Source organism: Sphingobacteriaceae bacterium GW460-11-11-14-LB5 (assembly GCA_002151545.1).
GTDB lineage: Bacteria > Bacteroidota > Bacteroidia > Sphingobacteriales > Sphingobacteriaceae > Pedobacter.
On the sequence record CP021237.1, the window covers coordinates 5767146 to 5882488 of the forward strand.

The 115343-nt window shown below is 38.2% G+C and carries 110 protein-coding genes and 1 pseudogene (2 of these 111 cut by a window edge); 54 read left to right on the forward strand and 57 right to left on the reverse strand.

The window, feature by feature from the left end:
* The 7 genes from CA265_23600 to CA265_23630 all read left to right on the forward strand — a co-directional run.
* Nucleotides 1-171, forward strand: the final stretch of a protein-coding gene (locus CA265_23600) for an NADH-quinone oxidoreductase subunit N (GenBank protein ID ARS42479.1). The gene continues 1200 nt to the left of window position 1, outside the view; the window shows 171 of its 1371 coding nt (coding positions 1201-1371); the start codon falls outside the window, past its left edge; the stop codon is at nucleotides 169-171.
* A 47-nt stretch (nucleotides 172-218) separates the two neighbouring features.
* Nucleotides 219-878: an alkaline phosphatase gene (locus tag CA265_23605; GenBank protein ID ARS42480.1), complete on the forward strand. Its 660-nt coding sequence runs from the start codon at nucleotides 219-221 to the stop codon at nucleotides 876-878.
* A gap of 2 nt (nucleotides 879-880) precedes the next feature.
* Complete coding sequence (locus CA265_23610) at nucleotides 881-1432, forward strand: inorganic pyrophosphatase (protein ARS42481.1); 552 nt, start codon at nucleotides 881-883, stop codon at nucleotides 1430-1432.
* The gene (locus CA265_23615; protein ID ARS42482.1) at nucleotides 1432-2856 is read left to right on the forward strand and encodes a hemolysin; all 1425 of its coding nucleotides are present in this window, start codon (nucleotides 1432-1434) and stop codon (nucleotides 2854-2856) included. Before CA265_23610 ends, CA265_23615 begins: the two co-directional genes overlap by 1 nt.
* Before the next feature lie 8 nt (nucleotides 2857-2864).
* A complete protein-coding gene (locus CA265_23620; protein ID ARS42483.1) occupies nucleotides 2865-3569 on the forward strand; it encodes a 16S rRNA (uracil(1498)-N(3))-methyltransferase in 705 nt (234 codons plus the stop codon).
* A gap of 89 nt (nucleotides 3570-3658) precedes the next feature.
* Nucleotides 3659-4279: a hypothetical protein gene (locus tag CA265_23625; protein ID ARS43110.1), complete on the forward strand. Its 621-nt coding sequence runs from the start codon at nucleotides 3659-3661 to the stop codon at nucleotides 4277-4279.
* Nucleotides 4280-4282: 3 nt separating this feature from the next.
* Nucleotides 4283-4783, forward strand: coding sequence for an acetyl-CoA carboxylase biotin carboxyl carrier protein subunit (locus CA265_23630; GenBank protein ID ARS42484.1), 501 nt, complete (start codon nucleotides 4283-4285; stop codon nucleotides 4781-4783).
* 186 nt (nucleotides 4784-4969) lie between these two features.
* On the opposite strand, the gene CA265_23635 is transcribed toward CA265_23630, so the two are convergent.
* Nucleotides 4970-6619, reverse strand: a complete 1650-nt coding sequence (locus CA265_23635) for a gliding motility lipoprotein GldJ (GenBank protein ID ARS42485.1) — start codon at nucleotides 6617-6619, stop codon at nucleotides 4970-4972.
* A gap of 670 nt (nucleotides 6620-7289) precedes the next feature.
* Between CA265_23635 and CA265_23640 the strand changes: the two genes are divergently transcribed.
* Nucleotides 7290-8477, forward strand: coding sequence for a hypothetical protein (locus tag CA265_23640; GenBank protein ID ARS42486.1), 1188 nt, complete (start codon nucleotides 7290-7292; stop codon nucleotides 8475-8477).
* A gap of 22 nt (nucleotides 8478-8499) precedes the next feature.
* A complete protein-coding gene (locus CA265_23645) occupies nucleotides 8500-8979 on the forward strand; it encodes a 2-C-methyl-D-erythritol 2,4-cyclodiphosphate synthase (GenBank protein ID ARS42487.1) in 480 nt (159 codons plus the stop codon).
* Here the strand turns inward: CA265_23645 and CA265_23650 are convergent.
* The 12 genes from CA265_23650 to CA265_23705 all read right to left on the reverse strand — a co-directional run bounded on the left by CA265_23650 (nucleotide 8976) and on the right by CA265_23705 (nucleotide 22387).
* A complete protein-coding gene (locus tag CA265_23650) occupies nucleotides 8976-9443 on the reverse strand; it encodes a hypothetical protein (protein ID ARS42488.1) in 468 nt (155 codons plus the stop codon). The two genes, CA265_23645 and CA265_23650, sit on opposite strands and share 4 nt — an antisense overlap.
* A 172-nt stretch (nucleotides 9444-9615) precedes the next feature.
* Complete coding sequence (locus tag CA265_23655; GenBank protein ID ARS42489.1) at nucleotides 9616-13020, reverse strand: glycosyl transferase family 2; 3405 nt, start codon at nucleotides 13018-13020, stop codon at nucleotides 9616-9618.
* Between the two features lie 896 nt (nucleotides 13021-13916).
* Nucleotides 13917-14786 carry a short-chain dehydrogenase gene (locus CA265_23660; protein ARS43111.1) on the reverse strand — a complete coding sequence of 290 codons (870 nt, stop codon included), beginning with the start codon at nucleotides 14784-14786 and terminating at the stop codon, nucleotides 13917-13919.
* 78 nt (nucleotides 14787-14864) lie between these two features.
* A complete protein-coding gene (locus CA265_23665; GenBank protein ARS42490.1) occupies nucleotides 14865-15395 on the reverse strand; it encodes a hypothetical protein in 531 nt (176 codons plus the stop codon).
* A 151-nt stretch (nucleotides 15396-15546) separates the two neighbouring features.
* Entirely contained in the window at nucleotides 15547-16134 is a 588-nt protein-coding gene (locus CA265_23670; GenBank protein ID ARS42491.1) for a cyclic nucleotide-binding protein, read from the reverse strand.
* 12 nt (nucleotides 16135-16146) lie between these two features.
* Nucleotides 16147-16305 (reverse strand): FeoB-associated Cys-rich membrane protein, encoded by a 159-nt coding sequence (locus CA265_23675; GenBank protein ARS42492.1) that lies wholly within the window; start codon nucleotides 16303-16305, stop codon nucleotides 16147-16149.
* A gap of 225 nt (nucleotides 16306-16530) precedes the next feature.
* Entirely contained in the window at nucleotides 16531-17718 is a 1188-nt protein-coding gene (locus tag CA265_23680; GenBank protein ARS42493.1) for a hypothetical protein, read from the reverse strand.
* Nucleotides 17719-17732: 14 nt separating this feature from the next.
* Nucleotides 17733-18419 carry a hypothetical protein gene (locus CA265_23685; GenBank protein ID ARS42494.1) on the reverse strand — a complete coding sequence of 229 codons (687 nt, stop codon included), beginning with the start codon at nucleotides 18417-18419 and terminating at the stop codon, nucleotides 17733-17735.
* 11 nt (nucleotides 18420-18430) lie between these two features.
* Entirely contained in the window at nucleotides 18431-19258 is an 828-nt protein-coding gene (locus CA265_23690) for a GMP synthase (protein ARS42495.1), read from the reverse strand.
* Nucleotides 19259-19265: 7 nt separating this feature from the next.
* Nucleotides 19266-20366, reverse strand: coding sequence for a carboxylate-amine ligase (locus CA265_23695; GenBank protein ARS42496.1), 1101 nt, complete (start codon nucleotides 20364-20366; stop codon nucleotides 19266-19268).
* Between the two features lie 29 nt (nucleotides 20367-20395).
* On the reverse strand, nucleotides 20396-21490 hold the full coding sequence (locus tag CA265_23700; protein ID ARS42497.1) for a glutathione synthase: 1095 nt from the start codon (nucleotides 21488-21490) through the stop codon (nucleotides 20396-20398).
* A gap of 189 nt (nucleotides 21491-21679) precedes the next feature.
* Complete coding sequence (locus CA265_23705; GenBank protein ARS42498.1) at nucleotides 21680-22387, reverse strand: esterase; 708 nt, start codon at nucleotides 22385-22387, stop codon at nucleotides 21680-21682.
* Between the two features lie 183 nt (nucleotides 22388-22570).
* Between CA265_23705 and CA265_23710 the strand changes: the two genes are divergently transcribed.
* Complete coding sequence (locus tag CA265_23710) at nucleotides 22571-23383, forward strand: esterase (protein ID ARS42499.1); 813 nt, start codon at nucleotides 22571-22573, stop codon at nucleotides 23381-23383.
* 3 nt (nucleotides 23384-23386) lie between these two features.
* Here the strand turns inward: CA265_23710 and CA265_23715 are convergent, their stop codons facing one another.
* The 3 genes from CA265_23715 to CA265_23725 form a co-directional block, all read right to left on the reverse strand.
* Nucleotides 23387-24295, reverse strand: coding sequence for a hypothetical protein (locus CA265_23715; GenBank protein ARS42500.1), 909 nt, complete (start codon nucleotides 24293-24295; stop codon nucleotides 23387-23389).
* A 2-nt stretch (nucleotides 24296-24297) separates the two neighbouring features.
* Nucleotides 24298-25734, reverse strand: coding sequence for a membrane-bound O-acyltransferase family protein (locus tag CA265_23720; GenBank protein ID ARS42501.1), 1437 nt, complete (start codon nucleotides 25732-25734; stop codon nucleotides 24298-24300).
* Between the two features lie 114 nt (nucleotides 25735-25848).
* Nucleotides 25849-26544, reverse strand: a complete 696-nt coding sequence (locus CA265_23725) for an urease-associated protein (protein ARS42502.1) — start codon at nucleotides 26542-26544, stop codon at nucleotides 25849-25851.
* Nucleotides 26545-26680: 136 nt separating this feature from the next.
* On the opposite strand from CA265_23725, the gene CA265_23730 reads away from it, so the two are divergent.
* On the forward strand, nucleotides 26681-27133 hold the full coding sequence (locus CA265_23730; GenBank protein ID ARS42503.1) for a glyoxalase: 453 nt from the start codon (nucleotides 26681-26683) through the stop codon (nucleotides 27131-27133).
* A 106-nt stretch (nucleotides 27134-27239) separates the two neighbouring features.
* Here the strand turns inward: CA265_23730 and CA265_23735 are convergent, their stop codons facing one another.
* Nucleotides 27240-27599: an alpha/beta hydrolase gene (locus CA265_23735; GenBank protein ARS42504.1), complete on the reverse strand. Its 360-nt coding sequence runs from the start codon at nucleotides 27597-27599 to the stop codon at nucleotides 27240-27242.
* A 158-nt stretch (nucleotides 27600-27757) separates the two neighbouring features.
* On the opposite strand from CA265_23735, the gene CA265_23740 reads away from it, so the two are divergent.
* The 7 genes from CA265_23740 (at nucleotide 27758) to CA265_23770 (ending at nucleotide 36078) form a co-directional block, all read left to right on the forward strand.
* On the forward strand, nucleotides 27758-28345 hold the full coding sequence (locus CA265_23740) for a Crp/Fnr family transcriptional regulator (GenBank protein ARS42505.1): 588 nt from the start codon (nucleotides 27758-27760) through the stop codon (nucleotides 28343-28345).
* A 76-nt stretch (nucleotides 28346-28421) separates the two neighbouring features.
* Nucleotides 28422-29195: an alpha/beta hydrolase gene (locus tag CA265_23745; GenBank protein ARS42506.1), complete on the forward strand. Its 774-nt coding sequence runs from the start codon at nucleotides 28422-28424 to the stop codon at nucleotides 29193-29195.
* Between the two features lie 197 nt (nucleotides 29196-29392).
* Entirely contained in the window at nucleotides 29393-31198 is a 1806-nt protein-coding gene (locus tag CA265_23750; GenBank protein ID ARS42507.1) for a translational GTPase TypA, read from the forward strand.
* Between the two features lie 560 nt (nucleotides 31199-31758).
* Complete coding sequence (locus CA265_23755) at nucleotides 31759-32685, forward strand: lauroyl acyltransferase (GenBank protein ID ARS42508.1); 927 nt, start codon at nucleotides 31759-31761, stop codon at nucleotides 32683-32685.
* A gap of 90 nt (nucleotides 32686-32775) precedes the next feature.
* The gene (locus CA265_23760) at nucleotides 32776-33690 is read left to right on the forward strand and encodes a lauroyl acyltransferase (GenBank protein ARS42509.1); all 915 of its coding nucleotides are present in this window, start codon (nucleotides 32776-32778) and stop codon (nucleotides 33688-33690) included.
* A gap of 40 nt (nucleotides 33691-33730) precedes the next feature.
* On the forward strand, nucleotides 33731-34921 hold the full coding sequence (locus CA265_23765) for a hypothetical protein (protein ARS42510.1): 1191 nt from the start codon (nucleotides 33731-33733) through the stop codon (nucleotides 34919-34921).
* 113 nt (nucleotides 34922-35034) lie between these two features.
* Nucleotides 35035-36078 carry a hypothetical protein gene (locus tag CA265_23770; protein ARS42511.1) on the forward strand — a complete coding sequence of 348 codons (1044 nt, stop codon included), beginning with the start codon at nucleotides 35035-35037 and terminating at the stop codon, nucleotides 36076-36078.
* Nucleotides 36079-36182: 104 nt separating this feature from the next.
* Here CA265_23770 and CA265_23775 read toward each other — a convergent pair whose 3' ends face one another.
* From CA265_23775 to CA265_23790, 4 genes are all read right to left on the reverse strand, one after another.
* The gene (locus CA265_23775; protein ID ARS42512.1) at nucleotides 36183-36743 is read right to left on the reverse strand and encodes a protease; all 561 of its coding nucleotides are present in this window, start codon (nucleotides 36741-36743) and stop codon (nucleotides 36183-36185) included.
* A gap of 200 nt (nucleotides 36744-36943) precedes the next feature.
* Nucleotides 36944-37690 (reverse strand): glycosyl transferase, encoded by a 747-nt coding sequence (locus tag CA265_23780; GenBank protein ID ARS42513.1) that lies wholly within the window; start codon nucleotides 37688-37690, stop codon nucleotides 36944-36946.
* Nucleotides 37691-37825: 135 nt separating this feature from the next.
* On the reverse strand, nucleotides 37826-38971 hold the full coding sequence (locus tag CA265_23785; protein ID ARS42514.1) for a hypothetical protein: 1146 nt from the start codon (nucleotides 38969-38971) through the stop codon (nucleotides 37826-37828).
* 8 nt (nucleotides 38972-38979) lie between these two features.
* Complete coding sequence (locus CA265_23790) at nucleotides 38980-40260, reverse strand: glycosyl transferase family 1 (GenBank protein ARS42515.1); 1281 nt, start codon at nucleotides 40258-40260, stop codon at nucleotides 38980-38982.
* A gap of 174 nt (nucleotides 40261-40434) precedes the next feature.
* Here CA265_23790 and CA265_23795 point away from each other — a divergent pair, with 174 nt between their 5' ends.
* The 3 genes from CA265_23795 (at nucleotide 40435) to CA265_23805 (ending at nucleotide 46094) form a co-directional block, all read left to right on the forward strand.
* Nucleotides 40435-43632 (forward strand): peptidase S41, encoded by a 3198-nt coding sequence (locus CA265_23795; protein ID ARS42516.1) that lies wholly within the window; start codon nucleotides 40435-40437, stop codon nucleotides 43630-43632.
* A 149-nt stretch (nucleotides 43633-43781) separates the two neighbouring features.
* Nucleotides 43782-44531: a methyltransferase type 12 gene (locus CA265_23800; protein ARS42517.1), complete on the forward strand. Its 750-nt coding sequence runs from the start codon at nucleotides 43782-43784 to the stop codon at nucleotides 44529-44531.
* Nucleotides 44532-44537: 6 nt separating this feature from the next.
* A complete protein-coding gene (locus CA265_23805) occupies nucleotides 44538-46094 on the forward strand; it encodes a hypothetical protein (protein ARS42518.1) in 1557 nt (518 codons plus the stop codon).
* Here the strand turns inward: CA265_23805 and CA265_23810 are convergent.
* A complete protein-coding gene (locus CA265_23810; GenBank protein ID ARS42519.1) occupies nucleotides 46091-47542 on the reverse strand; it encodes an alpha-L-fucosidase in 1452 nt (483 codons plus the stop codon). The two genes, CA265_23805 and CA265_23810, sit on opposite strands and share 4 nt — an antisense overlap.
* Nucleotides 47543-47707: 165 nt before the next feature.
* Here CA265_23810 and CA265_23815 point away from each other — a divergent pair, with 165 nt between their 5' ends.
* Complete coding sequence (locus tag CA265_23815) at nucleotides 47708-48385, forward strand: hypothetical protein (protein ARS42520.1); 678 nt, start codon at nucleotides 47708-47710, stop codon at nucleotides 48383-48385.
* Nucleotides 48386-48442: 57 nt separating this feature from the next.
* Nucleotides 48443-48850, forward strand: coding sequence for a hypothetical protein (locus tag CA265_23820; GenBank protein ARS42521.1), 408 nt, complete (start codon nucleotides 48443-48445; stop codon nucleotides 48848-48850).
* A 57-nt stretch (nucleotides 48851-48907) separates the two neighbouring features.
* On the opposite strand, the gene CA265_23825 is transcribed toward CA265_23820, so the two are convergent.
* The 7 genes from CA265_23825 to CA265_23855 form a co-directional block, all read right to left on the reverse strand.
* Entirely contained in the window at nucleotides 48908-49675 is a 768-nt protein-coding gene (locus CA265_23825; protein ID ARS42522.1) for a Crp/Fnr family transcriptional regulator, read from the reverse strand.
* A gap of 40 nt (nucleotides 49676-49715) precedes the next feature.
* On the reverse strand, nucleotides 49716-50150 hold the full coding sequence (locus CA265_23830) for a protein tyrosine phosphatase (protein ID ARS42523.1): 435 nt from the start codon (nucleotides 50148-50150) through the stop codon (nucleotides 49716-49718).
* A 2-nt stretch (nucleotides 50151-50152) separates the two neighbouring features.
* Nucleotides 50153-50593: a hypothetical protein gene (locus CA265_23835; protein ID ARS42524.1), complete on the reverse strand. Its 441-nt coding sequence runs from the start codon at nucleotides 50591-50593 to the stop codon at nucleotides 50153-50155.
* 121 nt (nucleotides 50594-50714) lie between these two features.
* Complete coding sequence (locus CA265_23840) at nucleotides 50715-51521, reverse strand: S1/P1 Nuclease (GenBank protein ID ARS42525.1); 807 nt, start codon at nucleotides 51519-51521, stop codon at nucleotides 50715-50717.
* 1 nt (nucleotide 51522) lies between these two features.
* A complete protein-coding gene (locus CA265_23845; protein ARS42526.1) occupies nucleotides 51523-52038 on the reverse strand; it encodes a fumarate hydratase in 516 nt (171 codons plus the stop codon).
* 7 nt (nucleotides 52039-52045) lie between these two features.
* Nucleotides 52046-52282 (reverse strand): hypothetical protein, encoded by a 237-nt coding sequence (locus CA265_23850; GenBank protein ID ARS42527.1) that lies wholly within the window; start codon nucleotides 52280-52282, stop codon nucleotides 52046-52048.
* Nucleotides 52283-52526: 244 nt separating this feature from the next.
* Complete coding sequence (locus CA265_23855) at nucleotides 52527-53924, reverse strand: fumarate hydratase, class II (GenBank protein ARS42528.1); 1398 nt, start codon at nucleotides 53922-53924, stop codon at nucleotides 52527-52529.
* Nucleotides 53925-54122: 198 nt separating this feature from the next.
* On the opposite strand from CA265_23855, the gene CA265_23860 reads away from it, so the two are divergent.
* A complete protein-coding gene (locus CA265_23860) occupies nucleotides 54123-55043 on the forward strand; it encodes a ribosome small subunit-dependent GTPase A (protein ID ARS42529.1) in 921 nt (306 codons plus the stop codon).
* Between the two features lie 100 nt (nucleotides 55044-55143).
* Nucleotides 55144-56097: a DNA mismatch repair protein MutS gene (locus tag CA265_23865; protein ID ARS42530.1), complete on the forward strand. Its 954-nt coding sequence runs from the start codon at nucleotides 55144-55146 to the stop codon at nucleotides 56095-56097.
* A gap of 136 nt (nucleotides 56098-56233) precedes the next feature.
* Here CA265_23865 and CA265_23870 read toward each other — a convergent pair whose 3' ends face one another.
* Nucleotides 56234-56929: a hypothetical protein gene (locus tag CA265_23870; GenBank protein ID ARS42531.1), complete on the reverse strand. Its 696-nt coding sequence runs from the start codon at nucleotides 56927-56929 to the stop codon at nucleotides 56234-56236.
* Nucleotides 56930-57163: 234 nt separating this feature from the next.
* Between CA265_23870 and CA265_23875 the strand changes: the two genes are divergently transcribed.
* The 12 genes from CA265_23875 to CA265_23930 all read left to right on the forward strand — a co-directional run bounded on the left by CA265_23875 (nucleotide 57164) and on the right by CA265_23930 (nucleotide 70914).
* Nucleotides 57164-57463 (forward strand): hypothetical protein, encoded by a 300-nt coding sequence (locus CA265_23875; GenBank protein ARS42532.1) that lies wholly within the window; start codon nucleotides 57164-57166, stop codon nucleotides 57461-57463.
* Between the two features lie 138 nt (nucleotides 57464-57601).
* Nucleotides 57602-61078 carry a preprotein translocase subunit SecA gene (secA, locus tag CA265_23880; protein ID ARS42533.1) on the forward strand — a complete coding sequence of 1159 codons (3477 nt, stop codon included), beginning with the start codon at nucleotides 57602-57604 and terminating at the stop codon, nucleotides 61076-61078.
* Nucleotides 61079-61279: 201 nt separating this feature from the next.
* Nucleotides 61280-61507, forward strand: coding sequence for a hypothetical protein (locus CA265_23885; protein ARS42534.1), 228 nt, complete (start codon nucleotides 61280-61282; stop codon nucleotides 61505-61507).
* Nucleotides 61492-61800 (forward strand): hypothetical protein, encoded by a 309-nt coding sequence (locus CA265_23890; protein ID ARS42535.1) that lies wholly within the window; start codon nucleotides 61492-61494, stop codon nucleotides 61798-61800. The genes CA265_23885 and CA265_23890 overlap by 16 nt, the downstream gene beginning before the upstream one ends.
* A gap of 101 nt (nucleotides 61801-61901) precedes the next feature.
* On the forward strand, nucleotides 61902-62363 hold the full coding sequence (locus tag CA265_23895) for a preprotein translocase (GenBank protein ARS42536.1): 462 nt from the start codon (nucleotides 61902-61904) through the stop codon (nucleotides 62361-62363).
* Complete coding sequence (locus CA265_23900) at nucleotides 62350-63534, forward strand: N-acyl-L-amino acid amidohydrolase (GenBank protein ID ARS42537.1); 1185 nt, start codon at nucleotides 62350-62352, stop codon at nucleotides 63532-63534. Before CA265_23895 ends, CA265_23900 begins: the two co-directional genes overlap by 14 nt.
* A 119-nt stretch (nucleotides 63535-63653) precedes the next feature.
* The gene (locus CA265_23905; protein ID ARS42538.1) at nucleotides 63654-64595 is read left to right on the forward strand and encodes a hypothetical protein; all 942 of its coding nucleotides are present in this window, start codon (nucleotides 63654-63656) and stop codon (nucleotides 64593-64595) included.
* 254 nt (nucleotides 64596-64849) lie between these two features.
* A complete protein-coding gene (locus CA265_23910) occupies nucleotides 64850-66418 on the forward strand; it encodes a serine hydrolase (GenBank protein ID ARS42539.1) in 1569 nt (522 codons plus the stop codon).
* Between the two features lie 17 nt (nucleotides 66419-66435).
* Nucleotides 66436-67095, forward strand: coding sequence for a G-D-S-L family lipolytic protein (locus tag CA265_23915; protein ID ARS42540.1), 660 nt, complete (start codon nucleotides 66436-66438; stop codon nucleotides 67093-67095).
* Between the two features lie 124 nt (nucleotides 67096-67219).
* Nucleotides 67220-69199: a DNA primase gene (locus tag CA265_23920; protein ID ARS42541.1), complete on the forward strand. Its 1980-nt coding sequence runs from the start codon at nucleotides 67220-67222 to the stop codon at nucleotides 69197-69199.
* Nucleotides 69200-69488: 289 nt separating this feature from the next.
* The gene (locus tag CA265_23925) at nucleotides 69489-69854 is read left to right on the forward strand and encodes an endonuclease (GenBank protein ARS42542.1); all 366 of its coding nucleotides are present in this window, start codon (nucleotides 69489-69491) and stop codon (nucleotides 69852-69854) included.
* Nucleotides 69832-70914: a glutamine cyclotransferase gene (locus tag CA265_23930; protein ARS42543.1), complete on the forward strand. Its 1083-nt coding sequence runs from the start codon at nucleotides 69832-69834 to the stop codon at nucleotides 70912-70914. The genes CA265_23925 and CA265_23930 overlap by 23 nt, the downstream gene beginning before the upstream one ends.
* 89 nt (nucleotides 70915-71003) lie before the next feature.
* Here CA265_23930 and CA265_23935 read toward each other — a convergent pair whose 3' ends face one another.
* The 3 genes from CA265_23935 to CA265_23945 form a co-directional block, all read right to left on the reverse strand.
* Nucleotides 71004-71534, reverse strand: coding sequence for a hypothetical protein (locus CA265_23935; GenBank protein ARS42544.1), 531 nt, complete (start codon nucleotides 71532-71534; stop codon nucleotides 71004-71006).
* Nucleotides 71535-71631: 97 nt separating this feature from the next.
* Complete coding sequence (locus tag CA265_23940) at nucleotides 71632-72264, reverse strand: hypothetical protein (GenBank protein ID ARS42545.1); 633 nt, start codon at nucleotides 72262-72264, stop codon at nucleotides 71632-71634.
* Between the two features lie 88 nt (nucleotides 72265-72352).
* The gene (locus CA265_23945; GenBank protein ARS42546.1) at nucleotides 72353-72694 is read right to left on the reverse strand and encodes a hypothetical protein; all 342 of its coding nucleotides are present in this window, start codon (nucleotides 72692-72694) and stop codon (nucleotides 72353-72355) included.
* Nucleotides 72695-72816: 122 nt separating this feature from the next.
* On the opposite strand from CA265_23945, the gene CA265_23950 reads away from it, so the two are divergent.
* The 4 genes from CA265_23950 to CA265_23965 all read left to right on the forward strand — a co-directional run bounded on the left by CA265_23950 (nucleotide 72817) and on the right by CA265_23965 (nucleotide 76784).
* Nucleotides 72817-73425, forward strand: coding sequence for a ribonuclease HII (locus tag CA265_23950; GenBank protein ID ARS42547.1), 609 nt, complete (start codon nucleotides 72817-72819; stop codon nucleotides 73423-73425).
* Between the two features lie 22 nt (nucleotides 73426-73447).
* On the forward strand, nucleotides 73448-74650 hold the full coding sequence (locus tag CA265_23955; protein ARS42548.1) for a glycosyl transferase family 4: 1203 nt from the start codon (nucleotides 73448-73450) through the stop codon (nucleotides 74648-74650).
* Between the two features lie 255 nt (nucleotides 74651-74905).
* Nucleotides 74906-75985: a glycine cleavage system protein T gene (locus CA265_23960; GenBank protein ID ARS42549.1), complete on the forward strand. Its 1080-nt coding sequence runs from the start codon at nucleotides 74906-74908 to the stop codon at nucleotides 75983-75985.
* An 82-nt stretch (nucleotides 75986-76067) separates the two neighbouring features.
* The gene (locus tag CA265_23965) at nucleotides 76068-76784 is read left to right on the forward strand and encodes a 2-phosphosulfolactate phosphatase (GenBank protein ARS42550.1); all 717 of its coding nucleotides are present in this window, start codon (nucleotides 76068-76070) and stop codon (nucleotides 76782-76784) included.
* Here CA265_23965 and CA265_23970 read toward each other — a convergent pair.
* The 4 genes from CA265_23970 to CA265_23985 all read right to left on the reverse strand — a co-directional run bounded on the left by CA265_23970 (nucleotide 76781) and on the right by CA265_23985 (nucleotide 80754).
* Nucleotides 76781-77698 (reverse strand): hypothetical protein, encoded by a 918-nt coding sequence (locus CA265_23970; GenBank protein ID ARS42551.1) that lies wholly within the window; start codon nucleotides 77696-77698, stop codon nucleotides 76781-76783. The two genes, CA265_23965 and CA265_23970, sit on opposite strands and share 4 nt — an antisense overlap.
* Nucleotides 77699-77772: 74 nt before the next feature.
* The gene (locus CA265_23975; protein ARS42552.1) at nucleotides 77773-78567 is read right to left on the reverse strand and encodes a peptidase M12; all 795 of its coding nucleotides are present in this window, start codon (nucleotides 78565-78567) and stop codon (nucleotides 77773-77775) included.
* Between the two features lie 315 nt (nucleotides 78568-78882).
* Complete coding sequence (locus CA265_23980) at nucleotides 78883-79653, reverse strand: patatin (protein ARS42553.1); 771 nt, start codon at nucleotides 79651-79653, stop codon at nucleotides 78883-78885.
* A 66-nt stretch (nucleotides 79654-79719) separates the two neighbouring features.
* Nucleotides 79720-80754 carry a gliding motility lipoprotein GldB gene (locus tag CA265_23985; protein ID ARS42554.1) on the reverse strand — a complete coding sequence of 345 codons (1035 nt, stop codon included), beginning with the start codon at nucleotides 80752-80754 and terminating at the stop codon, nucleotides 79720-79722.
* Nucleotides 80755-80784: 30 nt separating this feature from the next.
* On the opposite strand from CA265_23985, the gene CA265_23990 reads away from it, so the two are divergent.
* Complete coding sequence (locus CA265_23990) at nucleotides 80785-81468, forward strand: hypothetical protein (protein ARS42555.1); 684 nt, start codon at nucleotides 80785-80787, stop codon at nucleotides 81466-81468.
* A gap of 48 nt (nucleotides 81469-81516) precedes the next feature.
* On the forward strand, nucleotides 81517-83157 hold the full coding sequence (locus CA265_23995) for an NAD+ synthase (GenBank protein ID ARS42556.1): 1641 nt from the start codon (nucleotides 81517-81519) through the stop codon (nucleotides 83155-83157).
* Between the two features lie 131 nt (nucleotides 83158-83288).
* Here CA265_23995 and CA265_24000 read toward each other — a convergent pair whose 3' ends face one another.
* The 7 genes from CA265_24000 to CA265_24030 form a co-directional block, all read right to left on the reverse strand.
* Complete coding sequence (locus tag CA265_24000; GenBank protein ID ARS42557.1) at nucleotides 83289-84062, reverse strand: hypothetical protein; 774 nt, start codon at nucleotides 84060-84062, stop codon at nucleotides 83289-83291.
* A 129-nt stretch (nucleotides 84063-84191) separates the two neighbouring features.
* Nucleotides 84192-84608, reverse strand: a complete 417-nt coding sequence (locus CA265_24005) for an OsmC family peroxiredoxin (GenBank protein ID ARS42558.1) — start codon at nucleotides 84606-84608, stop codon at nucleotides 84192-84194.
* A 203-nt stretch (nucleotides 84609-84811) separates the two neighbouring features.
* A complete protein-coding gene (locus CA265_24010; GenBank protein ID ARS42559.1) occupies nucleotides 84812-85561 on the reverse strand; it encodes a hypothetical protein in 750 nt (249 codons plus the stop codon).
* A 138-nt stretch (nucleotides 85562-85699) separates the two neighbouring features.
* Nucleotides 85700-86206, reverse strand: a complete 507-nt coding sequence (locus tag CA265_24015; GenBank protein ID ARS42560.1) for a signal peptidase II — start codon at nucleotides 86204-86206, stop codon at nucleotides 85700-85702.
* Between the two features lie 31 nt (nucleotides 86207-86237).
* A complete protein-coding gene (locus tag CA265_24020; protein ID ARS42561.1) occupies nucleotides 86238-87854 on the reverse strand; it encodes an apolipoprotein N-acyltransferase in 1617 nt (538 codons plus the stop codon).
* A gap of 104 nt (nucleotides 87855-87958) precedes the next feature.
* The gene (locus CA265_24025; protein ARS42562.1) at nucleotides 87959-88612 is read right to left on the reverse strand and encodes a hypothetical protein; all 654 of its coding nucleotides are present in this window, start codon (nucleotides 88610-88612) and stop codon (nucleotides 87959-87961) included.
* Between the two features lie 38 nt (nucleotides 88613-88650).
* Nucleotides 88651-89364, reverse strand: a complete 714-nt coding sequence (locus CA265_24030; GenBank protein ARS42563.1) for an rRNA (cytidine-2'-O-)-methyltransferase — start codon at nucleotides 89362-89364, stop codon at nucleotides 88651-88653.
* Between the two features lie 98 nt (nucleotides 89365-89462).
* Here CA265_24030 and CA265_24035 point away from each other — a divergent pair, with 98 nt between their 5' ends.
* Nucleotides 89463-90734 carry a serine--tRNA ligase gene (locus tag CA265_24035; protein ID ARS42564.1) on the forward strand — a complete coding sequence of 424 codons (1272 nt, stop codon included), beginning with the start codon at nucleotides 89463-89465 and terminating at the stop codon, nucleotides 90732-90734.
* Between the two features lie 178 nt (nucleotides 90735-90912).
* On the opposite strand, the gene CA265_24040 is transcribed toward CA265_24035, so the two are convergent.
* The 6 genes from CA265_24040 to CA265_24065 all read right to left on the reverse strand — a co-directional run bounded on the left by CA265_24040 (nucleotide 90913) and on the right by CA265_24065 (nucleotide 96724).
* Entirely contained in the window at nucleotides 90913-91227 is a 315-nt protein-coding gene (locus CA265_24040; GenBank protein ID ARS42565.1) for a hypothetical protein, read from the reverse strand.
* 97 nt (nucleotides 91228-91324) lie between these two features.
* Nucleotides 91325-92011 carry an SIMPL domain-containing protein gene (locus CA265_24045; GenBank protein ARS42566.1) on the reverse strand — a complete coding sequence of 229 codons (687 nt, stop codon included), beginning with the start codon at nucleotides 92009-92011 and terminating at the stop codon, nucleotides 91325-91327.
* Between the two features lie 583 nt (nucleotides 92012-92594).
* Nucleotides 92595-93047, reverse strand: a complete 453-nt coding sequence (locus CA265_24050; GenBank protein ID ARS42567.1) for a DNA-binding protein — start codon at nucleotides 93045-93047, stop codon at nucleotides 92595-92597.
* 371 nt (nucleotides 93048-93418) lie between these two features.
* Nucleotides 93419-93958 carry a GNAT family N-acetyltransferase gene (locus tag CA265_24055; GenBank protein ID ARS42568.1) on the reverse strand — a complete coding sequence of 180 codons (540 nt, stop codon included), beginning with the start codon at nucleotides 93956-93958 and terminating at the stop codon, nucleotides 93419-93421.
* Nucleotides 93959-94058: 100 nt separating this feature from the next.
* Nucleotides 94059-95252, reverse strand: a complete 1194-nt coding sequence (locus CA265_24060; protein ARS42569.1) for a trans-2-enoyl-CoA reductase — start codon at nucleotides 95250-95252, stop codon at nucleotides 94059-94061.
* 146 nt (nucleotides 95253-95398) lie between these two features.
* Nucleotides 95399-96724, reverse strand: coding sequence for a hypothetical protein (locus tag CA265_24065; protein ID ARS42570.1), 1326 nt, complete (start codon nucleotides 96722-96724; stop codon nucleotides 95399-95401).
* 134 nt (nucleotides 96725-96858) lie between these two features.
* Between CA265_24065 and CA265_24070 the strand changes: the two genes are divergently transcribed.
* Nucleotides 96859-97566, forward strand: coding sequence for a hypothetical protein (locus CA265_24070; protein ARS42571.1), 708 nt, complete (start codon nucleotides 96859-96861; stop codon nucleotides 97564-97566).
* A gap of 133 nt (nucleotides 97567-97699) precedes the next feature.
* Entirely contained in the window at nucleotides 97700-98542 is an 843-nt protein-coding gene (locus tag CA265_24075; GenBank protein ID ARS42572.1) for a hypothetical protein, read from the forward strand.
* A 222-nt stretch (nucleotides 98543-98764) separates the two neighbouring features.
* On the opposite strand, the gene CA265_24080 is transcribed toward CA265_24075, so the two are convergent.
* The 5 genes from CA265_24080 to CA265_24100 all read right to left on the reverse strand — a co-directional run bounded on the left by CA265_24080 (nucleotide 98765) and on the right by CA265_24100 (nucleotide 105187).
* A complete protein-coding gene (locus CA265_24080; protein ID ARS42573.1) occupies nucleotides 98765-99217 on the reverse strand; it encodes a DinB superfamily protein in 453 nt (150 codons plus the stop codon).
* 9 nt (nucleotides 99218-99226) lie between these two features.
* Entirely contained in the window at nucleotides 99227-99985 is a 759-nt protein-coding gene (locus tag CA265_24085; GenBank protein ARS42574.1) for a hypothetical protein, read from the reverse strand.
* 497 nt (nucleotides 99986-100482) lie between these two features.
* A complete protein-coding gene (locus tag CA265_24090; protein ARS42575.1) occupies nucleotides 100483-101214 on the reverse strand; it encodes a DUF2807 domain-containing protein in 732 nt (243 codons plus the stop codon).
* Nucleotides 101215-101480: 266 nt separating this feature from the next.
* Nucleotides 101481-103133 (reverse strand): peptidase M1, encoded by a 1653-nt coding sequence (locus CA265_24095; protein ARS42576.1) that lies wholly within the window; start codon nucleotides 103131-103133, stop codon nucleotides 101481-101483.
* Nucleotides 103134-103315: 182 nt separating this feature from the next.
* Nucleotides 103316-105187: an X-Pro dipeptidyl-peptidase gene (locus CA265_24100; GenBank protein ID ARS42577.1), complete on the reverse strand. Its 1872-nt coding sequence runs from the start codon at nucleotides 105185-105187 to the stop codon at nucleotides 103316-103318.
* A 241-nt stretch (nucleotides 105188-105428) separates the two neighbouring features.
* On the opposite strand from CA265_24100, the gene CA265_24105 reads away from it, so the two are divergent.
* The 6 genes and pseudogenes from CA265_24105 to CA265_24130 all read left to right on the forward strand — a co-directional run bounded on the left by CA265_24105 (nucleotide 105429) and on the right by CA265_24130 (nucleotide 110775).
* On the forward strand, nucleotides 105429-106262 hold the full coding sequence (locus tag CA265_24105; protein ID ARS42578.1) for a hypothetical protein: 834 nt from the start codon (nucleotides 105429-105431) through the stop codon (nucleotides 106260-106262).
* A gap of 631 nt (nucleotides 106263-106893) precedes the next feature.
* Nucleotides 106894-108054 carry a hypothetical protein gene (locus CA265_24110; GenBank protein ID ARS42579.1) on the forward strand — a complete coding sequence of 387 codons (1161 nt, stop codon included), beginning with the start codon at nucleotides 106894-106896 and terminating at the stop codon, nucleotides 108052-108054.
* Between the two features lie 25 nt (nucleotides 108055-108079).
* The gene (locus tag CA265_24115) at nucleotides 108080-108745 is read left to right on the forward strand and encodes a hypothetical protein (protein ARS42580.1); all 666 of its coding nucleotides are present in this window, start codon (nucleotides 108080-108082) and stop codon (nucleotides 108743-108745) included.
* Nucleotides 108746-109086: 341 nt separating this feature from the next.
* Nucleotides 109087-109638 carry a hypothetical protein gene (locus CA265_24120; protein ID ARS42581.1) on the forward strand — a complete coding sequence of 184 codons (552 nt, stop codon included), beginning with the start codon at nucleotides 109087-109089 and terminating at the stop codon, nucleotides 109636-109638.
* 145 nt (nucleotides 109639-109783) lie between these two features.
* Nucleotides 109784-110391, forward strand: a pseudogene (locus CA265_24125) (hypothetical protein).
* Nucleotides 110392-110418: 27 nt separating this feature from the next.
* Nucleotides 110419-110775: a glyoxalase/bleomycin resistance/extradiol dioxygenase family protein gene (locus CA265_24130; protein ARS42582.1), complete on the forward strand. Its 357-nt coding sequence runs from the start codon at nucleotides 110419-110421 to the stop codon at nucleotides 110773-110775.
* A gap of 65 nt (nucleotides 110776-110840) precedes the next feature.
* Here the strand turns inward: CA265_24130 and CA265_24135 are convergent, their stop codons facing one another.
* Together CA265_24135 and CA265_24140 are read right to left on the reverse strand one after the other, a co-directional pair.
* Complete coding sequence (locus CA265_24135) at nucleotides 110841-111473, reverse strand: DNA-binding response regulator (protein ID ARS42583.1); 633 nt, start codon at nucleotides 111471-111473, stop codon at nucleotides 110841-110843.
* Nucleotides 111466-113481: a hypothetical protein gene (locus CA265_24140; protein ID ARS42584.1), complete on the reverse strand. Its 2016-nt coding sequence runs from the start codon at nucleotides 113479-113481 to the stop codon at nucleotides 111466-111468. The genes CA265_24135 and CA265_24140 overlap by 8 nt, the downstream gene beginning before the upstream one ends.
* A gap of 147 nt (nucleotides 113482-113628) precedes the next feature.
* On the opposite strand from CA265_24140, the gene CA265_24145 reads away from it, so the two are divergent.
* Nucleotides 113629-114027: a hypothetical protein gene (locus CA265_24145; protein ID ARS42585.1), complete on the forward strand. Its 399-nt coding sequence runs from the start codon at nucleotides 113629-113631 to the stop codon at nucleotides 114025-114027.
* A 340-nt stretch (nucleotides 114028-114367) separates the two neighbouring features.
* A protein-coding gene (locus CA265_24150) for a dihydrolipoyl dehydrogenase (protein ID ARS42586.1) crosses the window boundary here: on the forward strand, nucleotides 114368-115343 show its 5' portion. It continues 431 nt past the right edge of the window; the window shows 976 of its 1407 coding nt (coding positions 1-976); the start codon lies at nucleotides 114368-114370; the stop codon falls past the right edge of the window.

The following is a 115343-nucleotide window of genomic DNA, read 5'->3' on the forward strand; positions in this document are numbered from 1 at the left end:
GCATTGGTTGGCTTCTATTATTATTTTAGGGTAATTGTAGCCATGTGGTTTAAAGACGGCGCAGAAACAGTGCTTTCAACCCCGGTGCAATACAAAGTTGTTTTATTGGTTTCTGTGGCAATTACACTAATTTTAGGTATTTATCCTGCAATTATTTTAAACCTGATATAGGTATGCTGTTGTTTAATAATTATTTGTAGTTTTACGAATAATTGAATATGCACGATTTTTGGAATAACCTGCATCAGCTACTTGACCCCGAGAAATTATTGAGGGAGGGTGGATTCTATCTAGTCGTATTCGTTATCTATGCAGAAACAGGCCTGTTTTTTGGTTTTTTTCTTCCCGGTGATTATTTATTGTTTTTAGCGGGAATGTTTGTGGCAACAGGCAAGCTGGATGTGAACATTGCGGTACTCCTGGCGGGTTTATGTATTGCAGCCATTTCCGGGAATTTTACCGGTTATTGGTTCGGACGTAAAACCGGCCCGGTATTGTACACCAGAAAAGACAGTTTCTTTTTTAAAAAGAGATATTTAAAAGCCGCTGAAGATTATTATCATAAACAAGGTGCCTTTGCGTTAATAATGGGCCGATTTGTACCTATTGTTAGAACTTTTGCACCGATTTTTGCAGGGGTAGTAAAACTAGACTTTAAAAAATTTGCTTTATATAATGTCGTGGGTGGGGTACTTTGGATCTGTTCCTTAACTTTGCTCGGTTATTTTTTAGGCAAAAGATTTGAAAAAGAAATTAACGATTATTTATTATATATTATTATTGGCTTTATCCTTATTACAACTATACCATTATTAATTACCTTTGTAAAAAGTAAAGTAGTGAGTGGTCCTGAAGAGGATAAAACAGATTTAAATTAAAAATGGCAAAAGACGATCATCACGCGTGGCATAGCGTATCTCCTGGACATAACGTTCCAGAAATTGTAAACGCAATTATTGAAATTCCAAAAGGTTCAAAAGCAAAATACGAAATAGATAAAGAATCTGGCTTAATTAAGTTAGACAGGGTTCTTTTTTCATCAGTAATGTATCCTGCAAACTATGGTTTTATTCCGCAAACTTATTGCGATGATAAAGATCCATTAGATATTTTAGTACTTTGTTCGGTAGATGTTTACCCAATGACATTGATTGAAGCTAAAGTAGTTGGTGTGATGCATATGGTTGATAATGGCGAACAAGATGATAAAATCATTGCTGTAGCTGCTCACGATATGTCTGTAAACTACATCAACGATTTAGATGAGTTGCCTCCACACCAAATGAAAGAGATTGTTCGTTTCTTTCAGGATTATAAAGCATTAGAAGATAAAAATGTAACTATCGAACATTTACTTGGTGTTCGTTATGCGCATAAAGTAATTAAAGAAAGCATAGAACTTTATAACACAACATTTAGAGAATTAGCTTAATGGATTTACCCACGGTCTGTTTGTTTTTAAATTTAGAGCTAAGTGCAATCCTGCCCACAAACGTAGTTTTGGTTGCTTTACAAGAACCTGATACCACTTCTGTAGGCTGGCGATTATTCTTTGCATTATTTTTGGTGTTACTTAACGGATTTTTTGTTGCAGCAGAGTTTGCAATTGTAAAAGTTCGGGCATCACAAATTGAAATTAAAGCAAAAACGGGCAGTCGGGTAGGCAAAATGGCCAAAGGGATTATTCATAATCTCGATGGATATCTGGCCGCCACACAGCTTGGTATAACGCTTGCATCACTTGGCTTAGGTTGGGTAGGTGAAGGCGTTATGCATACTATTTTCAAAAATCTTTTCGATAGTTTGGAGTGGGGTTTAAGCGAAGCTTCTATCCAGACCGCATCTACCATTGTTGCTTTCTCGCTCATTACCATTATGCACATTGTATTTGGCGAACTGGCACCAAAATCTTTTGCTATCCAAAGACCTGTAGCGACAACGTTATTCGTTTCAATACCACTTCAGTTATTTTATGTGGTATTTAGACCATTCATTTGGACGCTAAATAGCCTTGCTGCGATTATCCTTAAACCATTCGGAATTGATACTTCCAGCGGACATGAATCGCTGCATAGTACCGAAGAACTTCAGTATTTATTAGACCAGGGTAAAGAAAGTGGTGCATTAGATAATAACGAACATGAGCTGATTAAAAACGTATTCGATTTTAATGAGCGCGTAGTGAAGAATATCATGGTTCCCCGGACTAAGATTTCGGGTATTGAATTAACTTCTCCAAAAGAAGAAGTGATTGATACGATTATTAAAGAGGGCTATTCCCGCTTGCCGGTTTACGATGATATTATGGATAAAATTGTAGGAATTATCCATGCAAAAGATATTTTACCATTGGTTGCCGCAGGTAACCAGCACTGGACCTTAAACGATATCATCAGAAAACCATATTTCGTTACAGAAACAAAGAAAATCAACGATCTGATGAGCGAACTGCAAAGTAACCGCATACAGATTGCTATTGTATTGGACGAGTTTGGCGGTACAGCAGGTATGGTTACCTTAGAAGATATAGTTGAAGAACTTGTAGGAGAAATCCAGGATGAATACGATGAGGAAAAACCACTGGTAGAAAAAGTGTCTGACAATGAGTTTATCGTAAATGCGTTCGCTACTGTATATGATGTGAATGAACATTTGCCTCACGATTTACCAGAGGATGAAGATTTCGATACCATTGGCGGATTGGTTTCTCACGTTTTTGAACGTATCCCTGAGGTCGGCGAAAGCAACGAATCATATGGTTATCTGTTTACTATCCTTAAGAAGACAGAGCAGAATATCGAAACAATCAAGTTAGAATTGGTGATCAATAAAGCAGATATGGTTGATAATCATTAATTTCAACTATGCATATTTTTTACACGCCAGATATAACCCAAAATACCTATACACTTAACGAAGAAGAGAGTAAACACTGCGTGAGGGTCCTTCGCCTGACCGTAGGCTCGATTGTTAACCTCGTTGATGGGAAAGGTGGTTTTTATACAGCTGAAATCACTTCCGATAATCCAAAAAAAGTTTCTTTAAGCATTTTAAAAGTAGAAAGGGAGTTTCATAAAAGAAACCATTACCTGCATATTGCTGTCGCACCAACCAAAAATATCGACCGTATCGAATGGTTTTTAGAGAAAGCAACAGAGCTGGGGATTGATGAAATTACACCAATTATTACCGATCGATCGGAGCGCAGGGTAGTTAAAGAAGACCGCCTCATTAAGGTGATCACTTCTGCAGTAAAACAGTCAATTAAAGCTTATCATCCCAAATTAAATGATGCTATTTCTTATGATGCTTTTTTAAAAGAATCATTTGATGGTGAAAAACTAATAGCGCATTGTATCGATAACGGAGAGAAAGAATATATATCCAAATTAGTAGCTCCACATCAAAAATATTTAATTCTTATTGGTCCGGAAGGAGATTTCACACCTGATGAAGTTAATTTAGCTTTGAACAAAGGCTTTAAAGCATTAACTTTAGGTGATAACAGGTTGCGCACAGAAACGGCTGCTTTATCTGTTTGTTTTGAAATCAATTACCTTAACCGATAATCAATTTGAAGTTTTCAGTTTTTAGTTTTCAGTTTCCGAAATTCAGGTTTATTGCTTTTGGCCTTGGCCTTTTAGCTTTTTGCTTTGTGCTGTCTGCTTTTAGTTCGTTACCGCCAACCTACCGGATGGCCAAATTAAAGTATAATGGTGGCGGCGATTGGTATGCCGATAGAACAGCCCTGCCTAATTTAATTGCCTACTGTAATGCCAATCTGAAAACTAATTTTTATGCAGAAGAAAGCATCGTTGAAGTAGGCTCAAAAGAAATTTTTAATTACCCCTTTGTTTATATGACTGGACACGGAAACGTGGTTTTTAACGATCAGGAAATTAAAAATTTAAGGCAATACCTTACCGGCGGTGGTTTTCTTCATATAGACGATAATTATGGATTGGATAAATTTATCCGTCCGCAAATGAAAAAAGTATTTCCAGAACTAAGTTTTGTTGAATTGCCTGCAAACCATGCTGTGTATAACCAGAAATTTAAGTTTCCCGCAGGCTTGCCAAAAATCCATGAACATGATAATAAAAGACCTCAGGGATTTGCATTGATATATAAGGGAAGAGTAGTTTGTTATTACACCTTTGAATGCGATTTAGGGAACGGTTGGGAAGACTTTGGCACTTATCCTGAAGATACGCAGGAAACAAGGACAAAGGCGCTAAAAATGGGCGCAAATTTAGTTCAGTACGCTTTAACTCAGTAGCGAATGTATAAAGTAAAAGTAAACGACCAGTTTTTATTCGAAATTGAACATAACGAATCGGCCTTGCTGGTAAATGGAGATCCGGTTCAGCTTGATTTAAGTACGATGAGTAATCGCAATACTCATGTTTTATATCAGAATAAATCTTTTAATACCGAAATCGTTGAGCTGAACAAAGCAGATAAAACCTGTAAAGTAAAAGTAAACGGTAATATCTACCAGATTAGCATCGAAGATCAGTTTGATGTTTTGTTAAAACAACTCGGCCTCGATAATTTAACGGCTAATAAAGTTTCAGAAATTAAAGCCCCGATGCCTGGTTTGGTACTAAAGGTTTTGGTTGAAGAAAATGCCGAGGTAAAGAAAGGGGATAATTTACTGGTGCTGGAAGCCATGAAAATGGAAAACATCCTAAAATCATCAACTGATGGCGTAGTAAAGAAAGTTTTGATTAAACAGGGCGATAAGGTGGAGAAGAATCAGATTTTGATTCAGTTTAAATAATTTTTGCCTCTGAAGTACGTCATTTCGAGCGGAGTGAAACAAAGTCGAGAAATCTGTTTAGATAGATCTCTCCATTCCACTGCGTTTCAGTCGAGATGACGAATTTCGGTTGAATTATTCAAGTTAGATATACCAAAATATAACTGTAAAAAAAAAGTCCCGATTTAATGTCGGGACTTTTCTTTTTTATTTACCTCTGCTAACCCGGTAAGGTTTTTGAGGAGGGTTTTTGAAATTTCTTTTGCCTGCAGTGCTAATTTCAGGAGCGCCAAGCATCGTCATGGCACAACGGAAACCAACTTCAGCTGATGATTCATCTTGTTGCATAAAACGACGAGTTGCCGGATTTAACCAGTAAGCCATATCATTCCAGGACCCACCTTTGTAAACTCTTGATTTATCGTTTACCAATGTTACACCTTCTTCATTTAATAAAGTGTTTTGTCTGTCACGATAGCCTCTTTGATCGGCCTGATAGCTGGTTGATGCAACCGGAGATTGCGGATCAGTCGATTTTGAAATCGAATCAGAACGTTTTGCCTGCGCTTGTTTTTCTGCCCAGGTTTGTTTTCTTCCGGCATAAGCATTTTCCTTAATCGGATTGCCATATTTGTCCAATGCAATTTTTCCGTTTTGCGAATCCTCTAGTTTTTTATTAGTAAAGTAGTTACCACGGTAAGGGTTAAATGCATCTGCATCGGTAAATGTACCTGTTCTGTAAACATCATTAACCCATTCATTCACGTTTCCAGCCATGTTGTATAAGCCGAAGTCGTTTGGAGTGTATTGAATAACCGGAACAGTTAAATCTCCTTTATCATTTAACGAACCGCCAACACCCATATAATCGCCAGGTGCTCTTTTAAAGTTGGCCTGAATCATACCTCTGGTTTTCTTTTTAGCCGAACTAACACCTAAACCATTCCAGGGGTAAATTTTATTCTGATTGATGTTTTCGTATTCTGTATTGCCAATTAAACCCAAAGCAGCATATTCCCACTCTGCTTCTGTTGGTAAACGGTAAGGTTGCATAATTACACCATCTTCCAGTGTTGCATTTCTTCTAGGCTGGTTATTTCTTCCAGTACCTGCAGCTGCCGTTCCTCCAGCTGTAGTTGTTGCAGCACCAGATTTTGTATTGTAATCGATTGGAGCATTTTTTCCCTTGTCATCATACTGGCCATTTAAATAGGCATCAGTATTAAAAGGTTTGTCTGGTTTTGGAGTTGCCGCTGCTGTAGTAGCAGTATTGCTTTTTCCATTGCCGGCTAATGTCTTATAATCAGTTAAAATTCCTTTTTCACGTAGAATAAATTCGTTAGCTCTCGAAGTTCTCCACTCGCAATAACGCGATGCCTGCTCCCATGAAACACCTACAACAGGGTAATCACGGTAAGCCGGGTGTCTTAAATAGTTATCTACATAAGGCTCATTATAAGATAATGCACGGCGCCATACTAAAGTATCAGGAAGCTCATTATAATAAAACTCACGATCTTCAGGATAGTTATATCTGATCCAGTGTAAGTATTCTAACCAATCGGTATTCGATACTTCAGTTTCATCCATGTAAAAAGATGGTACCGTAACCTGTCTTTTGTAATTGTAAATGTTTGGTTCAACACCCGCAACCTCGATGGCACTACCACCAACAACTAAAACTCCACCTTCGATTGGAATTAAGCCAGGCCCCGGAGCTCTCTTATATTGAGTAGCTACAGCAAAAGCACCAGATTGGTTATTTTTGCTTTTCCTATCGGCATAAGGAATACCTGTTTTGCTGGAACTATTCCCTCCTTTTGAGCTACAGCTCGTAAGTAGGGCGGCTAATGACAAACAAGTAAAAGAATATAGTAATAGTTTTTTCATATAATTCGTTGGTAATATCGTCCCCATGGGGATTCAACCGATAAAATTAAACAATTTTAAATGAATATATAAATAATGTGATAATAAAATATCGATTATATTTTTGAGTGATAACGTATTATTTTAAAGCGTATTGTGTCTGTTTACTTTTTAAGTTAAAATTAGGCTAAATAATTATAAATAAGCAAGATAAAAAGATAAATTGGTCATCAGAGCTTGGAGTAAATAAGCTATGAAGCTATTAGGTATAATTACATTTATTAAGGTTCAGCCCATATGAATGATTAATATTTCTACATTTTGGGATCACTAGCACATAAAAGAGTAGCGTACAAATTTATAGTGTTGTAAATAAATTAATCCATATTTGATTTAAAGATTGCGAAGATCAAATTGATAAATTGAATTAATATTTTTTTACAGAAAAAATAAAACACCTGAATTACAATGCTAAGTGCTTATTAATTATAGCTTTATATTTTGTGTAGTCACGCAGGTATGTAAAAATCGTAGGTTTAATTAGTAAATAATCATAGAATTCGTAATTTGGTGAAATATAAGTTTTGGTTTTGCGTTACAGAATATATTCTCCAGTTATTGCTAAATACCAAAATCTAAAATTACGTACCTTTAAAGGATGAATTTCAAGTACATCAGTAAACTTGCTTTTTCTGCACTCTCAATGGCCTTGGTGTTTGGTAAAACAAATGCTCAGGTAACCATAGGCAATACCCAAACAAATGGTAGCGAGGCAAACAATATAGTAACAGCAGTTCCATTTCTGCTGATCACACCCGATGCCCGTGCCGGCGCAATGGGCGATGCTGGCGTGGCCGTTGCAGGTGATGTAAACTCAGCCAGTATTAATGCCTCTAAACTTGCTTTTTTAGATAAACCTTATGGTTTTTCAGTTTCATATAGCCCATGGTTAAAAAGTTTGGTGCCTGATATTAATCTGGCTTATTTAAGTGGTTTTTACAAACTGGATGACCGCAATACCATTGGTGCATCTTTAAGATATTTTTCTTTAGGCTCAATCCAGCTTACTGATATCAACCAACAGGACCTGGGCATTTCCAATCCAAATGAGTTGGCTTTTGATGTTTCTTTCGCCCGTAATTTTGGTAAAGAGTTTTCACTGGGCACTTCATTAAGATATATCTATTCAAATTTAGTTTCGGGTCAGTTTGCATCTTCCGGACAAGTGCACAGCGGAAATGCGGTAGCAGTTGATGTTTCGGGATTGTATAAAACGACTACAACGTTATTTGGCAAACAGGCTGTTCTTTCTGCCGGTGCCAATATTTCCAACATCGGAACGAAAATGAGCTATTCTGATGGTGGAGAAAATTTCTTTTTACCTACCAATTTTAAACTGGGAGGGGCGTCTACCTTTACGATGGACGATTTTAGTACCTTAACCTTTGCACTCGATTTTAATAAATTGTTGGTGCCAACACAACCCATATACGATTCGAACAATAACATTGTCAGCGGAAAAGATCCAAACCGCTCCGTTCCAGCAGGTATTTTTGGTTCATTTACTGATGCCCCTGGTGGTTTTAGTGAAGAATTAAAAGAAGTTGGAATTTCTACAGGATTGGAATATTGGTATAACCAGCAGTTTGCGGTTAGGGCCGGTTACAACTACCAAAGCCCAATGAAAGGCGATAGCCGCTACTTTACCTTGGGCGTTGGGTTAAAATACAATGTTTTTAATATCGATTTCTCTTATTTAATTGCAAATGCACAAACTAGTCCGCTTGCAAATACCTTACGTTTTGGTCTATTGTTTAACTTTGGCGAGAATAAAAGCAAAAGATAAAAAAGACTAAAGCAAAATATAGATGAAAATTAGAGTAGGTTTCGGATTCGATGTACATCAGTTAAAAGATCAACATCCATTTGTTGTTGGTGGGGTTACATTAGATCATCATAAAGGTGCTTTTGGGCATTCGGATGCTGATGTTTTGCTTCATGCCATTTGCGACGCACTTTTAGGTGCAGCCAATCTTCGTGATATTGGTTTTCACTTTAAAAATACCGATGATCGGTGGAAAGGCATCAGTAGCATCATTTTATTAAGGGAAACGGTTAAATTGCTGGCGGAAAAAGGATGGCAAATTGGCAATATCGATGCTATGCTTTGTTTAGAAGCACCAAAAATTAATCCCCATATTCCTGCCATGCAACAAAATATTGCAGAAGCCATTGGGATATCTACTGACGATATTTCGATAAAAGCAACTACCAATGAGCAAATGGGCTTTATCGGCAGGGAAGAAGGCGTTGTTTCTTATGCGGTCTGCCTGATAGAAAAACCTTAATTTACACTAGAATTTCGGGCGCTTAAGTAAGAAATAGGTAAGCCTATACAGAAAATCAGAATCACCACATTTAAAATTGCCCGTTCGTAATTAAATGGTGCCGCTGGTATTTTGGTTAGCGGAACAATCAATAGCGTCATGATCGTCCAAACAATAATGGCATAGATTATTCCTGATAGGATGATATTCTTTCGTAAAACAGTGGTTTTTGTTGATGCTATGGTATAAACTAAGGCAAAACTAAAAGCAATAAAGTAATGGAGTGCCAGGCCAATAAGGGCTGTTTTAATTCCTCCGCTAAAAGCTGCTGGTCCCAGAATAGCACTGGCGATGTATTGAAATACACCCATAAAATTCATCTTTCCTAAAAATATAACTGCTGCCAATCCATCTAATGTTCCGGCAATAAGTGTAATCAATAAAACCTTTTTAAATGAAAATGGTATTTGGTTAGATTTTTCCATTAACAATAATAATGTTTTTTTTAAATAGCTTGTTATGAATTGTTTATGTTTTTTGTTGGGGTGAGGGGTAGATGGCGAACAAAGAAGCCAAGTTTCAAAAAACTTGGCTTCTTTTTAAATAGTCTTTCCATTAAGACCCTGAAATAAATTCAGGGTGACGCAGCGATAAATATTACGCCAACTGCTCTTTAACATTCCCCGTCCGCTTTAACGTCCCCCAGGTTTCCAGCTCACCTTTTATGGCTTTTCTGAACGAGCGGAATAGTACAACATACATTAACTGTCGCCAAAAAAACCGTTGCGGGAAGATGTAAAGTAAATTCGTGTACTTCTCTTTTTCCATGCGGAAGGCCATAGCTGCAAAAATCATATCTACAACAATAAAAATAATGTAATAGAAAAGCACCTGACCAAAACCATTATGCAGGCTTAAAATTCCTGAAAATCCGGTTAGGGTTAAATTATTGATGGCACTTAATGAGAATAAACCACTAATTAAGGAGATAAACATGAAAAGATCGGCCAATGGCGAAAATAATGGTAAAATGATCTGATAGATCAAAATATTTGGCATGCCTACCATTCCAAAATAACCATATTTCTTATTCAGTAGTGTTTTTCTGTTTTTCCAGAAGCTTTGCATTACGCCAAAACTCCAGCGAAAACGTTGTTTAAGCAACATGTTCACCGTTTCTGGTGCTTCAGTGTAAGCAATTGCAGTATCACAGTTTTTTACACGATAACCGGCTTTCAAAATACGCATGGTTAAATCGCAGTCTTCGGCAAGTGTATCAATGGTAAATCCGCCGATTTCTACAATCACATTTTTTCTGAAAGCGCCAATTGCTCCTGGTACAACCGTAATGGTATTTAATAAGTCGAAAGCACGCCTATCCATATTCTGTGCAGTGATATATTCAATAGACTGCCATTTGGTAATAATGTTGTTGGCATTTCCAACTTTCACCGTGCCAGCTACTGCCGCAATTTGGTCGCTATAAAAATAACGCATCAGTTCGGTTACTGCATCATCTTTTAGCTGGGTATCGGCATCAATACACACTACAAAGTCAGCACTGGCCTTTGATATGCCATAATTTAAAGCCGAAGCTTTACCACCGTTAGCCTTGCGGAAAACCTTTACCTGTGGATGGTTACCAAAATGTTGGTCAATAATTTCAAAGGTTTTGTCTTTTGAACCATCATCTACAAAAATCAGTTCAAAATCGGGATATGTGGTTTTTAAAAGACTATTAATGGTTTGCACAGCAGTAACCTCTTCATTATAAGCTGGAATGATGATACTCACTTTTGCTGAAGGATTTGTTATCAACTTGCCGGCATGCTGTTTTGCCCTTTTTCGCTGCCTGATCGCCAGATAAGCAATAAAAATGGTCCTCAAAATAGCAAGTACAATGGCTACGGAAAAGATGATGTTTAAAATCATGTTGCCGTAGTAAAAGAAGTTGATGAAAAAATAATCACCGGAGCCTGAAAAACCACTGTTTGCGGTAGATTTTACTGCAGGCATCAGCTCTGATCTTTTTTTACCCATTAAATCGCCAACTGTTGTAAAGGTATAACCCTTGGCTTTGAAGAATTTTATAATCCGGGGTAAAGCGGCAACAGTCGCTTCGCGATTTCCGCCTGCATCGTGCAATAAAAGAATATTGCCATTGTCCTGCTGCTTCACTACTTCATTAAATATCTGATCAGCAGTTTTTCCAGGTTCCCAATCTTCAGGATCGATATATTCACCAACATTGATGTAATTCTCTTTACGGCTCTGGGCAACCGGCAAAATTTCGGAAATGTTTTGGGGTTCGGCATCGGCGTTAAATGGTGCACGGAACAAAATTGTACTGTGGCCTGTAACGGCTTCAATTAACCTGCGGGTAGCATTGAGCTCGAACTTTACCCGTCTTGGTCCGATGGCCGACATATCAGGGTGGAAGAATGTATGGTTTCCAATCTCATAACCATCATTATACTCCTGTCTCAACAGTTCCATGTTCTGTTCAGCCATAATGCCAACGACGAAGAAACAGCCAGGCACTTTCTCCTGCCTTAAAATATTTAATACTTGTGGTGTGTAAACCGGATCGGGACCATCATCAAAGGTTAAGGCGATTTTCTTATCGGCCTCTCCAAACCTTTTAATTACGTATTGCTCTGGTAGTCGGGTATATTTTTGATCAGCAATAGAGAAATTGTCTTTTTTTAAAGTGAATTTCACGCTGCCTGGTGTGGGGGTAGAAATCAGATCCAGAATTTCGCCATCGCCCAAGTAGGAGATGCCTCCCATGTTTAATGAGGCAATTTTGCGTAAATCGAATGGTTTTTTCTTTAAAGTATCCAGACTAAGGTCATTAGAAATAAAAGACCATAAACGTTTGTCCTCAGAGCCTAAACGCCATAAGGCTATGCCAGCAATATCCCAGTCATCAGCCTTGCGGATTAAATTAAAATAGGTTGCCGCATCAGTAAAGTAAACCTCATGTTTTATTCCACTGCCATCGTTGTAAGTATAGTTTAAGTTGGCAGAAGCCGGATCGTAGTTTATTTTACTTTTATAATTAACAGCACTGGTCATGGCATCTTCGTAGGTTACTGATTTACCCACACTATTTTGTGGCCAATCGTAACCGTAGCAAGCCAGGGCCAGGATTACTTTGCTGGCATCAACTTTACTGCAAATATCATCCAGTTTTTCTTCCACCCATTCCTGATGAGAAATATCGCCCGCATTACTTTGCTCGGTATGCTGATCATAAGCCATCAATACAATGTAATCGTTATATTTTTGAAGAATTTCGGGTTTATAATCATCGTTTTCTGGTGAAATATCCTGAGAAACAATCAGTTTTTCTGCATGAAACTGGCCATAAAGGTTTTTCATGAAAGCATTAAAACTGTCGCTGTTCTCGAGGTTCAGTTCTTCAAAATCGATATTAATTCCTCTGTAACCATATTTTTTGGTAATGGCAATCAAATCATAGATGAGTTTTTGCTGCGCGGGCTGATCATTTAATAACCGCCTTACCGCTGCACCATCCCAATGATCTTTATTGTAATTCGAAACCACTGCAATAGCCGATTTTTTAGCTTTATGGATTACTTTTAAAGCTGCTGTATCTGCTTTATCAACAATAGAATCGCCGTTTAAAAAGAAAGATTCTGTAGCCACCATATCCAAATGGCCGATGTTCCTTTTAAGATCGGGTAATGATTTGCTCACTGTGGAAGCCCAGCTCACATAAAAAGCCATATTTATGCGTTTGCTGTTGCCGCGATGGGTTAAAATACGATGCTCCCGGTCTCTTTTAATTTTTTGAAGCTTCGACTTTTCGATCGTGAAATCCCGATACTGTTGCGATTTTTTTAACTTCTCTAACTGTTTTTCCGTTAAGGGTGTATTGGTATTTATAAAAGGCAAATTTGGTGCCTGTACCGATGATAGGGTATACACCACGCAGATAATTGCGCCTATGAAAACTAAAAAAAATGTGCGGCTTACCCAGGTAAAGGTGTGCCAGCGTCTTTTAGTCTCAGTTTGAAATATTTGTTTTCCGGACATTTTTCTTTTCTGATTTATTAATCAAATGTCACTAACGAATATGAAGATTGTATGAATGCTAAATTGGAATGGTTAAGATGATTGATCGTCTGGCCTGTTTTGAAATGCTGATTTTATCTCTCTATTTATCAGGGGAATAGGAAGTCTTCTGAATCTTTACATCATTAAGAGTTTAAGGTGGTTAAGGTTTTCTTGCATGATTGAAACGCGATAAGAGGGAAACGAAAAAAGCATGGTCATTCTGAGAGGTCAGCTTTAGGAAAATAAGGGAGTTGGGATGACTGGTTTTTCGTAAAATCGCCATTGGTAATCTTAAAGTGCTTGCTATAAGTTTGCCCTCTGCTCAGTCTTGCGTCGGTTAGCCACCGAATGGCTCTTACTTTTTCCTTGATGAAAAAGTAACAAACCTGAGCGCAGCGAAAGCATGCCTGCCTTAAAAACAACAACTACAAAGGCATAACTGAAAGGCTTGCATCGTTTTTTATCTGATAATGTTGCTTTTATAGGTATAAAAGATTGCTGCGCAATTTCTTGTAAAAACCTAAGAAAATCTTTATTACGGCAGCCTCTAGGCTCTGGCCTCACTCATCCCACAGCACTCGCTTGATTCTGCCTTGGGCTGTGATGGGATGAAAGTGGAAGCAAAGATTTCCTTGCTTTTTCCTGCGAAAATCTGCTATGCCGGATAGCAGCGTGCAGAGGATCTGTCATTGGTAGCCAGTCGATGGATAAATGTTTTTTGTTTTCAACTATTAGAGGTCTTAGACAGGCTCAGACAACATTTATGCTTACTTAATGAAATTGAGTTAGCCTGCAAAATATATCTACAAAAAAAGCCAGCATTTTTTAAAATTTGCTGGCTTTTTTATCTATATGATGGATGGACGATTTTCTTTTTATTCTTCTAAATAACCGAATCGCCCCTGGTTATAATCTTCAATCGCCTGGTGAATTTCATCCTGGGTGTTCATTAAAAACGGTCCGTATTGAACAATGGGTTCATTTATAGGTTCACCGCTTAAAATCAAAATCACACTGTTTTCTGAAGCATTGATCTTAATCTCCTCACCTTTATTTTTGAAGTAGACAAATTGATCGGCTACCACGGTTTCCGATCCGTTTATTGTAATCGAGCCTTCAATCACCATAAATCCGGTGTTAAAATGCTCAGGGAAGTTAAAAGTAGTTTCACCACCTTTATTCAGTCTGGCATTATAGAGTTCAATGGGGGTAAAGGTTTTTGCATTGCCTTTTATGCCCTGATAGTTACCTGCTATAATTTCAATTTTCCCTCCATTTTCGGGAAGATCAAAATGAGCCATATCAGCCTGTTTAATTTCCTGATAGCCGGGTTTGCCCATTTTATCTTTGGCTGGCAGGTTAACCCAAAGCTGCACCATTTGAAATGGACCGCCGGCTAAGCTGTATTGTGCTTCGTGATACTCTTTATGTAATATACCACTTGCAGCAGTCATCCATTGTACATCACCCGGGTAAATCACACCGCTGTTTCCAGAGCTATCGTGATGCGCAACCGCACCATGATAAGCTATCGTTACAGTTTCGAAACCCCGATGCGGGTGAACACCTACGCCTCTTGGTTCCTTCCTTGCAGAAAATTCGATCTTTGAGCCATAATCCATTAAGAAAAACGGGCTCATATTGATTTTATATCCGCTTGGGAAAAAATTATGTACCCTAAAGCCATCGCCAACCATATGTGGCGCTGGCGCTTTTAGTACTTTTTCTATTTGTTTTGTTTCCACGACCTTCAAATTTAAATAAGGCATGGTGCATAGGGCATGGAGCTATAGCCCCATGCTTAATTTCCCTTTGCGCTATGCTTATACACTTTTTACAAACTGTAATTCGCCTAAAATGCGAACTTCTTCACTTACCATTACGCCACCAGTTTCTAACGCAGCATTCCAGGTTAAACCGAATTCGGAACGGTTAATTTTTCCGCTTAAAGTAAAACCTGCTTTGGTATTTCCCCATGGATCGGTAGCAATACCACCAAATTCTGCAGTTAATTTTACCGGTTTGGTTTCGCCTTTAATGGTTAAATCGCCTTTAACAATATAATCGCCGCCATCTTTTTCTACTGAACTAGATTTAAATTCGATGTGTGCAAATTTTTCAGCGTCGAAAAAATCTCCGCTTTTTAAGTGATTATCACGGTCAGTATTTCCGGTATCGATTGAATTGATGTCGCCTTTGAAAGAAATTTCTGCATTTTCAAATTCATCACCTTCAGATGATAATTCTGCTGAGAAAGATTTTAAACTACCGGTTACAGTAGTAATCATTAAGTGTTTTACTTTAAATTGTAATTCGCTGTGGGTTGGATCTAATGTCCATTTTGTAGTTGCCATATCTTTTGTTTTTTGAGATGTTTAATATTTACAACACAAAAGTACAGCGCAGGTTTCGACTACAGATTGATGTATGGTAAGTAATGACAGATGAAATGATTGCGTTATTGAGGGAAGGATTGAATGTTAGGATTTAACAAAAACATTCAATCTATGGTCTGAAGTGTTTATTAGCCAGCTCCTTTCTTACACGGCTTAACGATTCAGGCGTAATGCCCAGATAAGATGCGATCATCCATTGCGGCACACGGAGCGTAAGGTTAGGATAAAGTTTAATAAAATCGAGGTATCTTTCTTCCGCCGTTGCACTCAATAACATGTTAATTCTTTTCTGCATAAAGCGGATCGAATTGTTGAGCAATTTAATTTGCATGGGTTGTAAGCAGGGTACTTGTCTGGCTGCTTCTTCCATAAAATTGTTGGGCATTAACACCGCTTCGGTTGCTTCAATGGCATCGATAAAAAATATTGATGGCTCATTGTTCATGTTGTTGCGGTCAGAAACCAACCAGTTTTCGGGGGCGAACTGGAGGATGTGTTCTTTGCCTTTCGCGTCAATTGAATACGCACGCAACAAACCTTTGCCTACAAAATATCCGTGTTTGAAATTATCGCCGGTATATTGCAATATTTCGTTTTTCTCGAATTTTTTAACCTTTAAAACAGATGATATGCTTTCGAACTGCTCATCAGTTATTTCTATTTTTTCCTGTAAGTATTTTTGGAACTGATGAATCATAAAGGTGGGATGTTATTTTTTTACGGGCTTAATATCGGAAAAATCTACACCACATTTACAATTACCACCACATCCATCTTTTTTTACCTGTAAAGATTTAAAAACCAAACGGCCAACATATACCAATGCTACCGCAAAAAGTAAAAAGACTAAAATCGTTTGAATATCCATAATGCAAATATAAGTGCTTTTAGGAGTACGGTGTTCAGATGAATGTAAATTATTGAGATACGGTTTTATCACCGCGGAAACGGGGTTTTTTATCTTGAATAGATGAATTATTATTTCTTTCGTTATAATTCATGTATCTACGAACTTTTTTGCTTGCCACGGAATCACGGAAGGAGCATATCTGTGTTTTATTCTTTGTAATCTCCATGGTAAAGAAAACAAGAACTATTCTTCCATAAAACCTACAGTACCACCAACCCAATCGAAATCGGCATTGTAACGAACGCCAATCATTTTGCCTTTGCTTAACCTGGCCAGATTGATGCAAAGCTGAGGCTCGCCACCATCGGGCCATAAGTACATCATTCTTACTTCTGCCTTTACACCACCATCAGGCGCCTGTACGGCTGGCTCGTAATTTACTTTTCTTTGTAAAATCCAGTTTTCGGGATCTTTTATATTGCTAATGTCTGTTTCGCTAACATCGATAATTACACCCATGCCAGCAAAAGAGAATAAAGGCTTAAGTACGTAATTTTCTAAATCTTTAGGGATTGTATTCAACTCATTTAAAAAACGTGTTTCAGGTACAAATTCGCTTTTTAGAAATGGCATGGTGTACTTACTGATGCGGTAAAACCAGTTAGGGTGCGTTACCCATTCCACGTCCAGCTCCTCACGTGGATCGAAGCTGTTTTTAAAAATTTCAGTATTATCGGCCACTTCATCAAAAATCAGGCGGTTATAAATCCTTTTTAACCGGATCTTTTTGCCATCTTCTTCGTAAAAGAGCTGTTTGCCTGCTTTTTTAATGTCTTCCAGTGCCAAAATTTTAATACCAAGCATGTTTTGGGTAACCAAAAAATCGATAGCCGTTTTCTGGTTAAGTGCATCTACATCCATTAAGGCCACTTCTTCTGGCTGATGTTTACCAATAATAACCTCTTTAAGCAGGTTGATGTACTTTTCTTCGGTAAATCCGTTTAAAAAATAATTAACCGAATGATCTATTTCGAAACTGCTTTGAAACGTTTTGGCCAGATGATGCTGAAAGCCATATAAGGAAGGAAATCCCTGCATTTCGATTAACATGGGAACAAGTTCTCCCCCTTCATTTTTACATATGCCAAAATCGAAAGTTAAAAAATGAGGTTGCTCATTTTCATTGGGCACATTCCAGCTTACAGGAATTGATTTTTGGGTGAGTTCCTTAAAGTTAGGTTGCTTTATTAATTTTATGATTTCTTCACCCGCTGCAATCAGTTTTTCTTTTAACGCTTTAGGTAAAAAAACTGGCGTTTCTGCCACACGAAAAGGAATTGGTGGATAGCCATTTTGCAATTCGGCAAGGAAGTTTTGATACTTCTCTTCGGTAAACTGCTGGTTATATTTTTGGCGTTGAGCAGGTATCATGTATAATGTGTTGTTTAGATTTTGCCAAGTAGTGCGTCCTTATGTAGTTCCGTCAGTTTTAAATCCAAATCTGACATAAAACTGCATTGAATTATTTTTACTATTTCATTTCTATTGATGGTGTTAGGATTTCTTCTCACTTGCATATAATGATCTCTTGTAATTTTCATAGTGAGTTTACCAATTGAGATATATTCAATCTCCTGACGGAGCTTCATTGCTATCCAGTTAAAAATCAAACAAGTCAAAATCCCTGTCAAAGCAAATTTCCAATTAAAGAAAAAAGCTACCAATGAGATTATAAAACCACCAATAATTAAAAATATTAGCCAAGTTTTCATGGTTAAAAAATTAACTGGTATACCCAGTTCTTTTTGAAATGCTTTTATTTTCTTCCTACGACCAATCCTAGGGAAAACTTCATGAAGGCGAGTCCTAGGGGTAATACTTCCTCTATCAATTTTTTGTGAAACAGCGATGGCACTTCGGATCTTATAAAAGGCTTGTTGAGAGGTACAACTTTCTTCATTCTGATAAGCAATGTTATCTTGGAAAACCTGGCAGATATCTCCAAATGTTTTTGTTTCTGAAAAAGCATCAGATGACAAATTGAGTTCGAAAGCTTTTGCTATGTAACCTAGTGTATCTTCTACATCCCGTAATTCGATATCTTGTAGCTTATAGTCTTCTACCGCTTTCATGAGTGTTAGTTCTATGCCTCTTGTAAATTCCCAATTGCTTTTTGTAAGAAATTAGGTAAAATAACACTTTGCGTCAGCACAATCCTTGCCGGATCGTCTAAACTGTTTAACATATCCAGGTATTTTTGTTCGCCGTGCATATCAACAATAGCCTTTTTCTTTTCCTCCTGAAGCAAATACATTTTCATGCCTACCGGATCAGCTTCTGGATGGAACTGTGTACCGATAATTTCATCAGAGAAGCGGATTGACATCATACAGCGTTCTAAATCGACATGTTTACGTTCTTTTTCGATAGCCAATAATTTAGCGCCTTTTTTCTCGAAAGCAGCAAAATCTGGTTCGATAACCTGCCAGTCTCTGCTATCGACTGAAAAGAAAGGGTTGGTGATGCCATTAAAAATTTCGTCTTTTTCTCCATCTTCTGTTAAGGTAATCGGGAAAATACCAAAAGCATTCGAGCGCCTTTCGGTTACATTGCCCAATTCATATTTCCTGCAAGCCAATTGGAAGGAATGGCAGATCAAAAAGGCATACTTTTTTCTTTCGTCGTTTTTATGGTTAAAAGCTTCTATCTGATCTAAGAGGTGAAAGAAATCATTTTCCCATTGTTCACCCTTACTTTCAACCGGACTTCCTGGCCCGCCACTAGAGATATAAGCATCATATCCGATGCCTGGTATTTCTCCTTTTTGCCTTAAATCAAAAATATCAAAGCTTAAATCGATATTGTTTTCGTTTCTAAAACGGGATAAAATTTCCTGAATCCCCCGCATACCCTGATTAGGTGCGCCATTATTCATGTCAATAACGGCCACCTTTAAGCTACTTTTATCCATTATAAAATTACTTTGCGCCTATAAGTGTTTGAGTAGTAATATAATCTACCACCGCCTCAAAGTTACCAGTTTGTTGGTAAACTGCCAACTGCCGGTCTGCGCCTGTGCCATGTTCGAGGATTTTATGCACGTAATTAATATCATCACGGCAGCCTAAATCATCTACTACATCATCCACAAAATCCAATAATTCTAAAATAAGATTGCGGCAGTTTACTTCCATTTCTTTTCCAAAATCGATTAGATTCCCGTCAATTCCATAACGTGCAGCCCGCCATTTATTCTCGTTAATTAATGCTCTCGAATAACTGATAAATTCCATGTTCTGCAACCGTAATTTGTACAGTTTGGCACATAAAGCCTGAAATAATGCGGTAAAAGCCATGGTTTCATCAATTAGCATCGGGCAATCGCAAATGCGGAACTCTACGGTATCAAAAAACGGATGAACACGAATATCCCACCAGATTTTCTTTGCATTGTCCATGCAATTGGTTTTGATGAGCAGTTTTACATAATTATCATAATCCTCTATGCTGTTAAAAATATCAGGAATACCGGTGCGGGGAAATTTATCGAAAATTTTGGTGCGGAAAGATTTGTAACCTGTATTTCGTGATTCCCAAAAAGGAGAATTGGTTGATAAAGCAAAAACGTGCGGTAAAAAATACCTCACCTGGTTGGCAATATGAATGGCCAGTTCACGAGACTGGAAACCTACATGTACATGCAGGCCAAAAATGAGGTTAGAGCGTGCGGCTTCCTGCAGTTCGTTTACAATCTCATTATAGCGTGGATGTTCAGTAATTAACTGTTTTTCCCAGTGCGAAAAGGGGTGAGTGCCAGCAGCGCCAATTCTTAAGCCTTGTTCGCCGGCGAGTTGTGATACGGTATAACGTAACTGAGAAATCTCTTTACGTGCCTCGGTGGTTGTTTTACAAATGCCAGTTCCAACTTCTACTACAGCCTGGTGCATTTCGGCCTTAACCTGGTCTTTGTGAATTTTTTGTGCAGCCTCTACAATTTTTTGGTCGTGAGAAGTAAGCTCTCTGGTAACGGGATCAATTACCATGTATTCTTCTTCTATGCCCAGCGTAAACTCGTTCATCCTGATATTGATTAAAATTTAAATCCCAATTATTTTTTTGGTGCAGCTTTTTTAGGCTTTGCTGGTGCTTTTTCTGCTGTTGCCGGTTTCTTTGGTGTAGCTTTAGCCTTTTCTGTAACAGTAACTTTCTTTGGCGCTGCCGCTTTAGCCACCTTTGGTGTAGCCTTAGCCATTAGCGGTTTACCGCCAACCGATGATTTGATGTATTCGCCCCAGGTTAAATTATCTTGTCCGTCTTTTTGCGCTTTAGCCCTTTCTATGGCATAATTGGCTGTGGTTTCTACTACCCAGTCAAAATTTTCCTGACCAACGCTTTTAATGTCGGCATCTGGTGCAGGGTTACAGAAATCGATTGCAATAGGCACGCCATCACGCACCGCGAATTCAACCGTATTGAAATCGTATCCTAAATATTTACATAGTTTTAAGGTGTATTCTTCTACGGTTTTAAGCAGTTTTGGATCTGGCGATTTACCTTCTGTTGCATAGCGCAAATGATGTGGGTTCCGTGGATCGTACTGCATAATACGAACGTATTTTCCGCCTATGCAATAACACCTGAAATATTCTTCGAAAATAATTTCTTCCTGCAAAAGCATCACCAATTGTTGTGTGCCACTGTGTTTATCAAAAAAATCTTCTTTATCATGCAGTTTATAAACATCTCTCCAGCCCCCACCATCGTAAGGCTTCATATAGGCCGGAAAGCCAGTGTATTCGAAAATGGCATTCCAATCTAATGGCATGGTTAAGTTCGAGAAAGATTCTCCAGTGGTTCCTGCAGGGTGTTCCCGTGATGGGATTAAGGCAGTTTTGGGTACGGGTACACCAATTTGCTCAGCCAGTGCATTATTGAAAAATTTCTCATCAGCACTCCACCAAAATGGATTGTTGATTACGGCAGTTCCGGTAATTGCGGCATTTTTTAATGATGCGCGGTAGAATGGTACATCCTGCGAAATGCGATCGATAATGACCGAATAACCTAATGGTGCATTCTGAAATATTTTGTCGATTTTAACAGCTTCGGCAGTAATGCCTTTTTCTGCTTTTTGATTGATTCTTTCGATTACGGCTTCAGGAAAAGAGCGTTCCTGTCCAAATAAAATCCCTATTTTTTTCATCGTTTTAAATTTGTCTTTCAATGGTGATTAAGCGATCATGAGCAGTGTTGCTGGTTGTACTTGTTTGCTCATGATGGTTTCATTGGTAAATTTTAGTTTAATTGTTTAACTGGTTAATCGGTTAATTGTTTTAAAACTGTAGTTCTTGCTAAGTAATCGACCCGGGATGTTGGTCTTTAGCCTAAATAATTATAATTGTGCGATATAATCCGGAAACATTTCTCTCCAGATGGGCCAATCGTGATCAGCATTTTGCCTGATATCCAGCCAATGGTCGATGCCTTTTTTTCTTAAAATTTCTGATAAACGTTCATTGTCGCCCCTGCACATATCCCGATCGGTTGTACCCAGCACAATTTTCATGTAGTGTAATTCAGGATTACTGTTGTTCAGCAGGTTGTCAACAGGGTTGTTGAAATAAACATCATCATTGTAAAAACCATCCAGCTGGCCAGAAATATCGAAAGCGCCACTCATGCTAAACATATGGCTAACCAGCCAGGGATGCCGGAAAGCGAAATTAGCAGCATGGTAACCGCCAAAACTACAGCCGGCAGTAATAATTTTACTGTGTCCGGTTTCATGTCTGGCCAAAGGTGCTACTTCTTCCAGTAAATACTTGTCGTACCAGATGTGGTTTTTAACCCTGTCTGCAGGATGGATACTTTTGTTGTACCAGCTTAATTTGTCAACACCATCCGGGCAATAGATCTTAATTTTTCCTTCGTTGATAAAACCCTCAACAGAATCGATCAACTTAAAATCTTTATTTTCAAAATATCGACCCATGCTTGTCGGGAACAGTAGGATAGGGATACCACCGTGACCAAAGATGAGCATGTCGATTTCGCCACTTAAATTCGGGCTGTACCATTTCTTATGTTCTTCTTTAACCATAATAAAAATTGAATGACTTAAGGTATAAATTAAAATCTACAAAAAGAATAGCTTAAGCCGTAAAAATGATACCAATCGAAAGCCAATTGTAAAAATTAACCTATGATAATTAATAGTTTACGGAGATTTGTACCTTTGCACCCTAATTCTGAGGCGATAGCCATGTGATAGGGGATTTTGATTATGATGTACACCACAATTTTATCGGTAAAAGTTAACACCAGCCACTTTAAAATACCCTCAGCTTATTTAAAGCATGAGGTAGAAATAGATATTTATACACCTGAAGGTATTTTAGGGAATGAAAAAATAGAGCTTCTTTTATTAAATGATGGGCAGGATGTGGCCAAAATGGAGTTTAGCCGCATTTTAGAAGAAGCCCACCATGGCAAAAGAAACCACAGGTTAATTGTTGTGGCCATTAGGGCATCAGCCGACCGATTAATGGAATATGGTGTTGCAGGCGTTCCTGATTTTAAGGGCCGCGGGGCGAAAGCCCACTTATACAGCGATTTCGTGATCAAAGAACTTTTACCTTTTGTTAAAAAGAAAATTGCAATGCCAATAACCGGTAAAGTAGGTTTTGCCGGATTTTCTTTGGGCGGTTTATCTGCTTTTGATATTGCCTGGAACAATCCTTCTGCTTTTGATGCCGTTGGTGTTTTTTCTGGCGCATTTTGGTGGAGAAAAAAAGATTTGACCGAGGGTTATAGCGATGCCGACCGTATTATGCATGCGCAGCTGGAAAGTACTTCTACCAGTCCGGATATGAAATTCTGGTTAATGACCGGGACAGAAGACGAAAAGGCCGATCGGAATAAAAATATGATTATCGATTCGATAGATGATACGATTGATGTAGTTAAAATACTCTTAAACAAAGGCTATAAAAGGCCTGACAATGTTTTTTACTACGAAAAAGTAGGCGGCAAACATGATGTTCCCACCTGGGAAAGTGTAATGCCGGCCTTTTTAGATTGGGCATTTGAAGTTTAACGGTTATATCTTCGCCAAAAGCGCATTCATTTTTAAACTGAGTTTCTTAGCCCCGATTTCGTTAAGGTGATCGCCATCGTAAAAATCCTGCGCATGAAAAGAACTATCCTGCAAAAGATTAAAGTACCTGACTGTAGTGTGGAAGGTATTCAGTTTTTTAATGGTAGAAAGTGTAGTCTTCAACTGGTTTTTGCTTAAATGCGATACATAAGATTTATAAGCCGGGCTGGTAAACAAGACCACCTTTATATGCTTGTGCTCGGCAAAGGCGATAATTTCATCCAGTAAATGCAGGTTAGTTGAATATTGTAGATTATCTTTCGCAGTATGTCGTGCTGCGGCTGTTACGCCACTTTTGATTAAGTCTTTGTGATGAATCGCTTTGTAGCTCGAACCCCAACCCAGGCTGCTGCAGCTAATGTCATTTTCCCCTCTAACATAATGGTTTAAAAGCCTGCTTAAATTGATGTCGAGTTTATTGCTCAGTATTTCCGTACTGTTAAAAATTTTATGATCAGTATTGATGTCGTAATAAATGCGGTAATTTTTTGCCCGCCAGGCTTCGGGACTATTTTGTAAACGGCCATAAAAGGAAAAATAATCAACAGGGATGACAATGTATTTTAAATGATCCCATTGTTGGCTGTACTTTTTTAAAATTTCCAGATCATAATCAAAGGACTGCGAAATGTAACTCGCGTTAAAGCTCGATTTGATGTATTTCGGATCGATGCCATAATATACATGAGAGCTGCCCAGAAACAAAATACTTACCTCTTTGGCGTGATGGTCGAGATAACTTTTTTTGTACTCGTAATCGTTTGGAATCCTTCGGATCAAAACTTCGCAAAAAACAGCCAGAAAGAGAATTGGAAGCAGAAAGATGGCGATAGATCTAGTGAATTTTTTCATAGCTAAAATTGAAAGTAAATGAATTGTTGTTCGGCGCCTGCGAAAAAGAATATGACCAGCACAAGGCCGTAGTAAATACCCCATCTAATTGGTTTAGGCCACGATAATGCAAATCTGGCAATGGCATATTGTTCCATTCTGCCATTCCATTCGATTAAAATAAACAAGGCCAATAACAGAAATAGTTTAACCGGCAATATTTGGGGAATACTGAAAAACGACTCAGAACCAATGGCTGATATGATATTGAAAGCATGCTGTACAGAATTTGCCCTGAAAAAGATCCAGGCGAAAACAGTTAAACCGAAGGTTAATACCATCGCTGCAAATTCTTTTAAGCTTGGGAATATTTTTCCTTGAGCAACAGTATCCAGGTTCGATCGGTTAGTATTGAAAACAATCAAGGGCATAATGTACAGTGCATTTAATAATCCCCAGATGATGAATGTCCAGTTGGCACCATGCCAAAAACCGCTCACTAAAAAGATGATAAACGTATTCCTTACTTTTATCCAGGTGCCGCCTTTGCTTCCACCTAATGGGATGTAAAGGTAATCTCTGAACCAGGTGGATAACGAGATATGCCATCTCCGCCAGAATTCGGCAATATCCCTGGAGAAATAGGGATAGGCAAAGTTTCTTAACAGCTCAATCCCAAATAACCGTGCTGTACCCAGGGCAATGTCTGAATAGCCAGAGAAATCGCCATAAATCTGAAAAGCAAAAAGAATGGCGCCAAGCAATAAAGTGCTGCCGGAATATTCTCCGGAATGATTAAAAATCATATTGGCGTAATTGGCACACTGATCGGCAATGACGATTTTTTTAAACAGACCCCATAAAATCTGGCGTAAACCATCAATCGCCCTGCTGTAATCAAAAGATCTTTCTTTTTTGATCTGAGGAAGTAAATGCGTTGCCCGTTCTATGGGCCCGGCAACCAGCAGCGGGAAAAAACTCACAAATAAAGAATAATCAATAAAGTTCTTTTCTGCCGGTATCCGGTTTTTATAAATATCGATTACATACGACAAACCATGAAAAGTATAAAACGATATGCCCACAGGTAAAATGACTTTTAATGTCCATGGGTTTACCTGAAGGCCAAAATTTGCAATGGCATCGGCAAAAGAGTCGGCGAAAAAATTGTAGTATTTAAATATCCCTAAAAAACCCAGATTGATGGAAATGCTCAGCCAGAACCAAAATTTTTTAGACTTACTGTTTTTACTTTCCGTCATTTTTAAGCCGGTGAAATAATCCAGTAAGGTGGAAAAAATGAGCAGGAACATAAAACGCCAATCCCAGCAGGCATAAAAGAAATAGCTTGCCCCCAGCAATAATATATTTTTAGATCTTAAACGTTCTTTTCCCAAAACCCAGTACAGTATAAAAACTATGGGCAGAAAAGCAGCAAAGCTAAAAGAGTTAAACAGCATAGCGTTGAGGTTAATACTTCGTTTAGGAATAAAATTAACGCTTTGAGCCGTCCGATTAATAGGGTCGGTAAATTTGTACGCAGAATTGCTTAAAGTTGTAAAATACCTGTATAGCTACTTCACGGTATTTCTATCGCTGTATTTTAGAAAAATACCAGTATCGAAAATGGTCCACAAACAGCTTCTTTGTCCGCATGCTTTTAGTGCTGCATTAGCCCAGGTATTACAGGTTTTGAAAATGCTGTAACTCCCTTTTGCCTCATAAAAGGCATCGCCAATATCGTAATGGATATTCGATTTTACATTGATCAAATGTCCGGCTTCATCTTTTTTGAAGCTATTTAAGATGTAATCGATCAACTGTCGATATTGCGTTTTGCTGATGCTAATTTTCTTACAGTCCGCATCTTCCCAAATGTTTTTGTAGTAAGTGGTGTGCATGGCAGATGTGCTTAAGCCTGAAATGGCCCTGAGCCCATTGCTGAGTTTAAGGTCTGAAAATTCTGGTGTTTCAAGGTAGAATTTCTTGTCGCCCCAACCCATCGCCAGGTATTGATAAGTGCTATCGGCCTCCAGCGTATTTTGGTAACTGATTTCTTTTGTCCAGTCCATTTCTGCGCTTACCGCCGGAACGATAATATCAGTATGTACGCCGTTAGTCATAATATATATGTTAACTTCCTTAGCGTTTTTTGGATAGGCATTTATAGTGATACGCGAACAAGCAAAAGCCGTTAAAAAGTAAAATCCAATCAGCATAATCAAAGCAATGCAGCATCTGCCAGCATATTTTAAAAACCTTTTGTTCATTTCGGTCAGATTATTTTATCCTTAATACAGCATTTGAGTTTTTGGTAACCCATTTACTGCGGGATATCGATTTTATTGATGGCGGCATCGAAAAACATGATTTTTTGCGACTTCAACTAATACCTACATTCACAATATGATAAAAGGACTTTTTGAAACCCATATTTATGTTGAAGATTTGGCAAGATCGATTGATTTTTACAGCAATACCCTGGGCTTAACACAATGCCATTACGAAGAAGAACGCAGAATTGCATTTTTCTGGATAGGGAAACCAAAAGAAGCGATGCTGGGGATCTGGGAAAAACCAAAAGTTGAGATTGATGTCAGACATTTTGCCTTTGGTTGCGACCTGGAAGACGTACTGGACAAATCGATTAGTTTTCTTGAATCTAAAAACCTAAAGCCCTATAACTTTCTTAAAAATGGAAACCACGAACCTATGGTTTTCGCCTGGATGCCAGCCTTGGCCATTTATTTTAATGATCCTGACGGGCATATATTGGAATTTATTGCCATTTTAGAAGGAGAGGCCAGGCCAGAGTTGGGCGTGATTTCTTACCAGGAGTGGTTAAATAGAAATATTTAATGTAATCTTATTATAGAATTGTCATCTTGAGCTTGTCGAAGGATCTATGAAGTATCGCTTAAAGCATTTCGACAAGCTCAATGTGACAATGTTCATAACAAATAGTTTAACCGGAAAATTTCCGCAGGGCTTCAGCTGTTGAGCCCAAAAAATTAATGTGTTTGCCTTTGTTACTTTCGTAAATAAAATCTTTGATGCTTTTGCTTTGATATGGACTAAAATCGCCAATAATGGCCAGGCTTACCCGGTAATTTGAAAACTTTTGGAGAATTTCTCCGGCTATCCCGTTTTTAAGGTCAAAGAAATCGGGCGTGATATTGCGTTCATGGATAATAATTTTATCAAAGCCCTGGTAATATAAGTTCCCCAATAAATCTAATCCATCTTCTGCATGATTAATGATGATTTCTTCCGAAATGAGCTCGGCAATATTGGTATTGTTTATGGTGTGTGATTCAATTTTCATCGGTAATTTTAAATAGGCGGATAAAGGTAATGATATTCATTTCCTTGCTGCTAATATAAATTTTGCTTTTAAACAGAACATCTGGTAAAAATCTGTTTATTCTATTTTAGAATTTTATAGCGATATTAGCCTTTAAAGCTAATTATCCTCCCACAACCATGCAAGAAATCGAAATTGTTGCTTATGCCTTTTCTCAGTTTGCTAAAATGGACGCCGAAGCGTTCGAATCCTCAAAACCACACTGGAAAATAAAACAATATAAAAAAGGCGATTTCTATAACCAGCATAGAACGGTTTGCAAATTTTTAGGATTTATCATCGATGGGGTATTTCGCTCTTACGTGGTTGATGAGAAAAGCGGCGAAGAGAAAAATGTCTTTTTATACTCAGGCAACCAGTTTGTAGTAACCTTTAAAAGTTTTATTAACCAACAACCTTGCGATTATCATACACAGGCCATGACTGATGCGACTGTGGTTTATATCCATATTGATGATTTATTGCAATTGTACCAGCAATCTCATCAATGGGAGACTTTTGGACGGCTTTTGGCGCAGGAGGCATTTAACATCGCTATGGATAGGGCGGAGAGTTTTGTTTTTAAAACACCCGAGCAGCGTTATCTCGATCTGATTAAATACCACCCGCAAATTTTTAATAATATTCCGCTCTATCATATTTCCTCTTATTTGGGCATCCAGGGGCCATCGTTAAGCAGGATAAGAAAAAGACTTACAGGTAAATAACGATTTTAACTTAGGTTAAAATTATTGCTGTTTTTAAGCTGGAGATTTGAGGTATCAAATTAAAACTAAAAACAACATGAAAACTTTAAAATCAAAAACAATCGTATTTGTACATGGTCTATTTGTAAACAATAAAAGTTGGGAAAATTGGAAAACTTTCTTCGAAGCTAAAGGTTACACCGTTTATACACCTGCAAATCCATCGCATGAAGGTGATCCAACTGCTTTAAGAACCAACATTGATCCCAATCTAACCAAGGTAAATTTCGTTGATGTGGTGAATAACCTTGTGAAATTTATCGACACCCTGCCGGAGAAACCCATTCTGATCGGACACTCATTGGGCGGTTTAACCGTTCAAAAATTAATGGACCTGGGTAAAGGCGAAGCTGGGGTAATGATTGATGGTGCCCCTCCAATGGGTGTTATTCCATACGAATGGAGCTTCTGGAAATCTAATTTTACAGTGGTTAATCCATTTAAAGGTAATTCTGTTTTTATGCCTACTAAATCGTGGTTCCATTATACCTTCGGTAATACTTTGCCAAGAGCAGCATCTGATCAGGTATTTGATGAATTTGTGGTGCCAGAAAGCAGAGCGATTGCCTGGGGAACCTTAAAAAGTTATGCCAAGGTAGATTTTAAAAAAGCCCACCAACCTTTATTGTTTATCGCTGGCGAAAAAGACCATATTATGCCAGCGAGTTTGAACAAAAGAAATTTTAAAGCCTACAAAAATCCAGATAGCATAACCGATTTTAAAATGTTTGAAGGAAGAGGCCACTTCATTTGTGGTGAAAAAAACTGGGAAGAAGTAGCAACTTATATCTACAACTGGATCAAAAACTAAATTCCTGACAGGTTTACTTAAGGTTTTAAATTAATTCTAACCGGAAAGGCGGGTGTGTAAGAAAGGGAAAACATTGCTCTCGCTTTTCTGTTTAAAAATGAGATAATTACAACATTATCATCATATTAAATAGTGAGAGATATAGTAGAAAATCCATTTCAAAACACTATCTTTGCGCCAAATTTGAGGCGCATTTTATGCAAAAGATTAGAAATATAGCTATTATAGCACACGTTGACCACGGCAAAACTACTTTGGTTGATAAGATTTTACATTCTTGTTCTATTTTTCGTGACAACGAACAAACAGGAGATTTGATATTGGATAACAACGATTTAGAGCGCGAGCGTGGTATCACGATTGTATCTAAAAACGTATCGGTTCAATACAAAGACGTAAAAATTAACATTATTGACACTCCTGGTCACGCGGATTTCGGCGGTGAGGTAGAGCGTGTTTTGAAAATGGCAGATGGTGTACTTTTACTTTGCGATGCTTTTGAAGGTGCAATGCCTCAAACGCGTTTCGTAACGCAAAAAGCTTTGGCCCTTGGTTTAAAACCAATTGTGGTAGTAAACAAAGTGGATAAAGAAAACTGTCGCCCGGAAGAGGTTTACGAGCAGATTTTCGAATTGTTCTTTAACCTTGAAGCCACTGAAGATCAATTGGATTTCCCGGTAATTTACGGTTCATCTAAACAAGGATGGATGAGTACCGACTGGAAAGTACCCACTACTGATATCTTCGCTTTATTAGATGCGGTTGTGGCTAATATTCCACCTGCACCAATTAACGACGGTACTTTGCAAATGCAGATCACTTCGTTAGATTATTCATCTTTCGTTGGTCGTATCGCAATTGGTCGTGTACACCGTGGTACAATTAAAGAAAACCAACCGGTTACTTTAATTAAACGCGATGGTAAAATTGTAAAATCAAGAGTAAAAGAACTTTATACTTTCGAAGGTTTAGGAAAAATCCGTACTTCAGAAGTAAGTTCAGGTGATATTTGTGCGGTTGTAGGTATTGATGGATTTGATATTGGCGATACTATTGCTGATTTCGAAGCACCAGAACAATTACCGGTGATCAGCATTGATGAGCCAACCATGAACATGTTGTTCACCATTAATAACTCTCCATTTTTTGGTAAAGAAGGTAAATTAGTAACCTCTCAGCGTATTAAAGAACGTTTATACAAAGAGATGGAGAAAAACTTAGCTTTAAAAGTTGTTGAAACAGCTTCTCCAGACGCCTGGTTAGTTTATGGTCGTGGTATTCTCCATTTATCTGTATTAATCGAAACGATGCGTCGTGAAGGTTATGAGATTCAGGTAGGTCAGCCTCAGGTTATCATTAAAGAAATTGATGGTAAAAAACATGAGCCAATTGAAACTTTAATCGTTGATGTTCCGGGAGAAGTTTCTGGTAAAGTAATCGAATTGGTAACTCAACGTAAAGGTGAGTTGTTAATTATGGAGCCAAAAGGCGATTTACAACACTTAGAATTCGAAATTCCGGCACGTGGTATCATTGGTTTACGTAATAACGTTTTAACTGCTACAGCAGGAGAAGCGATTATGGCACACCGTTTCAAAGCTTACGAGCCTTGGAAAGGTACAATCCCAGGTCGTTTAAATGGTGTATTGGTTTCAATGGAAAAAGGACAAACTACAGCTTATTCAATTGATAAGTTACAAGATAGAGGTCGTTTCTTCATCGATCCGGGAACTGATGTTTACGAAGGTCAGATTATGGGTGAGCACATCCGTGATAACGATTTAGTGGTAAACGTGGTAAAAGGTAAAGCATTAACCAACATGCGTGCTTCTGGTACTGATGATAACACGCGTATCGCACCAGCAATTAAATTCTCTTTAGAAGAAGCAATGGAATACATCCAGGCTGATGAATATATCGAGGTTACACCGCAAAGCATGCGTTTACGTAAAATCTTCTTAACAGAACAAGAACGTAAAGTTAAAGGAAAGCAATTCGCTTAATTCCTTAAACATATACATATTAAAGCCCCGATGTAAATCGGGGCTTTTTGCGTTTAAACATTAAAGGTTGCTAATTGGTTTACCACCTGAGCCACCTAAGAACATCTGAGCTGGGCGCATCATTTATGTTTCTAATTAGAGTTGACAACTTTAATAGTCAATAGGAGCTGAAGTTGTCAACTCTTGTGTTAAATCTTAAACGGTAATAGAAATAATAAGAAAAGCAGTTTTAGTGCATTTTTTAAGGTTAGTCCTTCTTTCCGCTAAATCCCCGATGAAGAATCGGGGGATACCGCTAAAATAAGGTTTAGAACGGTTAGGGCTGTGATTATAGATTGGTTGATTATTCACCTAATTTGAGCGTTGCCGACTTCAATGGCAGGGGAGAATAACTTCGGGTAAGGTGTTGCTGGTCAGTTAAATCGTTAATCAATGTGCAATTTTTGTCAGCGTTTTTTCATAAAACCTGTAGGAATAAAAAAACTAACAATTAGATGGCAATTAATTTTGCTTTCAGTTTTAATTTTGTGTTTTTGCTAGCAAACTAATGATCCACCATCATGATTAATAAAGGGTTATCCAAAACGGGTATATTTTTATTAAATATGCTCTCGCTGTTGCCGCTATTTATTTTATACAGATTGGCGGATGCTTTTTACGTGTTAATATTTTATGTTTTTGGCTACCGCAGGAAAGTGGTTAGGGAAAATCTGGTTAATGCGTTTCCTGAGAAAAATACGATCGAAATCAATGCGATAGAAAAGCGTTTTTATAAATTTTTGTCTTCACTTTTTATTGAAGTAATCAAAATGAAAAGCATTTCTAAAAAAGAATTAAACAAAAGGGTAAAATTTAAAAATACCGATCTGGTAGAAGCTTACCTCAAAAATAATGAAAGTGTACTTTTCTGTTCATCACATTATGGCAATTACGAATGGGTGTGTATGGCAATTGGTTTAAACTTTTCGGGCGAACATTTCCCAATTTATAAACCGTTAAGTAGCGAAGCTTTCGATAAGTGGTTTCTGACCATGAGAAGCAAATTTGGCAACCAAATGGTATCCATGCGCCAAACTTTAAGGGCTATCCAATCCAATAAGAATAAACCAACCATGTTTACCTTTGGCAGCGATCAGGCACCCTCAAAAGACGAATCGAATTACTGGACAAGCTTTTTAAATCAGGAATCTTCTATACAGCTGGGGATTGAGAAAATCGCAAAAAAAACGAACCGCCCGGTTTTTTATCTGAAAATCAATTATTTGAAAAGAGGATATTACGAAGTAGATTGTGTGCCAATCTGTTTAAATCCCGCCGAAACTGCCGAGTTTGAAATTACCGAAATGCATACCCGCTTTTTAGAGGATATGATTAAAGAAGCCCCTGCTTATTGGTTATGGAGCCACCGCAGATGGAAATACAAACCTGAACCAAAGGTTTCAAAAGTGATGTCAAATGATCAGAATAGAATGGATGCCATGGCTTAGGCTAATCCATTTGTCTAAATATGAAAACTAACATTTTCGTGGCATAATTTTTTAAGGTGCTTTTTAAATTAGCATTTTAAAATTTCTGGTATGATTAAAAAGGGGATTTCCCATCTGGGAATATTTTTTTTAGGCGTATTATCTTTGTTCCCATTATCTGTTTTATACATACTGGCCGATGGAACTTATCTACTGTTATACTTTGTTTTTGGTTATCGGCGCAAAGTGGTCAGGAAAAACCTGTTAAACGCATTTCCTGATAAAACATTACGAGAGATTATTACGATCGAAAAACGGTTTTACCGTTATCTGGCCTCTCTGGTTTTCGAAATTGTTAAAATGAATAGCATCTCCAAACAAGAGATCAAAAGACGTTTTGTGTTTAAAAACAAAGAACAGGTCCAGGCATATTTAGATCGTGGTCAGAGTGTGTTGATCTGTTCAGCGCATTATGGTAACTGGGAGTGGGGTACTTTGGGCATCGGGCTTAACTTTTCTGCAGATCATTATCCAATTTATAAACCCTTAACAAACCCTACGTTTGATAATTGGTTTAAAAAAGTACGAAGCAAATTTGGCAATCAATTAATTGCCATGCGGCAAACCATGCGGGCTTTGCAGGCGAGTAAAGATAAACCAAGCATGTTTAGTTTTGGGAATGACCAGGCGCCCTCGAAAGACGAATCGCATTACTGGACAAGTTTTATGCATCAGGCCAGTTCTGTTCAGCTGGGGATTGAAAAAATTGCAAAACGCACCAATCAACCAATATTTTATTTTAAAATCAATGTGCTGAAACGCGGTTTTTATGAAGTTGATTGTGTGCCGTTATGTTTAAATCCGGCTGAAACCGCTGAGTTCGAAATTACCGAAATGCATACCCGTTTTTTGGAAGAAATAATCAGGGCAAAGCCAGCGTATTGGTTGTGGAGCCATAGAAGGTGGAAATACAAGCCTAAGCACCAGCTGCTATTTGCTTCAAATGAAATACTAAAGCAGGCATAATTTCCTAAATATTTTATATTTGTTGTGATAATGCCTGCCGATGAAAACCTTTAAAAAAATACTGTTAATCCTGATTTATTCGTTTTTCTTATCATTACTGGCATTATTCCTTTGGAAACCATATTTGTTGAATGTATTAAAACATAGAACACCCAACGCCGAAACCTACAAAATTTTCCCACAGGAAATTTCACATAAAAGCGATTCTTCCTTTCATTTTATCAGACCGGCTCAGCAGCGAAACGATTTAGATACATTGCATGTTTTAGATGGGAAGGACCAATCTATTCCATTGAAAGAATATTTAAAAAATGGGCAGATCAATGTTTTTATCGTGATCAGGAATGATAGTGTTTTATATGAGCGATATAACACGGGTTATAGCGACAGTACTTTGACGACTATATTTTCTGGCGCTAAAAGCATGATTTCTATTATGCTCGGTCAGGCCTTAAATAATCATAGTATTAATAGCCTGAATGATAAAGTAACCCGGTATATTCCCGAATTAAAATCGAACCCTGCCTTTGAACAAATTGCCTTGAAAAATCTGCTGGATATGAAATCGGGCCTTGAATTTCAGGATGCGTTGGGCGGAATAGTAAAAGCGTTTTTTTCTGATGAGGCTAAATATTATTATACCAATGATATGAAAGCACAGTTGATGAAAGTTAAACTGGTAAATCAACCAGGCACGGTTTGGAAATACAAAAGTATCGATCCGATTGTATTGGGCTGGGTTTTACAAAAAGCAACAGGAAAATCTGTAGCACAATATTTTGAAGCCAATGTATGGAAAAAAATAGGGGCAGCGTATAATGCAAGCTGGGGATTAGACCAAGTGAACGGTTTGACAAATACCGCGAGCCGTTTTCAGGTTACAGCTATTGATTTCGCTAAAATTGGCCGGTTATATTTAAACAAAGGCAAATACAATGGTAAACAGGTCGTGCCAGAGCGTTGGGTGGATCAATCGGTCAATATGGGTTCAGAACAACCTGCTTCTGCAAAGGGCTGGCAAAAATCGGCACATCATTACCTCTGGTGGATTCCGCAGGAAGGAGATAAAGGAGATTACGCTGCAGAAGGAATGCTTGGCCAAAGGTTATATATGGATCCAAAAACAAACACCATTATTGTGCAGTTTGCTGATCGTGGTGCTGGTCATTATCCTTACCGCAAAATCAGCAGGTATTTAAGTGGTCTGCCGTTTAGCTATCCGAAGTCTTAACCGCAAAGTTCGAAGGAATAAGGAGCGCAAATAACGCTACGGATTTTTTCTTTCTTCGCGTAAAACTTAGCGGCCTTTGCGGTTAATTTTTTAAAATAGTACATTGCCGCTGCATGGAAAACAACGATGTAAGAATTTCAAAAAAGAAGCCGATTTTTCCGGTAACACCTGCTTTGCAGAAATATTTGCGTACTTACCAGCGTGAAGCGAAATTACCCATCGGTTATCACGATTTAATGCAGTTTAATGAAGCGTTTCCACTAATGGATAAGTTTGGTAAAGATTCGCTTTGGGAAGGACCTATATATGCACAGGATTTAATTGAAACCTTACACGATGGTTTAAAAGAAATTTATGCGAACTTAAAAGCATCCGGCAATTTGCGCATTGTTGAGCATAAGTACATCGATAAAATAGAATACTGCACCTTCGGCAATACCCATCCTTTTCGCATCCGCATTGTAAACCGTTTAAATGATGTTTACGATTATTTCTATATTAAAAAAGCCGATGCCTCGCGTATTTATGGTTTAGAAATGGAAGAAATCCTTTCACCTAACCAGGTGAATTATCTTGTTGATGGCAATACTTTAGTAGAAGAACATATTGCCGGGATTCCAGGCGATGTTTTTACAAAAGGACAGTTGTATACGCCAGAGTTTAATCCCACCAGAATAGCAAAAGAGTTTGTAAAGTTTAATGAGCGCTGTTTGATTATGCTTTTGGGCGATATGCGGGCCTATAACTTTGTGGTACAGATTACACCCGATTTCGATGATATCCAGTTCCGTATCCGTGCAATAGACTTTGACCAACAGTTTTACGAAGGAAATTTGAAGGTTTATCTGCCTCAGTTTTTTAAAGAAAATCTACCTTATGTAAAAATGAGCATGGAGCAATTGACAGATAAAACGGTACTGCAATACCAGCAGGAAGAACGCTCGTCTATTGTGCATCGGGTAAGGAGCGAACGGCATCGCCTGACCGATCTCCGCGATGTTTCGAATAAAGAAGAATTAACCACTCCAGAAAATATCGCGCTGCTAAAACAGAGTATGAGCGATTATTTTAAGGATACAAATTATTTGCGCTGTAAAACCATGACAGATATTATTGAACTGAATATCAAAAATATTATCAGGCAGGTTAAATTGTAAAGCTCCGTGGTAACACCTGACAGCACGCAGAGAAGACAAAAATAAAAACGGCCAGCAAGCTGCCAACCGTTTTTGAGTGAATCTAGAAAGAGCGTCCAAAGTTTTTAGGCATGCTGCCCCTCATGAACACCCTCGGCAAATTCCTCTACAATTTTATCGTTAAAAGCAGGTAAATCTTTTGGTGTACGGCTTGTAACCAAACCCTGGTCTACCACTACTTCCTCATCCGACCAAAGTGCGCCTGCGTTAATTAAATCCTGTGAAATATTCTTTACTGAAGTCAGTTTTCTTCCTTGAACAACATCTGCGTTGATTAAAGTCTGTGGGCCGTGGCAAATCGCAGCAACAGGCTTTCCATCAGCAAAAAAAGACTTTACAAAAGCCAGGGCATCTTCGTTAACGCGTAACTGATCAGGATTAATTACGCCACCCGGTAAAAGTAAACCGTTGTAATCATCGGCATTTGCTTCCGAAATGGTTTTATCAACATCCACATCTATCGACCAGTGATCGTGGTCCCAGGCTTTTATTTTTCCGCTTTTTGAGGAGATAATGTGAACGGTTGCGCCCTCTTCTTTTAACCTTTTAACTGGTTCGGTTAATTCTACTTCTTCAAATCCGCTTTCTGAAAGTACAGCAATAGTGCGGTTACTTAATTGTCCCATAATCTTTAAATTTTTAATAGGTGATATATTAAAGACAGTTAAGAAAAATTATTGTTTTTAGAAATTTGAGATTGCGATATTAATTAACCCGATCATCATGCTGTCCCGAATCTTCGGATTCTGCATCTTTTGGGTAATAATACTGTCTAGTTAGGATAGATTTTGAAACAAGTTCAGAATGACGACCTGCCGGAGATTAGCTAATCGTTGGTTCTGCGGTGTTTTACAAAATACAAGGCCAAATTGCCCGCAATAATGATATGATTAAAAATATTGGGTACTAAACCATAATATTTAGTAAAGATTTTAAAGCGTTCTTTTAAACTTTCGCGGTGTTTTTTCTTGCTCATTCCACCAACCAGATACTTGGCCACATAGCGGTGAACGTTTACAATATTCGAAGCCTTTTTTGCCGCTTTGATAATCCAATCAATATCGGCACTATACCGATAAGTTAAATCGTAAGGGGTAATAATGCTTCGTCGGATATAAATGGCTTGGTGGCTGATGTTCATGCCATACTTAAAACTCGTCCAGTCGAATTCTTCAGGCGCTTCATGCCTTCTGCGACCTAAATTTTCCCAATTATCATTGTACATTTCGGTTTCGCCGTAATAAATGTCGGCACCAGGAGCTGTAGCAAAAACATCTTCTACCGTATGTTTATCGTAAATCTCATCGCCTGAATTCATGAATAAAACATAATCGCCAGTAGCTAGTGCCAAACCTTTGTTCATGGCATCATAAATGCCTTTATCGGGTTCGGATACAATTTTTGTAATCCGATCTTCGTAACGCTGCACAACTTGCAAAGTACCATCGGTAGAGGCTCCATCTATTACAATATATTCAATTTTTTTATAGCTCTGATTGAGGACAGACTGAATGGTACGTTCGATATCTCGAACATTATTGTAAACAATGGTGATGACAGTTAGCTTTGGCAAGGGATGGCTTTTTGGTTTGGAGTAAATTTAATAAAGATTGTGGAAATTTTTCTGCCTCAATGTGAAAATGAAATTGGGTAAACATTTGACCTGCGAACCAAGGAATTAAGCTAAATTTATAATGGTGTTAAACAGTTAATCCATCAACTTTTTGAGGGTTTCTACATCCGGTAATAAGCCTTTATAAGCAGATGGCAGTACCTTACTGGTTTTGTAGGTAGAAACACCCATTGCTTTGTTAAAATCCCTGAAGGAGAACTCCACCACTTTGTTGTTTTTTTCTTTGCATAAAATGATGCCTATTGAGGGCTGTTCGTGAGGTTGCTTTATATATTCATCCAGAGCTGAAAGGTAGAAATTCATTTTGCCCATATATTCTGGCTTAAATTTGCCAGTTTTTAACTCAAAAACCACCAGGCACTGTAAGCGGCGGTTAAAAAATAAAAGGTCTAAAAAATACTCTTCTTCTTCTACAATCAACCGGTACTGATTGCCAATAAAAGCAAAATCAGAACCTAATGACATTAGGAATTTTTTAACATTATGTACGATTTCACTTTCTAAAACCCGCTCATCATTTTCGTCGGTATCTTCTATGTTGATGAAGTCCAGCAAATATTCATCTTTGAAAGTCTGCAGTGCTTTTTGCCTTATGTCATCATTAGAAATTGTTTTCGAAAAGTTGTTTGGTAAACTACCAGAATTACTAAATGATTTGTTTTTGAGGTGGTGTTTTAACTTAGCTAAACTCCAAAATTCGGTTGCTGTTTTTTGGATGTAATATATCTTTTCTTCCAAAGTTTTTGTAGATTGGATTAACTCTACATGATGTGAAAAACTTAGTTTAAAGAAATGATTTTCAATTTGGGCCAACAGTGTTGGGATAATTTTAACAATCTCATTATCAGCGTTTTGAATTTGGTCCAACAGTGTTGGTCTAAATTCAAGCTGCTCGATTTCAATGATTGATGATTGGCCTATTTCTGATGGCTTGATTATGAAATATTCTTCCCAGAGTTCAAAAAACAATCGCATTCTTTTAATCCCTGTTGCTGAAAATCCTCTTAAGCCAGGTAATTCGGTCTGCAAATCAGCGGAAAGGTTCTCGATAACTTTAGCACCCCATTTTTCTTCTTTAATTTTAACTGAAATAAACTTCCCAACGGCAAAATATAGCGTTAAAAGTTCTTTGTTTACTAAAGTTGCAGCACGATAGCGGCTTTGTAAAATGGCCGACTTCAGGGTCTTAATATTGTCGAGATAACTTTTGCCTGGTTCTATGGTAAGTTTTATTTCGGCTGTAAATCAATCAACGTTTCGTATAGATGGATATGCTCTGCAGCAATTACTTCTTCTGAGAAATCTGTTAAAATACTTAATCTGGCTGCTTTTTGGATTTCTTCTTTATTTGGGCGATGGTAAAGCCACTCAATACCGTTTGCCAGATCTTCAGCATTCTGGTATTCGGCCAGATAGCCATTTTGCATATGTTTAACCATATCCGGAATCCCACCCGTGGTAAAAGCAACAACAGGGGTAGCGCAGGATAAACTTTCCATCACGGTATTGGGCAGGTTATCTTCTAACGAGGGTGTAATAAATGCATCTGCTGCCGAATAACATTTCGCTAAATGATCATCTTTGTTTATCGTGCCTAAAAAAGTGGTTTTGAAGGGGAACTCAGGCATTTCTGCATTTTCCTTATTTCCGAAAATAACGAGTTCGATATTTTCTTTTTGTATGCCAGCCCTGCGCGATAAAATTTCTAACGCTTCGATTAAATAGGGGGTTCCTTTATGTTTGTCGTTTTTCGAAGGCATAAATCCACTCATCAACACAAATTTATCTGGATTGATCTTCAGGATTTTTTTAGCCTCTGATTTAACGTAAGGCTTGAAAATTTTCGTTTCTATGGTATTGGGGATTACTGTAGCTTTTCTGGTACCCAATAAACTGCTGAACTTTACCGAAGCTGCCATCCACTTGCTCGGCGCCACGATATGGAAATTTAATTCACCGTAAGCTTTCTGTTTTCGCAACCAGGTTTTGTGCGAAATATCATTTTTACCACTGATTTTCAAAATCGGACAATTACCGCATTGTTGATGAAAGTTTTCGCATCCATAACGCACATGACAGCCTCCTGTAAAAGCGTTGCTATCGTGAAAAGTCCACACAATTGGCTTTTCCAGTTCGTCGAGCTGTGCTAAAAACTTAGGATTTAAAAAGCCGTGGTTTACCCAATGTAAATGGATAACATCAGCATTTTTAACATCTGGATGGTTAATTACCGAACGGCCAAACCACTGCAAACTGAAAGGGGTTTTTATCGATTTGCTGAGCCATTTGGCAAAATATCTTTCAGATAGGATGTTATAAACGGCCCTGGCTTTTTGAAAAGGCGATTTGCTAAAGGTATCTATTTTCGGATTTTGACCAAATTTATAGTAAACCAATACTTTTGAATCGATTCCACTAGTCTTTAAGGCATCACTTAAGCGCAAACAGGCACGTCCTGCTCCGCCATTTCCATCGTAGGTATTTAGGTGTACTACTTTCAAATCAATCAAAAATACATTTTATTGTTTACGAATATAAAATCTGTTGCGTAATTTCATCTTAATATTTTTTATCGCTTTTTTATTGTAGGATGTATCCTTTAATGTCTAAAATAACTGTCCCTAAGTTTGATGGTTATTTTAAACAAGCTAGGTTAACGCATCCAAAGCCAAACAAAATAAATCATGATCAAATCCCTGTTGAAATCGCTTGCAACATTCGCATTTTTGTTGCCCATTCATTCCTTAGCCTACAGCCAAACCTACTTTGCGGCATACCCTGCTTTAACGCCCGATGCACAAACAATAGTATTCAGCTATGATGGTGATATCTGGAAAGTACCGGTAAAAGGAGGTGTAGCTTCGAGGATTACTGCCATGCAGGGAGAAGAAATTAACCCTAAAATATCTCCTGACGGAAAGTGGATGGCCTTTTCATCCAATCAGTTTGGCAATTATGATGTATATATTATGCCTTTGGCAGGTGGCGATATTAAACAATTAACTTTTAACGATGCTGCCGATGAAGTAGACAATTGGGGCTGGGATTCAAAAACAATTTATTTCACCTCCGGACGATATAACTCTTTTTCAAGCTATAAAGTAAGTGTAAACGGTGGTACGGCCGTCCGTTTATTCGATAATTACTTCAATACGACGCATCACATTGCCGAATCGCCAACGGGTGAACTCTTTTTCAGCGATACCTGGGAGAGTTACCGCTTTGCTAACCGCAAGCATTACAAAGGTGCCTATAATCCCGATATCCAATCGTACAACCCGAAATCGAAAAGTTATAAACGTTATACCGATTACATCGGAAAAGATTTCTGGACTAGTGTTGATCAAAAAGGGAATATCTTTTTTGTATCAGATGAAGGCAATGAAGAATACAATCTATACACTTTTATTGGTGGAAAGAAAACAAGCCTGACCAATTTCGATACTTCCATTAAGCGGCCTTTTGTTTCGGCCAATGGAACCACAGTGGTGTTTGAAAAGGATTATCAGTTATATACTTACGATGTAGCTTCAAAGAAAACAGAGAAAATCAACATCAATACCTCACGTAATCAGGTATTGAGTAAAGAGCAGGAATATGATGTCCGTGGCAACATTTCAGCATTTGATGTTTCTACTGATGGCAAAAAGATGGCTTTTATTTCGCGTGGAGAGGTGTTTGTAAGTGATGCAGAGGGGAAATTTGTACGCAAGATTACCAACAGTGGCGAACGTGCCTTAGAATGTAAATGGCTGGCCGATAATAAAACGATTCTGTTCAGCCAAACTGCTAACGGTTATCAAAACTGGTTTACCATTACCGGCGATGGTAAAGGGTCGGTAAAACAGCTTACCAAAGACAAGGCAAACGTGCGCGATATCACCTTAAATAAAACCAAAACCATGGCAGTATACCTGAGTGGAAGAAACGAGCTCAAGCTAATGGATCTTAAAACTTTCGACGCAAAGACATTGGTAACCGACGAATTTTGGGCTTTACAAAATGCTGCACCAAGTTTTTCGCCAAATGACGAATATGTGCTTTTTACCGTTTACCGAAATTTCGAGCAGGATATTATGGTGCACAACATTAAAGGCAATAAAACCATTAACTTAACCAATACAGGTGTTACTGAAACTGGTCCGGCATGGTCGCCAGATGGCAAGTATATTTTCTTTACCAGTGCCCGTACCAAGCCCTCTTATCCAACCGGAATGGCCAATGCGCACATTTACCGCATGGCATTGAACAATTACGATGAGCCTTACCGCTCTGATAAGTTCGACGATCTGTTTAAAGAAACCAAACCCACGCCAACAGAAGTTAAACCTGCAGTACCTGAGAAGAAAAACGATAAAAAAGCAAAAACAGATACAACCAAAAAGAAAACTGAAGTAAAACCTACGCCTAAACCAGCAAATGTAATTACCATTAATACACAGGATATTTTAGATCGCATAGAGCTGGTTGGCCCTGCATTTGGAGGTCAATTCGGAACAGATGCTTTTGCCAAAGGCGATAAAACTTATGTTTTTTATGCCTCCAACCACGAAGGTGGTGCACCCGGGCTTTATCGCACGACCATTGAGCCTTTTGAAGCCAATAAAACAGAAAAAGTTGCCGATGGAGGTGATTACTCCATTATCTCGGCAGGAGATAAATTTTTCGTTTTATCAAGAGGGGTAATTAACAAATACAGCTTAGAAAGCAACAAGCTTGATCGGGTAGATCATGGTTATAAATTTACCAGAAACCTCAATGCAGAATTTAATCAGATGTTTTACGAAACCTGGGTAGGTTTGGATGAAAATTTCTATGATGAAAAATTTCATGGTGTAGATTGGGATAAAATGAGGACACGTTACGCCGCTTATTTACCTTATGTGAACAACCGTAGTGACCTGAGGATTTTATTGAACGATATGTTGGGCGAACTGAATTCTTCGCACATGGGCTTTAACAGTGCAGGGGCAGAGGAACGCAAAAACCTTACTTACATCACCAACGAAACAGGGATTATCTTCGATAATGAAAACCCTTTAAAAGTTGAACGTATTGCCGCTAAAAGTAACGCTGCCCGTACCGGGACTAATATTTTGGCAGGAGATATTTTAACAGAAGTAAACGGTGTTAAAGTAGATGAAAAAATAGACCGCGATTATTATTTTAGTAAACCATCGTTGGATAGAGAAATGACGCTGACCTTTAAACGTAATGGGAAAGATGTTTTCGTAAACGTACATCCGGAAAGCTCAGGTACTTTGCGTGGAAACCTTTACGATGAATGGATCACTCAAAATCATAAAAATGTTGATAAATGGAGCAACAACCGGATTGCTTATTCTTATATGAAAAACATGGGTGGTGGTGAACTGGAAACTTTCTTGCTGGATATGGTTGCGCAAGAAGAAAATAAGGAAGCCATTATCCTCGATCTGCGTTATAATACCGGAGGAAATGTACATGATGACGTGCTAAAATTCCTTTCTCAGCGCCCTTATCTGCAATGGAAATACCGAGGTGGTAAAATGGCTCCACAAAGTAATTTTGGTCCGGCAGCGAAGCCGATTGTATTGTTGATTAATGAACAATCTTTAAGTGATGCTGAAATGACGGCTGCAGGTTTTAAGCAATTAAAACTGGGTAAGATTATCGGTACCGAAACATACCGCTGGATTATTTTTACTTCGGCAAAAGGTTTGGTTGATGGTTCTTCTTACCGTTTACCATCCTGGGGTTGTTATACCATGGATGGCAAAAACATCGAAAAAGAAGGTGTTAAGCCAGATATCTTCGTTAAAAATACTTTTGAAGACCGCCTGGCAGATAAAGATCCTCAACTTGAAAAAGCCGTAGCAGAGATCCTGAAGGATTTGAAATAAGGTAACAGGAAAGATGGTTAATTGGTTAACTGTATAAATCGGTTAGTTGAATATGTATTGCTTTTGAGTGATTTCGCAGTTTAAACAGTTAACCACTTTAAACAATTAACCAAATTTTCCGTTTCTTTGGGCTTGGAATTATTTAAAACATGGCAAATTTATTAACCAACAGGGCTTTTTGGGTAAATTATTGGGAAAGTAAAAAAGGACTAGCGGTTCAGTTACCTTCAAACTATTTATTTCATCAGCAACTGGCAGATGTTATTCAGCAAAATAATGTTAAAACGGCCATCGAATTGGGCGGTTTCCCTGGTTATTATGCCGTGTTCCTAAAAAAATATTTCAAACTTGATGTTACCCTTTTAGATTATTTTGTGCATCCACCGGTTGTAAATGAGCTTTTAGAAATGAACAGCTTAACCGAAAAGGATATCCACATCATAGAAACTGATCTTTTTAATTACACGCCCGAAAAGCAGTACGATCTGGTACTAAGCTGCGGTTTAATCGAACATTTTAACGATACTGCCGATATTATTAACCGTCATATTGCTTTCGTAAAACCAGGAGGTACTTTGTTTATCACGTTGCCAAATTTTAAGGCGGTTAACGGCTGGTTTCAAAAGAATTTCGACAGGGAAAATTATGATAAACACAATATCGATAGCATGGATCCTGCTCTATTGAAATCCATCTGCGAGCAGACCGGACTTAAAGAAGTAAAATCGGGCTATTTTGGCCGTTTTAGTGTGTGGTTGGAAAATGAAAGTCAGAAATCGGCGGGTGTTCGCCTGTTTAAGAAGGCCGTTTGGTTAACCGGAAAAGTATTTACAAAGATTATCCCATTCGAAAGCAAAAATCTATCACCTTATATTATCTTAGTAGCGAAAAAAATATAACGCGCTATGTCAATCAGTTGGGGTTACTCGCCTAAAATTGAAAAATACATTCCTTTGGTCGATTTTCCGGCAGATAAATATTTAATTATTGCCAGGCAGGCCATTGAAAACCTGGGATGGAAGTTAAGTCACTTATCAGAAACCGGAATTATTGCCTATACACCATTATCATTTCAATCTTACAGTGAGGAGATCTCGATCCGCATTATCCGTAATTTTGCCGTAGTGAAAAGCGAATGTGTAGGTATTCAAATGCTTTTAAATGATTATGGCAAGAATGAAGCTAACCTCGAAAAGTTCTTTCACGAATTTGAATATGTAGAGTATCACCTAAAAGATTCATGGGATGAAATTAGGGCCAAATTTCATGAATGGGTTGCCACTTCGGATGATACTTATTTTGAAAAGGCACCGTTAGCCATTAAAAATAAGATCAAAAATGTTTTCTTCCTGTTTTTGCCTCAGAAAGGCTATATCGTTACCCCAATCCTAGTCGCCCTGAATATTCTTTATTGGGTTCTAATCAGTCTTGTAACTTTTGTTTACAGGCAATACCTGCTAACACAAGCTTACCAAACGGGCTCTAAAGAAAGTTTTGTGGAGAAAATACAGACTTTATCAGTCTACTTTGGTGTAAGTAATAAATTTCTGGTACTTGATGGACAATATTGGAGATTAATTTCAAGCTTATTTATCCATGGATCGTTTTCTCACTTGTTTTTTAACATGTATGCATTAATCTATTTGGGGTTAATGGCCGAGAATAAGTTAGGTTGGAAAAAATTCTTAACTATTTATTTTTTAAGTGGTATTTGTGGCGGATTGATCAGTTTACTTTTTCACGAATCGGGTTATATTTTTGGTGCATCGGGTTCGGTGATGGGCGTAATGGGGGCGCTTATAGCGCTTTTGCTCAATAACTATTTTGAAAAAAATGCAAGCCGGGCATTATTGATCAGCACCGTTTTTGTGACTGCCATAATTATTTTAAACGGATCATTATCTAAATCAACTGATAATGCAACACATATTGCCGGTATGATAGCTGGTTTTATCATCTGCTATCTTTTTAGTTTTAAATTTAAAAGTGAACCATCGCCGAATACGCAATTGCGTTATGCTGGCGTTTTTGCGTTGTTTATTGCATTTTCGTTCGGAATAGCCTTTTTTACACCGAATTATCAAACGCAACAATACAAGAAGTTAAGGGATAGTTTTAGCGATAACCTAATTTCATTCAACCAACTTTTATATTTGAAAGCATCATTATCAAAAGAGGAAAAACTTAAAGAGGTTAACGATTATGGTATTATCCCCAGCCAGAATAACCTGCAAATTATCAAACAGATGAAGCCGCTTAAACTTAAAGATTTAGAGGCCTACGATCGATCGAAGAAAGCAGAAATTGCACAAAAAATGGCGCTTGCAGCTGCGCTGATGTTAAGGGATATTCAAGCCGATAGCATATCGAAGTACAGTAAGCAAACATCCAAAGAAATATCGAATGTTGTTGAACTTACTTTCAAACTTAGCGATAGTCTGAGCAGGGCAAATCAAAATTAGTTTGCGGTTTTATATATCCCAATTTCGCTCAGCGTAATACAAACCGGAGATTTGGTAATGTTTATTTTTACTTTATTGCATGTAACAGGGGTATCCAGTTTAATTAAACGTTTCGCGCCAATGCTGGTGCCATCGTAAACTTTTTTCCAGGCATTGTTTTCAAATACCTCAATGGTGTAGCCCTCAATTCGCTGACCCAAAGGAATGTACTCCTGCAGGCTAATGATATCAAAGGTTCTCGCAGCTTTTAAATCCACTTCTAAACTTGCCTGATGGATGTTGTCTTGTGTTGCCCAGTAACTCTCCCTCTTGCCATCAAGCAGGGTGGCGACATCATACTTTTTGCCCCGGCTATTGCTCGCTTTAATCGTTGCGCTTTTGGCCAGGTTATTCTCGAAAGTATGTTTAACCATATTGCCAAAAGTTTTCAGTGCTGCAACATCATCGTCGTGCAGTTGACCACGGGTATCGGGTGCCAAACCAAGATCCAGGCCTGCACCGCGGCCAACACTTTTTAAATACAGATCGAATAAAGTTTCAGGGCTTTTAGGCTTTTCGTTGGCATGATAGAACCATCCTTTTCTTAAAGGAACATCGCATTCGGCCGGCATCCAGAATTTGCCATTTCTAATCCCTTCAGGGCTTTGCGGGTAATTCGCCTGACCAGGCACTGCTACGCTTTTTCCATCGGGGGCCATTGGGGTAAAGGTTGCCCAGGAGGTTGGTGCAGCATGTCCATCTTCATTGCCTACCCAGCGGATATCTAAACCAATATCACTAAAAATATTGGCCATTGGCTGCATTTTGCGTGTAATTGCCCAGGTATTGTTCCAGTCGTAATAAGTGGTGTTATCTATCGAACGTTTTTCTTTTGCCCCACCATAATAACCATCACCGCCATTAGCGCCATCATGCCAGCTCATAAAAAGTTCACCGAAATTGCTGTAAAGCTCTTTTAGCTGTGCCTGATAAATAGCCAGATATTTGTCTGTTCCATAAAGCGGATTGTTCCTGTCCCATGGAGAGCAATACACACCAAATTTTAAACCGTTTTTACGTACAGCCTGTTCTATCTCTTTAACTAAATTTCCTTTTCCTGCTCTAAACGGACTTTTGCTGATGTTATAATCGGTTGTTTTAGTTGGCCATAAGGCAAAACCATCATGGTGTTTTGCTACCAGAATAATACCTTTCAGACCGCCCGCTTTGGCTGCCTTTATAATCTGTTCGGCATTAAAATCGGTGGGATTAAATATTTTGGGATCAGCATCACCAAAGCCCCACTCTTTATTTTCGAAAGTAGTTGGTGTAAAATGGATTAAACCATAAACTTCGATATCATGCCAGGCCAGCTGCCTGGTTGATGGCAATGCACCATAAGGTTTAGGTGGCGTTTGTGCATATACAGTTGTAGAGAGCAGTAGAAAAAGAATCAATAAAGGTTTCATTATCATTATGGCTTATGTAAAACTAAAGTACAAATAATTAGCCTTGGTAAGGTAAATGTTAATCAATATTTAACCGCTTGAAAATGTAAATGCAAAATTATTTTTACATCTTGATCGTTACACGCATTCACCAAACATTTAATTTCAGTTTTACGTTAGTTAAGCATGAGCACCTTGATCCAGCATCCTCCCGATGGAGGTACAATATATACAGAAACCAATCTCAGTCAGCTTTTTCCAGAGCCCTTTAATACCATAACAAGCTGTTTTTTCCTGGCTATTGCCGTGTACTGGACGATAAAAATCTGGGGAAATTTTAAACAGCATAGCTTTCTAACCATTGCATTAATTTTACTTTATATCGGAGGAATAGGCGGAACCACCTATCATGGGCTAAGGCGGTGGCCGATCTTTATCATGATGGATTGGATGCCGATTATGCTTTTGTGCCTTTCGGCAGGGGTTTACTTTCTTTCCAAATTAACGAAATGGTATTTTGCTGTTTTAATTGTAGCGGTATATGCTTTTTTTCAGTTTTATGTGAGGCGCCTTTTTAGCAACGGTGATTTTCAGATCTTCATCAATATCAATTATGCTTTTATGGCCGCACTCGTTTTATTTCCTGTATTTGGCTATTTGATCAAAACAGAGTGGAAAAATGGCAAGTGGGTGGGTTTTGCCCTGATTGCTTTCATTTTCGCGCTCACTTTTCGTATTGCCGATAAGTGGGATGTGTTTACAATTGGTACGCACTTTTTATGGCATACCTTTGGTGCTGTGGCTTCTTTCTGTATGCTGAAATATATTTATTTGGTTAACCTGAAAAAAGCTAGATCTTCATAAAATATTCATTCCTGAAAGGTGTAAATTATTTATCTTAGTTCAATATATACTATTGAAATGAAAAAAATATTGATTTTATGTGCCCTGGTATTGGGCTTAAACTTTGCGTCCAATGCACAAAGTCTTTTAAGTAAAGTTGGATCTGCTGCGGCAGCAAGCACAGGTTTTGATGCGGCAAGTTTAACCTCGGGCATTATTGGTAAACTAACTCCAGCCTTAAGTTTAACACCGGCTCAAAAACCAACAGTAACCACAATTATAAAAGACTTTCTGGTGCAGAAAGCTACCATTATGGCTACTCAAAAAACAGATCCTGCAGCTTATCAAAGCAAATTTGGTAAATTGTTTTCTGGATTGAAATCGAAACTGGGAACAGCTTTAACGGTTGCACAACTGGCAAAGTTTACTTCCTTAAAACCTGCTGCACCAAGCGCAAGCAATGTGCTTTCTCAGTTGTTCTTTTAGGTATTACTGATCGGCTGAGCTTGCTGGTTAATTATTGCAGCAAGCTCAACCCTGATCTTATAATTTTGAATGTGCTTTACTATAATCTAATTTCTTTTGGTTACCAATAGCATATTCGATACCGCCCCATAAATGGTGCTGAAATTTGTCATCAGCCCAGCCTTCTTTAGTATGGCCCATGCAGGTGTAAAAGGCTCTTCCACCATCAAAGTTATGGTACCAGCTAAAAGGATGGAAATCTCCGTTTTTACCACCAGTATACGATTTCTCGTCTAAGGTAATCAGCACTTTAATATCTGGGTTAATGTCCTTGAAGTTATACAACTCATCCTTTCTCATCCATATCGAATCGGTTAAGAATTTAGTTGATGGGTGTTTTTTATCTTTAATAATAAATTTAGCTTCCTGAACAGCTGGATGGCTTGTAAAATAAGCACCGGCCAATTTGCCATACCAAGGCCAGTCGTATTCCGTATCGGTTGCGGCGTGGATGCCTACATAACCTCCACCTGCCTGGATATATCTTTCGAAAGCTACTTGTTGTTTATTGTCTAAAACATCGCCTGTTGTATTGAGAAAAATAACAACAGCATATTTTTTAAGGTTATCCTCTGTAAACAGATCGGCATTTTCGGTGGTATCCACTTCAAAATGATGCTCAGTACCCAATTTTTGGATCACATCTTTTCCGGTTTCAATAGAGTTGTGCCTAAAGCCTTTGGTTTTGGAGAACACTAAAACTTTTGCCGATTTTTTAACAGTGGTATAGCTCTGGAATAAAAAAACAGTTGCGATTAATAAACATAGAGACAGGTACTTTTTCATTTTTGTTGACTTGGTTAGTGGTGGATAATAGGCCTTAAATTTAAGAAAGTTGTTTGATAATTTCCCTACATCTTTCTTCAACCTGCTTGCAAACAGGGCTAAACAGGTTATTATCCCAGTATGGGTCTGTAACTTCGTCGTTATCAAGGAAAAGTTTAACCTTTTTTCTTTCCTCCTCACTTTTAGCCAAGTTTATAACATCAGCTAAATTATTCCGGTCCATAACTAAAATCAGATCATATTTGGCAAACATCGCGTGGTTAAATTGCTGTGCCCGCTGTTTGCTGATATCATAACCCAGGGCTTTCGCTGCAGCAATACTTCTGTGATCGGGAGCTTTGCCAATATGCCAGTTACCCGTTCCTGCCGAAGCAATTTCCCAGTTTAGGTGCTGCTCATCTGCCAGGTGGCGCATCACGCCTTCAGCCAACGGCGAACGGCAAATATTGCCTAGGCAAACCATTAAAATTTTCAATATTATTTAGATTTTGCAGTAAACACGTAAGTTACTGTATAAGTTATATTGTTTTGATCAAAAACGTATTTATTTGTGATATTTTTCCCGTTTAAGATATAGATACTGATATGACCATTGCCATTGTCTATTTTGATCTCATTGCCTTCTTTAGTCCATTTTGCATCCTTGAAAGAAATCATATCGCATAAAGGGCCTGTTGATGTAATTGCAAATGAACCGTTATTCGAAAAATTTAAGGTGTAGTTGTTGTTTAAACATGCTGAAGAAGCGGTCATTGTCATGAAATTAGTTTCAGCTTTTCCATTTACCTGTAATGCTGGGCTAACAATTGCCGATTGTAGCGGCCAAGTGTACTTTGTAATCTCCATGTTTGCTTCATTGTCTTTCTTTTTACAGGCAAATGCCAAACAGACAGTTAAAATCAGTAATAATTTTTTCATCGGTTTATAGTGGTTTTTAGTTTATACCTCATAAACGCACCTACAAGTTAATATGCTACAGTGGCAAAAAAAATGCCTCAAGCTTGTTAGCATTGAGGCATTAAATATATTAATTGAAATGTTAACCGTAAATGTCGTTTAACATTTTCGCCAGGCGCACACCACCTTTTAATAATTGATCGTTAAGGGTATCAACCCAGTCGAAATTGTAACGGTAACTTAATTTAGCATCTGGTTTGGTAGTGTCGTAAATTTTGTTGCAGATGCCATACGATTCGTAGATGCAGTCTCTAAGACTTGTATTTTGCCAATTATATAGCTGAATGGCCGAAGGATGGTTGATTGCTTTTGCATATTCGGTATAACTTAACTGCTGATACTCGATCAGTTGCTCATCCCAAACCCTGTGGATATTCGATTTTTCATTAAACCATAAAACCGAAATGCGGTTACCGCCCAAATCATCTTTACGGGCAACATGCATCGGCTGACATAAATCGCCCGCCAGGTGCACCAGCATGCGCAGGGCTAATTTTTTTTCGGCTGCAGTACTGCTTGTTTTCTTTAAAATGGCAATTAAATCAGGGATTTTATTGTAAAGATTTGGCGTTTTTTCAGTGTCCAGAAAATGATATACACCATTTTTGTCTAATCCTGCCGGAAGATTAACAAAATGCCAGTTGTACATATAGTTATAAGTAGAATCCGATTTAATAAAATCACCCCAATTGGCCGACATGGCCAAAGTTTCGTAACCTAAAATACTTTGAATAGCCTTGCGTGTTTTGGCCTTTAAATAGCTATCGGCAATTTCGCCAACTATACGATGGCCAATGGTACCCCATGCATCTGCCTGAATGGGTAAATATGCTAAAAAACCAACAGCCAGCGCAGTGGCTAATTTCTTTTTAATTGATGTTAAAATCATTTTATAATTCTTTTTGTACGCAGGTAACTTTTTCTTTAAGTGTTAGTTTAATTTCGCGCTGATCGCTGAAGCTCTCTAACCATAATGTATCTGCAGATTTCTTTTTGATCAGGAAGTTCTTATCGTACCGGCCAATACGATAACATCCCGATATTTTTTGTTTATAGTTGGCATGTGTAAAAGTAGCACCAACAAATAGGGTATCGCCTTTTACTACATAAACACCTTTGGCATATTCTTTCCAAATGCCGTTGTTGTAGCAGGAATCTTCGTAAAAATTTACTTTGCTATGGGTAACCATATCAATGTAAACAGAGTCGCAGGAAAATTTGAAATGGTGCTGGGTGTAGTTGCTCAGTTTATTGCTAAAAGCAACAGCATCTTCATTCCAAACGCCTTGCATAAAATCTTCACCCTTGCCCTGTATATTGGGCCTGGGACTACAAGCTACATGTAAGATGGATAATGTAAAGAGGATAATGTAGAAAATCCTTAAACCCGGATGCAGTTTGTTCATTGTATTGTTAATCGATACTATTAGGAAATTGATTTTGGGTTACAGTATTCTTCTTAACGGTATTGTAAACCAGAATTAAAAGGCCAGCTGCAAAACAAAGACTGCCTATAAAACTAATGATACCTATTAAATTATAGTATTTAGCAACTTCGGTGTAAGCGAAATGCCGGTCATTTAATAAAAAAGGCATCAATACGCTGTAAAATAATGTGGTAAGTAAACCAACTCCTGACCCAATAGCCATTAAAATAGCTTCAACAGTAGTTTTTTTTGTTAAAAAATAACAACAGGTTCCGAATATAATAACTGGTGAAATGATAGATATCAAGTTGATCAGTGTAGAGAGTATTGAATTCATTTTACCTATGTTTTAATTAACTGATGTAGACTTATTCTTTTAAAAATAACGTCATTCCCACGCAGGCGGGAATCTTAATACAATACGCTTTAAGATTCCCAATTGAATTGGGAATGACGCTCTTTCTAACTTATTTCAAACTGCCAACCATGTCTTCCGGGCGAACCCATTCGTCAAACTGTTCATTGGTTAATAAGCCCAACTCTACAGCAGCAGCTTTTAAAGTTTTATTTTCTTTATGCGCTTTCTTTGCAATTTTAGCAGCGTTTTCGTAACCCACATGCGGATTTAAAGCCGTAACCAACATCAAAGAATTTTGTAAATGTTTCTCAATTTCCGGTAAGTTCGCTGTAATTCCTTCAGCACATTTATCGGTGAAAGAAACGCAGGCATCGCCAATTAAACGGGCTGACTGCAATACATTAGCCGCAATAAGTGGTTTAAATACGTTAAGCTCAAAATGACCCGACATACCACCTACTGAAACCGCAACATCGTTACCAATAACCTGTGCACAAACCATGGTTAAAGCTTCTGGTTGCGTAGGGTTAACTTTTCCCGGCATTATAGAAGATCCCGGTTCGTTGTCAGGGATAACAATTTCGCCAATACCACAACGAGGGCCAGAACTTAACATCCTTACATCGTTGGCCACTTTCATTAGGGCAACAGCAGTACGTTTTAAAGCCCCAGAAAGTTCTACCATTGCATCGTGTGCAGCTAAAGCCTCAAATTTATTTGGAGCCGTAACAAATGGTAATCCTGTTAAATCGGCAATTTTTTTAGCCACTAAAACATCGTATCCTTTTGGTGTATTTAAGCCTGTACCAACGGCAGTACCGCCTAAAGCCAGTTCGGCAACCATAACCAAAGCATTTTTAATTGCCCTGATGCTGTTATCAATCTGTTGTACATAACCTGAAAATTCCTGACCTAAAGTAAGTGGGGTTGCATCCATAAAGTGTGTACGTCCGGTTTTAACAATCGTACTGAATTCTTCCACTTTTTGGGCTAAAGTATTTCTTAATTTTTCTAAACCCGGAATGGTATTTTCTACCGTAAGTTTATAGGCCGCAATGTGCATTGCAGTTGGGTAAGTATCGTTTGATGATTGTGATTTATTCACATCATCATTAGGGTGAAGTACTTTTTTATCGTCAGCTAATGAACCACCATTTATAACATGGGCACGGTTTGCGATCACTTCGTTACCGTTCATGTTGCTTTGTGTACCCGAACCGGTTTGCCAGATTACCAACGGAAATTGATCATCTAACTGTCCTGCTATAATTTCATCACAAGCTTTAGCAATTAAACCGGCTTTTTCTGCCGATAATACACCCAGTTCGGTATTGGCAAGGGCCGCAGCTTTTTTCAGGTATCCAAAAGCGTGGATAATTTCTTTTGGCATCGAACCTTCAGGGCCGATTTTGAAGTTATTGCGTGAGCGTTCGGTTTGTGCACCCCAGTATTTGTCGGCTGGTACCTGCACCTCGCCCATGGTATCGTGTTCTATTCTGAAACTCATTATATTTTTGATTTTTGTTGTCGCAAATTTAGGTTTTTTGCCTTTTAAAGCGTTGGATTTATGTAAGATATTTAATGGATAACAAAATATATGGCAGAAACGCCCGCATTCTTTTTATTATTCATCCTTAATGTTCAAACTTTTATCCTGGCTGGCCGCTTCTACCAATGAAATCATATTCATACCTTTACCGCAAATATGCAGGGATTAGTTATTAAATCTACAGGAAGCTGGTATAGTGTTTTGGCCGATAACGGCGAACGCTACGATTGCCGGATTGTAGGCAAATTCAGGATTAAAGGACTTAAAACCACCAACCCGATTGCGGTTGGCGACAGGGTGAAATTTGATCTGGAACGCGATAGCAACCAGGGGTTGATCAACGAAATGCTACCCCGTAAAAACTATATCATCCGCAAATCGATCAATCTGAGCAAGCAGGCGCAAATACTGGCTGCTAATTTAGATATGGCTATGCTGTTGGTTACTTTAGCCTCGCCTCGTACATCTTTGGGCTTTATCGATCGTTTTTTGGTTACTGCCGAAGCTTACGACGTACCTGCCGTACTGGTATTTAATAAACTCGATCTGTTTAGTAAAGAAGGTCTGGAGATTCTTCAGGAGTTTAAAGATATCTACGAAAATATTGGTTATGCCTGCTACGAAGTTTCGGCTTTAAAAGGCATTAATATTCCGGTGATTCAGGAATTGATTACGGATAAAATTACCCTCATATCGGGTCACTCGGGTGTAGGGAAATCGAGTTTGATTAACGCATTATTGCCCGATCGCGATTTGAGAACAGGTGAGGTGTCAGACTGGAGCGATAAAGGACAGCATACCACTACTTTTGCAGAGATGTTCGAACTGCCACAAGGTGGTTTTATTGTCGATTCGCCCGGAATTAGAGAACTGGGTGTAATCGATATCGAAAAGGAAGAGCTAGGGCATTTTTTTAGAGAAATATTTAAAACCTCACACAATTGCCGCTTTAATAACTGCAGGCACATTAACGAACCTGGTTGTGCTGTTTTAGCTGCAGTAAACGAAGGCGAAATTGCAGTTTCGAGGTATGAAAGTTACCTGAGCATTTATCACGGAAACGATACAAGACATTAATTGAGTCAGAAGTCGGAAGTCCGGAGTCCGAAGATATGATGGTGACTGGATACCTCTTAATTGAAAGAATTAGATTAAAAACCTTTACAAAAAATAAGAGATGAAGTTTAAACTGGGAGATTTTGTGCGTTTTGTTGATGAAAAACGTGAAGGTTATGTAACGAAGATTATCGACTCCCAAACTTTGGGCGTTACCGATGAAGATGGTTTCGAAATACCTGTTGCGGTGAGTAATTTAACTTCTGTACATGGTCATGGTGTAGTAGTAGAAGAGTTGGATGCGCCAAAACCCATTCAGGTAAATATCCCCAGCATTAGCAAAATCGAAAACGGCATTTATGTTGCGGTTGCTACCGATGATAAGGCCGGTAATGTGGTACATTTCCACCTGCAAAACCACTCGCCAAATGTTTTACTGGTAAGTTTAACCACCGAGCGGAAAGAAAAATATGCAGGTGCTTATCATGGCATAATCGAATCGCATGCCTCGGCTTTAGTTTACTCTGCTTCCCTGGCTGATCTTGATCTTTGGCCTGAATTTAATTTTCAGGTTTTAGTGTTTAGCAAAGCCGATGTTAAACCTATCGATCCATTGGTGATCCGCAAGAAGTTTAGGGCAAAAGATTTTAGTACCGAACAAAAGGAATTGCCTCAGTTGAGAAACAAAGGTTGGCTGATCCGCCTGGACGATCTGGTTCCGGTAAGCATCGATCCACAGAAACTAAAGGAAAGTTTTTTCAAATCAACTGAAGAGAAAAGAACGGTAGCAGCGCCACAAAAAGAAATCGATCTGCACATCGAAAAGCTAAGAGATGATCATCATTTTTTAGAGGCTGATGAAATGTTGCAGATACAGATTAATCATTTTCAAACGGCGATGGATGCCGCTGTTGTGCATCATTTCGATAAGATTGTTTTTATTCATGGTTCAGGTAACGGTACCTTAAGAGATAAAATCCATAAACTGATCAGTAAAAATCCACATGTAAAAACATACATGGATGCGCGGAAAGAAAAGTTTGGTTACGGGGCTACGGAAGTGGTGTTTAAGTAATATAGGAGGGAAGATATGAGATGGATGATGGAGAGAGCATTTCTCATGCGGTCCGTCACAGATGAATTGTCATCCTGGGCCTGTCGAAGGACTCAGTGGTAATCTTTTAAAATCTGCGGGGAAAATCTAAGCTCCTTTAAGAAGTTGCGGTCAACTCCAAAACCACCACAATGGCATTATCGCTCAACGCTGCCAGCTTTACCTGCTCCATGTCCCAGAGTGCTAAGCCGTCTCTTGCGTGCATCAAGCGGCCTTCAATTTCGAAAGTACCGTCGATAATAAAAGCATAAAACTGATGGTTTGGGCTTTGCATGTTATAAATCACCTCTTCTCTGCCAGCGAAGATCCCTGCACTTAATTTAAAAGGTAATTTTGGGTTCGTGATAATTTCGAGCAACTGGTTCTGGTTTTTTTCAAAATCGAAACCGAAAAGCATTTCGCTTGCCCGCATTAAAAACATATCGGTTTTAATCCCAAACTGCATGTAATTAATCACGTCGTTTTGATGGGGATTGCTGATCTCCAATACTTCACCTTTACCCATATTCAACACCTGTACTTGCCCGGTTTTTACTGCAAATTCTTTTCCATTGGAAACAATATCAATCCCACCTGCAATGGGCATAAATATTTGAAGAGAATCTTCTTTACAAAGAAAAAAAGTAACCTTTCCGCCAACGATAGATTCATCATTGCATAAAAATAAGGGGCCAAAAGCTTCTTTATGCTCACGGTAATACTTTTCGAAGTTAAAGGTGCTGTATCTTCTTAGTGCCGAAGTTTCAGTCAAGCCCCGCTCATCGGCTAAAAATATTCTTTCAGAGGTGTCCATCATTAATCAGCGTTTTTCTCCATAGGGCATAAAATTAAAAAAGACCCTAAGAAATCCGAACGTCTTTTTGAAATAAAACAATTATTAGGAGCGTACTGAGCTTTTACATTCATTTAATTTAAGATCGAATCCTGTTAAAAAGCAAAAGCGAAAAAATCCGGGAAATTGAGGTACGCTTTTTGCGATGATGTAATTTCTTTTTATAAAAGATTAAAACTAGCTTTGCCGCAATTAATGAAACACCTGGTTACCATATCGCTTGTATTTTTTAGCTTAACACATTTGGCAAAAGCCGAACGCGTTGAAGGGCTAAGGATATTAAACGAGTATTGTAATGAGCATAATATCAGCGTTAATGCAAGTGGTAAAGCCTCGGTTCAACTGAATGAAGACCGTAACCCTTATTTATTATCGTACACTACATTAGCTTTAATCGGAACCCAATCTCAGTTAAAAGTTACAAAATATGTGAGTGTAAATCAGGTAATAGCTGATTTAACAATCAGGAAAAAACCGAAAAATAACAGCCCCTAATTTTTTTCTGAAAGGTCTTTTTAGAAGATTTTAAGCCCCATTGATACCAGCAACTGCCAAACTGACTTAAGAAAGACAAATGGCTTGGTTGTTGTAACACACCATTTTTTAATAATAAATACGATTTAAAATATTATAATGTTAGGATTTTTAGCGAAGGTTTTCGGAAGTAAATCAGAAAGAGATATAAAGGCTATTCAGCCATTGGTTGTTAAAATTAACGAACACTACAGTAAACTGTCTGCGCTTAGCAACGACGAGTTACGTGGTAAAACCACCGAATTTAAAGACAAGATTTCGGCTTTTTTAACCGATATTGATGAGAAAATTTCAGCACTAAAAGCTGAAGCAGAGAGCGAAGATTTAGATCTTCACCAGAAAACAGCTATTTATGATCAGGTTGATGCTTTAGGTAAAGACCGCGATACAGAATTAGAAAAAGTACTTTTGGAAATCCTTCCGGAAGCATTTGCTGTAGTGAAAGAAACTTCACGTCGTTTAAGCGAAAATGATTATTTAGAGGTTACTGCAACGCAGTTTGATAGAGATTACGCAGCAAGAAAAAACAATGTTAAAATTGTTGGCGATAAAGCGCAATGGGCTAACAAGTGGGATGCTGCAGGAACTGAAGTAGCCTGGAACATGGTACACTACGATGTACAGTTAATTGGTGGTATTGTATTACACAGCGGTAAAATTGCCGAGATGGCTACCGGTGAGGGTAAAACCCTGGTAAGTACACTACCGGCATATTTAAATGCATTGGCCGGACAAGGTGTACATATTGTTACCGTGAATGATTACCTGGCCCGTCGTGATAGTGAGTGGAATGGTCCATTATTCGAGTTTCATGGCTTAACTGTTGATTGTATTGATAAACATGAGCCGAACTCTGAAGAAAGAAGAAAAGCTTATGCCGCAGATATTACTTACGGAACCAATAATGAGTTCGGTTTTGATTACCTGCGTGACAATATGTCGCAGACACCTGATCAATTGGTACAGCGCAAGCAGCATTTTGCAATGGTGGATGAGGTCGATTCAGTTTTAATTGATGATGCCCGTACACCTTTAATTATTTCTGGTCCGATTCCACGTGGCGATGAACATGAGTTTTATGAATTAAAGCCGCGTATCGAACGTTTGGTAAATGCACAAAAAGCTTATGTAACGCAAGCATTAAACGAAGCGAAAAAATTAATTAACGCAGGTAACAGCGGAACCGAAGAAGGTGAAGGTGGTTTAGCCTTATTGCGTGCTTACCGTGGTTTGCCAAAAAACAAAGCTTTAATTAAATTTTTAAGTGAAAGCGGTGTTCGAGGTTTATTGTTGAAAACCGAAAACCACTACATGGCAGATCAATCTAAGAATATGCCTAAGGTAGATTCTGAATTGTATTTCTATATCGATGAGAAAAATAACCAGGTTGAATTAACTGAAAAAGGGATCGAACTGATCACACAATCGGGTGAAGATCCGCATTTCTTCGTATTACCTGATGTAGGTACTGAAGTTGCAGACTTAGAGAAATCTGATCTGCCTTTGGAAGAAAAGGTTGTTCAGAAAGATGCTTTAATGCGCGATTATTCTGTTAAAGCAGAACGGATCCACTCGGTTAACCAGTTGTTAAAAGCTTATACTTTGTTCGAAATTGATGTAGAGTACATCATCGATGAAGGAAAGATTAAAATTGTTGATGAGCAAACTGGCCGTATTATGGATGGCCGTCGTTACTCTGACGGTTTACACCAGGCCATTGAGGCTAAAGAAAATGTAAAGGTTGAGGATGCTACCCAAACGTATGCAACCGTAACCTTGCAAAATTATTTCCGGATGTACCACAAACTTTGCGGTATGACGGGTACAGCAACAACAGAAGCTGGCGAGTTTTGGTCGATCTATAAATTAGATGTGGTTGAAATTCCAACCAACAGAAATATTTCCAGAAAAGATGAGCAGGATTACGTTTACCGTACCGTTCGTGAAAAATATAACGCGGTTGCTTCAGAAATTCAGTTCCTTGTTTTCCCGTATTCTCATTACGAAACAGAATACGAACTGGATAAAGAAGGAAATCCTAAACTAAAAGATGGCAAACCGGTAATTAAATACGATCCAACAGGTAGGGCTGTGCCTAAGCTTGATGCCAAAGGCGCGTTAATCCCTGCGGTTAATCCTCAAACCGGTCAATTAGAGCCGCAAGCTGGTCGCCCGGTATTGGTGGGTACAACATCTGTAGAGATTTCTGAGTTGTTAAGCCGTATGCTTAAGCTTCGTGGAATTAAACACAATGTATTAAATGCGAAAATGCACCAGAAAGAGGCCGATATTGTTGCCGAAGCTGGTCAGGCAGGAACCGTAACCATTGCAACCAACATGGCTGGTCGTGGTACCGATATTAAATTGGGTGCGGGTGTTAAAGAAGCTGGTGGTTTAGCGATTGTAGGTACTGAGCGTCACGAGTCTCGTCGCGTAGACAGACAGTTACGTGGTCGTGCTGGTCGTCAGGGCGATCCTGGTTCATCTCAGTTCTTCGTTTCATTAGAAGATAACTTAATGCGTTTATTTGGTTCAGAGCGTATTTCTGGTATCATGGTGCGTATGGGTATCGAAGATGGTGAAGTAATCCAGCACTCGATGATCACCAAATCTATCGAACGTGCACAGAAAAAAGTAGAAGAAAATAACTTTGGTATCCGTAAACGTTTGTTAGAGTACGATGATGTAATGAACTCACAACGTACGGTAATTTACGCTAAACGTAAAAACGCTTTATTTGGCGAACGTTTAGATGTGGATATGAACAATATGGTTTTCGATGTTGCTGAAGATATCGTTAGCGAATATAAACAGGAAGGTAATTTCGACGGTTTCAAACTCGAAGTAATCAAAAATTTCTCTTTAGATACGGCCATTACCGAAAAAGAATTTACTTCAACCAGTATCCCTCAGTTAACTGAAAGGTTATTTGAAGAAGCAGAAGCTTTTTATGCACGTAAATCTGAAGCAATTATCCAGCAATCATTACCGGTTTTAACACAGGTTTACCAGGAACGTGGCGAGCACATCGAACAGATTGTGGTTCCATTTACCGATGGTATCCGTGGTATTCAGGTTGCGGTTGATTTGAAGAAAGCCATCGATAACAAAGGAAAAGAAGTAGTTCGTTCATTCGAAAAAACTATTGTTTTAGCCTTAATCGATGATAGCTGGAAAGAGCACTTACGCGAAATGGACGATTTGAAACAATCGGTACAAAACGCTGTTTACGAACAAAAAGATCCATTGGTAATTTATAAAATGGAAGCTTTCAATTTGTTTAAAAACATGCTTAATGCCGTAAATAAAGAGGTCGTAAGTTTCTTATATAAAGGTGGTATCCCGGTTCAGCAAGAACCAGATCAGGTTAGAGAAGCACCAGCTCCGGTAAAACAACCGAAGTTGCAAACAACTAAACAAGAGTTTGGCAGAGAAGAGCCAGGTATCGAGTTTGGCGATACACGCGAGGCTGTTCCACAACAACCAATCCGTAAGGAAGCAACAGTTGGCAGAAATGAACCATGCCCATGCGGTAGCGGTAAAAAATATAAAAACTGCCACGGCGCTAATTTATAATCAAAATATATCATGCTTTACCAAGCCCCAACAAACGTTGGGGCTTTTTTTATAACTAAATTTTTAATTCTCAAATTAACACCTATATTAGTAACGGTCAGTTCGAAATTGGTAGGCAATTTCATTTCGAGAGGAATCCGGCTTTTTACGTTGACATCTTAACGACTTGATATCAAGATATATTTTCGGTATTTTTGATTTATGGAAACAATAACAATAAAAATTCCTGATCAAAACAACTCAGTTGTTAAACAAATGCTAAAAGATTTTGGTGTTACTATTCTTGAAACTTCAGCAAAAGATAAACACTTAGAATTGTCTCCCGAACAACAACAAGAAATTATTTCATCCCAAGAACAAATTGATAATGGTCTGTTTGTAACACAAGCAGATCTGGATGATGAAATAAATAAATGGCTAAAGAAATAATCTGGTCTCATAAGGCAAAAATTAAACTTTATTTCATACTTGAATTTTATGCCAATAGAAATGGGAATAAAAAATATTCTGCTAAACTTTATAAAAGGTTTAATAAAGAAATCAAACTCGTAATTAAGAATCCGAACTTAGGGATTCAGTCCTCAGATCCAAATATTAGGGGTTTGATTATTTTTGATTTTATTATATTTTATGAGGTTAGTGACACTCAAATCATTATTCACACCATTTGGCAAACACATCAAAACCCAGATAAATTAATTGTTGAAATACCTGCACGCTAAACTATTTGCTTAACCCATAAAGAATGCCGATTTTTGCAACGATTTCGGCATTCTTGTTGTTAAGAAGAAAGGAGATGATATTTTATTCATCTGCTCACTAAATGCCGGGGTTTTTACACATGAAAATAATATTAACTTTTATAAGCTGTTTGTTCCTTTTTACTACTGCTTTTGCACAAAAAGGAGAGGTAACGGTTATAAAAGATCCTTTAATCGATAGTTTAATTGCTAAACGTTTGGAAGTTTATAAAACTTCTGGCGAGGTAAAACCCGGAAAACCGATTGTTTCGGCTTATGGTTACCGCGTACAAATTTTTTATGGCTCAGACCGGCGCGAAGTTTTTAGCGAACAAGCCAGGTTTAAAGGTCTTTATCCTAAATTAAACACCTATCTCGTTTATAAAGAACCCAACTATTATGTGCGCGTGGGCGATTTTAGGACACGGCTGGAAGCACAACGCCTCATCAATGAGCTCAGACCAAATTTCCCGACATTGTTTATTTTTAGGGAGAAAATTAATGCACCAAGTTTAGATACCACCACAAGTAATGATCAAAAATAAAATCCAAGAACTGGCCAGCAACATTTTTAATGATGTAGTAGGCTATCGTCAACATATCCATGCCAATCCCGAATTATCTTTCAAAGAATTCGAAACTTCATTGTTCATCAAGGATAAATTAAAAAAATGGGGCATTGAATATACCGACTGTGCCAATACTGGTGTGGTAGGTTTAATTAAAGGTAACCTGCCCTCCGATCAGGTAATTGCCTTACGTGCGGATATGGATGCTTTACCGATCCATGAAACCAATGATAAACCTTATCGTTCTAAAAACCATGGCGTAATGCATGCCTGCGGCCATGATGTGCATACCTCTTCGCTTTTAGGAACAGCACATATTTTAAATCAGCTAAAAGATGAATTTGGAGGGACAATTAAACTGATCTTCCAGCCAGCCGAAGAATTGTTGCCGGGCGGAGCGAGTATCATGATTAAAGAAGGTGTATTGGAGAATCCAAAGCCTAATGCTATCGTTGGTCAGCATGTAATGCCATTAATTGATGCTGGTAAAGTAGGTTTCCGTTCAGGTATTTACATGGCCTCAACCGATGAGTTATATGTTACTGTAACCGGAAAAGGCGGTCATGGTGCACAACCTCACCAAAATATCGATCCGGTTTTAATCGCATCACATATTATTGTTGCGCTGCAGCAAATTGTTAGCCGTAATGCCGATCCACGTTTACCATCCGTTCTATCTTTCGGTAAGGTAATTGCCAACGGGGCGACCAATGTAATTCCAAACGAGGTAAAAATCGAAGGTACATTTAGAACCCTGGATGAAAACTGGAGAGATGAAGCACACAAACGCATGAAAAAAATGGCCGAAGGAATGGCTGAAAGCATGGGTGGAAGTTGCGATTTTGATATCCACAGAGGTTATCCGTTTTTAATCAATGAAGAAAAACTAACCGCAAACGCGAGGGCTTTCGCCGAAGATTTTTTAGGCAAAGAAAATGTGGTTGATTTAGATATCTGGATGGCTGCCGAAGATTTTTCTTTCTACTCGCAGGTAACAGATGCCTGTTTTTATCGTTTAGGTACTGGGAATGCAGCAAAAGATACGCAATATTCGGTACATACCCCACGATTTGATATTGATGAAGATGCTTTGAAAATATCCACAGGATTAATGGCTTATATTGCTTTAAAACAACTAGGGAATTAATGATGTAAGGTGGAGGATGTAAGATGGACAACGGCGTTAAATCGTCCATGAGAGACATCTTACATAACACATTTTCCATTATCCATCGTCTATTTTCCATTTTACCTATTCCATTTTCCATGAAAAAAGTACTTTTTCTTTTACTGTTAATATCGCTCTTTAATAAAGGTTTTGCTCAGGAAATCAACCGTTTTAATCCTGATACCATTAAAACCATTACGCTCGATTCGGCAGTAAATATTAAGGCCGAAAAGTTGAATGTCGAAACTTTCATCAGAAAGGTCATGTACGATACTTCTTTTTATCAGTCGTTTAGGGATATGAAACGTTATACTTTTATCGCTGAAAACAGGATTTATAGTTATGACAAAAAGAATAAGGTGGATGGAAAAATTTACCGCAAAATCCGCCACAACAACAGCGGACCTTATAAAATGGAATACCTGGTAAAGCAGGATACCGGTAAGATTTATAAGAAAAACGGTAAATACCAGTTATATACGGTAGAAATGTTCGATTACATTTTTATGAATGCTTACAATACTGACTTTGTACCGAATGCACCAAAACCTGACGGAAAAGGTGGAACAAACGAAAGTTATAAAGACAAACTGAAAACATTAATCTTCAATCCCGGTCGTCCGGTAAAAGTTCCTTTCATCGGTAGTAAAACCGAAATATTTTCGGCCAATATGCGCCAGTATTACGATTATGGTTTCACCAGTGGCACTTATCTCGATTCTATTCCGGTGTATCGATTCAAGGTTTCAGTTAAGCCTGACCTAAGTAGCTGGACAAAAGATGGTATCATGATCAAAGAGCTGGTGACCATTTTCGATAAACGGAATTTTAACATTCTGGGCCGTTATGTCGACATGAAATACAGCAATATGCTGTTCGATTTTGATGTACAAATGAATATAGAAATGGGCTATTTCGGAGAGGATAAATTACCAACCAAAATTACTTACCAGGGTAACTGGGATTATCCTTTCAAAAAAGAAGAAAGGGCAAGTTTTTTAATCGTACATAAAGATTATAAACTCGAAAAGGGCAAATAAGGATTTGAGGCAAGCGGTCGTCATCCTGACCTTTAGCGCAGCGGAAAGCTACGCAGTATATTTATTCAGGATCTATTTTGCATGAAGATGCTGACCACGTAGTAGCTACAAGGCAATTGAAAACACTATTCTACTTGTAAAATGAATTCAGCATGACGATCGCGTTGGGATGAGGGGATGAAAATTAATCATTGAGAATAAATATTAATCGAATTCAGGTTATTATCTTTAAACGATTATTTAAACCGATCAATATGCAACTCTTTTCTTCCTTGAAATTTAAAATATCATTTACTTTAGTATTGTTTACGGGTATTCATGTGCATGCACAGGTATTGTCGTCGAAGCAAATCGATAGTGTGGTAGAAAAAACGCTGAGCACCTTTAACGTTCCAGGGATTGCAGTTTCTGTAATTAAAGACGGTAAAATTATCCACTTAAAGGGTTATGGATTAAGCTCTATTAAAACCAATAAAAAAGTTGATGAGCATACCCTTTTTGGTGTGGCATCAAACACGAAGGCTTTCACCGCTGCTGCTTTGGGGATGCTGGTTGATGAAAAGAAAATTACCTGGGACACAAAAGTTACCGATGTAATTCCGGAGTTTAAAATGTACGATGCCTACGTAACCAGCGAATTTACCATCCGCGATCTGCTTACACATCGCAGTGGCCTGGGTTTGGGCGCTGGCGATTTAATGATCTGGCCGGATTCGTCAACTGTAGATAAAAAACAGCTGATCCATAACCTCCGTTATTTAAAACCAGTTTCTTCTTTCCGCACCAAATATGATTACGATAACCTGATGTACATTGTTGCTGGAGAGGTGGTAGCAAGAGTTTCAGGGATTACTTATGAAGATTTTATTGAGAGCAGGATTATTAAACCATTAGGTATGACCAAAACGGCAGCTTCTTGGTACCGCTTAAAAGACAAATCGAATGTGATTGATGGCCATGCACCATATCAGGGCAAACTGCTGCCTGTAGGGTTAAGTTTTGGAGAAATCGCAAATGCCGCTGGCGGGATTTACTCGAACGTTACCGATATGAGCAAATGGGTGATGGCCATGATTAATGGTGGTAAGTATGGCGAAACATTGGATAAGAAATTATTCAGTCCTGCTGTAGCAAGAGAACTTTGGACTCCGCAAACCATTATCGCTGGAGGTAATCCGGCTGCTTTCAGTAGTTATGGTTTAGGTTGGTTTTTAAGTAATGTGAATGGCAATTTCCAGGCGACACATACTGGTGGGTTATCTGGAATTGTAACACAGGTAACCATTCTTCCCGAAATGAAATTGGGCATTATTGTATTAACCAATCAACAATCGGGTGCGGCATTTAATTCGATCACGAATTCGATTAAGGATGGCTACCTGGGTATTAAAGGACAGGATCGGATTAAAACCTATAACGATAACAGACTTAAAAACGAAAAACAGGCTGACGAAATGGTGAGCAAAGTTTGGAATGATATTGCAGCACAGCAAAAACTGTCGGTCGCAAAGCCAGATGCTAAAAATTATTATGGCACTTTTCATGATGCCTGGTTTGGCGATGTAAGCATTAGCGAGGTGAATGGCAAGATGCATTTTCAGGCAAAAAATGCCCCCAAATTAAAAGGTGATATGACTTACTATAAGGGCAACACCTTTATTGTAAAATGGTATGATAGAAGTTTAGATGCCGATGCTTTTGTTAATTTTAGTCTAGATAACAATGCTTTGGCAGATGGGTTTAAAATAGAAGCCATTTCGCCATTAACCGATTTTAGTTTCGATTTTCAGGACCTGGATTTTAAAAGAACCGATAAAAAATAATACTAATCAATTATACAATGAAAACATTATTTAAAACGAGTATTTTACTAAGCTTTTGCTTACTTGCATTAACATCAATGACATTTAAACCAAAACGGATTATCTTCTTTGGCGATTCGATTACCCAACAGGGCCTTTCTAAAAATGGGTATGTAACCCTGATCAAAAAATCGCTTGATTCTACCAAATACGATGTAATCGGGGCTGGGATAGGCGGCAACAAAGTTTACGATTTATACCTGCGTTTAGAGGATGATGTATTAAATAAGAAGCCTGATTTAGTGGTAATTTATGTCGGTATTAATGATGTCTGGCATAAACAATCATCCCATACCGGAACCGATTACGATAAATATTTAAAGTTTTACCAGGCTTTAATCAATAAAATTCAGGGTGTGGGCAGTAAGGTGGTATTGGTTACCCCATCGGTTGTTGGGGAGAAAAAAGATGGTACCAATGAGTTGGATGCCGATTTAAATAAATATGCAGAAGGGATAAGAACATTAGCCGCAAAAAATAATCTTCCTGTATGCGATTTGAGGAAAATTTTTGCAGAATACGAAGCGAAAAATAATCCCGAAGATAAAGAAAAAGGCATTTTAACCGTTGATAGAGTACACTTAAACGAAACAGGTAATAAATTGGTTGCTGATCAGTTATTGCCTTTGGTAAAATAGTAGGTTTTAAACCGCAGAGTACGCAAAGTATTCCACAAAGAACACAAAGAAATTTTCTCTGTGTTCTTTGTGTTTTTTCTCTGTTATCTTTGTGGTTAAATAAGAAGGAAAGAGCTGTGCGTATATGATCAACCGCGAAACGATAGATAAGATAATGGATACCGCCCGTATTGAGGAGGTAGTTGGGGATTTTGTGCACTTAAAAAAACGCGGAACCAGTTTAATTGGTAATTGCCCTTTTCATGGCGAAAAAACCCCTTCCTTTCACGTATCCGTAACTAAAGGCATTTACAAGTGTTTTGGTTGTGGTAAAGGAGGCGATTCAGTGCGCTTTATCATGGATCATGAAAAATATTCATATCCGGAAGCACTTAAATTTTTAGCCAATAAATACAATATAGAAGTTGAGGAAGCCGAATTAAGCCCTCAGGATGCCGAAGCACAGAGTGCCAAAGAAAGCCTTTATGTGGTTTCGCAGTATGCCGCTGCATTTTTTGTAAAACAGCTCTGGGAAACCGACGAAGGCCGGGGAATAGGCCTGAGCTATTTTAAAGAACGTGGTTTTAGAGAAGATATCCTGAAGAAATTCGAGGTAGGTTATTCTCCCGATGTGTGGGATGCCATGACCCAGAGCGCAACTAACGCCGGCCATAAATTAGAGTTTTTAGAAGCTACCGGATTATCGATCAAAAACGATAACGGAAAAATTTATGATCGCTTTCGGGGTCGGGTAATGTTTCCGATCCATAACTTTACGGGCAGGATTATTGGTTTTGGTGGTAGAACGCTAAAAACAGATAAAAACGTTCCGAAATATGTAAACTCGCCTGAAAGTGAAATTTATCATAAGTCGAATGTACTTTATGGCTTATTTCATGCTAAAAAAGCCATCCGCGATTTGGATAACTGTTACTTGGCAGAAGGTTACGCCGATGTGCTTTCGGTACATCAGGCCGGAATAGAAAACGTGGTGGCCTCTTCGGGTACTTCGCTAACGGTAGAGCAAATTAAACTGATCGGGCGTTTTACCCAGAACATTACCATTTTATTTGATGGCGATGCTGCGGGGATTAAAGCCTCACTTCGTGGTTTGGATATGATTTTGGAAGAAGGCCTGAACGTGAAAATCGTTTCCTTTCCCGATGGCCACGATCCCGATTCTTATATGCACCATGTTGGGGCAGGCGCTTTTAAAACTTATCTCGAACAGAACAGAAAAGATTTTATTCTGTATAAGGCGAATGTGCTGCTTAAAGATGCAGGGAATGATCCGATTAAAAGAGCAGGTATTATCCGCGATATTGTAGAAAGTATTGCCAAAATTCCTGATCCCATTAAGGCTTCTGTTTTTATCCGTGAGTGTAGCAGCTTACTTGAAATCGATGAGCATATTTTACTGAGCGAACTCAATAAAATGCGTTCGGCTAAGCTTAAGAAAAGTTTTGATAATAATCAGCGGGCAAATCCATCAGCAAGTCCGAAACCCTATTCTTCTGGTCCGCCGGAGCCGCTTGGTCCACCCGACGATTTATGGGATGATAGCGCAGGCCCGATGGGTCACGAGGCACCTGTAGAAGAAAATGAACATCAGGAAAAGGAAATTGTACGTTTGTTACTGGCTTTCGGGCACGAATTTGTAAACTGGGATAAAATTGATGATATGTACATCGGTTCATTCATCATGCAGAACCTGAGTGATGTAGAATTTGATGATCCACTTTGTAAAAGAATTATCGATTATTATAAATCAGAAATCGACAACGGCAGATTACCTACATCGAACCATTTTGTTAAACATGAGGATAGGGATATTGCCGATCTGGCCATTACACTTTCAACCTCAGAGTATGCTTTAAGTGAAAACTGGTTAAATAAACACCTTATTTATGTGAAGGATGAATCGATGAATTTAAAAGCCACTATTTTAGGCGGTATTTTTCACCTTAAAAAACGTAAAGTCGAAAAGATATTGATGAACCTGTTGAAAGAGATAAAGGAAGAAAAGAACGAGGATAACCAAATGATTTTAATGCAGCGTTATGGCGTAATTAAAGGTGTGGAAAGGGAAATTTCTAAGTTTCTGGGTTCTGTAATTGTTAAATAATGACGGAATAATTAGTAGCAAGTAATGATCGCTTATCTTTAAGTAATTTTACTTCATACGTTACTATAGTATCGTCACCCTGACCTGTAGCGCAGTGGAAAGCTACGAAGTAAATTTATTTCAGGGTCTTAATAGTATGAAAGATGCTGACCACGAAGTAGCTATTAGACCATTAAAAAACAATAGAAATGGCTAATAAAATAAATTCAGCATGACGATCGACCTAAATAAGAAGCTAAAAGCAATCATTGTAGTAAAATATTAATCAAACTCCAATATTTAATCACTCATGGCATTTCACAATGATTTAGGTAAAGAAGGAGAAAATATTGCAAAGCATTATCTGGTGGATAAAGGTTATGAGATCTTAGATGAAAACTGGACCTATGGCAAAGCGGAGGTGGATTTGATTGTTTATAAAAATGGCATCATGGTTTTCGTAGAAGTTAAATCACGTAGCTCGGTTGCTTTTGGCGAACCTGAAGAATTTGTGCACAAAGCCAAGCAAATTCAGATGGAATTAGCCGCTAATGCTTATATTGAAATAATGAACCATCAAAACGATATCCGTTTTGATATTATTGCCATTACATTTACAAAGAATAAAAATTATAATTTAAACCATATAGAAGATGCGTTTTGGCCTGAAGATTAACCCCATTAAAAATTTCCTGTTTATCGGAATTGCACTTGCATTGGTAAGTTCCTGTAAAGACAGTTCTACCACAACATACCGTAGCTTTCTTTCTCCAATGATTGGCCTCAATGTGCCCTCAGGAAGCGAATTTGATGTGAAAGTACAGTTTGGAGCTGAACAAAAAGTAGACTCTGTCGTTTACCTGATCAATACACTTAAAGTGGCTTCAAAAGCAGATACTTCTGCCATCAAACTTAAAACCGCAGGTTTAAAATTGGGTAATCACCTGTTGACGGCCAAAATATTTGGCGCCGGAAAGTCGGAAGATTTAACTTCGAATATTAATGTATTGGCTGCCCAGGCGCCTGTTGAATATACTTACAAAGTGATTAAAACCTTACCTCACGATACCTCTTCGTATGTAGAAGGTTTAGAATATCATGATGGCTTTTTCTATGAAAGTGCCGGCGATTATGGCCACTCCAGCTTGCGTAAAGTAGATCCTTCAACTGGTAAAATCCTTCAGAAAACAGATTTGGATAAACAGTATTTTGGCGAAGGCATAACGGTAATCGGCAACAAGATTATTCAATTAACTTACCGCGAGAAAGTTGGTTTTGTATATGATAAAGCAAGCTTTAAAAAACTATCCGAATTTTCGTACACCACTGGCAGAGAAGGCTGGGGTCTGGCTTTTGATGGTGAGAAAGTATTGAATACCGATGGCTCGAACACCATCTTTTTCCTGAATAAAGATACCTATCAGAAAATTGGATCAATTGATGTTTTTGATCATAAAGGGCCAATTCAAAATCTGAATGAACTGGAAATTATCGATGGAAAAATTTATGCAAATGTTTATACCACCAACGAGATCCTGATTATTAATCCAGCAACTGGTGCTGTGGAAAGCAAGATTGATTTATCGGGATTGTTGCCTGCAGATTATTTTAAAACTGACGATGCAAAGGCCAATAATGTGTTAAACGGTATCGCCTACGATAAAGCAACCAAAAGACTTTTTGTTGCCGGTAAAAAATGGCCACATATTTTTCAGATTGAGTTGATTAAGAAATAATTTAATTTTCGATATGTCACATTGAGCTTGTCGAAATGCCTTACTATGAATTTAAGTAAGTCCTTCGACAGGCTCAGGATGACAAACTTCTAATCCTGTTTCTTTGGCTCATCTAAATAACCATTAAAAATAATGGGTTGTTTATTCATGCTGCTTGCCGTTAATGAGGCATACCCATTGGTTGAAATGTTTATCGTAAACCGATAATTTTCTCTTTTCACATCCTTTGTATTAATCTGGATTGTGTACGATCCTTTTTTATTCTTCGATTCCGTATAGGTAAAATCTTTTGAAGTAAATTTAATACCACCCTGTGTAGGATCCATCGGGGCAGAGAAAGATCTGCCATAATAAGGCAGATAAGCAACAATACTGTCTTTGGTAACCCTAACATCGTATTGCGAACCCGATAGGTTGATAGAAGAACCACCCTGACTACCCGGCATCATGGCCAATACTCTGCTAATGTCGTTGTTCGACATCGGCAGGGCAGTGTTAGCAACAAAAGTATAATTTTTATCTGCTACAATTTTTACTGTAGTTTCCTTATTGGTTTGGGCAAAAGATTGAAATCCAAGCGAAAGAAGTGCTAGACTCAATATTAAATTTAAACGTTTCATAATGTGTGTTTTAAATGTGTAACAATTTAAAGATGCACAGAATTGAAAGATTCCATAATAGTGCCAGAAAATGGAAGGTAGCGTAAATTTAACGTTTTTAGTTTTTATATAAAGGGTTTACCTTTTCCGAATAACTCGATTTGTATAAAGGATTACTTTTTTCTGTTGCAGAAGCACCTAAAGCGGTGAATTTATACGTACCCACAGCAAGGTTATTAAGTTCTATCTCACCATTTTCGTTCGTGATTAGCGTAATTAAACTTCCTCCAGGATTTTTGCCACCTTTCACAATTATGCCACCAATTGGTGATCCCGCTACCCGCGATTTGGGATTAGTAGCAGGTACTGAAATGATAAATTTATAATTCCCTGCGCTGGCGTTGTTAAATTCGATTTCCCCATTCTGATTCGTCACTAGTGTAATGGTATGGTCTCCAGGGTTTTTGCCGCCTTTCACTACAATACCGCCTATTGGTTGCCCCGCCACAAAACTGACTTCACCCGTGGCTACATCTAGTTTGCCTTTAATAGACTTCATGAGACAAGGGAAATGCGATTCAGGATAATTTAATTTACAGTAATCACAATAATGTCCTTCCGGTGCCTGAACCCTTAATGGTTGCGTATTTGTTTCCTTAGTTTCTGTTGATGTACTGGTTCTTTTAACCTGAGCTTGAATGGTAAATGAAATGCATAGCAGACATACTGCTATAAAAGCCCGTTTTTTCATAATATTTGATTAGTAAGATAAAATTAATCAAAAAATATGGCTCTTGCTAGTTTTTGAAGAGGGATGAGGCAATAACTTTTTTGTGTGATCATTTCTTTTTAGATGCCTTGGCAAAGGGGTTGAAGGCCAGGGCAAGCTTAACCCAGAAATCGAGTTCATCATTCCGGCCCAAAACATCTTCTGATACAGAGATATAACCCTTCATTGGTCTGTCGCCCATAATCATCTGCTGCCAGCCATCTTTATGTGATAGGCTTTCTAAACTATTTGGATCGAGCCGTACCATTAAGCTATTCTTAGAAACACCAAGGCACATTTTGCCATTAACCATAAAAACAAGTCCGCTGAACATTAGTTTTTCTTCTACATCGGCTATATGCATCAACCGTTCGGCCACGCGAAGGGCTAAGGTTTCATTATATGCTCTCATAATTCAGTTGTATGGTCTGTTGAAACAAATTTGATTCCTTTTGATTTAGTCGTGTTCAAAACTAAATTACATCTTTATCAACCAATTTTCAATAATCTGACGTTATTCTTTAAATTTGCAACATGTTGTTAAACTGCTATCAGGAAGAATTATTAGAGGCCGGATGTGATGAAGCTGGAAGAGGTTGCCTCGCTGGTCCTGTTTTTGCTGCGGCGGTTATTTTACCAAAAGGTTTTGTACTGGAAGGACTAAACGATTCGAAACAGCTATCTCACGAGCAAAGGGCTTTACTGAGGCCCATTATAGAGCAGGAGGCTTTGGCCTGGGCGGTTGCTTCTTGCGATCATGAAGAGATAGACCGGATCAACATTTTAAATGCTTCTTTTCTGGCCATGCACCGGGCGATCGAAAGATTGCATACCCAGCCACAATACCTGGTCATTGATGGCAACCGTTTCAAAACCTATCCGCAAATTCCACATAGCTGCATTATTAAGGGCGATGGTAAATATTTAAATATCGCTGCAGCCTCTATATTGGCAAAAACGCACCGGGATGAATACATGACCAACCTGCATCTCGATTTTCCGCATTACAACTGGCAACAGAATAAAGGATACCCAACCATTGCACACCGTAAAGCCGTAATCGAAATGGGCCTATCGCCTTTTCACCGCAAAACTTTTAATGTGAGCGATCCTCAGTTAGAACTGTTTTCAAAAAACGCCTAAAATTTCGTATTTTCACAACATCGTGAAAATTCTGTTGATTACTAAGCGGGTTCCCTTTCCGCCAAATAGTGGTTATCCCATTGTGGTTTATAATACCATAAAAGGTTTACTGCAACTTGGTGCAGATATTACTTTGTTTAGCCTCAACCCCACAAAAGGACGGATTGATATCGAAGATATATACGATCCTATTTTTGAACAGATTAAATACCACACCTACGATTTAGATACCGATGTAAATGTGTGGTCGGCATTTTTTAATATTTTCACCAACGAATCCTATAATGTTTCCAGGTACTATAGCGAAGATGCTGCGCGGCAGTTAGAAAATCTCCTGCGCGAAAATGTGTTTGATATCATCCAGTTTGAAGGACTCTTTGTCGTGCCTTATCTGGATGTGGTTAAGGCAAATAGCAATGCAAAGCTGATTTACCGGGCGCATAACATAGAGTTTACTTTGTGGGAACGTCTTTCTCATTCAGAAAAGTTTCTCATTCGGCGCAAATACCTAGCTTTTTTAGCCCAACGGCTTAAAGCGTATGAAACGGATCAGATTAACCGTTTTCACCAGATTTTTGCCATTTCCGAGCCCGACCGCCAAAGTATATTGAGGTTTGGCTGCGAAATTCCAATGTCGGTTTTTCCTGTTGCCATCGATCTGGAAAAATATAAGGTAGATAAAACCAAAACCAGTTTCCCTACACTTTTTCATTTGGGTGCGATGGATTGGCGACCAAATCAGGAAGGATTAGAATGGTTTTTGGATGATATCTGGCCCGATATTGAAAAACTGAATAAAGACCTGCGTTTTTATATTGCGGGGAAAAACATGCAGAAACATTTCTTCGAATACGATTCTGAAAACCTGATTGTAGAAGGAGAGGTTTTCGATGCCGTAGAATTTATGAATTCGAAGGCGATTATGATTGTTCCTTTAATTTCGGGTACCGGCATGCGGGTGAAAATTATTGAAGGCATGGCCATGAAAAAATGCATTATTGCTACAACTACCGCTGCAGAGGGCATTAATTGCCGGCATGGGCACGATATTTTAATTGCTGATTCTGCAGATGAATTCTATCGCTCCATTTTACAATGCATCATCAACCCTAAGCGTTGGGTAGAGATAGGAGAGAACGCCCGTAAAACGGTCGAAACCGACCACGGCGTGCATTTAATTTCCAGTAAAATGCTGAAGATTTACGAAGAATTGGTGAGCGCGTAAGTATATAAGAGTTGACAACTTTTCTATGCACTTGGAAAGAAAAATTGTCAACGCTGGAAATCTCTTAAATAGATGCTGAAGCAAGTTCAGCATGACGATTACGATAAGCAGTCTTCTAAAAAACTCCTTAAAATTAACCTCAAAATTTTGTCTTTTTCTTAGTAGTTTTGCCCCACGAAGAATAAAGATGAAATCATCATATTAAGGATTAATAAATTACAATCGCTTCATTATCATAAAATATAAAATTTACGGATGAAAAACACCGCATTAACAGAAAAACACATCGCTTTAGGCGCTAAAATGGTTCCATTTGCAGGTTACAATATGCCTGTTACTTACGAAGGTATTAACGCCGAACATGCAACTGTTCGTAATGGTGTAGGTGTTTTTGATGTAAGCCACATGGGCGAATTTATTCTTAAAGGTGAAAATGCATTAGATCTTATTCAACGTGTAACCAGTAATGATGCTGCTAAATTATATGATGGAAAAGTTCAGTACTCTTGTTTGCCGAACAAAGATGGTGGTATTGTAGACGATCTTTTGGTTTACAAAATAGACGATAAAACCTATATGTTAGTGGTAAATGCTTCTAACATAGAAAAAGACTGGAACTGGATTCAACAATTCAACTCGAAAGATGTTGAAATGCACAATATTTCTGATCAAACTTCGCTTTTAGCCATTCAGGGACCAAAAGCAGCAGATGCTTTACAAACATTAACTGATGTTGATTTGGCATCAATGGAGTATTATACTTTCGTTAAAGGTACCTTCGCTGGTGTTGATAACGTAGTGATTTCTGCAACGGGTTATACCGGAGCTGGTGGTTTCGAGATTTATTTCGAAAACCAATATGCTGATCAAATTTGGGATGCGATTTTTAAAGCAGGTGCACCATACAACATTCAGCCAATTGGCTTAGGTGCCCGCGATACTTTGCGTTTAGAAATGGGTTTCTGTTTATATGGAAATGATATTGATGATAGCACTTCACCTATAGAAGCTGGTTTAGGCTGGATTACAAAATTTTCTAAATCTTTTACCAATTCAGAAGCATTATTGGCACAAAAAGAAGCTGGTATTCAAAAGAAACTGGTTGGTTTCGAAATGATCGATCGTGGTATTCCGCGTCATGATTATGAAATTGCTGATGCCGAAGGAAATATCATTGGTAAAGTAACTTCTGGTACCCAGGCACCTTCATTGCAAAAAGCAATTGGTATGGGCTACATCGCAAAAGATTTCACTAAAGAAGGAACTGAAGTTTTTATTTTAATCCGCAATACGCCAATTAAGGCTAAAGTGGTTAAGTTTCCTTTTTATAAATAAGGCTTGGGGTTTAAGGTTTAAGGCGGAGGGCAGATCCTTATAACCTTAAACCTTTTGCCCTTCACCTTTCACCTCCCTTTACATGTCAAAAAAAATAGAAGTTTGTTTAACTCCGGCCTTAATCGACTTGTACGATATAGAACAGAGTATTGTGGTCGTGATCGACATTTTAAGAGCCACTTCATCTATTACTTACGGGATAGATAATGGCGCTGAAGCGATTATTCCTGTAGCTAATGTGGAAGATTGTTTAGCTTATCGCGATAGCGGATTTTTATTGGCAGCAGAACGAAATGGAGAAGTGGTAGCGGGATACGATTTCGGCAATTCGCCATTCTCTTACACCCATGAGAAAGTAAACGGAAAAACGGTTGTTTTAACTACAACCAATGGCACCAAAGCCTTACATTTGGCACAAAAAAGAGCCTATCAGGTTGTAATTGGATCTTTCCTGAATTTAGATTTTCTTTGCGAATATTTGAAAAGCCAGGATAAAAATGTGCTTTTGCTCTGTGCGGGATGGAAAGATCAGTTTAATTTAGAAGATACCCTTTTTGCTGGTGCAGTGGTGAATAACCTGCGTCAAAATTTCGAACATTTTGATGATTCCAGTGTGGCTGCAGAAGATTTGTATGCCTTAGCTAAATCAGATTTAAGGAAATACCTTCACAAATCATCACATAGCCATCGCCTGGCGCAGTTGAATATAGAAGAAGATGTTGTTTTCTGTTTGCAGCTCAATCTTTGCAAAACCATTCCGGTATTGGAAGGCGAACGCTTAGTGGCCTTAAGAAGCTAAAAGCTAAAATTTAAGCCTAGTAATATGGCGTTTTTTCTAAAATTTGCACCATTAAATTGAGTTTCCTCAGTTGGCCGGCTATTAAAATAGGCTTTATCTACGCCAGCGTACGTGTTGATGTTATTGATCTTGTAGTTAAGTCCTAACCGTAAACTTTTGTTTAATGGTACAGCCAGATTAATATCACCACTTAATGCAAAGGAATTTGCCTTATGCGTAAAGCTTACAGGTTTTGCAAAATCGGGTATTAAATTCCAGTTGGCTTTTGCCGAATAAGTATAAAAACCACCTAAAACCGTGGCGCCCACACTAAATTTCTGCGTTTTAAGAACAAATTCTGCTCCGAAATCGAAACCTTTATATCGTGCTTCATAAGTAGAGTTTAAACCTTTGCTTTCAGGGTTATTTGCACTTTCTAACAGGTGAAATTTTTGCTGCTGGTAGGAGAGCCCGGCAATTGGATTAATGTTAAATTGCCCAAACTTTAATAGTTGGTAACTGAGCTGTAAATCGGCATTGTATAAATAACCTTTATTTGCGTTGAGCAGGTCAAAATAAAATGCACTTTGCCGGTTATCGTCTGCGTAATCGGTATCTTCTGCTTCACCCTTAGTTATGTTGCTGTATTGGTTGGCGGCTTTAATACTGAGCCGGTCGGTGATATGGTATTTGATGTCTAATCCATAACTCGGTCCTTTAATGTTTTTCCAGATCAGTTCTGATAATACATTCGGACTGGTTCCGGCAGCATTACCGGCAATAGACCAATCAAATTTAGATTGCTGAATACCAAAATAAGGTTTTAACTCCCATTTAGGAGATGGGTTTTGCGCCAATGCACTTATGTAAAATAGAAGGAGGGTTAAACAGGTTAAAAATGGTTTGACAAATGAAATCCGCAAAGCAATCAGCATATCTATTTTTTATTTTATAGCAGAAAAATACACATAATGGCTAATATTACCACTATGTGTAATTATTTTATTTTCTAAAATGGATATACTGAAGCAATAAATGATTTATCAGTAGGTGATAATACGGTATTCCATCCCACTTCGAAATCGCCGATGGTTAATTCATTCGGAACTGAATAGTGCATGATGGAATATTTATCATAAGCACTATAATTGGTTTGTGTAGTACTGTATTTTGCAAATAAATTATTGTCTACATCTGCCTGGGTCCAATAATTTGGCGCTGCAGCATAATAAGCGTAAACAGCAGGTTTATCCCAGGGAATGGCCACTAATGGGTGTTGGTGCTCATGGATTAATCCTAAGGCATGACCGAATTCGTGGATTACCACGCGACTATATTCCGAATCTGCTGTACTTGAGGTTAACCAACCGTAGTTCATGGTTGCACCAGTACTAGGTGTTGATTTTCCAATATATGACCAAGATCCATCTCCACTCACAAAACTTACCCTGATTTTGGCTGTATTGTCGTTTGTTACAAAGTTGAATTTGATGTTTGCATATTGTTCCCATGCTTTCGCATATTGGATAACTTTGGCCCTGATAGCTGCCGTGCTTCCATTTAAACTCACTTTAATTGTGGCTCCCGGAGTCCATTTTGTTGATTTTAGAACGGCGCCCCTAGGGGTAGTACCATCTAAAGATCTTTCGGTACAGATCTGGATATTACCAAGCGGATTAACAGCAGTTGTTTCTGGTTTTTCTAAATCTGCTGTTTCTGTTGGTCTTTCTTTTTTACAAGCGAATAATACTGTGGTTAGCGCAAGGGCTGTTAATAGGGTTTTATTTGATTTTAAAAATTTCATGTTTTAGGTTTTTTTAGGTAAAAAAATTAATGATCTGTTTTTACTGAAAATCAAGTTAGAAAATGGTAAAAACAGGAATTCTTCTTCTTTGGAAAAGAATAATTAGGTTGAAAAACATAGATAGACTTTTAGGTTTATTCCTTCGTATTTGCGAAGTATAATCCTAAAGTAAAATATTAATATGTTACCACCAAGAGAATTGTAATATTTTTATTGCATAAGTGTATGTTTTACACTATATTTTTGATGAATATTTTCTATTTATGTGTAGTTGTAGAATTACATTTTTGAAAGCCCTATTATTTGGAGTAGCTTTTACTTTTTAATTAATTCAGAAATTGTCGGACTGTTTTTAATGGTAATCAGGGCTTCTTCGTGTGCCAGCCAATAAATATCTTCAGCACGTTTCATATCGAACGTACTAATGGCGCCTAATCCTTTTGGTTCGATTAACACATTACAGAATTTTGCTTTTCTTTCCATATCATGGTTGATAGACATTATACCTGCACGCCCCATTAAATTGGTAATACCTGTAATTTTATCAACCGGCTTAAGGTGGTTACAAGACGAGCCGATAATAAAATCGCATTCATCCATCAAAGGTTCAACCGGAAAATTATTTAAAATACCGCCATCCACATACATCTGCCCATCAATCATAATGGGTTTAAAAATGCCGGGAATACAGCTGGAGGCATGAATAGCCCTGATAAGCGGTCCTTTTGTAAAATAAACCAACCGGCCTTCGCTAAAGTTTACGGCAGCAATGGTTAAAGGTATTTTAAGCTTCTCAATCGAATCTTCAGGAAAATATTCCTTTAAAATTAAAGCGGTATTCTCAATATTAATTAAGCCTAAAGAACCTACTGCCGGGCGTACAAAGCGCCAGAGTTTTGTTTTAAGGAAAATATTTAATCCTTCTTCGGGATCTATACCAGCAGCAAAAAAGGCTCCGGCTATTGCTCCTGCACTTGTTCCGCTAATGTGACTAAAGGTAATCCCCAAATTGCTAAAGGCCTTTAAAACGCCTAAATGTGCTATTCCCCTAATGCCTCCGCCTGATAATACAATGCCAACTTTCATTCTTTTGGGTTAATGGTTTGAATTGGTTAATCGGTTAACTGTAAACTGATCACTGCCAACCGAAAACTATTTCTGTTGTTTCGGTTTATACTTCGATTGATTTAAAATTTTCTGCGCATCGTTATCTGCCATTAACTGTTGCAAAGTAACATCAGGATGCGATTTCATATATTTTTTAACAATTTGCCAACCCATCCATACACCCAATTTTGGTGCCGAATCTCTGTTTTCACCTAAACCCGGGGTAAAAGGTCCTTCAGATAAAAACACCTGGATTTTTTGGTAATCAGTTTCATACAGGTAATTGTTCTCCAAAAAATATGCCCAAATATCTCCTTCGAAATTTTGTGCCCATTCTAATTGCTGTTGAGTATATCCGATTTTGGTAGAATCGCTTAAGTTTTCGGGCAAAACCTGATCAAGAAAGTATAAAACCTTTCCCTGGAAGATCATTTTAGATAACAGGGTTCTATTGTCGTCAGGCTCTGCAAAAAGTTCCTCGTGGGCGTAGGTTTCGGCTACGCGTGGCACAATATATTCAGGTGCAAACCTCCTCGAAAGGTATAAGGGTACACTTTGAACAATAGCCCTATAAAATTTGCTGTCTTTACCCAGAAACATGTCCAGGCCAATACCCAAGTAGTTATCGCCCACTGGCATTTGGTAAGCAAAACCTGAAGCAAATGAAATAAATTTTGGAACCTTCGCTTTCGGGTAATAGTACTTAATGTATTTGAAAGTTTCGGTCAATCCCTCTTCCTGTGACTTTAAGTTTGGAAAAACACTATCTACCTCTTTGCTCAAATCGGTATAGGCTTGGTCGTGGTATAAATTGGTCAACGATTCGGTATTCGAATATTTACTGTCTAGAATCTGGTGGATAAAATCGTAATAAAACATGCCATACTTTGAAGCAAGCTGTTTATCTACCTCAATTACATTTTTGTTTTTCCCTGCAAACAGCTCGTTATCAAATCTTTCGATTTTGATGTTTAGCTGTATATTACTTACATCGGGCCTGTTGTTTTGCCTGCAGGAAATAAATGTGATGGCAAAAAGAAAAATTAGATAAATTTGCCAGTGTTTTACGTTATACATCATGTACAACAAATATATATAAACACCTATAGCATGAAAAGAATATCAACCATTTTAATTTTGTCTGTTTTAAGTTTTGGCGCATGGGCGCAAAACTCACCTTTAACCAGTTATGGCTTTAGATTAGGTTTAACCGCTACCCCAACTTTTGGCTGGATTAAACCTGAGCAGGGAAAAACAGATGGAATAGCTTTGGGCTTTTCTTACGGATTAATGGGCGATTTTAATTTTGCCCCGAATTATAGTTTTTCTACTGCCTTAACGGTTACCACTATAAACGGTAAGAGTACAGAGGTAGATCCTTCAAACATTATGCGGCCTACGCCTAATGCGGGTGGTACGGCGGTGCCGGTAGCTTACGATTTGAAATATAAACTTCAATACCTGGAGCTGCCTTTAACGGTCAAACTAAAAACGATAAAAGAAGACGGTAAACGCTGGTATGGCCAGTTTGGTTTATCCAATTCGTTTCTTTTAGGCGCAAAGCAGGATGCTGTTGGAGCGGGCGTTAAACTAAGCAATGAGAAGATTAACGATTACACCAAATTTTACCGCGCCGGATTAATTATCGGTGGAGGTGGCGAATTTGATATTTCGAACAATACCAGCATTGTGGCCGGTTTAACTTTTAATAACGGTTTCACAAATATTGTAACTGATAAAGCCAGAGATGTTAGAAATCATTATTTGGCGCTTAATTTCGGCGTATTCTTTTAATCTGGATATTTGTCCTGATACCTTTACTTACTACTTGATACATTAACCATGAAAATAGCGCTAGCACAACTCAATTACCATATCGGAAACTTCGAAACCAACACAAAAAAAATAACCGAAAATATTCAATTGGCGAAAGATAAAGGTGCTGATTTGGTAGTTTTTGCCGAACTGGCTATCTGTGGTTATCCGCCAAGAGATTTTTTGGAGTTTGATGAGTTTATTGTATTGTGCGAAAGCGCTGTACAGGAAATTGCCAGACATTGTACCGATATTGCTTGTATTGTTGGCCTCCCAATTAAAAACGAGGTATTACAAGGAAAAGATTTGTTTAATGCAGCCTATTTTATCGAAGGGGGAAAAGTTAAAGCAGTGGTTAAAAAAGCACTGTTGCCAACTTACGATGTATTTGATGAATACCGCTATTTCGAACCCGCCACACAGTTTAATTGTATCGATTTTAAGGGTAAAAAAATTGCACTAACCATTTGTGAAGACCTGTGGAATATCAACGATAATCCACTGTATGTATCTAACCCGATGGATGAGTTGATTAAGGAGCAGCCGGATGTGATGATTAACATTGCGGCATCCCCATTCTCTTATACCCATGATGATGAACGGATTAAGGTGTTGGGCGATAATGCAAAGAAATATAATTTGCCGGTATTTTACGTAAACCAGGTTGGTGCACAGACCGAGATTATTTTTGATGGTGGCTCTTTGGTTTTCGATGCTGATGGAGCTGTGAAAGCAGAAATGAAGTATTTTGAAGAAGACCTTCAGGTTTTTGATCTGGAAGAGGTTGAAAATGTGCGCAACAAATATCCCCAATCTGAAAGATTAACCGATATTGAGCAGATTCACGATGCGTTAATTTTAGGTATAAAAGATTATTTCAGGAAATCTGGTTTCAGTAAAGCCGTTTTAGGACTGTCTGGTGGAATTGATTCGGCTGTAGTTTGCGCCCTGGCTTGTCGCGCGTTAGGCCCGGAGAATGTAATGGCCGTTTTAATGCCTTCTAAATTTTCTTCCGACCATTCGGTTCAGGATGCTTTAGATTTGGTTAATAACATTGGTTGCATGCACGAAATTGTGCCCATTAAAGAAGTTGCCGAAGCTTTTGATCATATATTGGCGCCGGCTTTTAAAGGGCTGCCTTTCAACCTAGCCGAAGAGAATATCCAGGCCCGTATCCGTGGCATTATTAATATGGCCATGAGTAATAAGTTCGGTTATATTTTATTAAATACCTCGAACAAAAGTGAGTGCGCAGTGGGTTATGGTACCTTGTACGGCGATATGTGCGGCGCCATTGGGGTAATTGGCGATGTGTATAAAATGCAGGTTTTTGAGCTGGCGAGGTACATTAATAAAGAAAGGGAAATTATCCCGATCAATACCATTGTTAAACCACCATCAGCAGAGTTAAGGCCTGATCAAAAAGATTCTGATTCCTTACCTGAATATGAAATTCTCGATAAAATATTATATCAGCACATCGAAAAGAAACAGGGCTCGAAAGCCATTATTGCTCAGGGTTTTGACGAGGCATTGGTACTGCGGATTTTGAAAATGGTTAATGTTGCAGAATTTAAACGTTATCAAACACCACCTATTTTAAGGGTATCGCCGAAAGCTTTTGGTATGGGCAGAAGAATGCCGATTGTAGGGAAATATATGGCGTAGTGGTTGAAAGGTTAGAATGTTGAACTTGCTAATTGTTTAATTGTTGGGATTGCTAAATGGTTGTATGGTCCAACCGTTTTAACTAATGATTACTACAAACTGTGAACTGCCAACTGAAAACTGCCAATTGATTAATTGCGATTGAGTTGACTTAATGCAAGTTGCCTAACCTCACTTTCTTTTTCAAAAGCGATAATGTGGTTTAGATTTGCCTGATTGTTCATTTTACCAACTGCAATTTTTCGCACTTCTGCATTACCGTCAAAACAGGCAATATGAAATAGGTTTGCTTGATTATCCATTTTTCCAACCGCAATTTTCCGCACCGCAACATCTTTATCAAAGTTTGCAATGTGAAGTAAATTTGCTTGATTATCCATTTTTGCAATCGCAATTTTCCTTACTGCAACATCGTCATCAAAATTCGCGATGTGAAATAAATTTGCTTGATTATCCATTTTTCCAACCGCAATTTTCCTCACCGCACCATCGCCATCAAAGCTTGCAATGTGAAATAAGTTGGCTTGATTATCCATTTTTGCAACCGCAATTTTCCTTACTGCCCCATCGTCATCAAAGCTTGCAATGTGAAATAAATTGGCTTGATTATCCATTTTTTCAACCGCAATTTTCCTTACTTCTGCATCATCATTAAAACTGGCGATATGAAATAGATTTGCCTGATTGTTTATTTTACTAACGGCAAGCTTCCTTGTCGCCACATCTTCATCAAAACTGGCCACATGAAATAAACCCTGCTCAGAAGTAGTGTCAATGCCTATAGCATTAGTTTTAGCATCTTCAACATTAGCAGCTGTACTAAAGGCATTTTCATTTTTACTACTTAAAGTGATACAACTGCTTAAGCATAAAACAGTGCCTAAAAATAAGAGAGATCTTTTCATGTTAACTTAGCTTATAAAACTAAGTTATGAAAAATTTTATGTTTTTAGCTGCAATGGAGAACAAGTTGTCATGCTGAGATTAGGTGCAGATGCTTCGTAACTCAGCATGACAAAGAAAATTTATTTTATTTATGCTAAAGTAGCATCAACAGTAATCGTGGTGTTTAATAATTTAGAGATCGGGCAGTTTTTTTCTGCATCAGCTACCAGTTCATCAAATTTTTCCTGTGTTAAATTCGGAACAGAAGCAGTTAGAGTCAAATGTGATTCTACAATTTCACCTTTAGATGGATCGAGGTTGATTTCGCATTTGGTTTCCAGTTTATCGGCTGTAAATCCTGCTTCAGTTAAGTTAGCTGATAATTTCATGGTAAAACAGCCTGCATGCGCAGCAGCAATTAATTCCTCTGGATTTGTGCCAACGCCTTCTGCAAAACGCGAATTAAAAGAATATTGAGTATTATTTAAAGTCGTACTTTGTGTAGTGATGTTACCATTGCCTTCTTTAATAGAGCCTTGCCATACGGCTGTTGCATTTCTTTTCATGATTGGATTTTATTTTTAGATTGTTTAACACCTAAAGATAAAAATATGTTTGTTTAATGGCGGTAATTCTTTGTTAAGAAATCATCTTGTTAAAATCATTTTAAATCCTATTTGAATAAGCTTTCCAAAAAAAAGAAGCTGCTTCAAAAGAAACAGCTTCCCTTTCATTACGATCTTTTTAGGTTGTTTATCTGATTTTTAAATTATAAAGGGTACAATACGGCAGTTGCCTGTTTATCCTTTGCTGATAAAACAGTTGCGCCACTTCCACATTGTCCGCCGTTCATTAATGATAAGGCATCGGTTCCTCCAACCCCTGGTACATTAATGGTGGTAGATTGGTTGGTGTGTTTAAATGAAATGGTATGTCCGAATTCATGTGTGATGGTTCTTTGTCGCTGTGCAAAAGAGTTGTTTTGAATCAGGTTTTTATTAATCCAAACCGTATTGCCAGCCTTACCGTTAGATGTCGATAAATAAGCCTGTCCACATGTTGAACTGCCGATGGTATTATCTACTTTAATTAGAATATCATAAACAGTACCTGTTGTAATTACAAATTTGATTTTAGAGTTCGGTACGGTATTCCATTGGTTGATTGCAGAATTGATTTCGCTGATCATGCTGTTTATCGAAGGATCGATTTTAACACGGATATTACTGCTATTGGTTACAATATTTCCATTATAATACTGTTCTGTTATCGGTTTTCCGTTATCAGCAGGAACTTCCATGTTTTTGCTAAATACGATATCGCCATCAACAACATAATTATCTCCGCTTTCTACAATCTGAGCATCTGAAAATCCAAGATTTTTGATGTAGGCAAGAACTTTTTGATTTTGAGTGGTTTCGTTTTCCAGATCGGCTGGTACCTCATTTTTTTTCGAACATGAGATCACGACTACTGATAGCAATGCAATCAGCGCAGTTTTTTTGAATAGATTTTTCATAGTTTAGGTTTTTGGTTTAGATCGTAATATGCTGTAATTGAGATTACAGTATAAATATAACATAAATAATACAAGTCTGTATTTTTAGTACATATTTTTTGTATTTTTAATTAGTATAGCCCGATCTTGTCTTTTGCCCTAATCTACTGGTTGTTTTAGCGTACTGTTTCTAATCGATTGAAAAAGCAATATGCCTACCCCAATCATAATCGAAATATCAGCAAAATTGAAAACACCTGTCTGGAAGATATAAAAATCCATATGCATAAAATCGGTAACCGACCCATGTACAATCCGATCGTATAGGTTGCCGATGCCGCCACCGATCAGAAAACACAAAGCAATTTGCATACTGATTGGTAAATTACGTTTGGCAAACAGGAAATACAAACCATAGCCCAAAAATAATAAGGGCAAGCCAGTTAAAATAATGAGCCTGAAAATATAAGGCATATTATCGCCAAGGCTTAAAAACGCACCGCTATTTTCTACTTTGGTTAAGGTAAAACGGTCTTTTATGATGCTGATATGCTCGTAATCGCTGATCTCGGTACGCACAATTTTTTTAGAAATCTGATCGCAGCCAAAATTTAAGGTGAGTAACAATAATAAAACAGACCACCTAAGGTTTTTAAACTGTTGCATGTTTTTTATAATTAGAAATTTACTAATGGGCTTATTTTTTCACCCATTTTCTATAAGGAATAATCAAGGATAGGATAACCGCTAAAACACTCAATATTTTTGCAATGATATCGCCGCTTTTTACGTAAAAAGTAATTTCGTCATTTAAATTGATGTTTGCTTTAATGGCAGTTCTTGTCCACCATTTGGTGCTTTGTGTAACATCGCCACGTTGATTGATAAAACAGGAAATACCCGTATTGGCCGAGCGGGCTACATCACGGTGGGTTTCAATTGCCCTTAGTTTAGCGTACATCATGTGCTGGTCTTTACCAGAGGTATTTCCCCACCAGCCATCGTTGGTAATAATGGCAATAAATTGAGCCCCATCTTTAATCTGCATACCAATCCAGTCGCCCCATAAACTTTCGTAACAAACAACAGGAGCGGCACCAATACCACTTTGTGCATACAGAACACTAGGTTTTTCCTGCCATCCCCAGCCGCTTACACTTCCGCCTAATTGTGAAAACACACCATCCATAAAAGAAAATACTTTAGGGAAAGGCATTTTTTCGGCTCCCGGAACGAGTTTCGATTTATGGTAAAACTGAACATTTGCCGAATTTTCTACCTGCATGGCTGTGTTAAAATTATCCCAATACTGGTTGCTTTGCGGGTCGTATTTTGCTGAAAGTGTTTTCTTGGTCTGATAGATTTTTTTGCTTTCAATTCCGGTAATCAGTGTTCCATTTTTGTATTTGTTTAAAAAACTTTGAATGGTATAAAAATCAGGATTACTCCGGATTCTATCCTCATCTGCGTAATTTGGAATAGCCGTTTCAGGCCAGATAAAATATTCGGTATTGGTTTGCCCGATAGAATCTGATAAGTGTGTTAATATTTTAATCTGCTCAGCAGTTGGAATATTTTCCAGCTTTTGATAAGGATCGATATTTGGTTGAACCACGACTACGTTACTTGGAGTACCTATTTGCCCGGCAGTGAAATATTTGGTTAATGAAATACTGATGGGAATAAGTACCACTAGAGCCCAGATTCCTGCGGTTCTAAACCTTAAATAACCGGTTTGGGATTTGAATTTTTTGTAGGCCTCGAATGCTAAAATATTGCTGACCAAAATCCATAATGAACCTCCGTAAACGCCAGTGTAATCGTACCATTGTGCCAACTGGTGCATGCCTGCCAAACCATTTCCTAAAGTCATCCAGGGGAAAGCTAAATCCCAGGTTTGCTGTAAATATTCTAAAGCGATATAAAAAGCAATTAACCCGAGGTAGGCGATTTTTCTATTGACGTATTTGCCCAAACGATAGTATAACCAAAAAGCAAAAGTCATTAAAAGTGCCCCTAATCCGTAAGGAATTAAAGAAACAGGTAGGGCTACTGCCGCGCCATTGTAGGCACTTATGGCGTTATACACCCAGTAGATTGATGCGGTATTCCAAACTAAAAAAGTTAGGCCTGCGGTTAAGAAAATCCTTTTACCCTGTTTTTTGGTGTTCGCATGGCCAATGGCTTCCAGGGCGATAAACAAAGGAACCAAACCAATCAGTAATAATGGGGTGGTAAAGGGCATTGGTGGCCAGGCTAGCCAAAGTAAAAATGCACTTAAGAGGGCGAGGAGGTAGGTTTGTTTCTTGTTCATTTTAAGTGCTGGCGCAATATTGTCATCCTGAGCTTGTCGAAGGACTAATTAATTATAATTTGACGTTTCGACAAGCTCAACGTGACAACTCGAGGGGATTAGTTTTACAAACTATCTAAAATATTTGCTTTTTTAGCTTCGTATTCTTCCTGCGTAATGAGGTGTTTATCGTACAAAGTTTTAAGCTTGCGTAATTTTAAGGTGGTTTCGTCTTCCGGCTCTTCAACTACCTCAGCAATCTGGATCACAGGTTGAACGGGTTCCGGAGTTGGTTCGTAAGCCGGAATTTCGGCAAGGGGTTGAGCGTTCAAGCTAATCGGAGAAGCCGTTGCACGGTTTTCTTCCAGTTTTTGCTGACGAAGCATTTCCTTATACTCTTCTAATTGCTGATTCGCAGCCTGATGTAATTTACGCGCCTGTACTTTCGGAATAAATTCGGTTACGATATTTTCGCCATGCTGGGGTACACAGATAAATTTAGAACCAAAAAACTCTTCTTTAAACGACACCTCTTTTATGCTTTTCCACGAAATATCCTTGAAATTCATGGTTAAGCCTAAATTACCTGGCTCGCAATAAAAAATGCGCTTGTTCGAAATCGCGATGCTATCTGGTAACAAGTTTACTGCCGGTTTTTTCTGTACCGCTAAATATAAAAGTTCTTCGCCTGTTGTTAAAAGGTCGTTTAATTTTCCAATAACTTTTTCAACCGCTTTTGGGTCTTGTTCGTCACTCAGAAATCTATCTATGCTAATCATAATGTTTTTAAAATTGGTGTGTTGCTTATTTTCTGATGCTACTCTTCAGCATCTTCATATTTGTTTTTGCTTTTAATGTTGGGTTTCCCCGCTATGCAAATTACAAATTCTCCTTTTAAAGTATTGTTTTCAAAATGTGATTTTATTTCTACTAAAGTTCCGCGTACGGTTTCTTCGAACATTTTGGTCAGTTCTCTACTTACCGATGCCTGCCTGTCGGCACCCAAATACTGTGCAAATTCCTCTAAAGTTTTTAATAAACGGTGCGGACTTTCATAAAGTATAATGGTGCGGTCTTCTTCGGCCAATTTTTTGAACTTGGTTTGTCTGCCTTTTTTAACCGGCAAAAATCCTTCGAAACAAAAGGCATCTGCAGGTAAGCCCGAGTTAACCAGGGCAGGTACAAAAGCTGTTGCACCGGGTAAACACTCTACGGCAATATCATTTTTGATGGCTTCGCGTACCAGGAAGAAACCCGGGTCGGAAATGGCAGGTGTTCCGGCGTCGGATATCAGCGCTATTTTTTGCCCTTCATTTAGAAACTTAATAATCTCAGAAGTGGCCTTATGTTCGTTGTGCTGGTGGTGCGAGAAAACTCTTTTATCGATGCCAAAATGTTTGAGCATCGGGGCGCTGGTACGGGTATCTTCAGCGAGGATTAAATCGCATTCTTTTAATATACGGATTGCCCTAAAGGTCATATCCTCCAAATTGCCTATGGGCGTTGGTACGAGAAATAGTTTGCCATCCATATTTCAGTTTGCAGTTTAAAGTTAACGGTTTGCAGTTTTTTCCAAACTCCTTACCCCAAACTCCAAACTCTTGCTATCTTTGCTTAAAAAATTAAATAATGCTGCAAGTTAACTATATCCGCGAAAATAGAGAGAAAGTTTTAGAACGTTTAAGTATCCGTAATTTTAAACAGCCAGAACTGGTAGACGAAATCATCAAAATAGATGAAGACCGCCGTTCTACACAAACTTCCCTGGATAATATTTCCGCTGAGGCTAATGCAGCTGCCAAACAGATTGGCGATTTAATGCGTACGGGTAAAAAAGAAGAAGCTGAAGCGATTAAGGCGCAAACTGCTTCTCATAAAGAAAATATCAAAAACCTGAGCGATAAACTAAACGAGCTGGAAACGGCTCAGCATAATTTAATTGTGCAGTTGCCGAATTTACCATATCATTTAGTCAAACAGGGATCAACTGCAGATGATAACGAGATTGTTTTAACACATGGTGAGCCTGCCCAGTTACCAAGCAAAGCTTTACCGCATTGGGAGCTTGCGGCGAAATATGATATTATCGATTTCGAACTGGGTGTAAAAATTACTGGTGCTGGTTTTCCGGTATATAAAGGAAAAGGCGCCAGGTTACAACGGGCACTCATCAATTTCTTCTTAGATCATGCTACTGCAGCTGGTTATAAAGAAATGCAGGTACCTCACCTGGTTAATGCAGCTTCAGGTTTTGGTACCGGGCAGTTACCCGATAAGGAAGGGCAGATGTATCATTCAACAGTTGATGATTTATATTTAATTCCAACTGCCGAAGTACCGGTAACCAATTTATACCGTGATGTAATTGTTAAGGAAGAAGATCTTCCGATTAAAAATACGGCCTATACACCTTGTTTCCGTAGAGAAGCGGGTTCTTATGGTGCGCATGTACGTGGTTTAAACCGTTTACACCAGTTTGATAAGGTAGAAGTCGTGCAGATTACACATCCTGATCAATCTTACGAAACTTTAGAAGATATGAGCCTATATGTTCAGTCTCTTTTACAGGAACTGGGCTTACATTACCGTGTGCTGCGTTTGTGCGGTGGCGATATGGGCTTTACTTCGGCCATGACTTACGATATGGAGGTTTGGAGTGCTGCTCAAGAGCGCTGGTTAGAAGTTTCTTCTGTATCAAATTTCGAAACTTATCAGAGTAACCGTTTGAAATTGCGTTTTAAAGGAAAAGAAGGTAAGGCGCAACTGGCTCACTCCTTAAATGGAAGTGCATTGGCGCTACCGCGTATTGTGGCTTCAATTTTAGAAAACTACCAAACGGAGAACGGTATTAAAATTCCGGAAGCTTTAGTAAAGTACACCGGATTTGATATTATTGATTAAACCTCACCCTATTATAGCAACTGCTTAGGCTTCTATTTGAGCCTCCCACTCCTTCAGGAGAGGGAATGCACAGACGCTACGCATTGCTAAGCCCGTTAAAAGGGTGAGGGCATAAAAAAAGCTTTGCATTGCTGCAAAGCTTTTTGTTTTTTATATAGATAGATGTGATGCGTATTGATTATAAAATCAGGATCAACAATAAAATGATGATGATGATTGCACCAACTGAAAGGTAAACACCTCCAGAAACTGCACGGGCTTGCCCTTTTAATTCTCTTAACTCGCTACGTAATGCTTTACGTTCTGCTCTTGTTAAGTTCGATTTGTCCATGTCTCTGATCTCTTCAACACGGGTTTTAATTCTTTCCAGTTTCACGGCTTGTTCAGCAGTTAATTCTGTTGGGTTTTTCGCAGGTTTATCAGCTGCCTGAGCTGAATTAAAACTAATGCCTAAAGAGAAAACCAAGGCTAGCGTGTAGATGAATTTTTTCATAATATATAATTTTTTAGTGTTCGACCTCTACGTAACAAAAAACCTACCAAAATGTTCTGGTAGGTTTTAAAAAGCCTTGATTTAACAATTAAAATTCTTATTTGATCTCGAAAATGGCATTCACCGTGAAATTCAGCTTAATTTTTTTGAAATCAATTTCAGGAGCGCTAGCGGCATCAGCCATTTCAGCTTTCATTGCATAATTTCTATAAACCGGTTGTATTACATTGTCTCCACCGTCTTGTATCTCAATTACACCACCTAATTTATCGCCTAATGCTTCGACCATGTAAGCTGCTTTTTCTTTTGCAGCCAATAAAGCTTTAATTTTAAGCTCTTTTTTTAAACTTTCAATTTTAGAATAATCGTAGCTTTCAATATTCGTATTGGCAATTCCTTTGGCATCAATCGACTCTAATATGGCGTTGAATTTATTCAGATCGCTAACTTTTAAACGATATTGTTTGCTCGCTAAGAAATCAGGATTTTTCTTTTTTTCTGCAGCGTAGTTCCAGCTGCTTAAATTGCTAATGGTTAAATTTTCTTTTGCAATGCCCGCTTTTTGTACAGCGGCATACAATTGTTTTTCCAGTTCTGTAATGTCTACTTTTTTCTTGCCGTTTAAGTATTCTTTAAGTGAAATGCCGATGTAAATAATATCGGGGGTTACTTCTGTTTCTGCAGTTCCGCTAACATTAATTTTTCTGCGTAAATCTACTTGTTGAGCCATCGCTGTTGATAATCCTAAAAATGCAACCAGTGCAAGTGCTATTAACTTTTTCATAATGTATTTTCTTTGTGTGTACGTTAATGATGTAAACCGTGCACAAATTCCACACCGAGATTAGAAAAAATTTTATTTTTTTTGAAAATGGACAGCAGTAGTTGATGGCAAAACCTGCCCCGCTATACACTTTAGCCCCGAAGAAAAATCGGGGGCTGTCGTTGTTATCGGGTTTATTAACAAAGGTTTATGCTACTGGCAAAAAGACAATCAGAATAAAACAATTGTTGCAACCATAAGTTTTAACCTGAAAAATATTATTCTTTTTATAGTGCAAATATTTTTCATGTATTTCCTTCTTTGAAAGGACTATTGTTCTGGCCACCTTAAACCCGACAGAGCGGATAGCCCGGAATGGAAGCGCAGCGGAATGAGGAAAATAGCGATGGCGGGACCGGATTGGCCGATGCACACTGAAACCTGATTTTCTAAAATAAATAGAAAGAGTAAAATTTTGCGCAAGGTTTTATGCTTAAATAGACGGAATTATATATGGTTATAAAACCTAGCGCAGCAGAGTTTTCTGCAGAATTTTAATCATGTTTTGCAATTAGGAATCGCAAAAAGAATTGAATTGTGGTTGTTAGACCTTTGATACTTTAACAGCAGTTGGTCCTTTTTGACCCATTTCTACTTCGAATGTAACTTTATCACCCTCTTTAATCTGAGTGATTAAACCATTTGCGTGAACGAAAATACTGTCTTGTGTTTCAGTGTTTTTAATAAAACCGTAACCTTTACTGTCGTTAAAGAATGTAACTGTTCCTTTTTTAACAGGATTTTCATCGATGATGTCTTCTTGTCTTGAAATACCGATCTGAATATCTTCGGTGTTAATTACTTTCTTTTTCTTCGGATCTGGTGGAGTTGAAGAGATGTTTCCGTTTTCATCAACATAAGCCATCATATCTTCAAGCGCTAAACCTTTTTTGGCATTAGCCTGACGCTCTTCTTTTTTCTCTTGTTTGTCTTTTTGTTTTTTTAATCGTTTTTTTTCGTTCTCTTTTTTACTGTATGTTGCCTGAGATTTAGCCATATTTTATTTAATTGTTTTGTTTTGAAAGGTGAGTGGAAAGGAGAATTATACAAAGATAACAATACTAAAGCATAAACACGATTTTATTCGGTTATGCTCTTGTCATTTGGGTTTGTATAGTATAAAGGCATTTGCCAAGGAGGGCACAGATTTACACGGAAGTAAGTCTTTTCCCTTTCATCGTCCTCGTTACAAACGAGGATGGAAGGAAAAGGCGATTTTATCGCTATTGGATAGTTTAATGCATTACAAATGCGAATCTCAGTCATCCTCGTTACAAACGAGGACGATTGGTGGGTTATGGTTTATACCTTTTCCGTGATTTCAGTGTTTCCGTGGCAAATTTCATTATAAAATGAGTGCTTAAAAATTTAAGAGGCTTTATTTACCCATTTATCTTTATCGATCTGATAAACGAAATTCCATTTTAGTGGCTCACCGTAATAGGCTACTTCCAATTCAGCAATTTTAACGGCTCCTAATTTTTCTGTTGCTTTTTGTGAACGGAAATTAGTCGCACCAATATGTAAGATTACTTTATCCACAAATTGAAAAGCATAATCGAGCATTAAAGCTTTTAAAGCCTTGTTGTGCCCCTTGCCCCAAAACTCACGGGCAATAAAAGTATAACCAACGGCAACAGAGTAGTCTGTTTCATCTAATTCGTAATATCTGGAGCTGCCCACAACTTTATTGGTTTCTTTTTCATAAACAATAAAAGCACCCTTCGATTCTATTGCACCTTTAAAGAAATTTTCGAAAACCGCTCTTTTATAGCGGTCTTTGTTGGGATGCTGCTCCCAGATTAACGGATCGGAAGCTACGGCAAAAAGAGCTTCAAAATCTTCTTCCTTTAAAGGGGCTATCGTAATTAAATCGTTTGCCAATGTAGGCTGTAAATCGAAATTCATATGGCTTGAATATAAAAACGGCCGGCTTTGCGGCCAGCCGTTTGTTATTAATTATTAGATTTCTCCATTCCGCTTTGCTCCAGTCGAAATGACGCGCTTATTAATCTACCAAACCTTCAATTTCTACCACTTCCTGGGCATCTTTCTGATAGTCAACTTGATCAATTTCGAAACCAAATAAGCTTAAGAAATCAGATCTGTAACCTGGTAAATCACCTATTGCGGGTAAAGTTTCGGTTGTGGCTTCTTTCCAAAGTTCGGCCACTTTAGCCTGGACATCTTCACGCATTTCCCAATCGTCGATTCTGATTCTTCCTTTTTCATCAACAGGAACAGGGCTGCCGGTATATAAACGATCAGCATATAAACGCTGGATCTGCTCAATTGTACCTTCGTGGATGCCTTCTGCTTTCATTACCTTGTACAACAATGAAATGTATAACGGAATTACCGGAATAGCAGAACTTGCCTGTGTTACCAGTGCTTTGTTCACTGATACATAAGCTTTGCCATCAATATCTTTTAATTTATCGCTGATTTTAAAAGCAGTTGCTTCCAAATCATCTTTAGCTCTTCCAATGGTTCCTTTACGGTATACCGGCTCGGTTAAAGCAGGGCCGATGTACGAATAAGCTACTGTTGTGGCAGCTTCGGCAAGCAGATTTTCTGCTTTTAAGGCATCAATCCACATGGCCCAGTCTTCGCCGCCCATTACCGCAACGGTATTGGCAATATCCTCTTCGGTAGCAGGTTCGATAGAAATTTCGGTTACATTACCGGTGTGGAAATCGACTGTTTTATTGGTGTAAGTTCCACCGATAGGTTTTAAGGTAGAGCGGTGAAGCACTTCGGTATCAGGGTGTTTCCTAACCGGAGATGCCAGGCTATAAATGACTAAATCAACCTGACCCAAATCAGCTTTGATCAATTCAATTGTTTTTTCTTTAATTTCTTTAGAGAATGCGTCGCCGTTAATACTTTTCGCATATAAACCAGCGGCATGGGCTTCTTTTTCGAAGGCTGCAGTATTGTACCAGCCTGGTGATGCAGTTTTGCCTTCAGAAGGTGCTTTTTCGAAAAATACGCCAATTGTAGAAGCGCCAGATCCATAAGCAGCAGTAATACGCGAAGCCAAACCAAATCCGGTTGAAGCGCCTATTACCAATACTTTTTTAGGACCATCTATAGCTCCTTTAGATTTTACATATTCAATTTGATTCTTTACGTTTTGCGCGCAACCATCAGGGTGTGCAGTTAAACAGATAAAGCCCCTCATTCTAGGTTCGATAATCATTTTTGTTCTATTTTACGTTTTGTAATGTTAAAATAAGTGCAGTTTTAAGCAAATTGAAAATGCCATAATGCCCAAATCTTTAACGAAGATAAATTTTTAATTGTTTAACGTTAAATGAATTTTAAATAATAAGCTTTTACACTTGTTTAATTCGTTTTAGATCTAAATTCTATATTAATAATATTATCTCTTTTCATATCGGTATCCAGATAAACTATCCGTGTTTTATCGCCATAATAAACGCAGAGCACAGCTGTATTTGGTGGGGTACTTCCTAAATTATCTGCCCTAAACAATAAAGTGTTTTTGCCCGGTTGCAATGTTAGGTAAAACCGCTTAGATATTTTTTTAACTGCAATTTTTTGATGGACCCATACGTCATTAAGTTTTAAAGATACACTGTCTCCATCCTCTACCTGGCCGTCCCAAATTTCAAGTTCTATTTGCTTGTTTTCAACTTGCATGTTTGCAATAACATCGGAGTTTCTGTTTATGGGTTTTTCTGGAGTATTTTTTTGCTTTGATATCTCTACAGGCTTATTGCTTATAGATTGGTTATCCGCTAACTTAGGTTTTGAATATGCGCGATAAAACTTAGCCACCAGAAAAGTTGCAAAAGCGTTTGAGCGGTTTGAAAAATCAAAACTGTACATGTTTTCGCTGGTTTTAACAATCAAATTCCCGGTATTTGGCGGCTTGCGACCATAATTGTCTGCAAAAAGTGCAATGGTATTCATTCCTGTATCTAAATGTAGCGCATGGCTAAATTTTTTCTCATCAATGGCATGTTTGTTTAAAATCATCCTGCCATTTTGAATCAATGTTATGGTGTCTGCATCGATCAGCTCTTCATCCTGTATGGCCAGGGTAACAACGCTATCTTTTGTGGTAATTGGATCGTAAATGCCATAATAAATATTATCCTTCCCGGTAGGGGCCACTATCCTGGGAATATGAGGATCTGTCCAGGGCGTTGAATTTGCTTTGGTTAAGGTAATCTTTTCACGGTATAACAGATCCCTCATATTTACTTTTGAACTTTCGTAAATTTCATCGCCCTCATCTAAACCGCGCATAAAAAGCCCAAAGTTATCAATCCACATCCGTTGCAAACTCAATTGTGCTTGTCCGGTTTTGGATTTGCTTAGTGTAAGTACACCATTTAGGTAGGGCATCCACTGTTTAATTTTGAAAGGGGTTTCTATTATCGGGTATTTATTTCGACCAATGCCCAGTTGGGTACTGTTTTTCTGAACAAGCAAGAGTTCATAACTAAATATAAAATCGCCATTTGTAATTTTTAAGTTCGCAGGATAAAGCATCTTTTCAGTCGCTTTGCCAATATTCATTTGCACATTAATCGGTAAAGCGGTGGGATAAGGACGATACTTAAAATTCCAGGTACCCGTAAAATCCTGAGCCTTTGCTCCGGTTAAAATCATGATTAACAAAACTCCTAAAAGAAAACGCATGTGATTTTCAATGAATTAAATCCTAAAGATAAGCGTCTAAGCTCTTTTTTAAGGATTAATTTAAAGTTAAATGATTTGCTTTGTTCATTTTCTATTAATTTAGCGGCACACAGATAAAACCGGTTTATCATCTTATGAAAAAAATAGTATTCTCTGCTATGGTGTTGCTCATCATGGTTTCTGGAAAGCTTTATGCACAAACCCAGCATCAAAATTCGGGTTGGTTTATGTTTTTAAATAACACCAAGTTTAATGAAAAATGGGGGCTACAGTTCGATGTTCAAATGCGCTCAGCTGATGATTGGGGTTATTTGAGAAATACCTTAGTGCGGCCAGCCTTACAATATTTCATCAATAATAAACACAATGTAGCCCTGGGCTATTTATGGCAAACCACACAATCGCAATCGGTAGTAGCCGGTAATTCATTTTCACACGAGCATCGTATTTTTGAGCAATATATTTACAGCCACAGGCTAAAATCGGTTTTTGCCAGCCACAGGCTAAGGCTTGAACAACGTTTTATCGGCCGCCCGGACGAAGATGTGTTTTCACAACGTTTCCGTTATTTCTTCAGGCTCATTCAGCCATTGCAAAAAGCTCAGCCAACATTTACAAAAGGGCCATTTGTAGCTATGCAGAACGAGGTGTTTTTAAATTTGCAGAATAAGGAGAAAATTAACAATAGTGTTTTCGATCAGAACAGGTTGTACCTTGCTGCGGGTTATCGTTTTTCGAAGCAATTTGATCTGGAAGCTGGGTATATGAACCAAATTACAAATGGCGTTTCGAACAATACGGTTAATCACATTATTCAGCTGGCTGTTTACACGAGGTTTTAATGTTTTAAAGTCATTTTTTGTACAACAACTCTTACAAAATGTTAAAGCTGTTGTAATTGATTGGTCTTTTTGCTCAATTTGCCGCGTGAAAAGATTTACCATTCTATTTTTAGCACTCTTGTTTGGCAAGCGAATGCAGGCACAAGAGATTAAAACCTCTTCAACCAGTAATACGCCAACTTCAAAAAGTTTATTTAACCCTGAGCATAAAAGGAAATTTTCCCGTAAAGGTGATTTTTATTTTCACTGGGGATATAATAGCTCCTGGTATGGTAAAAGCGATATCAGGTTTCAGGGACCGAACTACGATTTTACTTTAAAGGATGTGGTGGCTCATGATAGACAATCGAAATTAAGCTGGGCTTATTTAAATCCGGGTTTAATCACTGTACCACAGTATAACATCCGTGCGGGATACTTTATCAAAGATAATTACAGTATTTCTATCGGCTGGGACCACATGAAATATGTGATGGATATTCCGCAAACTGTTGTAATCAACGGACATATCGGTGCAAATATTTCGCATGATAATGCACCTACAGGCGCTTTAGCTGGCGATTATAATGGCCAAAGCATTAACGTGAAAGAAAGCATGCTTACTTATGAGCATACCGATGGATTTAACTATGCCAATATCGAGATTGAGCGTTATGATGATATCTGGGTTGCGCCGGGTGGCAATACTTCTTTAACTTTAGAAACCGGTTTGGGTGGCGGTTTAATGGTGCCACGTTCTGATGTACGTCTTTTTGGCCAGGGCAGGAATAACCATTTCAGCATTTCGGGTTATGGTGTTTCAGCGAAAATTGGTCTTAAGTTTTATGTTTGGAAAAACGTTTATTTACAGAATACCACTAAGTTTGGCGCCACCAATTTAACCAATGTGCATACAACCGGTTGGGATGAGCTGGATAAAGCCAGTCAGAAAATCAACTACATTGAAAATATATCGCTGATCGGGGTTCAGTTTTAAAAAATATAAAAGGAGGCTCAAGCCTCTTTTTTGTTTTAGGTGCAGGTGGTGGGAATCGGTGCACTACAGTTTGCCCGCTGATTAAAGAGATAAACGCTGATTATTTTTGGTGATTATAAATAGCCATGAAAGCAAAGAAGACTATTATATTTTCTCCAGTTTGTCTAGCCTTGCAATTTCAATCTAGTATAGATCGCTTTACGCTTGGCGCCTAGCGCCCGGCTACTGTCCGTAATCTAACAACCTTCTATGGTAGTTAATCTGCCCCAAATGGTAAGATAAATGTGTGGACAGGTGAACCAGGAAAAATTCGGTTGATGTTTTCTCCTGAAATACCAGCATCGGGTATTCAGTATTGATTTGTTCAGGGGTTATTTTATCAAGCGTTTCACTAACTACAATTAAAGTTGCTTCGATCATTTTAATCAATTCTAGCCTTGGGATATCTTTTAATGAAAACTCCAGTTCGCGGTTGCGGATGTAATGGCTGCCACCCAAAGTTGCACCAATATACGTGTTGAGGTTTCCGATTAAATGCAGACAGAGGTTCCCGGCTGAATTTGCAATGCTTTTATCTACAACCCAAAGCGTAGCTTCGTTTTTATATAATTCAATTTCCGATTTTAATTTGTTAAGATCCCGGGTGAAAAGTGATTTTAAGGTTTCGGTAAGCATATGTAGATTTTAAGGGATTAATTTTTTTACTTGCTGTGATAGGATCTCTTTATCATTCTTTTTAATGATTAAATGCCCTAGTGCATTATTTTCTCCAATTGCACTGATAAAACAAGTATAGAGGTAAATACCACTTTCAAAGTTAAAATTGCCACTTCCACCGCTTCCATCAGGATCATATCGTCCATTGGATAAAACAATTGAAGGTTTATTGCCCATTTTATTTTTTAAGGGCCATGATGCAAAACGGTAATTTCTATTACCCAAGTCGTCAATCCGTACTCTGTATTGTGCTGTCTCGAAGATTAATATGGGTTTGTAGAATTTTTTAATTGAAGGATGTAATCCTGTTTTTTCTAGGGCAATTAATCGGGACTTTTCTAATGTCTCAAATTTTGATCGATGATTTACGCTCAACAATTTGCCATCCGAATCGTTCAGCCATAATTCGCCATTTAACAGCATTATTCCTCTCCAGCCCATAAAATCCCAGTCTGTTAATGGATTTGAGTTGATGATCTTTTTGGTTAGTTCATCGTCAAAAACCTCTTTATATCTTTTTATAAATTCCTGCTTGTTTTTAATAGGCGGGATCGGGTATGCCCTGTTTAAAGGATATCTAATTTTATTGCTTAATTTTTCTATTTTACCATTTTTAATAGAGGTGATAAAATCGGTAACAATAGGGAGATATTTTTTATCTAGTGTTTGGCTTTGAATTGAGCCGATGTTCACTATAAAAAGGACTGCTAATAATAGTATTTTCATTGAAGAGAGGTTTTTAAGCGAATATAATAGTTTAAAGCCGAAAAGGTGTCTTTCTGCCCTATTACTCTACCGACCTATGTATCTAAACCCGATAAAATGGAAAGCCCGGAAGCCCGATCCTTTATCGGGATGAGGACTTGAAATGATAGCGGGACTAACACTTAATAGTAGCAATGATCTGCTTTTCAAATAAAAATAAAAGGATGTTAAGGCACATTGTCCGACCGAGGATCTTTTGCAGAAAAGATGAGGCTGTATCATAAGTTGTGATTCTATTCGAACTTGTCACGTTAAGCTTCCCGAAGAATCGGGACAAGTAGTCGAAACGCTTTGAGCAGCATTTAAACAGGTCCTTCGACAAGCTCAGGATGACAATCTATATTTATGATACAACCTCTTGACGATCGCATTGGAAAACAGCGCTAATCATTGATCCTTTGCCCATAAAAAAACACCTGCAAGAAATTGCAGGTGTTTCGCTATCAAAAGGCTTTAATTTATACTTTTCTAACTCTTCCTGAGCCTATAACTGTTTTATCAACTGATGGATCGCCTGAGTAATTTACACTTCCTGAACCGCTGATTACCGCTTTAATGCTTTTCTCTGCAGCGATATTAACTGTTCCAGAGCCGCTGATCGTTGTTGATAATGTTTTTACTGCAAAAGATTTGCCACCAAAGGTACCCGAGCTGCTGATAACTACTTTAGCATGATCGGCATTGCCATTAATGTTGATTGATCCTGAACCGCTAATTACGCCGCTAAAATTGTCAACATCGGCATTTACTTTTATACTGCCTGATCCGCTTAAAACAGTTGCAAAATCTCCAGCACTAACTTTGCCGTTCACTGTCATTGCTCCAGATCCGTTCATGGTTAAACTTTTTAGCGAAGGTGCAGTAACGTAAGCAGTTATTTTTTTGTTTTCGTATTTTCTAGACCAGCTAGTAATGCTGGTTTCCGGACGGATAATGAGTGCATTTCCTTTTACTTCTGTTACAATGGTCGCAATGGCATCGGCATCGCCTTCTAAACGGCAGCTTGCTTTTGAACCTATCGTAATTACGATATTGATTGGGCCTGCACCCGCAACTGAAGTAAAGTTAGCCACATCTCTTTCATCGCTATTGTATTTTGATGATTTAATGTGGGTTTGGTCTTTTGCAATTACATTAATACCCGAGGTTAATGTTAGTGTTGCCAATAATATTGCAAATACTTTTTTCATGATGATAGATTTTATTTTTTTAGATGAATAATGAGCTTTTCTTATAAGACGATGCTTTTGCCGAAAAGTTGCACAAGACAGAATTTAATTCTTTTTTATTAATGGTCTTGGCTATGCTCAAAAGAGAAGCCGTATCATTAAGGTAATTTCTCTTCCAAATTTGTCATGTTGAGCCTGTCGAAACACCTAAAAGCATATTTAAGTAAGTCCTTCGACAAGCTCAGGATGACAAATTATATATTTATGATACAGCCAATGAGATTTAATTATCCTTTTTTGATGTTGATGTAAAACAACGGATCGTGTTTAAAGTTATCGGCATTAATACTGCCATCAATTTTAATGGTTTTCCAATCGTTTGTAGGTTTGATCAAAGTATAAACACCTGCTTTTAGTGTTACGCGCACAGGCATATCAAAACCTTTTACATCTGTTACCCATCGGTAAGAAAGTATGCCTTTATTGATTTTATAGCTTAAAACAGGAATCTTCGTATAACGCAGGTACTGATCGAAAACTTTATCTAATTTAAGTCCGCTTTGTTTGGCTATGTAATTTTCAATCTCTGCAGTGGTTACGGTTTTGTGGTAGAATGTTTTACCCAATCCGCGCAAAACCTGTCTGAATTTTTCATCGTTATTGATCAATTGGCGAATGATACTCACCAAATTTGCACCTTTGGGATACATATCGCCCGAGCCTTCCTTGTTTACGCCATAAGGGCCAATTACCGGCACATCATTACGGATGATTTTCTGTAATCCGATCACATATTCTTCGGCAGCTGCTTTGCTCTCAGTACATTCGGTAAACAATACCTCTGAATAATTGGTGAAACCTTCATGAACCCACATATCGGCGATATCTTTTGAGGTGATGTTATTCCCGAACCATTCGTGGCCGCTTTCATGGATGGTAATAAAATCCCATTTTAAGCCATGATCGGTACCACTTAAATCTTTACCTAAATAACCTGGTTTAAACTGATTGCCATAAGCTACTGCACTCTGGTGTTCCATACCTAAATGTGGCGCCTGAACCAGTTTGTAGCCGTCTTTGTACCAGGGGTAAGGGCCAAACCAATATTCGAAACATTTTAGCATGGGTTTAACATCTGCATCCCAATGTGGGCGGGCTTTGGCGCTATCGGTTTGTAGCGCCCAGTAGTCGATACTGAGCTTTCCGTTTTCACCATCATAACTGTCTTGCCAGTGCGCATATTTCCCAATGTAAAAGGTTACGTCGTAATTGTTAATGGGATTACCTACAAACCAATTGTATTGTTTATTGCCATCAGGTTTGTCAACGGTATTTCTCAGTCTTCCGTTAGATATTTCCTGCAAAGTTTTAGGAACAGTAATGCTGATTAACATACTGTCTACTTCATCGCTTTGGTGATCTTTATTTGGCCACCACACACTTGCACCTAAACCCTGGCAAGCCACCGAAACAAATGGATTGCCTGCTTCATCTTTTTTGAAGATAAAACCACCGTCCCAGGGTGGTGTTTTTGCTACCGTAGGATTGCCTGAATAGAAAACGGTGAATTTATCTTGACTGCCTTTTTTAACCGCTTTAGGGAAGGTTACAAATACCGCGTTATATTCCCGGGTAAAAGGTAAATCGGCACCTTTGTAAACCACCTTGTCTACTTTTAAGTTATCAAAAAGATCGAACTGGAGTTTGGTAAAATCCTGCGTAGCGGTAAAAGCAAATTCATTGCTGCCGCTAACAGATTTTTGGTCGATATCTATTTTAACATCCAGGTGGTAATAATTAATATCGTAACAGGTGCGCAAAGGAGTCAGTGTGCCACGGAGGCTGTCGGCCCTTGAGTTTACCTGGTTTTTCCCGAGCATCTGTGCCTGTACCGCTGAAATACTGAAGATGATGGCAAGGATGAATAGTAACTTTTTCATTTATTATATTTTTGTTAATCGTTAAAAACGATTGCTTATTAATATGCGCTTAGAAACGAGCGTAACTTTTTTGTCTTTGCGGCGCACAAAGCCTCCCTGTTGCAGGCAGGCAATCCTAATGCAATGGCTATACACCTAAAGTTACAAGAATGCTCCGTCGCTCAACATGAGGGATTTTGCATTTACTTCAATACTGAAACCGTAATAAATGAGCTGTTGTGTACATCATGATAAATTTTGTGTGTAGCTTTCTGGAAATCCTGCGCTTCTGCCTGATAGATGTCCATAAATTTCTGCGGATTACGATCGGCTAAGGGGAACCACGAGTTTTGAATCTGAATCATAATTTTATGCCCTTTTTTGAAGGTATGTGCTACATCTGGCAGCGGATAATTGACTTTGGTAATGGCGCCAGGAACAAAAGGCTCTGGTTTTTCAAAACTGTTGCGGTATTTTCCACGCATAATTTCTCCACGTACCAGCATTTCGTAACCACCCATAATCAGGTTTTTAGGATTAGGTTCTGGATTTGGTGCATCTTCAGGATAAACATCAATCAATTTAACTACATAATCGGCATCTGTTCCGGTAGTCGAAACCACTAAGTTGGCCAGAACAGGGCCGGTTAAAGTAATATCTTCAGTTAAAGCATCTGTTTGGTAAGTTTTTACATCCGGACGGCGGGCCGCAAAACGCTGATCGTCGATCATGTACTCGCGGGTACGTTTGGCCTGGATACCATCCTGGTAAGGTACCGGATTATTCGGATCGCTTACATATTCATCCCAGCTATCGGTTCTGCCCACTTTTTCGAAACTGAGTTTTCCATTGGGTTGTAAGTAAAGGTTTCTGGTTTCGGTATCTTTTGGTGGCCAGGTATTAAATTTTTTCCATTCGTTGCTTCCCGTTACAAAAATATTGGCTTCTGCAGCATTAAAATCTCCCTCGCCTTTTAAATAATGTTTAAAGAAAGGCAGTTCGTATTGTTGCTGGTAATCGATACTGGTGGTTTTGCCGAAAGGGATGTCGCCGAAATAAGAACCATCACTACGTACCCAGCCGCCATGGAACCAGGGACCTGCAACCAGGATATTGTTGGCACCAGGATTCTGTTTCTCAATCGCTTTGTAGGTGTCAAAAGTTCCATAGGCATCTTCCGCATCGAAAAATCCCCCCACCACCATCACAGCAGGTTTTACATTGGTTAAATGTGGCGTAATTAAACGTGCTTTCCAGAAGGTATCTAAATTTGGATGTTTAAATAAATCATTCCAGAATTTAATACTGTCGGCAAAATACCGGTCTTTTAAGTTCTTAACCGATCCGGCTTCTAGATAAAAACGATAATTGTCCTGAATGGGGAACTGAAAACCTTTAGGCCCTTTATCTGGGGTAATCGGTTTAGGCCTCGGCACACCAAAGCTGCCCATAAAACTAAAAGCATCCATGAGGAACAAGGTACCACGGTGGTGAAAATCATCACCCATAAACCAATCGGTAACTGGCGCCTGAGGCGAAACGGCTTTTAAAGCGGGATGTGCATTTGGTAATGAAGTGGTAGAATAAAAACCAGGGTACGAAATGCCATAAATACCGGCATTGCCATTGTTACCTTTTACGTTTTTAAGCAGCCAATCGATGGTATCGTAAGTATCGGTGCTTTCATCGATAGCGGTTTTACTTTTTTTGCCAACAACCTGCGGACGGATATCGGCAAAAGTGCCCTCACTCATCCAACGGCCCCTAACATCCTGATATACAAAAATAAATCCCTCACGCATCATCGCCGGAAAATTACCCAGGCTCAGCTTATATTTATCTTCACCATATGGTGCAACGGTATAGGGGGTGCGGTTAATTAAAAAAGGATATTTTTTGGTTTGATTTTTGGGTATATAAATGGATGTGAAGAGTTTAACCCCATCGCGCATGGGAATCTGGCGTTCTATTTTGGTGTAGTTTTCTCTAACATATGCCGAATCGGTTTGCCGGGCCATTAATTCATTAGAAATAAACAGACATAATAACAGACTGAAAATTCTTGTAAGGTTCATTTAAGCTAGTTTTTAGGAATAAAATTTAAATATAGGTGATTAAGGATTCATTAGAAAAAATAGCCCGTAAAAGGTTTGTTAGTTTAAGCCGTAATGATGTAAAATGGACGAGGTGTGATGTACTATGCCACTATAACCTTTCGTTCGTCATTACTTTATCAAAATTTAGTTAAATAATGTTAAGGCATAATCTTTTAGGAATTTTCATCGTCATATAGATAATCGAAATAAACACAAAATAATGAATAGGTTATTAAATAAAGGATTGGTTGTTTTCGCTGCAGCAGCGATGATAGCAACTTTGAGTATGGAGACTGTTTCGGCACAGCGGCCAAGTAGGAGTGGAGGTTCTTCGAGCGGTGGCAGATCTGGTTCGATAGGCAGCCCATCCAGAGGTGGTGGTGGTATTTCCAGACAACCATCTATGCACGCACCAAGCAGAGGTAGTTATTCGCCAGGCAATGGCGGCCGTCCGCCCAGACCGAATTACAGCTATAACAGACCAGGTTATCGCCCTGGTTATGTGAGGCCGGGTTATGGTTATCGCCCCGGATACGGTAGACCTTATTACAGGCCATATTATAGCTATTATAATTTTTACAGACCGTTTTTAGGCTTCAGGATTGGTGTGTTGCCTTATGGATATTATCCGTTTTATTATGGTGCTAACCAGTTTTACTATTCTGGCGGATTGTTCTATCAGCAAAACAACAGTCAATACGAAGTGGTCACACCGCCAGTTGGTGCTGAGGTTCCGAATTTACCATCAGATGCTAATCTGGTTACCATTAACGGAGTTGATTATTACGAATACAAAGGCGTTTATTATATCCAAAAAGAAAATGCTGATGGTAAAACCGTATATGTGGTTGCCGGAAAAGATGGTATTTTAAATACAACGGATGGACCGGTTGATACGCATAATATAGGTGATATTATTAATCAGCTGCCAGAAGGATGCAGGGAAGTAACCATTAAAAACGAAAAATATTTTGTTTCGCCTGATGATGTTTATTATGAGGAAATAGTAGATGGAACCAATATCACTTATCGCGTAATTGGTAAGTTGTTTTAATCTTAATTTTATCAGTGTCAGATGGTAACATCTGACACCACTTATATATTTTTGATTCCATTTGAATTGTAACATTGAGCTTGTCGAAACGCGTTGTGGGTATTTAAACAGGTCCTTCGTCTACCTGTCCCGATTTATCGGGAGGATTAGGGTGACAATTCAATATTTATGATACCCCACTTATCATTTTAATAGATTCGTTATCCTTAAATTGTTTCAGGATCTATTTTCCTATAATGTAGAGTCGGACATTAGCATCTGGTTGTTATTTATCTGATAATACAGAAAAGCCTAGATCTTCTTAATTTCTTAATGGTAGGACTACTGGTTTTTTTATCATTAAGGAGTTAAGATCATCAAGTTTAGCTGTGCAGTTGGATGTTACCATCCGACCGTTTTTTTTTTAATATCTATAAGAAAGAGGCTATCTTCTTAATGTGCTCAATTTCTTAATGGTATGACTACTGTTTTTTTTATCATTAAGGAGTTAAGATCATTAAGTATTAGCTATGCAGTTGGATTTTACTATCCGACACCACTGGAAAAAGTAGCTTTATTAATGTTCTCCATCTCTTGATGATAGACTTTTTGCAGCAAAAATTCCATATTTTTACGGCCTAAACATTTCGATTTGAAACCTGTATCGCAGCTCTTCCTTGTTTATTCGGTTCTTGCTATTGTCCTCTCCTCCTGTGCAGCAACAAAGTATGCAGCAGTTAAACAAAATGAGGCTAGTATTTCCGCTGTAAAGTTTCTGGATGAATATGTTATGCCCTTAAATCCAATTTTTCAGAATACGGTTGTTGGTGGTTTATCTGGGATTGATTACGATGTAAAGCAGAACCAATATTACATGATCAGTGATGATCCATCGCAGCGGGGTCCCGCAAGAATTTATACTGCACAGATTGATCTTAAAGAAAATAAGATCGATACTGTCCGGATAACTGGTGTGACTTATATGCTGCAAGAAAACGGGAAACCATATCCTCAATACGGTACTGATAAAAGTGTAAAACCTGATGGAGAATCGGTTCGTTTTAATCCCTTAACCCAGCAATTACTTTGGAGTAGTGAGGGAGAAAGGTTATTTAAGAATGGCGATACTACGATAGTTCAGCCTGGTTTAACCTTTATTTCTACAGCAGGAAAGTTTCTGGATACCATCCCAATGCCTAAAGGTTTTCATTTTACTAAAACGGAAAGTGGTCCACGTAAAAATGCTTTATTTGAAGGTTTAACTTATGCCGATCAGTACAAAACGTTATATGCCAGTTTAGAAGAGCCACTTTACCAGGATGGCCCTCAGGCTGCTTTTGAATATGATAAAGCCTTAACGCGGATTTTAAAATTCGATGTAACGACTAAAAAGAATACTGCCCAATATGCTTATCAGCTTGACGCAATGCCTGTTAAACCTACGGTTGAAAATGATTGGAATGTAAATGGAATTTCTGAAATATTAGCCATTAATAATCATAGCCTTTTGGTAATGGAAAGGGCCTGGGCAAAAGGACATGATGATCATACTTTTATAAAACTTTACCTGGTTGATTTGCGTGGGGCCGAAAATGAAATCGATAACAGTTCTTTTGTGCAGCATCCGCCGAAGCCATTAACCAAAAAATTGCTTTTCGACTTTGATTCCTTAAACCGGCATATCGATAATTTTGAAGGCGTAACCTTTGGGCCACAGTTGCCGAACGGGCACCTTTCATTAATTTTTTGTGTAGATAACAATTTCGGGAAAGCTCAGGTGCAACAATTTTTCTTATTTGAGATCCTTCCATAAGGATGATTCCTGTTAAAAATTTATAATGAATAAAATAAAAGCAATACTGTTTGATTTAGATGGTACATTAATTGATTCTGAAAAGTTTCATTTCGATTGCTGGAATAAGTTTTTATGCCCTTACGGGGTGACGCTGGATTTTAAGGATTGGTTAAGCAATTATGCCGGAATCCCCCTGCCTAAGAATGCGAAGACTATCGTAGACCGATATAAAATAGAAGAAGAGCTGGAAGGTTTTATCGATAGAAGAGAAAAGATAACTTTTGATGGTTTTAGAACAACGGATATACAGTTAATGCCTTTCGCGTTAGAATTTATCCAGTTTGCTTTTGAAAAAGGGCTCACACTTGCCGTGGTTACGGCTAGTCCTAAAATGGATGTTGAAGCCGTTTTTGAGCGCAACGGATTGGCAAAGTATTTCAGTTTATTTATTACCAGAACAGATGTAAGTAAATCTAAACCCGACCCCGAAAGTTACAATCTTTGTGTCGCGCGGTTAGGTCTTGAAAAAGAGGAATGCCTTGTTTTTGAAGATACAATAAATGGTGTTAAATCTGCTCTGGCTGCGGGTATTGCCTGTTATGCCATTCAAAGCAATGTACGGGCGCATCAAAAACTTAAAATAGCCGATGAAATATTCCTCAGCTTTGCGAATGCCAAAGAATTTATGATCCAAAAAGGATTAATTTAGTCGCTTCTTATCTTAAAATAAACCTGGTTAAACCTCTTTCTAATAAACGCTACCCAAAGCGTTATCGGTTTGTGCATAAGATAAACCTCATAAATATGTCATCTGGTAAAGGTTAATTATTATGATATAGCTGTTTCCAGCTATGTGCAAAAAGGCTATTTCCAGCTATATACTAACATTTTTATTGACTGTAAATTAGATTTTAAATTTATTTACGCTCCTGGCAAGCCAAAACCATAGTCGCTTTGCGTGTAAATTATTTAAGATGTGCATTTTTTGCCGTCAAGGGAGGGCTATTTGCTAATTTTTATCATCAATCTATATATAACAATTAAAAAAAAATGAAAAAACACTTACACCTTACCGCATTATTTATTCTTATAGCGCTAACCGGAATAGCCCAATCTAAATCTGGCTCGTTTAATAAAGGCGATAACCTTTTTAACATTGGAGTGGGCATCGGTAGTCCGTTTTTTGGTTCGGGTTATACCTCATCGCTACCTGTTAATCCATCAATCAGTTATGAAAGGGGGGTAACAGATGCAATTAGTGTAGGTGGCCAGCTATCGTATGCGAGTTCAAAATACGAAGGTTTTAATAATACTTATAGCTTTAAGGAAAGTGCCATTTATGTTAGTGCAAGGGGCTCATATCATTTTAATCAGTTACTTGACCTGAATCCTAAATTTGACCTTTACGGTGGAGCAAGTTTAGGTTATGTTACGGTGAGTATCAGTGATAACCAGGGATCTTTCGAAGGTGCTGCGAGCGGGCTTGGGTTTGGCCTTTATGCAGGTAGTAAGTATTACCTAAAACCAAGTACAGCTATATATGCCGAATTGGGTTACCAAAGCCTTTCGCTTTTAAACATTGGAATCGCTTTTAAATTTTAAAGCTAGGGGCAGCAGAATAAAGCTGGAATTAGAAATTGAGTTTGTTAGTTGAGTTAATATGGTGGCTGGTAGCAATACCAGCCATTTTTTTAGCCAAATACTTCTTGAAAATTAACTAAATTAGTGGAAAGCAATCGAATCTGTTATGGTAAAAAAAGGATTATGGATTTTATTGGCCACCTTAGCAATGCTGATTGGACTGTATCCGGTAATTTACTTTTTGTTCGATAGAAAATTGGATTGCTAAATTCAAAATCAGTTGAGTTGTTAACAGATACTTTTTGGAACATTGGTTTTTATACCCATATCATCCTTGGAGGAGTCGCTTTATTTATTGGCTGGACACAATTTAGTCCCAAAATGAGAAAATGGAGCATCAAATTACACCGACAGCTAGGTAAAGTTTACGTGATTGCTGTTCTGCTTAGCGCATTAGCAGGTATTTACATAGGCTTTTTTGCAACAGGTGGGTTAATTTCTTCAGCAGGGTTTATATGTTTAGGGATAATTTGGTTTTACACTACCTTAAAAGCTTATTTATACATTAAAAACGGTGAAATTGAACCACATCAAAAAATGATGGTTTATAGTTATGCCGCTTGTTTTGCTGCGGTTACTTTGCGGTTATGGCTTCCGCTATTGACCATGATTTATAGCGATTTTGTAAAGGCTTACCTACTTGTGGCCTGGTTATGCTGGATTCCGAATCTGATTGTTGCTTATATTATAAACCGAAGAACCATTGTTCAATAAAAAAACCGATTTTTGAAATAAAAAAATATGCTAACAGCCATTAACCCCAAATTGCCCATGCGTGATAAAAAAATCACGAGAGATTTTTATGTCAATAAATTAGGCTTTAAAGATCTGGGGAGCGCCGACTTTAAGGAATATCTGATGGTACAAAAAGACCATGTTGAGATTCACTTTTTTTTATTCGAAACGCTTGATCCGAAAGAAAACTACGGGCAGGTGTATATCCGTACCAACGATATTGATGGGCTGTACAAATCGATGCTTGAAAGTAAACAAAGCATTCATCCGAATGGAAGTTTGCAGACAAAGCCATGGGGGCAAAAAGAATTTTCAATGCTCGATCCGGACAGTAATTTACTCACTTTTGGGCAAGAGATTTAAGAGGTGTTCATTGGTCAATAGCTGATCGTTTAATAGAGTAGCTACGCCAAACCCCTGGCTCCAAACTAAATTAGCAACTGTTCGATAGCGATATTGATCAATTCGATAGAATTTTTAACAGCTAATTTCTGCATCATATTACGTCGGTGGGTTTCGACGGTGAGTGGACTTAGAAAAAGCTCTTCTGCTATGCTGGCGGTTGTTTTTCCCTGTGCAATTAACTGAAGGATCTGTTTTTCGCGCTTGGTGAATTTTGGTCGTCCTTTTAAGTCATTTATTGAAGGTTTGGCAATAATTTCTATAACTTCTTTGCTAAAGGCCAGTTCTCCGCTAAGTGCAGTTTCAATGCCATTTTTTAGCTCTTCTACCGAAGCATTTTTTAAAATATACCCACTTGCACCGTTTTGCAGCATCTGCATGATGATGCTTCTTTCGGTATGGTTGCTAATGGCAATAACCACTGTTTTCGGCGACAACTTTTTAACCTGCGCACACAGTTCAATACCATTAACATCGGGCAACATAATATCGAGTAATACAATATCTGCTTCGTGGTTATTCAAAAAGGAAATTAATGCGCTGCCCGACTGAAAACTGCCTGCTACATGCATGTTTTCGAGGTTGTTGATCAAAGAAACGATTCCTTGTATAACAATCGGATGGTCGTCAACAACAGCCAGTTTAATTATACTACTCATAACTGATGGGGATTTCGATATTTATGGTTGTGCCATTGCCAGGATGCGAATCGATTTCGAAAGTACCCTTAAGATAGGCGATCCTGTTTTTAATGTTTTCTATTCCTAATCCCTTTTTATGGGTTGAGGTATCAAAGCCAATTCCATTATCTTCCAGCGTGATATAAAAGCGGTTTTTATTTTCGCTGACCTGTAAAACTACTTCTGATGCCTGCGCATGTTTTAGGGTGTTGGTGAGCATTTCCTGTACAATCCTGTAAATGATGATCTGTTCTTCCAGTGCAATCTGTTTAGAGATATTGAGTGCTTGAAAATCGATGTGCATATGGTTGCTCATCGCCGATTCTGCCAGGTCTTTTAAGGCCGTTTCTAATCCGAATTTTAGTAAGGTTTGGGGCATCATATTCCGGGCAATGTGCCTTAATTCGGTAACAGAACTATCCAGCTGATTAACAATTCTTTGTAACTCTACATCATGCAGTTGCATTTCCCTGTGTTTTGCCCAATTGGATAAGTTAATTTTTAAACCCGATAACATTCCGCCTAGTCCGTCATGTAAATCCTGTGCTACCCGGTTTCTTTCTTTTTCTTCGGCATTGAGCATGGCCTTGCTAATTTCTAATTGTTGTTTTTGTTGTAATTCGGCCACTCTCTGTTTATAATTTATGGCTCTTTGCGCTGCAAGTTTTTTATAGCCCCTAAAGTAAAAGTACAAAAGGATAGCGATGATCAGCAGAAAGAATGATGCTGCGATTAACAGGAATGTTGTTATTTTATTGTTCTTAATAATTAATGCATTTTGTTTCTTTTCTGCATTTAAACTCGCTATTTTTTTCTGGTTCTCTGCATTTTTATATTTAATTTCTAATGCATTAATATCCGCTTTAAGTTTACTATCATTCAGGCTGTCGTTTAATACTTTACTCTTTTTTATCCAGTTATAAGCCTCTTTAATATCACCATTCGCATAGTTTACTTCCGCAAGCGCTTCTGCTAATTTGAGTTTATTCGACGAAAGTGTATTTATTTCAGGCTGATCGACAATTTGCAGCAAGGTTTTTTTTGCCAGCACAAAGTTTTTCTGCTTAAAAAGGATCCTGTATTTCTCAAATATCACTTCCTGTAAAGAATAATTGTCGCTTAGCTTTTCGGCCAGTTTAATGGCTTTATCTGCATCTGATAAAGCAAGGCTGTATTGTTTGGTATTAATTAAATAACGAGTGGTGCTTTTGTAGTAGTCGAGCCAGAATATTGCCATCGGGTAGCCTGTAGCCACATGGTTTGATTTATCCAGTATGGTTTTAGCCAGATCGAGGTATTTTTTGGTGAGATTATAGTTTTTGAGGTGATAATAGTTTCCGGCAGTGGTTAGGTAAGCATTAATCAGCAGGTAATATTTATCCGGAGAAGTCGCTTTTAAGGCATTTAAACCCGCTTGCAGGTAAGGTGTTGCTTTTTCGTATTGGCCAAGGTTTGTAAATATCGTTCCGATAGAGACGTATTCTGTGCCTAAAAAGTCTTTGTCGCCAGCCTTTTTAGAAAGTGGTAAAACGCGGTTAATCAGGATATCGAGTGTTGTTTTAAGGTCGTCTTTGTGCTGTTGTATCAAACCATAGTTGTGCCAAATCATCGATCGCAACCGATAAATACCTTTTGTATTAAACTTGCTTAATAACGAATCTGCATGGGAGAGTAACTTTTCTGCTTTTGCGTAATTCCGGTCCTGGTAAATTAAAGATTCGTACCAATAAGATCTGGCAAAGAGTAATGGATACTTTTTACTCCAGGTTCTTGCCTTGTTCAAATATAATACTGCTTTGGTACTATCATGATCTACCCAGAAATCGGTTAATTTAAAACCAGCTTCGGCTTTAAGGCTGTCGCGGAAGCTTCCATTTAAAATGCGACTCAGACTATCGCTATATTGTTTGTCGGCTGGTTGCAGCTGGGCCCGGCTATTCAGTGAATAGAAAATCAGCAATGCCAGAAAGATGATATAATTTCTCATTAAACTAAAAATGCACGCTTTATTTCTCAACCAGAAATTAAACACAGAATATACCTGAAATCAGGTAGAAAAAAATGGTATTATATGGTTATTGTAAAGCAAAATGCTCATTTGTTTATTTGTAGTTCTATTTTTTTAAATCTAATTATGAAAAACATCAAAATTAAAACATTTGTACTTTCTTTTTTTGCCTTAGTATTAATTACGGGTTTAATGTCGTGTAAAAAAGTTGAGGGAGAGTTGCCTTCAAAATCTTCACACAAGGTTGTTTTTAAACTCGAAGCTTCGGCAGGTAGCAACATTAGTACTGTAGTTTACGGCTATGATAGCCAAATTACTACAGCAACAAGCCTTAGCGGAACCACCTGGACAAGCCAGGAAATTACCGTACCAGCCGGAACCATTTCTATAAACATTGCTGCAAATGCCATGGGTGCCAATGCAAATTCTACTTTAAAAGCACAGATTTATGTAGATGGCGAATTAAAAAGAGAAGGTACCTCTAGCGGAGCAATCTTAAGCGCATCAGCATCGTTAGGCTTGTAGTTGGTTCATTAGTTGGTCATTCATAGTTGAAAATTACCAACTGCTAACTGAAAACTCTTCTCTGAGTCTCGTTCATTAGTCCATTGGGCTTGTTTGGATTAGGTCAAAACATTTTATCATTAAAGTAAAATGTTTTCATACGCTCCTCAACCTATGGACTTTTGAACTTTTACCGCATTAGCCTATTCACCTTCAATATTTGATCTATTGAACCATCAGCTATTGGCAAGCGCAACAACTGATAAACCAATGACTAAGAAACTGATTTCTATTCCCTAATCGACTTTCAGCTTTCCGCCTTTTTTCCCTACATTTGGCTAATCAAAATTCTCAAAAAATTATGCAATACGATGTCGTTGTTATCGGTTCAGGGCCGGGCGGTTATGTAGGCGCAATCCGTTGTGCTCAGTTAGGTTTAAAAACTGCAGTTGTCGAAAAATATAAAACTTTTGGCGGTACTTGCTTAAATGTAGGTTGTATCCCATCTAAGGCTTTATTAGATTCTTCAGAGCATTTTCACAACGCTGCTCACACATTCACTACCCACGGTATCAACTTAAAAGATTTAAAGGTTGATATGAAACAAATGATCGCCCGTAAAGACGATGTTGTTGCTCAAAATACAGCAGGTATCACTTATTTATTCAAGAAAAACAAAATCGATTCTTTCGAAGGTGTTGGCTCTTTTGTAGATAAAAATACCATCCTGGTTACTAAAGCCGATGGTTCTACAGAAACGTTATCTGCTAAAAATGTAATCATTGCTACAGGTTCTAAACCAACAGCTTTACCATTTTTACCAATCGATAAAAAACGCATTATTACCTCAACTGAGGCTTTAAATATTAAAGAAGTGCCAAAAACGATGGTCGTTATTGGTGGTGGTGTAATTGGTTTAGAGTTAGGTTCGGTATACGCCCGTTTAGGTACAAAAGTATCTGTTGTAGAATTTTTACCATCTATTATTGGTACGATGGATGCTGGTTTAGGTAAAGAACTTCAACGTGTGTTAAAGAAAACTTTAGGCATGGAGTTTTACATGGGCCACAAAGTTACCGGCGCTACTACTAAAGGTAAAACCGTAACCGTTACAGCTGATACCCCTAAAGGCGAATCCATTTCTTTAGAAGCCGATTATTGTATTGTTGCTGTTGGTCGTACGGCTTATAGCGAAGGTTTAGGTTTAGATAAAATCGGTATCACTGTTGAAGAAAGAGGCAAAAAAATCCCGGTTAACGAACATTTAGAAACTTCAGTTAAAGGTGTTTATGCCATTGGTGATGTAATTACCGGTGCGATGCTGGCACACAAAGCAG

What these genes read in the sequence shown, in the direction of transcription:
- CA265_23605 (ARS42480.1), top strand. Translation starts at nt 219, where the DNA reads ATGCACGATTTTTGGAATAACCTGCATCAGCTACTTGACCCCGAGAAA.
- CA265_23610 (ARS42481.1), top strand. Translation starts at nt 881, where the DNA reads ATGGCAAAAGACGATCATCACGCGTGGCATAGCGTATCTCCTGGACAT.
- CA265_23615 (ARS42482.1), top strand. Translation starts at nt 1,432, where the DNA reads ATGGATTTACCCACGGTCTGTTTGTTTTTAAATTTAGAGCTAAGTGCA.
- CA265_23620 (ARS42483.1), top strand. Translation starts at nt 2,865, where the DNA reads ATGCATATTTTTTACACGCCAGATATAACCCAAAATACCTATACACTT.
- CA265_23630 (ARS42484.1), top strand. Translation starts at nt 4,283, where the DNA reads ATGTATAAAGTAAAAGTAAACGACCAGTTTTTATTCGAAATTGAACAT.
- CA265_23640 (ARS42486.1), top strand. Translation starts at nt 7,290, where the DNA reads ATGAATTTCAAGTACATCAGTAAACTTGCTTTTTCTGCACTCTCAATG.
- CA265_23645 (ARS42487.1), top strand. Translation starts at nt 8,500, where the DNA reads ATGAAAATTAGAGTAGGTTTCGGATTCGATGTACATCAGTTAAAAGAT.
- CA265_23650 (ARS42488.1), bottom strand. Translation starts at nt 9,443, where the DNA reads ATGGAAAAATCTAACCAAATACCATTTTCATTTAAAAAGGTTTTATTG.
- CA265_23655 (ARS42489.1), bottom strand. Translation starts at nt 13,020, where the DNA reads ATGTCCGGAAAACAAATATTTCAAACTGAGACTAAAAGACGCTGGCAC.
- CA265_23665 (ARS42490.1), bottom strand. Translation starts at nt 15,395, where the DNA reads ATGGCAACTACAAAATGGACATTAGATCCAACCCACAGCGAATTACAA.
- CA265_23670 (ARS42491.1), bottom strand. Translation starts at nt 16,134, where the DNA reads ATGATTCATCAGTTCCAAAAATACTTACAGGAAAAAATAGAAATAACT.
- CA265_23675 (ARS42492.1), bottom strand. Translation starts at nt 16,305, where the DNA reads ATGGATATTCAAACGATTTTAGTCTTTTTACTTTTTGCGGTAGCATTG.
- CA265_23680 (ARS42493.1), bottom strand. Translation starts at nt 17,718, where the DNA reads ATGATACCTGCTCAACGCCAAAAATATAACCAGCAGTTTACCGAAGAG.
- CA265_23685 (ARS42494.1), bottom strand. Translation starts at nt 18,419, where the DNA reads ATGAAAGCGGTAGAAGACTATAAGCTACAAGATATCGAATTACGGGAT.
- CA265_23690 (ARS42495.1), bottom strand. Translation starts at nt 19,258, where the DNA reads ATGGATAAAAGTAGCTTAAAGGTGGCCGTTATTGACATGAATAATGGC.
- CA265_23695 (ARS42496.1), bottom strand. Translation starts at nt 20,366, where the DNA reads ATGAACGAGTTTACGCTGGGCATAGAAGAAGAATACATGGTAATTGAT.
- CA265_23700 (ARS42497.1), bottom strand. Translation starts at nt 21,490, where the DNA reads ATGAAAAAAATAGGGATTTTATTTGGACAGGAACGCTCTTTTCCTGAA.
- CA265_23705 (ARS42498.1), bottom strand. Translation starts at nt 22,387, where the DNA reads ATGGTTAAAGAAGAACATAAGAAATGGTACAGCCCGAATTTAAGTGGC.
- CA265_23710 (ARS42499.1), top strand. Translation starts at nt 22,571, where the DNA reads ATGATGTACACCACAATTTTATCGGTAAAAGTTAACACCAGCCACTTT.
- CA265_23715 (ARS42500.1), bottom strand. Translation starts at nt 24,295, where the DNA reads ATGAAAAAATTCACTAGATCTATCGCCATCTTTCTGCTTCCAATTCTC.
- CA265_23720 (ARS42501.1), bottom strand. Translation starts at nt 25,734, where the DNA reads ATGCTGTTTAACTCTTTTAGCTTTGCTGCTTTTCTGCCCATAGTTTTT.
- CA265_23725 (ARS42502.1), bottom strand. Translation starts at nt 26,544, where the DNA reads ATGAACAAAAGGTTTTTAAAATATGCTGGCAGATGCTGCATTGCTTTG.
- CA265_23730 (ARS42503.1), top strand. Translation starts at nt 26,681, where the DNA reads ATGATAAAAGGACTTTTTGAAACCCATATTTATGTTGAAGATTTGGCA.
- CA265_23735 (ARS42504.1), bottom strand. Translation starts at nt 27,599, where the DNA reads ATGAAAATTGAATCACACACCATAAACAATACCAATATTGCCGAGCTC.
- CA265_23740 (ARS42505.1), top strand. Translation starts at nt 27,758, where the DNA reads ATGCAAGAAATCGAAATTGTTGCTTATGCCTTTTCTCAGTTTGCTAAA.
- CA265_23745 (ARS42506.1), top strand. Translation starts at nt 28,422, where the DNA reads ATGAAAACTTTAAAATCAAAAACAATCGTATTTGTACATGGTCTATTT.
- CA265_23750 (ARS42507.1), top strand. Translation starts at nt 29,393, where the DNA reads ATGCAAAAGATTAGAAATATAGCTATTATAGCACACGTTGACCACGGC.
- CA265_23755 (ARS42508.1), top strand. Translation starts at nt 31,759, where the DNA reads ATGATTAATAAAGGGTTATCCAAAACGGGTATATTTTTATTAAATATG.
- CA265_23760 (ARS42509.1), top strand. Translation starts at nt 32,776, where the DNA reads ATGATTAAAAAGGGGATTTCCCATCTGGGAATATTTTTTTTAGGCGTA.
- CA265_23765 (ARS42510.1), top strand. Translation starts at nt 33,731, where the DNA reads ATGAAAACCTTTAAAAAAATACTGTTAATCCTGATTTATTCGTTTTTC.
- CA265_23770 (ARS42511.1), top strand. Translation starts at nt 35,035, where the DNA reads ATGGAAAACAACGATGTAAGAATTTCAAAAAAGAAGCCGATTTTTCCG.
- CA265_23775 (ARS42512.1), bottom strand. Translation starts at nt 36,743, where the DNA reads ATGGGACAATTAAGTAACCGCACTATTGCTGTACTTTCAGAAAGCGGA.
- CA265_23795 (ARS42516.1), top strand. Translation starts at nt 40,435, where the DNA reads ATGATCAAATCCCTGTTGAAATCGCTTGCAACATTCGCATTTTTGTTG.
- CA265_23800 (ARS42517.1), top strand. Translation starts at nt 43,782, where the DNA reads ATGGCAAATTTATTAACCAACAGGGCTTTTTGGGTAAATTATTGGGAA.
- CA265_23805 (ARS42518.1), top strand. Translation starts at nt 44,538, where the DNA reads ATGTCAATCAGTTGGGGTTACTCGCCTAAAATTGAAAAATACATTCCT.
- CA265_23810 (ARS42519.1), bottom strand. Translation starts at nt 47,542, where the DNA reads ATGAAACCTTTATTGATTCTTTTTCTACTGCTCTCTACAACTGTATAT.
- CA265_23815 (ARS42520.1), top strand. Translation starts at nt 47,708, where the DNA reads ATGAGCACCTTGATCCAGCATCCTCCCGATGGAGGTACAATATATACA.
- CA265_23820 (ARS42521.1), top strand. Translation starts at nt 48,443, where the DNA reads ATGAAAAAAATATTGATTTTATGTGCCCTGGTATTGGGCTTAAACTTT.
- CA265_23825 (ARS42522.1), bottom strand. Translation starts at nt 49,675, where the DNA reads ATGAAAAAGTACCTGTCTCTATGTTTATTAATCGCAACTGTTTTTTTA.
- CA265_23835 (ARS42524.1), bottom strand. Translation starts at nt 50,593, where the DNA reads ATGAAAAAATTATTACTGATTTTAACTGTCTGTTTGGCATTTGCCTGT.
- CA265_23840 (ARS42525.1), bottom strand. Translation starts at nt 51,521, where the DNA reads ATGATTTTAACATCAATTAAAAAGAAATTAGCCACTGCGCTGGCTGTT.
- CA265_23845 (ARS42526.1), bottom strand. Translation starts at nt 52,038, where the DNA reads ATGAACAAACTGCATCCGGGTTTAAGGATTTTCTACATTATCCTCTTT.
- CA265_23850 (ARS42527.1), bottom strand. Translation starts at nt 52,282, where the DNA reads ATGGCTATTGGGTCAGGAGTTGGTTTACTTACCACATTATTTTACAGC.
- CA265_23855 (ARS42528.1), bottom strand. Translation starts at nt 53,924, where the DNA reads ATGAGTTTCAGAATAGAACACGATACCATGGGCGAGGTGCAGGTACCA.
- CA265_23860 (ARS42529.1), top strand. Translation starts at nt 54,123, where the DNA reads ATGCAGGGATTAGTTATTAAATCTACAGGAAGCTGGTATAGTGTTTTG.
- CA265_23865 (ARS42530.1), top strand. Translation starts at nt 55,144, where the DNA reads ATGAAGTTTAAACTGGGAGATTTTGTGCGTTTTGTTGATGAAAAACGT.
- CA265_23870 (ARS42531.1), bottom strand. Translation starts at nt 56,929, where the DNA reads ATGGACACCTCTGAAAGAATATTTTTAGCCGATGAGCGGGGCTTGACT.
- CA265_23875 (ARS42532.1), top strand. Translation starts at nt 57,164, where the DNA reads ATGAAACACCTGGTTACCATATCGCTTGTATTTTTTAGCTTAACACAT.
- secA (ARS42533.1), top strand. Translation starts at nt 57,602, where the DNA reads ATGTTAGGATTTTTAGCGAAGGTTTTCGGAAGTAAATCAGAAAGAGAT.
- CA265_23885 (ARS42534.1), top strand. Translation starts at nt 61,280, where the DNA reads ATGGAAACAATAACAATAAAAATTCCTGATCAAAACAACTCAGTTGTT.
- CA265_23890 (ARS42535.1), top strand. Translation starts at nt 61,492, where the DNA reads ATGGCTAAAGAAATAATCTGGTCTCATAAGGCAAAAATTAAACTTTAT.
- CA265_23895 (ARS42536.1), top strand. Translation starts at nt 61,902, where the DNA reads ATGCCGGGGTTTTTACACATGAAAATAATATTAACTTTTATAAGCTGT.
- CA265_23900 (ARS42537.1), top strand. Translation starts at nt 62,350, where the DNA reads ATGATCAAAAATAAAATCCAAGAACTGGCCAGCAACATTTTTAATGAT.
- CA265_23905 (ARS42538.1), top strand. Translation starts at nt 63,654, where the DNA reads ATGAAAAAAGTACTTTTTCTTTTACTGTTAATATCGCTCTTTAATAAA.
- CA265_23910 (ARS42539.1), top strand. Translation starts at nt 64,850, where the DNA reads ATGCAACTCTTTTCTTCCTTGAAATTTAAAATATCATTTACTTTAGTA.
- CA265_23915 (ARS42540.1), top strand. Translation starts at nt 66,436, where the DNA reads ATGAAAACATTATTTAAAACGAGTATTTTACTAAGCTTTTGCTTACTT.
- CA265_23920 (ARS42541.1), top strand. Translation starts at nt 67,220, where the DNA reads ATGATCAACCGCGAAACGATAGATAAGATAATGGATACCGCCCGTATT.
- CA265_23925 (ARS42542.1), top strand. Translation starts at nt 69,489, where the DNA reads ATGGCATTTCACAATGATTTAGGTAAAGAAGGAGAAAATATTGCAAAG.
- CA265_23930 (ARS42543.1), top strand. Translation starts at nt 69,832, where the DNA reads ATGCGTTTTGGCCTGAAGATTAACCCCATTAAAAATTTCCTGTTTATC.
- CA265_23935 (ARS42544.1), bottom strand. Translation starts at nt 71,534, where the DNA reads ATGAAACGTTTAAATTTAATATTGAGTCTAGCACTTCTTTCGCTTGGA.
- CA265_23940 (ARS42545.1), bottom strand. Translation starts at nt 72,264, where the DNA reads ATGAAAAAACGGGCTTTTATAGCAGTATGTCTGCTATGCATTTCATTT.
- CA265_23945 (ARS42546.1), bottom strand. Translation starts at nt 72,694, where the DNA reads ATGAGAGCATATAATGAAACCTTAGCCCTTCGCGTGGCCGAACGGTTG.
- CA265_23950 (ARS42547.1), top strand. Translation starts at nt 72,817, where the DNA reads ATGTTGTTAAACTGCTATCAGGAAGAATTATTAGAGGCCGGATGTGAT.
- CA265_23960 (ARS42549.1), top strand. Translation starts at nt 74,906, where the DNA reads ATGAAAAACACCGCATTAACAGAAAAACACATCGCTTTAGGCGCTAAA.
- CA265_23965 (ARS42550.1), top strand. Translation starts at nt 76,068, where the DNA reads ATGTCAAAAAAAATAGAAGTTTGTTTAACTCCGGCCTTAATCGACTTG.
- CA265_23970 (ARS42551.1), bottom strand. Translation starts at nt 77,698, where the DNA reads ATGCTGATTGCTTTGCGGATTTCATTTGTCAAACCATTTTTAACCTGT.
- CA265_23975 (ARS42552.1), bottom strand. Translation starts at nt 78,567, where the DNA reads ATGAAATTTTTAAAATCAAATAAAACCCTATTAACAGCCCTTGCGCTA.
- CA265_23980 (ARS42553.1), bottom strand. Translation starts at nt 79,653, where the DNA reads ATGAAAGTTGGCATTGTATTATCAGGCGGAGGCATTAGGGGAATAGCA.
- CA265_23985 (ARS42554.1), bottom strand. Translation starts at nt 80,754, where the DNA reads ATGATGTATAACGTAAAACACTGGCAAATTTATCTAATTTTTCTTTTT.
- CA265_23990 (ARS42555.1), top strand. Translation starts at nt 80,785, where the DNA reads ATGAAAAGAATATCAACCATTTTAATTTTGTCTGTTTTAAGTTTTGGC.
- CA265_23995 (ARS42556.1), top strand. Translation starts at nt 81,517, where the DNA reads ATGAAAATAGCGCTAGCACAACTCAATTACCATATCGGAAACTTCGAA.
- CA265_24000 (ARS42557.1), bottom strand. Translation starts at nt 84,062, where the DNA reads ATGAAAAGATCTCTCTTATTTTTAGGCACTGTTTTATGCTTAAGCAGT.
- CA265_24005 (ARS42558.1), bottom strand. Translation starts at nt 84,608, where the DNA reads ATGAAAAGAAATGCAACAGCCGTATGGCAAGGCTCTATTAAAGAAGGC.
- CA265_24010 (ARS42559.1), bottom strand. Translation starts at nt 85,561, where the DNA reads ATGAAAAATCTATTCAAAAAAACTGCGCTGATTGCATTGCTATCAGTA.
- CA265_24015 (ARS42560.1), bottom strand. Translation starts at nt 86,206, where the DNA reads ATGCAACAGTTTAAAAACCTTAGGTGGTCTGTTTTATTATTGTTACTC.
- CA265_24020 (ARS42561.1), bottom strand. Translation starts at nt 87,854, where the DNA reads ATGAACAAGAAACAAACCTACCTCCTCGCCCTCTTAAGTGCATTTTTA.
- CA265_24025 (ARS42562.1), bottom strand. Translation starts at nt 88,612, where the DNA reads ATGATTAGCATAGATAGATTTCTGAGTGACGAACAAGACCCAAAAGCG.
- CA265_24030 (ARS42563.1), bottom strand. Translation starts at nt 89,364, where the DNA reads ATGGATGGCAAACTATTTCTCGTACCAACGCCCATAGGCAATTTGGAG.
- CA265_24035 (ARS42564.1), top strand. Translation starts at nt 89,463, where the DNA reads ATGCTGCAAGTTAACTATATCCGCGAAAATAGAGAGAAAGTTTTAGAA.
- CA265_24040 (ARS42565.1), bottom strand. Translation starts at nt 91,227, where the DNA reads ATGAAAAAATTCATCTACACGCTAGCCTTGGTTTTCTCTTTAGGCATT.
- CA265_24045 (ARS42566.1), bottom strand. Translation starts at nt 92,011, where the DNA reads ATGAAAAAGTTAATAGCACTTGCACTGGTTGCATTTTTAGGATTATCA.
- CA265_24050 (ARS42567.1), bottom strand. Translation starts at nt 93,047, where the DNA reads ATGGCTAAATCTCAGGCAACATACAGTAAAAAAGAGAACGAAAAAAAA.
- CA265_24055 (ARS42568.1), bottom strand. Translation starts at nt 93,958, where the DNA reads ATGAATTTCGATTTACAGCCTACATTGGCAAACGATTTAATTACGATA.
- CA265_24060 (ARS42569.1), bottom strand. Translation starts at nt 95,252, where the DNA reads ATGATTATCGAACCTAGAATGAGGGGCTTTATCTGTTTAACTGCACAC.
- CA265_24065 (ARS42570.1), bottom strand. Translation starts at nt 96,724, where the DNA reads ATGCGTTTTCTTTTAGGAGTTTTGTTAATCATGATTTTAACCGGAGCA.
- CA265_24070 (ARS42571.1), top strand. Translation starts at nt 96,859, where the DNA reads ATGAAAAAAATAGTATTCTCTGCTATGGTGTTGCTCATCATGGTTTCT.
- CA265_24075 (ARS42572.1), top strand. Translation starts at nt 97,700, where the DNA reads ATGCAGGCACAAGAGATTAAAACCTCTTCAACCAGTAATACGCCAACT.
- CA265_24080 (ARS42573.1), bottom strand. Translation starts at nt 99,217, where the DNA reads ATGCTTACCGAAACCTTAAAATCACTTTTCACCCGGGATCTTAACAAA.
- CA265_24085 (ARS42574.1), bottom strand. Translation starts at nt 99,985, where the DNA reads ATGAAAATACTATTATTAGCAGTCCTTTTTATAGTGAACATCGGCTCA.
- CA265_24090 (ARS42575.1), bottom strand. Translation starts at nt 101,214, where the DNA reads ATGAAAAAAGTATTTGCAATATTATTGGCAACACTAACATTAACCTCG.
- CA265_24095 (ARS42576.1), bottom strand. Translation starts at nt 103,133, where the DNA reads ATGAAAAAGTTACTATTCATCCTTGCCATCATCTTCAGTATTTCAGCG.
- CA265_24100 (ARS42577.1), bottom strand. Translation starts at nt 105,187, where the DNA reads ATGAACCTTACAAGAATTTTCAGTCTGTTATTATGTCTGTTTATTTCT.
- CA265_24105 (ARS42578.1), top strand. Translation starts at nt 105,429, where the DNA reads ATGAATAGGTTATTAAATAAAGGATTGGTTGTTTTCGCTGCAGCAGCG.
- CA265_24115 (ARS42580.1), top strand. Translation starts at nt 108,080, where the DNA reads ATGAATAAAATAAAAGCAATACTGTTTGATTTAGATGGTACATTAATT.
- CA265_24120 (ARS42581.1), top strand. Translation starts at nt 109,087, where the DNA reads ATGAAAAAACACTTACACCTTACCGCATTATTTATTCTTATAGCGCTA.
- CA265_24130 (ARS42582.1), top strand. Translation starts at nt 110,419, where the DNA reads ATGCTAACAGCCATTAACCCCAAATTGCCCATGCGTGATAAAAAAATC.
- CA265_24135 (ARS42583.1), bottom strand. Translation starts at nt 111,473, where the DNA reads ATGAGTAGTATAATTAAACTGGCTGTTGTTGACGACCATCCGATTGTT.
- CA265_24140 (ARS42584.1), bottom strand. Translation starts at nt 113,481, where the DNA reads ATGAGAAATTATATCATCTTTCTGGCATTGCTGATTTTCTATTCACTG.
- CA265_24145 (ARS42585.1), top strand. Translation starts at nt 113,629, where the DNA reads ATGAAAAACATCAAAATTAAAACATTTGTACTTTCTTTTTTTGCCTTA.